The 110178-nt window shown below is 71.6% G+C and carries 116 protein-coding genes (2 of these 116 cut by a window edge); 58 read left to right on the forward strand and 58 right to left on the reverse strand.

Annotation, left to right across the window (positions count from 1 at the left end):
* A protein-coding gene (locus FHX46_RS03960; RefSeq protein ID WP_167110714.1) for an AAA family ATPase crosses the window boundary here: on the reverse strand, window positions 1-809 show its 5' portion. The gene continues 1393 nt to the left of window position 1, outside the view; only the first 809 of its 2202 coding nucleotides appear in the window; it begins with the start codon at window positions 807-809; the stop codon falls past the left edge of the window.
* Window positions 810-813: 4 nt separating this feature from the next.
* Window positions 814-1416: a TetR/AcrR family transcriptional regulator gene (locus FHX46_RS03965; protein ID WP_243871219.1), complete on the reverse strand. Its 603-nt coding sequence runs from the start codon at window positions 1414-1416 to the stop codon at window positions 814-816.
* Between the two features lie 82 nt (window positions 1417-1498).
* Between FHX46_RS03965 and FHX46_RS03970 the strand changes: the two genes are divergently transcribed.
* On the forward strand, window positions 1499-2434 hold the full coding sequence (locus tag FHX46_RS03970) for a zinc-binding dehydrogenase (protein ID WP_167110716.1): 936 nt from the start codon (window positions 1499-1501) through the stop codon (window positions 2432-2434).
* On the opposite strand, the gene FHX46_RS03975 is transcribed toward FHX46_RS03970, so the two are convergent.
* Complete coding sequence (locus FHX46_RS03975) at window positions 2427-3044, reverse strand: nitroreductase family protein (protein ID WP_167110718.1); 618 nt, start codon at window positions 3042-3044, stop codon at window positions 2427-2429. The two genes, FHX46_RS03970 and FHX46_RS03975, sit on opposite strands and share 8 nt — an antisense overlap.
* Window positions 3045-3092: 48 nt before the next feature.
* On the opposite strand from FHX46_RS03975, the gene FHX46_RS03980 reads away from it, so the two are divergent.
* Window positions 3093-3704: a TetR/AcrR family transcriptional regulator gene (locus FHX46_RS03980; protein WP_167110720.1), complete on the forward strand. Its 612-nt coding sequence runs from the start codon at window positions 3093-3095 to the stop codon at window positions 3702-3704.
* Window positions 3705-3725: 21 nt separating this feature from the next.
* Here FHX46_RS03980 and pssA read toward each other — a convergent pair whose 3' ends face one another.
* From pssA to moeA, 3 genes are all read right to left on the reverse strand, one after another.
* A complete protein-coding gene (gene pssA, locus FHX46_RS03985; RefSeq protein WP_167110722.1) occupies window positions 3726-4679 on the reverse strand; it encodes a CDP-diacylglycerol--serine O-phosphatidyltransferase in 954 nt (317 codons plus the stop codon).
* A 2-nt stretch (window positions 4680-4681) separates the two neighbouring features.
* A complete protein-coding gene (locus FHX46_RS03990; protein WP_167110724.1) occupies window positions 4682-5401 on the reverse strand; it encodes a phosphatidylserine decarboxylase in 720 nt (239 codons plus the stop codon).
* A gap of 476 nt (window positions 5402-5877) precedes the next feature.
* Entirely contained in the window at window positions 5878-7101 is a 1224-nt protein-coding gene (moeA, locus tag FHX46_RS03995; protein ID WP_313886015.1) for a molybdopterin molybdotransferase MoeA, read from the reverse strand.
* A gap of 71 nt (window positions 7102-7172) precedes the next feature.
* On the opposite strand from moeA, the gene FHX46_RS04000 reads away from it, so the two are divergent.
* From FHX46_RS04000 to groL, 4 genes are all read left to right on the forward strand, one after another.
* Window positions 7173-7769 carry an AIM24 family protein gene (locus FHX46_RS04000; protein ID WP_167110728.1) on the forward strand — a complete coding sequence of 199 codons (597 nt, stop codon included), beginning with the start codon at window positions 7173-7175 and terminating at the stop codon, window positions 7767-7769.
* Between the two features lie 93 nt (window positions 7770-7862).
* Entirely contained in the window at window positions 7863-8069 is a 207-nt protein-coding gene (locus tag FHX46_RS04005) for a cold-shock protein (protein WP_017985292.1), read from the forward strand.
* 35 nt (window positions 8070-8104) lie between these two features.
* Window positions 8105-9517 carry a serine/threonine-protein kinase gene (locus FHX46_RS04010; protein WP_167121096.1) on the forward strand — a complete coding sequence of 471 codons (1413 nt, stop codon included), beginning with the start codon at window positions 8105-8107 and terminating at the stop codon, window positions 9515-9517.
* A gap of 216 nt (window positions 9518-9733) precedes the next feature.
* Window positions 9734-11365 carry a chaperonin GroEL gene (gene groL, locus FHX46_RS04015; RefSeq protein WP_167110729.1) on the forward strand — a complete coding sequence of 544 codons (1632 nt, stop codon included), beginning with the start codon at window positions 9734-9736 and terminating at the stop codon, window positions 11363-11365.
* 56 nt (window positions 11366-11421) lie between these two features.
* On the opposite strand, the gene FHX46_RS04020 is transcribed toward groL, so the two are convergent.
* Entirely contained in the window at window positions 11422-11622 is a 201-nt protein-coding gene (locus FHX46_RS04020) for a PspC domain-containing protein (protein ID WP_167110731.1), read from the reverse strand.
* Between the two features lie 104 nt (window positions 11623-11726).
* Between FHX46_RS04020 and FHX46_RS04025 the strand changes: the two genes are divergently transcribed.
* Window positions 11727-14081 (forward strand): xanthine dehydrogenase family protein molybdopterin-binding subunit, encoded by a 2355-nt coding sequence (locus FHX46_RS04025; RefSeq protein WP_167110733.1) that lies wholly within the window; start codon window positions 11727-11729, stop codon window positions 14079-14081.
* Window positions 14082-14109: 28 nt separating this feature from the next.
* On the opposite strand, the gene FHX46_RS04030 is transcribed toward FHX46_RS04025, so the two are convergent.
* The gene (locus tag FHX46_RS04030) at window positions 14110-15048 is read right to left on the reverse strand and encodes an o-succinylbenzoate synthase (protein ID WP_167110735.1); all 939 of its coding nucleotides are present in this window, start codon (window positions 15046-15048) and stop codon (window positions 14110-14112) included.
* A 124-nt stretch (window positions 15049-15172) separates the two neighbouring features.
* Between FHX46_RS04030 and FHX46_RS04035 the strand changes: the two genes are divergently transcribed.
* Window positions 15173-16138: a zinc-dependent alcohol dehydrogenase gene (locus FHX46_RS04035; protein WP_167110737.1), complete on the forward strand. Its 966-nt coding sequence runs from the start codon at window positions 15173-15175 to the stop codon at window positions 16136-16138.
* On the opposite strand, the gene FHX46_RS04040 is transcribed toward FHX46_RS04035, so the two are convergent.
* Window positions 16125-16910, reverse strand: coding sequence for an IclR family transcriptional regulator domain-containing protein (locus FHX46_RS04040; protein WP_167110739.1), 786 nt, complete (start codon window positions 16908-16910; stop codon window positions 16125-16127). The two genes, FHX46_RS04035 and FHX46_RS04040, sit on opposite strands and share 14 nt — an antisense overlap.
* A 94-nt stretch (window positions 16911-17004) precedes the next feature.
* Here FHX46_RS04040 and FHX46_RS04045 point away from each other — a divergent pair, with 94 nt between their 5' ends.
* The gene (locus FHX46_RS04045; protein ID WP_313886016.1) at window positions 17005-17577 is read left to right on the forward strand and encodes a type 1 glutamine amidotransferase domain-containing protein; all 573 of its coding nucleotides are present in this window, start codon (window positions 17005-17007) and stop codon (window positions 17575-17577) included.
* A gap of 29 nt (window positions 17578-17606) precedes the next feature.
* Here the strand turns inward: FHX46_RS04045 and FHX46_RS04050 are convergent, their stop codons facing one another.
* From FHX46_RS04050 to FHX46_RS04070, 5 genes are all read right to left on the reverse strand, one after another.
* Window positions 17607-18446: a DUF72 domain-containing protein gene (locus FHX46_RS04050; RefSeq protein ID WP_167110741.1), complete on the reverse strand. Its 840-nt coding sequence runs from the start codon at window positions 18444-18446 to the stop codon at window positions 17607-17609.
* 37 nt (window positions 18447-18483) lie between these two features.
* A complete protein-coding gene (locus tag FHX46_RS04055) occupies window positions 18484-19260 on the reverse strand; it encodes a DUF4253 domain-containing protein (protein WP_313886017.1) in 777 nt (258 codons plus the stop codon).
* 137 nt (window positions 19261-19397) lie between these two features.
* Window positions 19398-19865 carry a hypothetical protein gene (locus FHX46_RS04060; RefSeq protein WP_167110743.1) on the reverse strand — a complete coding sequence of 156 codons (468 nt, stop codon included), beginning with the start codon at window positions 19863-19865 and terminating at the stop codon, window positions 19398-19400.
* Window positions 19866-20008: 143 nt separating this feature from the next.
* Window positions 20009-21646: a DNA repair helicase XPB gene (locus FHX46_RS04065; protein WP_167110745.1), complete on the reverse strand. Its 1638-nt coding sequence runs from the start codon at window positions 21644-21646 to the stop codon at window positions 20009-20011.
* A gap of 8 nt (window positions 21647-21654) precedes the next feature.
* A complete protein-coding gene (locus FHX46_RS04070; protein ID WP_167110747.1) occupies window positions 21655-23121 on the reverse strand; it encodes an FAD-dependent monooxygenase in 1467 nt (488 codons plus the stop codon).
* 73 nt (window positions 23122-23194) lie between these two features.
* Here FHX46_RS04070 and FHX46_RS04075 point away from each other — a divergent pair, with 73 nt between their 5' ends.
* Both FHX46_RS04075 and FHX46_RS04080 read left to right on the forward strand, forming a co-directional pair.
* A complete protein-coding gene (locus tag FHX46_RS04075) occupies window positions 23195-23872 on the forward strand; it encodes a TetR family transcriptional regulator (RefSeq protein WP_313886018.1) in 678 nt (225 codons plus the stop codon).
* 197 nt (window positions 23873-24069) lie between these two features.
* Complete coding sequence (locus tag FHX46_RS04080; RefSeq protein ID WP_167110750.1) at window positions 24070-26625, forward strand: sensor histidine kinase; 2556 nt, start codon at window positions 24070-24072, stop codon at window positions 26623-26625.
* Here the strand turns inward: FHX46_RS04080 and FHX46_RS04085 are convergent.
* The 3 genes from FHX46_RS04085 to FHX46_RS04095 all read right to left on the reverse strand — a co-directional run bounded on the left by FHX46_RS04085 (window position 26528) and on the right by FHX46_RS04095 (window position 29212).
* Window positions 26528-27430 carry an amino acid ABC transporter permease gene (locus tag FHX46_RS04085; RefSeq protein WP_167110752.1) on the reverse strand — a complete coding sequence of 301 codons (903 nt, stop codon included), beginning with the start codon at window positions 27428-27430 and terminating at the stop codon, window positions 26528-26530. The two genes, FHX46_RS04080 and FHX46_RS04085, sit on opposite strands and share 98 nt — an antisense overlap.
* Window positions 27431-27644: 214 nt before the next feature.
* Window positions 27645-28289, reverse strand: a complete 645-nt coding sequence (locus FHX46_RS04090; RefSeq protein WP_167110754.1) for an amino acid ABC transporter permease — start codon at window positions 28287-28289, stop codon at window positions 27645-27647.
* The gene (locus FHX46_RS04095; RefSeq protein ID WP_167110756.1) at window positions 28286-29212 is read right to left on the reverse strand and encodes a glutamate ABC transporter substrate-binding protein; all 927 of its coding nucleotides are present in this window, start codon (window positions 29210-29212) and stop codon (window positions 28286-28288) included. The genes FHX46_RS04090 and FHX46_RS04095 overlap by 4 nt, the downstream gene beginning before the upstream one ends.
* Before the next feature lie 488 nt (window positions 29213-29700).
* Here FHX46_RS04095 and FHX46_RS04100 point away from each other — a divergent pair, with 488 nt between their 5' ends.
* From FHX46_RS04100 to FHX46_RS28385, 6 genes are all read left to right on the forward strand, one after another.
* On the forward strand, window positions 29701-32601 hold the full coding sequence (locus FHX46_RS04100) for a sensor histidine kinase (protein ID WP_313886019.1): 2901 nt from the start codon (window positions 29701-29703) through the stop codon (window positions 32599-32601).
* Entirely contained in the window at window positions 32598-33050 is a 453-nt protein-coding gene (locus tag FHX46_RS04105) for a roadblock/LC7 domain-containing protein (RefSeq protein WP_167103724.1), read from the forward strand. Before FHX46_RS04100 ends, FHX46_RS04105 begins: the two co-directional genes overlap by 4 nt.
* A gap of 27 nt (window positions 33051-33077) precedes the next feature.
* Window positions 33078-33788 (forward strand): DUF742 domain-containing protein, encoded by a 711-nt coding sequence (locus FHX46_RS04110; protein WP_167110758.1) that lies wholly within the window; start codon window positions 33078-33080, stop codon window positions 33786-33788.
* Window positions 33769-34377, forward strand: a complete 609-nt coding sequence (locus FHX46_RS04115) for a GTP-binding protein (RefSeq protein ID WP_167110760.1) — start codon at window positions 33769-33771, stop codon at window positions 34375-34377. The genes FHX46_RS04110 and FHX46_RS04115 overlap by 20 nt, the downstream gene beginning before the upstream one ends.
* Before the next feature lie 128 nt (window positions 34378-34505).
* A complete protein-coding gene (locus tag FHX46_RS04120; RefSeq protein WP_167110762.1) occupies window positions 34506-34928 on the forward strand; it encodes a roadblock/LC7 domain-containing protein in 423 nt (140 codons plus the stop codon).
* A complete protein-coding gene (locus FHX46_RS28385) occupies window positions 34925-35488 on the forward strand; it encodes a DUF742 domain-containing protein (RefSeq protein ID WP_243871221.1) in 564 nt (187 codons plus the stop codon). Before FHX46_RS04120 ends, FHX46_RS28385 begins: the two co-directional genes overlap by 4 nt.
* A gap of 9 nt (window positions 35489-35497) precedes the next feature.
* On the opposite strand, the gene FHX46_RS04130 is transcribed toward FHX46_RS28385, so the two are convergent.
* Window positions 35498-37732, reverse strand: a complete 2235-nt coding sequence (locus tag FHX46_RS04130) for a helicase-associated domain-containing protein (protein WP_167110764.1) — start codon at window positions 37730-37732, stop codon at window positions 35498-35500.
* An 88-nt stretch (window positions 37733-37820) separates the two neighbouring features.
* Here FHX46_RS04130 and FHX46_RS04135 point away from each other — a divergent pair, with 88 nt between their 5' ends.
* From FHX46_RS04135 to FHX46_RS04160, 6 genes are all read left to right on the forward strand, one after another.
* Window positions 37821-38009: a hypothetical protein gene (locus FHX46_RS04135; protein WP_167103743.1), complete on the forward strand. Its 189-nt coding sequence runs from the start codon at window positions 37821-37823 to the stop codon at window positions 38007-38009.
* Between the two features lie 19 nt (window positions 38010-38028).
* Entirely contained in the window at window positions 38029-39423 is a 1395-nt protein-coding gene (locus tag FHX46_RS04140) for an NAD-dependent malic enzyme (protein WP_167110766.1), read from the forward strand.
* 6 nt (window positions 39424-39429) lie between these two features.
* The gene (locus FHX46_RS04145; RefSeq protein ID WP_167110768.1) at window positions 39430-39852 is read left to right on the forward strand and encodes a helix-turn-helix domain-containing protein; all 423 of its coding nucleotides are present in this window, start codon (window positions 39430-39432) and stop codon (window positions 39850-39852) included.
* Window positions 39853-39866: 14 nt separating this feature from the next.
* The gene (locus FHX46_RS04150) at window positions 39867-40283 is read left to right on the forward strand and encodes a VOC family protein (protein ID WP_167110770.1); all 417 of its coding nucleotides are present in this window, start codon (window positions 39867-39869) and stop codon (window positions 40281-40283) included.
* Window positions 40284-40354: 71 nt separating this feature from the next.
* A complete protein-coding gene (gene moaC, locus FHX46_RS04155; protein WP_167110772.1) occupies window positions 40355-40825 on the forward strand; it encodes a cyclic pyranopterin monophosphate synthase MoaC in 471 nt (156 codons plus the stop codon).
* Entirely contained in the window at window positions 40822-41841 is a 1020-nt protein-coding gene (locus FHX46_RS04160; protein ID WP_167110774.1) for a molybdenum cofactor biosynthesis protein MoaE, read from the forward strand. The genes moaC and FHX46_RS04160 overlap by 4 nt, the downstream gene beginning before the upstream one ends.
* A gap of 104 nt (window positions 41842-41945) precedes the next feature.
* Here FHX46_RS04160 and FHX46_RS04165 read toward each other — a convergent pair whose 3' ends face one another.
* The 3 genes from FHX46_RS04165 to moaA all read right to left on the reverse strand — a co-directional run bounded on the left by FHX46_RS04165 (window position 41946) and on the right by moaA (window position 44375).
* Complete coding sequence (locus FHX46_RS04165; RefSeq protein WP_167110776.1) at window positions 41946-42608, reverse strand: LysM peptidoglycan-binding domain-containing protein; 663 nt, start codon at window positions 42606-42608, stop codon at window positions 41946-41948.
* Window positions 42609-43052: 444 nt separating this feature from the next.
* A complete protein-coding gene (locus FHX46_RS04170) occupies window positions 43053-43304 on the reverse strand; it encodes a MoaD/ThiS family protein (RefSeq protein WP_167110778.1) in 252 nt (83 codons plus the stop codon).
* Window positions 43305-43313: 9 nt separating this feature from the next.
* Complete coding sequence (gene moaA, locus FHX46_RS04175) at window positions 43314-44375, reverse strand: GTP 3',8-cyclase MoaA (protein WP_167110780.1); 1062 nt, start codon at window positions 44373-44375, stop codon at window positions 43314-43316.
* A gap of 102 nt (window positions 44376-44477) precedes the next feature.
* Here moaA and FHX46_RS04180 point away from each other — a divergent pair, with 102 nt between their 5' ends.
* The 7 genes from FHX46_RS04180 to FHX46_RS04210 are packed head-to-tail and all read left to right on the forward strand — an operon-like array spanning window position 44478 to window position 49645.
* Entirely contained in the window at window positions 44478-44954 is a 477-nt protein-coding gene (locus tag FHX46_RS04180; protein ID WP_167110782.1) for a MarR family transcriptional regulator, read from the forward strand.
* Between the two features lie 33 nt (window positions 44955-44987).
* Window positions 44988-45392: a TOBE domain-containing protein gene (locus tag FHX46_RS04185; protein WP_167103774.1), complete on the forward strand. Its 405-nt coding sequence runs from the start codon at window positions 44988-44990 to the stop codon at window positions 45390-45392.
* A complete protein-coding gene (gene modA / locus FHX46_RS04190; protein ID WP_167110784.1) occupies window positions 45389-46141 on the forward strand; it encodes a molybdate ABC transporter substrate-binding protein in 753 nt (250 codons plus the stop codon). The genes FHX46_RS04185 and modA overlap by 4 nt, the downstream gene beginning before the upstream one ends.
* A gap of 10 nt (window positions 46142-46151) precedes the next feature.
* Complete coding sequence (locus tag FHX46_RS04195; protein ID WP_167110786.1) at window positions 46152-46928, forward strand: ABC transporter permease; 777 nt, start codon at window positions 46152-46154, stop codon at window positions 46926-46928.
* Window positions 46925-48001 (forward strand): sulfate/molybdate ABC transporter ATP-binding protein, encoded by a 1077-nt coding sequence (locus FHX46_RS04200; RefSeq protein WP_167110788.1) that lies wholly within the window; start codon window positions 46925-46927, stop codon window positions 47999-48001. The genes FHX46_RS04195 and FHX46_RS04200 overlap by 4 nt, the downstream gene beginning before the upstream one ends.
* The gene (locus tag FHX46_RS04205) at window positions 47998-48798 is read left to right on the forward strand and encodes an HAD-IIA family hydrolase (RefSeq protein WP_167103802.1); all 801 of its coding nucleotides are present in this window, start codon (window positions 47998-48000) and stop codon (window positions 48796-48798) included. The genes FHX46_RS04200 and FHX46_RS04205 overlap by 4 nt, the downstream gene beginning before the upstream one ends.
* Before the next feature lie 28 nt (window positions 48799-48826).
* Entirely contained in the window at window positions 48827-49645 is an 819-nt protein-coding gene (locus tag FHX46_RS04210; RefSeq protein ID WP_167110790.1) for a metallophosphoesterase family protein, read from the forward strand.
* A gap of 37 nt (window positions 49646-49682) precedes the next feature.
* Here FHX46_RS04210 and FHX46_RS04215 read toward each other — a convergent pair whose 3' ends face one another.
* The gene (locus tag FHX46_RS04215; protein WP_313886020.1) at window positions 49683-50834 is read right to left on the reverse strand and encodes an MFS transporter; all 1152 of its coding nucleotides are present in this window, start codon (window positions 50832-50834) and stop codon (window positions 49683-49685) included.
* A gap of 79 nt (window positions 50835-50913) precedes the next feature.
* On the opposite strand from FHX46_RS04215, the gene FHX46_RS04220 reads away from it, so the two are divergent.
* Window positions 50914-51330, forward strand: coding sequence for a MarR family winged helix-turn-helix transcriptional regulator (locus tag FHX46_RS04220; protein WP_167110792.1), 417 nt, complete (start codon window positions 50914-50916; stop codon window positions 51328-51330).
* Here FHX46_RS04220 and FHX46_RS04225 read toward each other — a convergent pair.
* Both FHX46_RS04225 and FHX46_RS04230 read right to left on the reverse strand, forming a co-directional pair.
* Window positions 51318-51719 (reverse strand): YccF domain-containing protein, encoded by a 402-nt coding sequence (locus FHX46_RS04225; protein ID WP_167110794.1) that lies wholly within the window; start codon window positions 51717-51719, stop codon window positions 51318-51320. The two genes, FHX46_RS04220 and FHX46_RS04225, sit on opposite strands and share 13 nt — an antisense overlap.
* Window positions 51719-52480, reverse strand: a complete 762-nt coding sequence (locus FHX46_RS04230) for a PhzF family phenazine biosynthesis protein (RefSeq protein ID WP_167110796.1) — start codon at window positions 52478-52480, stop codon at window positions 51719-51721. The genes FHX46_RS04225 and FHX46_RS04230 overlap by 1 nt, the downstream gene beginning before the upstream one ends.
* 85 nt (window positions 52481-52565) lie before the next feature.
* Between FHX46_RS04230 and FHX46_RS04235 the strand changes: the two genes are divergently transcribed.
* The gene (locus tag FHX46_RS04235) at window positions 52566-54176 is read left to right on the forward strand and encodes an AMP-binding protein (protein WP_167110798.1); all 1611 of its coding nucleotides are present in this window, start codon (window positions 52566-52568) and stop codon (window positions 54174-54176) included.
* A gap of 30 nt (window positions 54177-54206) precedes the next feature.
* On the opposite strand, the gene FHX46_RS04240 is transcribed toward FHX46_RS04235, so the two are convergent.
* Both FHX46_RS04240 and FHX46_RS04245 read right to left on the reverse strand, forming a co-directional pair.
* Window positions 54207-55169 carry a R2-like ligand-binding oxidase gene (locus FHX46_RS04240; RefSeq protein ID WP_167110800.1) on the reverse strand — a complete coding sequence of 321 codons (963 nt, stop codon included), beginning with the start codon at window positions 55167-55169 and terminating at the stop codon, window positions 54207-54209.
* Window positions 55166-55783: a TetR/AcrR family transcriptional regulator gene (locus tag FHX46_RS04245; protein ID WP_167110802.1), complete on the reverse strand. Its 618-nt coding sequence runs from the start codon at window positions 55781-55783 to the stop codon at window positions 55166-55168. Before FHX46_RS04245 ends, FHX46_RS04240 begins: the two co-directional genes overlap by 4 nt.
* A gap of 118 nt (window positions 55784-55901) precedes the next feature.
* On the opposite strand from FHX46_RS04245, the gene FHX46_RS04250 reads away from it, so the two are divergent.
* Entirely contained in the window at window positions 55902-56534 is a 633-nt protein-coding gene (locus FHX46_RS04250) for an HAD family hydrolase (RefSeq protein WP_167110819.1), read from the forward strand.
* Here FHX46_RS04250 and FHX46_RS04255 read toward each other — a convergent pair.
* Window positions 56491-56721, reverse strand: coding sequence for a hypothetical protein (locus FHX46_RS04255; RefSeq protein WP_167103829.1), 231 nt, complete (start codon window positions 56719-56721; stop codon window positions 56491-56493). The genes FHX46_RS04250 and FHX46_RS04255 overlap by 44 nt on opposite strands.
* Window positions 56722-56885: 164 nt before the next feature.
* Here FHX46_RS04255 and FHX46_RS04260 point away from each other — a divergent pair, with 164 nt between their 5' ends.
* A complete protein-coding gene (locus tag FHX46_RS04260) occupies window positions 56886-57272 on the forward strand; it encodes a cold-shock protein (RefSeq protein ID WP_017985244.1) in 387 nt (128 codons plus the stop codon).
* A gap of 60 nt (window positions 57273-57332) precedes the next feature.
* On the opposite strand, the gene FHX46_RS04265 is transcribed toward FHX46_RS04260, so the two are convergent.
* From FHX46_RS04265 to FHX46_RS04275, 3 genes are read right to left on the reverse strand one after another with little or no spacing between them, the layout of a single operon-like run.
* Window positions 57333-57830 carry a DUF2771 family protein gene (locus FHX46_RS04265; RefSeq protein WP_167110821.1) on the reverse strand — a complete coding sequence of 166 codons (498 nt, stop codon included), beginning with the start codon at window positions 57828-57830 and terminating at the stop codon, window positions 57333-57335.
* Window positions 57831-57852: 22 nt separating this feature from the next.
* Entirely contained in the window at window positions 57853-59586 is a 1734-nt protein-coding gene (locus FHX46_RS04270; RefSeq protein ID WP_167110823.1) for an MFS transporter, read from the reverse strand.
* Between the two features lie 41 nt (window positions 59587-59627).
* Window positions 59628-60404, reverse strand: a complete 777-nt coding sequence (locus FHX46_RS04275; protein ID WP_167110825.1) for a glutaminyl-peptide cyclotransferase — start codon at window positions 60402-60404, stop codon at window positions 59628-59630.
* Window positions 60405-60453: 49 nt separating this feature from the next.
* Between FHX46_RS04275 and FHX46_RS04280 the strand changes: the two genes are divergently transcribed.
* Window positions 60454-61275: a DUF3027 domain-containing protein gene (locus FHX46_RS04280; RefSeq protein ID WP_167110827.1), complete on the forward strand. Its 822-nt coding sequence runs from the start codon at window positions 60454-60456 to the stop codon at window positions 61273-61275.
* The gene (locus tag FHX46_RS04285) at window positions 61259-64009 is read left to right on the forward strand and encodes a sacsin N-terminal ATP-binding-like domain-containing protein (RefSeq protein ID WP_167110829.1); all 2751 of its coding nucleotides are present in this window, start codon (window positions 61259-61261) and stop codon (window positions 64007-64009) included. Before FHX46_RS04280 ends, FHX46_RS04285 begins: the two co-directional genes overlap by 17 nt.
* Here FHX46_RS04285 and FHX46_RS04290 read toward each other — a convergent pair.
* Window positions 64006-64296, reverse strand: coding sequence for a DUF2530 domain-containing protein (locus FHX46_RS04290; RefSeq protein WP_390622580.1), 291 nt, complete (start codon window positions 64294-64296; stop codon window positions 64006-64008). The two genes, FHX46_RS04285 and FHX46_RS04290, sit on opposite strands and share 4 nt — an antisense overlap.
* A 53-nt stretch (window positions 64297-64349) precedes the next feature.
* Between FHX46_RS04290 and FHX46_RS04295 the strand changes: the two genes are divergently transcribed.
* The 3 genes from FHX46_RS04295 (at window position 64350) to FHX46_RS04305 (ending at window position 67823) form a co-directional block, all read left to right on the forward strand.
* Window positions 64350-65807 (forward strand): NCS2 family permease, encoded by a 1458-nt coding sequence (locus tag FHX46_RS04295; RefSeq protein WP_167110831.1) that lies wholly within the window; start codon window positions 64350-64352, stop codon window positions 65805-65807.
* A 79-nt stretch (window positions 65808-65886) separates the two neighbouring features.
* Window positions 65887-66309, forward strand: coding sequence for a MarR family winged helix-turn-helix transcriptional regulator (locus tag FHX46_RS04300; RefSeq protein WP_167121107.1), 423 nt, complete (start codon window positions 65887-65889; stop codon window positions 66307-66309).
* Window positions 66310-66542: 233 nt separating this feature from the next.
* Window positions 66543-67823 (forward strand): MFS transporter, encoded by a 1281-nt coding sequence (locus FHX46_RS04305; protein WP_167121109.1) that lies wholly within the window; start codon window positions 66543-66545, stop codon window positions 67821-67823.
* On the opposite strand, the gene FHX46_RS04310 is transcribed toward FHX46_RS04305, so the two are convergent.
* The 5 genes from FHX46_RS04310 to FHX46_RS04330 form a co-directional block, all read right to left on the reverse strand.
* Window positions 67777-68763, reverse strand: coding sequence for a hypothetical protein (locus FHX46_RS04310; RefSeq protein WP_167110833.1), 987 nt, complete (start codon window positions 68761-68763; stop codon window positions 67777-67779). The genes FHX46_RS04305 and FHX46_RS04310 overlap by 47 nt on opposite strands.
* A gap of 150 nt (window positions 68764-68913) precedes the next feature.
* Complete coding sequence (locus FHX46_RS04315) at window positions 68914-69702, reverse strand: arylamine N-acetyltransferase family protein (RefSeq protein WP_167110835.1); 789 nt, start codon at window positions 69700-69702, stop codon at window positions 68914-68916.
* Window positions 69703-69802: 100 nt separating this feature from the next.
* Entirely contained in the window at window positions 69803-70423 is a 621-nt protein-coding gene (locus FHX46_RS04320; protein ID WP_167110837.1) for a superoxide dismutase, read from the reverse strand.
* A 164-nt stretch (window positions 70424-70587) separates the two neighbouring features.
* A complete protein-coding gene (locus FHX46_RS04325) occupies window positions 70588-71247 on the reverse strand; it encodes a biliverdin-producing heme oxygenase (RefSeq protein ID WP_167110839.1) in 660 nt (219 codons plus the stop codon).
* A gap of 75 nt (window positions 71248-71322) precedes the next feature.
* Entirely contained in the window at window positions 71323-72825 is a 1503-nt protein-coding gene (locus FHX46_RS04330; RefSeq protein WP_167110841.1) for a glutamate--cysteine ligase, read from the reverse strand.
* A 226-nt stretch (window positions 72826-73051) separates the two neighbouring features.
* Here FHX46_RS04330 and FHX46_RS04335 point away from each other — a divergent pair, with 226 nt between their 5' ends.
* Genes FHX46_RS04335 through FHX46_RS04345 form a run of 3 tightly spaced genes read left to right on the forward strand, consistent with a single transcriptional unit; the run spans window position 73052 to window position 74854 of the window.
* Window positions 73052-73861: a TrmH family RNA methyltransferase gene (locus FHX46_RS04335; RefSeq protein WP_167110843.1), complete on the forward strand. Its 810-nt coding sequence runs from the start codon at window positions 73052-73054 to the stop codon at window positions 73859-73861.
* Between the two features lie 43 nt (window positions 73862-73904).
* Window positions 73905-74501 (forward strand): DUF2537 domain-containing protein, encoded by a 597-nt coding sequence (locus FHX46_RS04340; protein WP_167110844.1) that lies wholly within the window; start codon window positions 73905-73907, stop codon window positions 74499-74501.
* On the forward strand, window positions 74501-74854 hold the full coding sequence (locus tag FHX46_RS04345; RefSeq protein WP_167110846.1) for an MmcQ/YjbR family DNA-binding protein: 354 nt from the start codon (window positions 74501-74503) through the stop codon (window positions 74852-74854). The genes FHX46_RS04340 and FHX46_RS04345 overlap by 1 nt, the downstream gene beginning before the upstream one ends.
* Here FHX46_RS04345 and FHX46_RS04350 read toward each other — a convergent pair.
* Complete coding sequence (locus FHX46_RS04350) at window positions 74831-75346, reverse strand: DUF2231 domain-containing protein (RefSeq protein WP_167110848.1); 516 nt, start codon at window positions 75344-75346, stop codon at window positions 74831-74833. The genes FHX46_RS04345 and FHX46_RS04350 overlap by 24 nt on opposite strands.
* A 93-nt stretch (window positions 75347-75439) precedes the next feature.
* Here FHX46_RS04350 and FHX46_RS04355 point away from each other — a divergent pair, with 93 nt between their 5' ends.
* Window positions 75440-75955, forward strand: a complete 516-nt coding sequence (locus FHX46_RS04355; RefSeq protein WP_167110850.1) for a hypothetical protein — start codon at window positions 75440-75442, stop codon at window positions 75953-75955.
* On the opposite strand, the gene FHX46_RS29105 is transcribed toward FHX46_RS04355, so the two are convergent.
* Window positions 75952-76152, reverse strand: a complete 201-nt coding sequence (locus FHX46_RS29105) for a DUF433 domain-containing protein (RefSeq protein WP_390622648.1) — start codon at window positions 76150-76152, stop codon at window positions 75952-75954. The genes FHX46_RS04355 and FHX46_RS29105 overlap by 4 nt on opposite strands.
* A 91-nt stretch (window positions 76153-76243) precedes the next feature.
* Window positions 76244-77017, reverse strand: a complete 774-nt coding sequence (gene sepH / locus FHX46_RS04365) for a septation protein SepH (RefSeq protein WP_167110852.1) — start codon at window positions 77015-77017, stop codon at window positions 76244-76246.
* Window positions 77018-77181: 164 nt separating this feature from the next.
* Between sepH and FHX46_RS04370 the strand changes: the two genes are divergently transcribed.
* On the forward strand, window positions 77182-78075 hold the full coding sequence (locus tag FHX46_RS04370; protein ID WP_243871222.1) for a glycosyltransferase 87 family protein: 894 nt from the start codon (window positions 77182-77184) through the stop codon (window positions 78073-78075).
* A 254-nt stretch (window positions 78076-78329) separates the two neighbouring features.
* Here FHX46_RS04370 and serC read toward each other — a convergent pair whose 3' ends face one another.
* The 3 genes from serC to FHX46_RS04385 form a co-directional block, all read right to left on the reverse strand.
* Complete coding sequence (gene serC, locus FHX46_RS04375; protein ID WP_167110854.1) at window positions 78330-79454, reverse strand: phosphoserine transaminase; 1125 nt, start codon at window positions 79452-79454, stop codon at window positions 78330-78332.
* Window positions 79455-79509: 55 nt separating this feature from the next.
* Complete coding sequence (locus FHX46_RS04380) at window positions 79510-80862, reverse strand: serine hydrolase domain-containing protein (protein ID WP_167110856.1); 1353 nt, start codon at window positions 80860-80862, stop codon at window positions 79510-79512.
* A gap of 72 nt (window positions 80863-80934) precedes the next feature.
* On the reverse strand, window positions 80935-82101 hold the full coding sequence (locus tag FHX46_RS04385) for a citrate synthase 2 (protein ID WP_167110858.1): 1167 nt from the start codon (window positions 82099-82101) through the stop codon (window positions 80935-80937).
* Between the two features lie 291 nt (window positions 82102-82392).
* Between FHX46_RS04385 and pdxH the strand changes: the two genes are divergently transcribed.
* Window positions 82393-83064 (forward strand): pyridoxamine 5'-phosphate oxidase, encoded by a 672-nt coding sequence (gene pdxH / locus FHX46_RS04390; protein WP_167110860.1) that lies wholly within the window; start codon window positions 82393-82395, stop codon window positions 83062-83064.
* 54 nt (window positions 83065-83118) lie between these two features.
* Window positions 83119-84405: an MFS transporter gene (locus FHX46_RS04395; protein ID WP_167110862.1), complete on the forward strand. Its 1287-nt coding sequence runs from the start codon at window positions 83119-83121 to the stop codon at window positions 84403-84405.
* A 3-nt stretch (window positions 84406-84408) separates the two neighbouring features.
* Here the strand turns inward: FHX46_RS04395 and FHX46_RS04400 are convergent, their stop codons facing one another.
* Both FHX46_RS04400 and FHX46_RS04405 read right to left on the reverse strand, forming a co-directional pair.
* Window positions 84409-84927: a hypothetical protein gene (locus FHX46_RS04400; protein ID WP_243871223.1), complete on the reverse strand. Its 519-nt coding sequence runs from the start codon at window positions 84925-84927 to the stop codon at window positions 84409-84411.
* Between the two features lie 3 nt (window positions 84928-84930).
* Window positions 84931-85398, reverse strand: coding sequence for a MarR family winged helix-turn-helix transcriptional regulator (locus FHX46_RS04405; RefSeq protein WP_313886021.1), 468 nt, complete (start codon window positions 85396-85398; stop codon window positions 84931-84933).
* 79 nt (window positions 85399-85477) lie between these two features.
* Between FHX46_RS04405 and FHX46_RS04410 the strand changes: the two genes are divergently transcribed.
* Both FHX46_RS04410 and FHX46_RS28390 read left to right on the forward strand, forming a co-directional pair.
* Window positions 85478-85924: an SgcJ/EcaC family oxidoreductase gene (locus tag FHX46_RS04410; RefSeq protein WP_167110873.1), complete on the forward strand. Its 447-nt coding sequence runs from the start codon at window positions 85478-85480 to the stop codon at window positions 85922-85924.
* Window positions 85921-86646 (forward strand): SDR family NAD(P)-dependent oxidoreductase, encoded by a 726-nt coding sequence (locus tag FHX46_RS28390; RefSeq protein ID WP_167110875.1) that lies wholly within the window; start codon window positions 85921-85923, stop codon window positions 86644-86646. Before FHX46_RS04410 ends, FHX46_RS28390 begins: the two co-directional genes overlap by 4 nt.
* On the opposite strand, the gene FHX46_RS04420 is transcribed toward FHX46_RS28390, so the two are convergent.
* On the reverse strand, window positions 86647-87477 hold the full coding sequence (locus FHX46_RS04420; protein WP_167110877.1) for an MBL fold metallo-hydrolase: 831 nt from the start codon (window positions 87475-87477) through the stop codon (window positions 86647-86649).
* Window positions 87474-88049 carry a TetR/AcrR family transcriptional regulator gene (locus tag FHX46_RS04425; RefSeq protein WP_167110879.1) on the reverse strand — a complete coding sequence of 192 codons (576 nt, stop codon included), beginning with the start codon at window positions 88047-88049 and terminating at the stop codon, window positions 87474-87476. Before FHX46_RS04425 ends, FHX46_RS04420 begins: the two co-directional genes overlap by 4 nt.
* Window positions 88050-88145: 96 nt before the next feature.
* Between FHX46_RS04425 and FHX46_RS04430 the strand changes: the two genes are divergently transcribed.
* From FHX46_RS04430 to FHX46_RS04440, 3 genes are all read left to right on the forward strand, one after another.
* Window positions 88146-89054, forward strand: coding sequence for an aldose 1-epimerase family protein (locus tag FHX46_RS04430; protein ID WP_167110881.1), 909 nt, complete (start codon window positions 88146-88148; stop codon window positions 89052-89054).
* A complete protein-coding gene (locus FHX46_RS04435) occupies window positions 89047-89511 on the forward strand; it encodes a GNAT family N-acetyltransferase (protein WP_167110883.1) in 465 nt (154 codons plus the stop codon). Before FHX46_RS04430 ends, FHX46_RS04435 begins: the two co-directional genes overlap by 8 nt.
* Before the next feature lie 201 nt (window positions 89512-89712).
* Entirely contained in the window at window positions 89713-90924 is a 1212-nt protein-coding gene (locus FHX46_RS04440) for an amidohydrolase (protein ID WP_167110885.1), read from the forward strand.
* A 354-nt stretch (window positions 90925-91278) separates the two neighbouring features.
* On the opposite strand, the gene FHX46_RS04445 is transcribed toward FHX46_RS04440, so the two are convergent.
* Window positions 91279-92415 carry an acyl-CoA dehydrogenase family protein gene (locus tag FHX46_RS04445; RefSeq protein WP_167110887.1) on the reverse strand — a complete coding sequence of 379 codons (1137 nt, stop codon included), beginning with the start codon at window positions 92413-92415 and terminating at the stop codon, window positions 91279-91281.
* Window positions 92416-92483: 68 nt separating this feature from the next.
* Between FHX46_RS04445 and FHX46_RS04450 the strand changes: the two genes are divergently transcribed.
* From FHX46_RS04450 to FHX46_RS04465, 4 genes are all read left to right on the forward strand, one after another.
* Window positions 92484-93089, forward strand: coding sequence for a TetR/AcrR family transcriptional regulator (locus FHX46_RS04450; protein ID WP_167110889.1), 606 nt, complete (start codon window positions 92484-92486; stop codon window positions 93087-93089).
* Window positions 93086-94030 (forward strand): carbohydrate kinase family protein, encoded by a 945-nt coding sequence (locus FHX46_RS04455; protein ID WP_167110890.1) that lies wholly within the window; start codon window positions 93086-93088, stop codon window positions 94028-94030. The genes FHX46_RS04450 and FHX46_RS04455 overlap by 4 nt, the downstream gene beginning before the upstream one ends.
* Window positions 94031-94198: 168 nt before the next feature.
* On the forward strand, window positions 94199-95509 hold the full coding sequence (locus FHX46_RS04460; RefSeq protein ID WP_167110898.1) for a citrate synthase: 1311 nt from the start codon (window positions 94199-94201) through the stop codon (window positions 95507-95509).
* Window positions 95510-95651: 142 nt separating this feature from the next.
* Window positions 95652-96974: a cryptochrome/photolyase family protein gene (locus tag FHX46_RS04465; RefSeq protein ID WP_279589499.1), complete on the forward strand. Its 1323-nt coding sequence runs from the start codon at window positions 95652-95654 to the stop codon at window positions 96972-96974.
* 43 nt (window positions 96975-97017) lie between these two features.
* Here the strand turns inward: FHX46_RS04465 and FHX46_RS04470 are convergent, their stop codons facing one another.
* The 4 genes from FHX46_RS04470 to FHX46_RS04485 form a co-directional block, all read right to left on the reverse strand.
* Window positions 97018-97671 carry a TetR/AcrR family transcriptional regulator gene (locus FHX46_RS04470; RefSeq protein ID WP_167110902.1) on the reverse strand — a complete coding sequence of 218 codons (654 nt, stop codon included), beginning with the start codon at window positions 97669-97671 and terminating at the stop codon, window positions 97018-97020.
* A 222-nt stretch (window positions 97672-97893) separates the two neighbouring features.
* A complete protein-coding gene (locus FHX46_RS04475; protein WP_167110904.1) occupies window positions 97894-99075 on the reverse strand; it encodes a peptidase C39 family protein in 1182 nt (393 codons plus the stop codon).
* Between the two features lie 55 nt (window positions 99076-99130).
* On the reverse strand, window positions 99131-99538 hold the full coding sequence (locus FHX46_RS04480; protein ID WP_167103943.1) for a PaaI family thioesterase: 408 nt from the start codon (window positions 99536-99538) through the stop codon (window positions 99131-99133).
* A gap of 87 nt (window positions 99539-99625) precedes the next feature.
* A complete protein-coding gene (locus FHX46_RS04485; RefSeq protein WP_167110906.1) occupies window positions 99626-101248 on the reverse strand; it encodes a long-chain fatty acid--CoA ligase in 1623 nt (540 codons plus the stop codon).
* A gap of 261 nt (window positions 101249-101509) precedes the next feature.
* On the opposite strand from FHX46_RS04485, the gene mihF reads away from it, so the two are divergent.
* Both mihF and FHX46_RS04495 read left to right on the forward strand, forming a co-directional pair.
* The gene (gene mihF / locus FHX46_RS04490) at window positions 101510-101821 is read left to right on the forward strand and encodes an integration host factor, actinobacterial type (RefSeq protein WP_167103949.1); all 312 of its coding nucleotides are present in this window, start codon (window positions 101510-101512) and stop codon (window positions 101819-101821) included.
* 82 nt (window positions 101822-101903) lie between these two features.
* Window positions 101904-103031 (forward strand): isochorismate synthase, encoded by a 1128-nt coding sequence (locus tag FHX46_RS04495; protein WP_167110908.1) that lies wholly within the window; start codon window positions 101904-101906, stop codon window positions 103029-103031.
* A gap of 10 nt (window positions 103032-103041) precedes the next feature.
* Here the strand turns inward: FHX46_RS04495 and FHX46_RS04500 are convergent, their stop codons facing one another.
* Window positions 103042-103734 (reverse strand): 4'-phosphopantetheinyl transferase family protein, encoded by a 693-nt coding sequence (locus FHX46_RS04500; protein ID WP_167110910.1) that lies wholly within the window; start codon window positions 103732-103734, stop codon window positions 103042-103044.
* Window positions 103735-103962: 228 nt separating this feature from the next.
* Between FHX46_RS04500 and FHX46_RS04505 the strand changes: the two genes are divergently transcribed.
* A complete protein-coding gene (locus tag FHX46_RS04505; RefSeq protein WP_167110912.1) occupies window positions 103963-105132 on the forward strand; it encodes an acyl-CoA dehydrogenase family protein in 1170 nt (389 codons plus the stop codon).
* Window positions 105133-105234: 102 nt separating this feature from the next.
* Here the strand turns inward: FHX46_RS04505 and FHX46_RS04510 are convergent, their stop codons facing one another.
* The 6 genes from FHX46_RS04510 to FHX46_RS04535 form a co-directional block, all read right to left on the reverse strand.
* Entirely contained in the window at window positions 105235-105564 is a 330-nt protein-coding gene (locus tag FHX46_RS04510; protein WP_167110914.1) for a hypothetical protein, read from the reverse strand.
* A gap of 43 nt (window positions 105565-105607) precedes the next feature.
* The gene (locus tag FHX46_RS04515; RefSeq protein WP_167110916.1) at window positions 105608-106249 is read right to left on the reverse strand and encodes a TetR/AcrR family transcriptional regulator; all 642 of its coding nucleotides are present in this window, start codon (window positions 106247-106249) and stop codon (window positions 105608-105610) included.
* A complete protein-coding gene (locus tag FHX46_RS04520; RefSeq protein WP_167110918.1) occupies window positions 106240-107730 on the reverse strand; it encodes an AMP-binding protein in 1491 nt (496 codons plus the stop codon). The genes FHX46_RS04515 and FHX46_RS04520 overlap by 10 nt, the downstream gene beginning before the upstream one ends.
* Window positions 107727-108434 (reverse strand): enoyl-CoA hydratase/isomerase family protein, encoded by a 708-nt coding sequence (locus FHX46_RS04525; RefSeq protein WP_167110920.1) that lies wholly within the window; start codon window positions 108432-108434, stop codon window positions 107727-107729. The genes FHX46_RS04520 and FHX46_RS04525 overlap by 4 nt, the downstream gene beginning before the upstream one ends.
* Before the next feature lie 849 nt (window positions 108435-109283).
* Complete coding sequence (locus tag FHX46_RS04530) at window positions 109284-110030, reverse strand: ESX secretion-associated protein EspG (RefSeq protein ID WP_167110922.1); 747 nt, start codon at window positions 110028-110030, stop codon at window positions 109284-109286.
* Between the two features lie 4 nt (window positions 110031-110034).
* Window positions 110035-110178, reverse strand: partial view of a hypothetical protein gene (locus FHX46_RS04535; protein ID WP_243871224.1) — the final stretch only. 1095 nt of this gene lie beyond the right edge of the window; 144 of the gene's 1239 nt are visible here — the last part of the coding sequence; its start codon lies beyond the right edge, outside the window — the gene reads right to left on this strand; its stop codon occupies window positions 110035-110037.

Below are 110178 nucleotides of genomic sequence, written 5' to 3' on the forward strand. Positions count from 1 at the left end.
GACCGCACCAGTGTCGTCTTGCCGACCCCTTCGGCGCCGGACAGCAGCACGCCGAGCCGCGCCGAGGTGCCCAGCCGGGACAGCAGCTCGGGCCGGCGGAAGGTGAGGTCGACCCACTCGGCGAGTGTGCGTGCCTGGTCCTGCGCGCCGCACAGGTCGCTCACCGGCGGGGCCGGCTCGTCCGGCTCCGGCACCACCGCGGCCGCCACCGGAGGGGCGGGCGCGGCCGGTGCGGCGGTGCGCGCGCCGTCCCGCCAGTCGACCACAGTGGACGGTCCGATCACGACCGGGCCGGCCGGTTCGGTCGCGGTGACGGTGAGCAGCTCGGTGGTCCAGCCCGCGCCGATCGCCCGGGACAGCTGACCGCGCACCGAGGTGACGTCCGACCCCGGCGCCGGCGCCAGGTCCTGCGGCAGCAGCGACACCGCGTCGCCGACCGTCAGCACCTTCCCGGTGAGCGCGAGCCGCAGCGTGTTCGGCGACAGCGATGCGCTGGCCAGGCGCGATCCGGCGACGGTGACCGAGCGGGCCTGCGTGACGTCCGCCGGGGCGACGACGACTTCCGAGCCCTCGGTCACGCCGAGGTTGGACAGCGTCACGTCGTCGGCGTACACCACGCCGGGCGTCCCGCTCGCGTCTGCGGGTGCGGCGAGCGCGGCGCTCACCCGGGCGCCGGTCAGGTGCACCGCGTCCCAGGCGCGCAGCCCCAGCGCGTCGAGCACCTCGGGGTGCAGGCGCACGATGCCCCGCCGCGTGTCCAGGGCGGACGGCGTGTGCCGGATGGTCAGCGTGATCTGGGGCGCGCGCACGCCCTCACTCTAGGGCGAGCGCGGCCGGGATGGCGGCGAAGGTGCGGTCGACGAGGACCGGGAGCTGCGCCCGGTCGCCGGACGGGCTCCACTCCGCGAGCGCCACGTTCCACGCCGCGACCACGATCTCGACGAGCAGCCGCAGCTCCAGCGTGGGCGGGCCGGGCAGCAGGCGGATCATCTCCTGCTCGACCTCGGCGCAGTACCGCAGCGAATGGGCGTGCAGCGCCGGGTGCCCGTCGATCAGCCGGACGGTCGGCAGGAACTGCCGGTACCAGTGGTCGTCCATCCGGTCGATCGCGGTCAGCAGCGCGTCCTTGATGCCGCCGAGCAGCGGTCCCGACGGCGGGCGTTCGGCCAGCAGCTGGAGGACGGTGTCCCACAACTGCTTGACAGCGGCCAGCGCCACATCCTCTTTGGACGTGAAGTTGCGGAAGAAGGTCCGCTTGGAGACCTCCACCGCCTCGACCAGTTCGTCCAGCGTCGTGGAGTCGAAACCGCGCTCGGTGAACATCGCGACCGCGGTCTCCGCGAGCGCCTGGCGCGTGCGCAGTTTCTTCCGCTCGCGCAGGGGGAGCGGCTGCCCGGTCGTCGGCATGACTGTCATCACCACCAGTGTAGTTGATGCCGCTTGTACGCAAATGCCACTCGGTGGCACAATGGTCGAAAGTCATTCAGGAGGAGAGAACATGCGTGCACTGGTCGTCGACCACTCGGTGGAGTCCCACCTGCGGCTGGCCGAGGTCCCCGATCCCGTGCCGGAGCCGGACGAGGCGCTGGTGCGGGTCGAGGCGGTCTCGCTCAACTTCGGCGAGACCCACGGCGTGAGCTCGCCGGAGATGCCCGAGGGGGTCGTGCCCGGCTGGGACGCGACCGGCGTGGTCGTCCAGGCGGCGGCCGACGGATCCGGTCCCGCGGCCGGTACCCGCGTGGTCACCCTGGCGCACAGCGGCGCGTGGGCCGAGCTGCGGGCGGTGCCGACCGCGATGATCGGCACCGTGCCGTCCGGCGCGGACGGCGGCGCCATCAGCACGATCCCGGTGGCCGGCCTGACCGCGGTGCGCGTGCTGCGCCGGTTCGGGCAGACCCTCGGCCGGCGCATCATGATCACCGGTGCGTCCGGCGGTGTCGGCCGGTACGCCGTCCAGCTCGCCGCCAGGGCGGGCGCCGAAGTGGTCGCCGTCAGCGGGGATCCGGCCCAGGCCGACGTGCTCCGGGCGCTCGGCGCCCACGAGGTGATCAAGCACCCGGCCGAGGCGAGCCGGCCGGTGCACGGCGTGCTGGACAACGTGGAGGGCGAGCAGATGGTTGCCGCGTTCCAGGCACTGCACGCCGGTGGTCAGCTCGTCGGTGTCGGGCGCGCCACCGGCGAAGACGTGGTCTTCCCGTTCGGCACGTTCCTCGCCACCGAGGGCCGCCACAACCGGTCGATCAGCACGTTCTACCTGCTCGCGGAGCCCAGGGAGGATTTCGCCGAGGACCTCACCTGGCTCGCCGGCGAGGTGGCCGACGGCCGCCTCGACCCGGGCATCACCTGGCGCGGTGACTGGTCACGGCACGCCGAGGCGACCGCGGCCCTGCTCGGCCGCCGCCTGCGGGGCAAGGCCGTCCTGGAGATCAGCTGACGCGGGACCCCCACCGGTCGAGGTAGGTGATCTCCTCGACCGGTGGCCGCGCCGCGGGCCGGAACTCCTGCTGGGTCGTGTAGGCCACCGGCAGCAGCGCGACCTGCGTGTACCCCTCCGGGATGCCCAGCGTCCGGGCGACCTCCTCCTCGTGGCCGAACAGGTGGTAGCCGGTGATCGTGCTGCCCAGCCCGCGGGCGCGCAGCGCGAGCTGGAAGCTCCAGATCGCCGGGTAGATCGAGCCGTAGAACCCGGTCAGCTCGGCGTTGCCGCCCTCCGGCTGCCCGGCCACGCACACGAGGACGAGCGCCGGGACGCGGTGCAGGTTGTCCTTCAGGAACCGCGCCGAGGCGAGCGAGCGCGGCGCGACCAGGTGGCCGTACTCGCGCTGCGCGGCCTCGGCCACCTCCCGGACCGGCTCGGCGACGCGGGCCTTGAGCTCGGGGTCGCGCACCACGAGCCAGCGGATCGCGTCCTGCCGGTTGCCGGCGATCGGGGCCTGCATCGCGATGCGCAGGCACTCGATGAGCACCCCGTCCTCGACCGGCCGGTCCAGGTCCAGCTTGCGCCGGACCGAGCGGGTGGTGGTCAGTGCCGTGTCCACGTCCATCTGCCGTCCTCTCTGAGACTTACGCTGTAAGTACTTACACTGTAAGCCATGTCGTTGACACGCGAGAAGGTGCTCGACGCCGCGTTGCGGTTGGTCGGGGAGAACGGCCTGGGCGGCCTGTCGATGCGCAAGCTCGCCGCCGAGCTGGGCGTGGAGGCGATGTCGCTCTACAACCACGTCGCCGGCAAGCAGGATCTGCTGGACGGGGTCGCGGCCCGGGTGTTCGAGCAGGTGGCGTTACCCGATCCGGGGTTGCCCTGGGACGAGCGGCTGCGGGCGCTCGGACTGAACGCCTTCGAGACGCTGAACCGCCACCCGGCCGTCGTCCGCGCCCTCACCGCCGAGCAGGCCAACCCGCTGTCCGAGGGCGCGGTGCGGCTCATGGACGCGATCATCGGCGCGCTGCTGGACGCCGGGCTCGACGAAGACCACGCCGCACGCGCCTACCGTTCGCTGATCGGGATGGTGTTCGGCGCGGTGCTCGTCGGCGCGGGCGGGCTGGCGGCCGAGCGCGCGGAGCCGGTCATGGAATGGTTCCGCCGCACGGTCACGCCGCGGCAGCACCCGAGCCTGCACCGGGTCATGCCGGCCATGGCGAGCATCGACTGCGTGCAGGACTTCACCTACCAGCTCGACCTGCTGATCAAGGGCCTGCGCTAGCGGGTCGACGGCCCTTCCCGGTCAGCGGTTGCGCTGCCGCAGCCCGATGCGCCGCCAGCTCCGCCGCCGCGACCGGTCCTGGCTCTCCGCCGGGTACGTGCGCACCCCGCGCACCACGTGGTCCTGCGTGCGGCGCACGTTCAGCCGCTGGTTGCCGGCCACCCGCGGGAACCGCGGCCGCCGCAGCCGCAGGCGGCTGGTGCTGCGCCGGATCGCCCGGCGCTCGCGCAGCGGCACGCCCCACGCCTCCGGGTGGTTGGCCAGCCAGTGGTAGCGCCGGAGGGCGTAGGGGATGTGGGCCAGGTAGAGCAGCAACGCGGTGGCCAGCGCGATCAGCGGGTACTGGATGACCGCCGCCGCGGCGAGGCCCACCCCGACCAGCAGCGGCGCGGCCGCCTTCGCCGGGACCCGGACCGACTTCAACGACAGCGTGGGCAGCCTGCTGATCAGCAGCAGCGCGATCGCCACCGTCCACACGTAGACCACCGGAGCGCTGGACCACCAGCCGTCGCCGAACTCCAGCGTGAGGATCACCGGCATCAGCGCGCACAGGCCGCCCGCGGGCGCCGGCACGCCGACGAAGAACTCCTTCGCGTACGGCGGCTGTTCCACGTCCAGCAGCGTGTTGAACCGGGCCAGCCGCAGCACCATGCACACCGCGAAGGTCAGCGCGACGATCCAGCCGGCACCGGAGCTGTCCCCGGCCCAGATGTAGAGCACCAGCGCCGGTGCGACACCGAAGGAGATGGCGTCGGACAGCGAGTCCAGCTCGGCGCCCATCTTCGACGTCGCGTCGAGCAGGCGGGCGATCCGGCCGTCCAGGCTGTCCAGCACGGCGGCGACGCCGATCGCGCCGATCGCCAGCACGAGCTGCCCCTTGAGCGCGAACTGCGCGGCGGACAGCCCCGCGCACAGCGCGAGCACCGTGATCGCGTTGGGCAGCAGCCGCACCGTCGGTGTCATCACCCGGACCATGATCAGGCTCCTCGCTCCGGCAGCGCCGCCAGCGGCGTCTCGCCGCCGATGGTCCGCTGGCCCTTGCGGACCAGCACCTCGCTGCCCGGCGGCAGGTAGATGTCGACGCGCGAGCCGAACCGGATCAGGCCGTAGGTGTCACCGGCCCGGACCTTGTCGCCGTCGGCGACCTGGCACAGGATCCGGCGCGCGACCAGTCCGGCGATCTGCACGACCACCAGCTCGTGCCCGTCCCCGGTGCGCAGCAGCAGCGAGTTGCGCTCGTTGTCGTCGCTGGCCTTGTCCAGGTCCGCGGACAGGAACTTGCCGGGCCGGTAGGCGACCCGCTCGACCACGCCGGTGGCCGGCACCCGCTGCACGTGCACGTCGAAGACCGACAGGAACACGCTCACCCGCATCCGCGGCTCGGCGGGCAGGCCCAGCTCCGGTGGCGGGGCGGCCTCCTCGATCAGGGAGACGATGCCGTCGGCTGCCGCCAGCACCAGCCCGTCCCGCTCCGGCGGCACGCGCTTCGGTTCGCGGAAGAAGGCCGCAACGGCCAGCGTCGCCAGCGCGCCCGCCGGGCCCAGCGGCTTCCACAGCCGCCGCAACAGCAGCGTGGCGGCCACGCCACCGGCGACGAACGGCCGCCCCGCGGGGTGCATCGGCGGCAGCGTCTCGCGGGCGAGTTGCAGCGCGTGGGTGATCGGATTGCTCGCCTTGTCCGGCGAAGAGGTGCTCATCGAAGCGGTGTCCCGGGTGATTCGTGTCCAAGGTGTGACCGGTCCGTGACGCCGGGTCAGGCGTGCTGGGTCACCGATCCGGGTATCCACGCTACCGGCAGGTCCGCGCGGCCCGTTCCGCGTCCCGTCAAACGAGCTCCGCGCCGCTGACACTGGGTGACAACGGGGTGTGCGGACCGTAGTAGCAGCAGAGAGGAAGTGTCATGTCGGCCCCGCAGCGCATCCGCGAAGAGCGCCTTTCCGAGCTGTTGGCGGCGTGGCGCGACGACGTGAACAGTGTCCCGATACCCCGGCTGGTCCCGACCGAAACCGCGGTCGCCCTGATCCGGCCCGTGCGAGCGCTCGGTGTTCGGTGCCGGGCCGCTGAACCCCCCGACGGCCCAGCGGCCCGGCACGGCAGGCTGGTGCCGTAGGCGCTGAATTTTAGCTTCGGCAAGCGAATTCGTAACCACTCGTAGGACAACTGTTACAAGAAGTCACACGGGGGCACCAAGCGGCAGGAGCAGCACGTCGACCTCGCTGCCCTCCGGTGCCTCGACCACGTCCTCCGGCAGCTCGATCAGGCAGTTGGCCTGCGCGAACGCGGCGAGCAGGTGCGATCCCGGGCCACCACGTGGCCCGACCTCCCCGGTCACCTGGCCCTCGTGCTGCGAGTAGAACCCGCGGCGGAACTGGCGGCGGCCGGCGGGCGAGCTCAGGGACTCGGTCAGCCGTGCCCGCACGCGGTGCCGGTCCACCTGGCGGTGGCCCAGCGCGGTGAGGATCGCCGGGCGCAGGAAAACCTCGAACGACACCAGCACGCTCACCGGGTTGCCGGGCAGCGTCACCACGGGCACGCCCTGCCAGCGGCCGTTGCCCTGCGGGCCGCCCGGCTGCATCGCGACCTTCACGAACTCGACACCGGCACCGGTCAGCGAGTCCTTCACGACCTCGTAGGCGCCCGCGCTGACGCCGCCCGAGGTCACCACCAGGTCCGCCGCCGCCAGGCGCGGTTCGACGACCGAGCGGAACTCGGCCACGTCATCGGCGACGCTGCGCACGATCTCCACCTGGCAGCCGAGCGCACGGATGCCCGCGGCGAGCATGATGCTGTTCGACTCGTAGATCTGCCCGTGCCGCAGCTCCTGCGGCGGTGTCACCAGCTCCGAACCGGTCGACACCACCAGCACGCGCAGCGGCGCGTACACGGTCAGCCGGTCCAGGCCCACCGCCGCGGCCAGCCCGAGCTGCGCCGGTCCCAGCACCGTGCCGGCGTGCAGCGCGATCGCGCCCGCCGCGACGTCCTCACCGGTGCGGCGCAGGTGCGTGCCGACCGGGGCCGGCTCGCGGATCGACACCTTCTCGGTGCCGCCGTCGGTGTCCTCGACCTTGATCACCGCATCCGCGCCCGGCGGCATCGGCGCGCCGGTCATGATGCGGTGCGCGGTGCCCGGCAGCAGCGGCGGCACGTCCGTGCGCCCGGCCGGGATGTCCTCGGCGACCGGCAGCTCCACCGGCGTGCTCGCGGTGGCCGAGGCGACGTCGACCGCCCGCACCGCGTAACCGTCCATCGCCGAGTTGTCGAACGGCGGCAGCGAGACGCCCGCGGGCACGTCCCTGGCCAGTACCAGCCCGGCGCACCCGGTCAGCGGGAGCGCGGTGACCGGGGCGGTACCGAGCAGCTCGGTGACGGCCGCGCGGTAGGTGTCGACGGAAATCACGCGGACCATCCTGCCCCGCCAAGGCGGTCGTGCAACACTTCCCCCCGCCCGTTGATCCACGAGGGGGAGGCATGCAGGTCCACACCCGGCACACACCCGCATTCGGCGTGGCCCGGGTGATCCTGGGTCCCGGTGAAGCCGTGCAGGCGCCCGGCGAGTCGATGGTCGCGAGCAGTTTCGGCCTCACCGAGGTGGCCGGCGGACGCCGGTCGCCGTCGGTGTTCACCGCGCCGGCCGAGGGCGGCTGGCTCGACCTCGCGCCGTCCGTCGCCGGCGACGTCTACGCGCTGGAGTTCGACGGGCGCACCGGCTGGTGCGTCGCCCGGCACGCGGTGTTCGCGCGGCCGGCGTCGGTGCGGGCCGATTCCTGGCCCGGCCTGCGGACGATGTTCGGCGCCGAGGGAACGTCCCAGGGTTTCCTGGAGCACTACAGCGGAACCGGTCCCCTCGTGCTCGCCTGCGCCGGTCCGGTGGACCAGTTCCACCTGGCCGCCGGTGAGCTGATCTCGGTGCACCCCGGGCACGTGCTGGCCTATCCGGACACCGTGCAGTGCCGTCTGCGGGCGGTCGACCCTTCGGCGCAGCAGTCCATCCGGACGGGCGCCGGGCTGATGCTCGACTTCGCCGGACCGGGAACGCTTTTGGTGCAAGCGCGTAAATCTCGCTGAAACTTGTTGCTCCCGCGCGTTTCTCCGGTACCGTTACCTCCACTCGGGAGCCGGGCGGGCACGGCTCCCGGAGTTTTTCGCAAGGAGGAAGCCGTGGCTGTTGGCACGGTCAAGTGGTTCAATTCCGAAAAGGGCTACGGGTTCATCGCGTCCCCCGAGGGGCCCGATGTGTTCGTGCATTACTCGGCCATCCAGTCGGACGGGTTCCGCACCCTCGACGAGGGTGATCAGGTCGAGTTCCAGATCGAAGCAGGCCGGGACGGCCGGACCCAGGCAGCGGACGTCCGCAAGGTGTCGTAGCCGGTGCGGCTAGGCTGCGCTGTGTGACAGGCGATGTGTCGGGGGACCTCACCGGTCGCCGGCTGGGTAACTACCGCATAGACGGAGTGCTCGGCAAAGGTGGCATGAGCGTCATGTACAAGGCCACCGACGTGCGGCTCGGCCGCAAGGTCGCCTTGAAGGTGATCGGCGAGCACCTGGGTGCCGACGCCGAGTTCCGCGAACGATTCGTGGACGAGGCGCGCAACACCTCCGCCGTGGACCACGCGAACGTCGTGCCGCTGTACGACTTCGGTGAGCTCGACGGAATGCTCTACATCGCCATGCGCCTGGTCGACGGCGCCGATCTGGCGAGTTTCGTCGCGGACGGGCCGATCGCGCCCGAACGCGCGCTGAAACTGCTCGACCAGGTCGCCGACGCACTCGACTGCCTGCACGAGCGCGGTCTGGTCCACCTCGACGTCAAACCGGCCAACGTGCTGGTCACCAGCCGGGAATCGGCGCGCGAGCACGTGTACGTCGCCGACTTCGGGCTGACCCGGCGCGGCGCGACCGGGCACCGCACCCGCGGTGGCGACTTCCTCGGGTCGCCGACCTACGCCGCCCCGGAACACCTGCGCGGGGAACCGCTGGACGGGCGCACCGACCAGTACGCGCTCGCGTGCGTGCTGTACACGTGCCTGACCGGGCAGCCGCCGTTCAGCGGTGACGTGCCGGCGGTGATCAAGGGGCACCTGGCCGTCGAGCCGCCTGCCGTGTCGGAGGTGGTCGGCCTGCCCCCGGCGATCGACGAGGTCGTCCGCCGCGGCATGGCCAAGAACCCGGCCGACCGCTACGACAACTGCGTCGAACTGATCACCGCGGCACGCAAGGCGCTCGGCCCTGCCGCGAGTTCGGCCACCCCGCCGGGACCACCGCAGCCGCCGGCGCGGGAGCCCGGGACGCCATCCGCCCCGCCTCCGGGTCAGGGCGGTCCGGCGGGCCAGTTCGGGCAGCCCGGGATGCCCGGGCCCACCGCTCAACCGGGGGAATTCGGCCCGGCCGCGCGGTTCGGCCCCCCGGGCCAGTTCGGCCGCCCGCCACAGCACGCCGGTCACCCCGGGTTCCCGGCGCAGCCCGGCGGGTACCGCCCGGGCCCGCCGCCCCAGACCGGCTGGGCCCCGCCGGCCACCGCCTGGCAGCAGCAGAACCGGTACCCGCCGCCGGGCTACCCGCCCTACGGTCCCTACGGCGGCCCGCAGCCGCCGAAGGCCGGCGGCGGCCTGAAGTGGTTGTGGGCCGGCCTCGCCGGGCTCGTCGTCGTGGCGGCCGTCGTGGTGACGCTCGTTCTGGTGAACCGGGGCAGTGGCTCCGCCCCCGCGCCGACCACCGCGCCCGAGATCCCGGTCGGGCCGGGTGGCGCCCCGACCGGCGGGTCCGCCACCGGCGGCCCGCCGCCCGCCACGATCTCCATCAAACCGAGCCCCTGACGTGCGGTTCTTGCACTCGCCACCGGAGAGTGCTAAACAGGCGTTGGCACTCGGCAGCGTCGAGTGCCAAGAAGCACCATGGTCGGGACGGTGAGGCCGGCTCGGAACACCGAGCAGGTCGTCCGTCGCGGGCACCGAGCCTGGCCGAGCTACGTGTCCTGCTGCCGACCCTGAACCGGGTCATGGCAGCGACCACTACCGGAGGACAACACCGCAATGGCCAAACTGATCGCGTTCGACGAGGACGCCCGCCGCGGGCTTGAGCGCGGACTCAACACCCTCGCCGACGCCGTCAAGGTGACGCTTGGCCCCCGTGGCCGCAACGTCGTGCTCGAAAAGAAGTGGGGCGCGCCGACGATCACCAACGACGGTGTCTCCATCGCCAAGGAGATCGAGCTCGAGGACCCGTGGGAGAAGATCGGGGCCGAGCTCGTCAAGGAAGTTGCGAAGAAGACCGACGACGTAGCCGGTGACGGCACCACCACCGCCACCGTGCTGGCCCAGGCGCTCGTGCGCGAAGGTCTGCGCAACGTGGCCGCCGGTGCCGACCCGATCGCCCTGAAGCGCGGCATCGAGCAGGCCGTCGAGGCCGTCGTCGAGCAGCTGCACAAGGCCGCGAAGGAGGTCGAGACCAAGGAGCAGATCGCTGCCACCGCCTCGATCTCGGCCGCGGACCGCACCATCGGTGAGCTGATCGCCGAGGCGCTGGACAAGGTCGGCAAGGAAGGCGTCGTCACCGTCGAGGAGTCGAACACCTTCGGCCTCGAGCTCGAGCTCACCGAGGGTATGCGCTTCGACAAGGGCTACATCTCGGGTTACTTCGTCACCGACGCCGAGCGTCAGGAAGCCGTCCTGGAGGACCCGTACATCCTCCTGTTCGGCTCGAAGATCTCCAACGTCAAGGACCTGCTCCCGGTCCTGGAGAAGGTCATGCAGTCGGGCAAGCCGCTGCTGATCATCGCCGAGGACGTCGAGGGCGAGGCCCTGGCCACCCTGGTCGTCAACAAGATCCGCGGCACCTTCAAGTCCGTCGCCGTCAAGGCCCCGGGCTTCGGTGACCGCCGCAAGGCGATCCTGCAGGACATCGCGATCCTGACCGGCGGCCAGGTCATCTCCGAGGACGTGGGCCTCAAGCTGGAGAACGCGGACCTGAACCTGCTGGGCAAGGCCCGCAAGGCCGTCATCACCAAGGACGAGACGACCATCGTCGAGGGTGCCGGCGACGCGGACCAGATCCAGGGCCGGGTCAACCAGATCCGCGCCGAGATCGAGAAGTCGGACTCCGACTACGACCGCGAGAAGCTGCAGGAGCGGCTGGCCAAGCTGGCCGGCGGCGTGGCCGTCATCAAGGCCGGTGCCGCCACCGAGGTCGAGCTCAAGGAGCGCAAGCACCGCATCGAGGACGCCGTTCGCAACGCGAAGGCCGCCGTCGAGGAGGGCATCGTCGCCGGTGGTGGCGTGGCCCTGCTGCAGGCGTCCAAGGCTGCCTTCGAGGGCCTGCGCCTGACGGGTGACGAGGCGACCGGTGCGAACATCGTCAAGGTCGCCGTCGAGGCTCCGCTCAAGCAGATCGCCGTCAACAGCGGTCTCGAGGGCGGCGTCGTCGCGGAGAAGGTCAAGGGCCTGCCCGAGGGTCACGGCCTCAACGCCGCGACCGGCGACTACGAGGACCTGGTCTCGGCCGGCGTCATCGACCCGGCGAAGGTGACCCGTTCGGCGCTGCAGAACGCGGCTTCGATCGCGGGTCTGTTCCTGACCACCGAGGCCGTCGTCGCCGACAAGCCGGAGAAGGCTGGCGCCGCTCCGGCCGGTGACCCGACCGGTGGCATGGGCGGCATGGACTTCTGATCCACCCAGTCCGGCGAGAGCCCGGGTGCGCACCGCGCATCCGGGCTCTTTGCTGTTCACTCCTGGGGCATCACGGCCCAGCAGATCGCGTAGATCAGGATGGGCGCGCCGAACCCGAGCAGGGTTGCGGCGGCGAGGACGATGCGGATGATCGACGCGTCGACGCCGAGCAGTTCGGCCCAGCCACCGGCCACGCCGGCGATCATCTTGTCGGTGGAGCTGCGGCGGAGTTTCTTGTCGGTCCCGGTGTTCGTCATGTCTCCATCGTCGGCGGCCTGGCGGCTCAGGACATCGGGGACGAACCCGGAGCGCACCCGGAAACTCTGGGCCAGGGTGGCCGGGGGCCGATAAGGTCGGTGCCATGGCGGGATCTTTGCTGGGTACCGAGGTCCGCCGGGTCGAGGACCCGGATCTGGTGCGCGGCCGCGGCACGTTCGTCGGCAACCTGGAGTTCGAGGGCCTCTGTCACGTCGCTTTCGTGCGGTCACCGTTCGCGCACGCGCTCGTCAACGGCATCGACACCAGCGCGGCCGCGGCGGCGCCCGGGGTGATCGCGGTGCTCACCGCCGCGGATCTCGACCTGCCCGAGTTGCCGGTGTTCCTGGAGCTGAACCCGCAGGCGAAGCGGTACGCGCTGGCATCGGGGCGGGTGCGGTTCGCCGGTGAGCCGGTGGCCGCGGTGGTGGCGGAGAGCGCGGTGGCCGCGGCGGACGCGCTCGAACTGGTCGACGTGGACTACGAACCGCTGCCGGCCGCGGTGGATCCGGAGCAGGCGCTGGCGGACGACGCGCCCGTGCAGTTCCCCGAGCTCGGCACGAACATCGCGGCCGGTGAGCGCGACGCCGCCGGTGCCGAGGTGCTCGACGGCGCGGACGTGGTGGTGCGGGCGCGCATCGAGAACCAGCGGCTGGCGGTGGCCCCGATGGAGGGCAACGCGATCGTGGCGCTGCCCGGGAATGACGAGTTCGACCTGACGGTCTACGTGTCGACCCAGATGCCGCACGGGTTCCAGAGCGCGGCGGCCAAGCTGTTCGGGCTCGACCGCGACCGGGTCCGGGTGGTGGCGCCGCACGTCGGCGGCGCGTTCGGCGGCAAGGTCGGCGTCATCGCCGAGCACGCCGTCGTGATCGAGGCGGCCCGGCGGCTGGGGCGGCCGGTGAAGTGGGTGGAGACGCGGTCGGAGAACCTGCAGGCCTCGCCGCAGGGCCGGGCGCAGGTGCAGTACGCCGAGCTGGGACTGCGCCGCGACGGGACGATCGTCGGACTGCGGTGCCGGGTGATCGGCGACGCCGGGGCCTATGCCGGGTTCGGCGGCGGCCTCGCGCTCGGGCCGACCCGGACGATGGCGCAGGGCGTGTACCGGATCCCGAAGATCAGCTTCGCGGCGATCGCGGCCCTGACGAACACCGCGCCGGTCGGCGCGTTCCGCGGTGCGGGCCGGCCGGAGGCGACCGCGATGCTGGAACGGTTGATGGACCTCGCCGCGGCCGAGCTGGGGATGGACCCGGCGGAGATCCGGCGCCGGAACTTCCTGCGGCCGGAGGAGTTCCCGTACACCACGTACAGCGGGGCGAGCTACGACAGCGGTGACTACGACCTGCCGTTGCGCACCGCGCTCGAGATCGCCGGGTACGACGACCTGCGGGCCGAGCAGAAACGGCGGATCGAGGCCGGGGAAACGCGGTTGCTGGGGATCGGGGTGAGCGCGTACGTCGAGATCACCGGCGGCGGCAACGGCGAGTTCGCGTCGGTGGAGATCCGGCGGGACGGCACCGCCGCGATCAAGGTCGGCACGTCCGGGCACGGCCAGGGGCACGCGACGTCGTTCGCGATGCTGGTGGCCGATGCGCTGGAGATCCCGCTGGAGTCGATCGAGTTCGTGCAGTCCGACACCGCGGAGGTGCCGCGGGGCGCCGGCACCGGAGGGTCCCGGTCGCTGCAGGTCGGCGGCAGTGCGGTGCGGCAGGCCGCGGATGCGGTGCTGGCACGCGCTCGCGAGCTGGCCGCAGCGCGTCTGGAGGCCGGGGTGGACGACATCGTGCTGACCGACGGCCGGCTCGGCGTCGCGGGCGTCCCGCAGGCGACGATCGGGTGGGCGGAGCTGGCGGCCGCGGCCGTGGAGGAGGGCCGCCCGCTGCTGGAGGCGACGGACTTCAAGCCGGGCGGGGCGACGTTCCCGTTCGGCGCGCACGTGTCGGTGGTCGAGGTGGATGTCGAGACGGGCTTCGTGAAACCGTTGCGGCACATAGCGGTGGACGACTGCGGGCGGGTGCTGAACCCGATGCTCGTGCGCGGGCAACAGCACGGCGGGGCGGCGCAGGGGATCTCGCAGGCGTTGTGGGAGCAGGTGTCCTACGACGAGGACGGCAACCCGGTGACCGCCACCTTCGCCGACTACCACCTGCCGTCCGCCGCCGACGTCCCGCCGCTCGAGGTCAGCAGCACCGAGACCCTGACCTCGCGAAACCCGTTGGGCGCCAAGGGGATCGGCGAATCCGCGACAGTCGGTTCCACGCCGGCGGTGCAGAACGCGGTGGTCGACGCGCTGGCCCACCTGGGTGTGCGGCACATCGACATGCCGGCCACGCCGCAGCGGGTGTGGCGTGCGGTGCGGGGCCGGGGTCCCGACCCGTGGCGTGAGCCACCCGCCGCGTTCGACACCCTGCCGGTCCGTGCGTCGAGCGATTCCGCCGACGCCGATGAGGCAGTCGCGTAGCGGGAACAGCCGGAGGGCGGTTCGTCGGTCAGCCGGCGACGCGGTGCAGGCGGTCGAGCCAGGCGGTCGTCGTGGCGTCGTCCGCGCGTGCTTCCGCCGCGAGATCCGGCTCGGGTGCCGTCCGCAGCACCGGCAGGTATCCGTCCACAGGGGACAGGCTGTCGCTGCTCGTGTCGTTGGTGAGCAGGGAGATCGTGCCGAGCCCGCACGCGAAGTCGAGCTCGGGAAGCGCCCCGGCGAGCGCCAGTCCGGCGGCCAGTCCGACGCTGGTCTCGACGGCGGAGGACACCACGCACGGAATTCCGGCGGCCTCGGCGACCTCCAGCGCCCGCCGGACCCCGCCGAGCGGGGCCACCTTGATCACCGCCACGTCGGCCGCCTTCGCGACCGCCACCCGGAGCGGATCCTCGGCGCGCCGGATGGATTCGTCGGCGGCGATGCGGACATCGGTCCTGCGCCGCACCGCGGCGAGTTCGTCGATGTCCGGGCACGGTTGCTCGACGTACTCCAGCCCGCCCGCGGCGCGGTCGAGTTCCCGGATCGCTGTCACCGCCGTACCGACGTCCCACGCGGCATTGGCATCGACCCGGATCGCGCCGCCCGGACCCAGTGCGTCCCGCACGGCGGCCACGCGCTCGCAGTCCTCCACAATGGACGTCCGCGGGTCCGCGACCTTGACCTTGGCCGTCCGGCAGCCCGACTTCGCGACCATCTCGTACGCCAGCTCCGGATCGACCACGGGCACGGTGGTGTTCACCTCGACCCGGTCGCGCACGGGCTCCGGCCACCCGCGGTGGCTCGCTTCCACCGCGGCGGCGAGCCACGGCGCGCTCTCGCGATCGTCGTAGTCGGCGAACGGGCAGAACTCGCCCCAGCCCGCCGGGCCGTGCAGGAGCACCCCTTCGCGCACGGTCACGCCCCGGAACCGGTTCCGGAGCGGGATCGCGTACACCAGGGGCTCAGGCACGCGCCCATCCTCGCACGCGACCACCCCGCTCGCCCCGTCTGCGATCGGGTGACCCGAGGTGGTTAATGGACTAGTTGGTTAATTAACGGCTAGCATGCGAAGGGCGAACACGTGGAGGTAGCGCATGAAGGCCGTAGTACTGGCCGAGCCCGAGGTGATGCGGCTGGTCGACCTGCCCGAACCCGAGGCCGGCCCCGGCGAGGTTCTCGTCCGGATGCGGGGGCTCGGCCTGTGCGGGTCGGACCTCGGCGTCTACCGCGGTGCCCGGCAGGTGCCGCGGCGCCCGTGGCTGATGGGTCACGAGGGCGTCGGCGAGATCGTGGCGGTCGGCCCGGACGTGCGGGACCGCGTGGTGGGCCAGCAGGTCGCCATCGAGCCGAACTACTGCTGCGGCCGGTGCGCGGCGTGTACCAGCGGTTTCACCTCCGCCTGCACCCGGCGCGTGATCGTCGGCATGAACCATCCGGGGCTGCTGGCCGAGTACGTGACCGTTCCGGCCGAGTTCGCGTGGCCGGCCGCCGAGACGGTGGCCCTGGAGGACCTCGTCTGCACCGAGGCGCTGACCGTGGCGCGCTCGGCGATCCGCCGGGCAGGCGTCGTGCCCGGTCAACGCGCACTCGTGGTGGGCGCCGGCTCACAGGGACTGCTGCTGTGCCTCGCGCTGCGGGCACTGGGCGCGGCGGTCGCCGTCCAGGAACCCCACGAGGGCCGCGCGGAGCTGGCCCACGCATTCGGCGCCGAGACCGGTGACACGAGCGAGTTCGACCTCGTCTTCGAGACCTCCGGAGTCCCGCGGGCCCTGCGCGCCGGCCTGGCGCGCCTGCGTCCCGGCGGCACCGCCGTGCTCGTCGGCATCGACCCGCGCCCGCTCGCGCTGGCCGGCGCGGACCTGGTCTACCGCCAGCACACGCTCAAGGGCTCCCTCATCTACGACCATCCGGTCGACTTCGAGACGACCGTGGCCGCGCTCGAGCGCGACGAGGTCCGTCCGGGCAAGGTGCTGCAGGCGCGTTTCCCCCTGGACGAGGCCGCGCAGGCGTTCGCCTCGGTGCAGTCCGTCGCCGGGAAGTCCTGGATCAGCTTCGACTGACCCCTGGATCCGGTGACTTCGCCGCGTCCGCCTCGATGGACCAGGCGGCCCGCAGCAGCTCGGGCACGTAGTCACGTTCGACCAGCCCGTGCCCGAGCCGGTCGGGGTGCACCGACGCGGTGACCGCGGCGACCACGCGATCACGGCGGTGCCGCACCGGCGCGGCGATCGCACGCAGGCCGCCGTCGCGATCGCGGTCCACCATCGCCCACCCGCGCTCGCGGACCTGCCCGATCTCGGCGGAGAGCGCCGCCGGTCCGGGGAGCGCTCCGAGCTGCCGGTCGAGCTCGTCGGCGGGCAGTGCGGCGAGCAACACGTGCCCAGCTGACGACAGGTGCGCGGGCCGGCGCGCGCCGACCGTCAAGGTCGGCGGCGCGTGCCGGTGCCCGGGCACGACGGTCAGGTACACCACGTCCCCGCCGTCGAGCACCGACAGCGACGCCGTCTCGTTCAGCTCGTGCGCCAGGTCGTGCAGGTGCGGATGCGCAATCTCGGGCAGAGCGAGCCCCGACAGGTACGCGTACCCCAGATCCAGCGTCCGCGGCGTGAGCCGGAACGCCTCTCCGTCGTGGCGCACGTACCCCAGGTCCGCCAGGGTCAGCAGCAACCCGCGCGCGGTGGCGCGATCCAGGCCCGTCCGGTGGGCCACCGCCGCCACGGTCAGGGCCGGCCGGTCCGGCCCGAAGCACCGCAGGACCGCGAACGCACGCCCGACGGCCTGCCCGGAATGCCGCCCGTGGCCAGGGTCTTCGTCAACCGGCGTACTCGTCATCGGATCCTCCGGCCGCCACCGATCTGCATGTTTCGTGTCCGCCGCGAGGCGGGTAGTTCACCGGTTGGATCCCCTGAACGGAAGGAGTGCAATCGTGGCGAACACACTCTCCGGTAAGCGAGTGGCCTTCGTCGTCGCGCCCGAGGGCACCGAGCAGGTCGAACTGACCGAGCCCTGGAAGGCGGTCCAGGACGCGGGCGGCCGGCCGGAGCTGGTGTCCACTTCGCCGGGCAGCATCCAGGCGTTCAACCACCTCGACAAGGGCGACACCTTCCCGGTGGACAAGGTCGTCAGCGACGTCTCACCGGACGACTTCGACGCACTGGTCCTGCCGGGCGGCGTGGCGAACCCGGACTTCCTCCGGACCGTGCCGGACGCGGTCGGCTTCGTTCGCGAGTTCTTCGCGCAGCAGAAGCCGGTCGCGGCGATCTGCCACGCCCCGTGGACCCTCATCGAAGCCGATGTGGTCCGCGGCCGCCGGCTCACCTCCTGGCCGAGTCTGCAGACCGACCTGCGCAACGCCGGCGCGGAGTGGGTGGACGAGGAGGTCGTCACCGACACCGGTCTGGTCACCAGCCGCAAGCCGGACGACCTGCCGGCCTTCTGCCGCAAGCTCGTGGAGGAGTTCGCCGAGGGCAAGCACCGCGCGCAGGCGCGGAGCGCCTGACCGAAATTTCCGGACGCCCGGTCGACTTGTCAGGACGGCAGGTCGATCGGGCGGCTTGTGACCCCCAGCCGGGCCGCGAGCGCGACGGCGTCCCCGGGCGCCTTCACCTTGATGTCGTTGTCGAAGTAGACGTAGACGTCCCGCATCCGCCCGCCGCCGGCGCGCCGCCACCGCCGGAGCTTGCCGGCCCAGCGGTCCAGCGCCTCGCCGGTGTATCCACTCGCGTAGAGCTCCTCGTCACCGTGCAGCCGGACGTAGACGAAATCCGCTGTCACCTCCTCGAAACTCGGCCAGGTGCCAGCCGAATCGGCCGCCACCAGGGCGATGTTGTGGTCCTGCAACAGCTTCCGGCACTCGTCCGAGTGGAAGCTCGGGTGCCTGGGCTCGAGCGCGTAGCGCAGCCGCCGGTTCTTCCCGGCTTCGGTATGGGCCTCTCCCTTCAGTTTGTCGTCGTGCCTCTTCGCCAGTTCCGCCGCGGCCCGGCTGTCGCGGGGCAGGCTCCGGAAGAACTTCTCGAAGCGCCCGGGCTCGAACGCGAAGTTCGCCGGTAGCTGCCAGAGGATCGGCCCGAGCTTGCCGCCCAGTGCCAGCACCCCCGAGGCGAAGAAGTTCGCCAGTGCGGTCTCGGTGTCGGTCAGCCGCTTCATGTGGGTGATGAAGCGACCGCCCTTCACGGCGAAGACGAAATCGTCGGGCGTCTGCTCCGCCCAGGCCCGGTACCGCTCCGGGCGCTGGAGCGAGTAGAACGAGCCGTTGATCTCCACGGAGTTCACCTGCCGCGAGATGTACTCCAGCTCGCGGCGCTGCGCCAGGCCCTTCGGGTAGAACGTGCCCCGCCACGGCGGGTACCGCCACCCCGAGGTGCCCACCCGGATCTCGGCGATGGTGACCTCCTCTTTCCGTCCGTCAGTCCCAGGCGAACCGCCAGTGCCTCCGGTGCACCAGGCCGTCGGCGTACTCCCGCAGGGTGCCCGGCTGCCCGGAGAAGCTGCGCACACTGAACGCGCGGTGCTCCGCGGCGAGGACGAGCGCGCGGCCCTGACTGCGGGGCGGTGCCGCGACCGAGAGCTCCAGCTCGTCGAACCCGAGCACGACCAGCACCGCTCCGAAGCGGTCCTCCCAGCTGCGCAGGACCGCCGACAGGGCGGACACCTCGTCCGTCGACTTGATCATCCCGGTCCAGCCGAGGGCGGCCGGGACGTCCGCGGGCCGTTCGACCGGCACGAGCCCCAGGCGGTAGGGCGCGCGCCGGGCGAGGATCGAGCCGGTGTTCCCGGCCTCGGCGAACGGATCCACCCGCAGCTGGGACTTCTTGGCCAGGCCGGGGAAGCGGGCACCGTACGGGCGCAGGCAGCCGGTGCCGTTCGGGCAGCAGAACGGATCCCACCACCGGGCGAGCGTCGCGCTCACGTCGACGTCGCCGACCCGGTGCACGGCCGGCGCGAGCCGGCCGCGGTCGGTGAGCCAGTCCTCGCCGTCGGCGGCGAAGCGCGGGTCGTGCGGGATCAGCACGGGCCACAGCGCCGAGCGGTCGAACTCGGCGATGCAGGCCCGGTACCGGCCCGGGTCGGCCAGCGGGCCGTCGGACACCCACATCGGGCCGACCCAGCGGCCGGGCGGCAGGCCGGTGCTGGTCAGGGCCCCGGAGACGAGGCTTTCCTCGGGTGTGGCGGCGGTGGTCACGAGACCTCCTCGGGATGGACTACGTCGATGAGGTCGAACAGTAGTTCGAGGGTACGACAGTTTCCGGGCCCGGGAATCAGTTTCCGCCACTTCACCCGATCGGTCGAACGGGTGTTCGAGAAACGTGGTAGCTTCGGTCATGAGCGGGTCGTGTCCCGCCGTCGAACTGGGGTTTCGCCCGCACCTGCGTGAGTACCGGACCGCACGTGCAGGGCGAGGGCGAGCAGCCAGACCCCCGTCAGCGCCAGCGCGAGCGGCAGCAGCACGAACAGGCGCTGCCCGGCCACCACCATCCCGACCGAAGCCAGGAGGCACAGGACCAATGACACCCCGCGCGCCCGCGGCCACCGGTACCCGGCGAGCACCGGAGCCGCCGCGAGCACCAGGCCGGCCAGACCGATCAGGGCCTTCGGTGCACCGCCGGACAACCAGAGCACCAGCCACACCGTGCTGGGCACCGCGGCCAGGACGAAGCCGGCCCACGACCACAGCCGGCACAGACGGTTCAGGCTTTCGGGTCCGGTGTGACGGGCACGAGGCGCCGACAGCCCCCACCGCGCAGTCGCCGTGGCCGCCACCACGAACGCCACGACGACGAAGACCACGCCCGCCCACACCACGGGCCCTGAGTTCCACGGTGCGGCGAAGGTTATGCCTGCCTGTAGCGGCTCTGCTCCGTGCGCTGCCGCGGCGGAGCCGGGCCGGGATCCGTCCTTGCGGAGCGGTCCGGAACCGTCTCGCGGCCGTACTACAGGTAGGCGTCCGCGTCGTGGATCGTGTACGCGTAACCCTGTTCGGCGAGGAACCGCTGCCGGTGCGCCGCGTATTCGGTGTCCAAGGTGTCCCGCGAGACCACCGAGTAGAAGTGCGCCTGCCTGCCGTCGGCCTTCGGCCGCAGCAGCCGGCCCAGGCGCTGGGCCTCCTCCTGCCGGGAGCCGAAGGTGCCCGACACCTGGATGGCGACCGTCGCCTCCGGCAGGTCGATCGAGAAGTTCGCGACCTTCGACACCACGAGCTTGTCGATCTCGCCGCGGCGGAACGCGTCGAACAGCGCCTCGCGCTCCTTGTTCCGCGTCGAACCCTGGATCACCGGCGCGTCCAGCTCGGCGCCCAGTTCCTCCAGCTGGTCCAGGTAGGCGCCGATCACCAGGGTCTGTTCGCCCGCGTGTTTGTCCAGAATGGACTTCACCACCGGCATCTTGGTCCGCGCGGTGGCGGCAAGCTTGTACTTGTCCTCGGATTCGGCCGTCGCGTACAGCAGGCGCTCGTTGTCGGTGAGCGTCACCCGCACCTCGATGCACTCGGCGGGCGCGATCCAGCCCTGCGCCTCGATGTCCCGCCACGGCGCGTCGTACCGCTTCGGCCCGATGAGCGAGAAGACGTCGCCTTCGCGGCCGTCCTCGCGCACCAGGGTCGCGGTCAGGCCGAGACGGCGGCGGGACTGCAGATCCGCGGTCATGCGGAAGACCGGCGCGGGCAACAGGTGCACCTCGTCGTAGACGATCAGGCCCCAGTCCCGCGAGTCGAACAGCTCCAGGTGCTTGTACTCGCCCTTGGACTTGCGCGTGATCACCTGGTAGGTCGCGATGGTGACCGGGCGGATCTCCTTCTTCTCACCGGAGTACTCGCCGATCTCGTCCTCGGTCAGGGACGTGCGCGCCACCAGCTCGCGCTTCCACTGGCGGCCGGCGACGGTGTTGGTCACCAGGATGAGGGTGGTCGCCTGTGCCCTGGCCATGGCGGCGGCGCCGACGAGGGTCTTGCCCGCCCCGCAGGGCAGCACGACCACGCCGGACCCGCCGGCCCAGAACGCCTCGGCGGCCTGCCGCTGGTAGTCGCGCAGTCCCCAGCCCGTCTCGGCCAGGTGCATCGGGTGCGCCTCGCCGTCGACGTAGCCGGCCAGGTCCTCGGCCGGCCAGCCCACCTTGAGCAGCGCCTGCTTGAGCCGGCCCCGCTCCGACGGGTGCACCGCCACCGTGTCGTCGTCGATGCGGTTGCCCAGCATCGGGCTGATCTTCTTGTTGCGCAGCACCTCTTCGAGCACGGCCCGGTCGGTCGTGGTCATCACCAGGCCGTGCGCGGGGTTGTTGGTGATCTGCAGCCGGCCGAACCGCGCCATCGTGTCGACGATGTCGATCAGCAACGGCTGTGGCACCGGGAAGCGCGAGTACGTGGTCAGGGCGTCCACCACCTGCTCGGCGTCGTGGCCGGCGGCGCGGGCGTTCCACAACGCGAGCGGGGTGATGCGGTAGGTGTGCACGTGCTCGGGGGCCCGTTCCAGTTCGGCGAACGGGGCGATCGCGATCCGGGCGTCGTCGGCCATGGGGTGGTCGACCTCGAGCAGCACGGTCTTGTCGGATTGGACGATCAACGGGCCATCGGTCACGTATTCCTTTATACGGCGTTGCCGGCGGCCGGGCCGTGCTGGTCGTGGGCCGGGGCGCCGAACCAGCGGGTCAGGGCGGCGTCGAGAGGGCCGCCGTCCGGCGTCCAGCACCGCGTACCGTCCGGCCGGATCAGCAGGGCGGCCTCGGTCAGGTGGTGGTCCGGTTTGGCCTGGACCCGGTCGACGCGGCCGGACCAGCCCGGCGGCAGTGGGTGGTCGCCGGTGAGGTCGAGCAGGAGACCACGTCCGGTCCTCAGCAGCGTCGACAGGCGGGTGGCACCGTCAGCGGTGAGCAGGTCGGCGTCGGGCACCCGGTCCGGACTATCCAAACCGGACATCATGCCGGCCAGGTAGTGGTTGGTGTCGGGCAGGCGCAGGAGGTCGACGAAGATGTCGCGCAGCGCGAGGACGTCTTCGCTCGGCTTCGGCGCGGCGAGCACGCGCTGGGCCGAGGTGTGGTGCAGCACGCGGGCGGCCGCCGGATGCCGTTCGTCCTGATAGGTGTCGAGCAGATCGTCCGGGGCCCAGCCGTGCACGGTGGCGGCCAGCTTCCAGCCGAGGTTGACGGCGTCCTGCACGCCGAGGTTCAGTCCCTGACCGCCGAGTGGCGGGTGGATGTGGGCCGCGTCTCCCGCGAACAGGATCCGGCCGTGCCGGTACTGCTCGAGTTGCCGGGTCGCATCGCTCCACCGGGACGCGGTGAGGATGTCTGCCAGCCGGGTGTCCTCGCCGTAGACCGCGGTGAGGGCGTCGACGACCTCGCTCTCCTGGACCGGGCCGGTGCCCTGCGACTGGTCTTCGCGGCCGAACGTCAGCCGGTAGCGGTCGCCGCCGACGGGCACGAGCATCGACCAGTAGCCGTTCGCGTGCCGGGTCAGCTCGCTGATGTGTCCCGCTCGTTCGGGCACGAGCGCGGACACCGCGGCGAGCCGGATCTCGGCCAGCACGGCCTGGAAGGTGCCGGGCCGGCCGGGGAAGGGCAGGCCGAGCAGCTTGCGGACGGTGCTGTGCGCGCCATCGCAGGCCACCAGGTACCGGGCACGCAGGCTCCGGTCGGCGGTGGTGACGGTGACGCCGTCGCCGTCCTGCCGGACGCCGGTGACCGGTCGTCCCCGTCGCAGGTCGGCGCCGCGGCCGAGGGCGGCGTGCTCCAGGACCTCCTCCACGAGGTCCTGCCGGACGGACAGTGGCGAGGGGTGCCGGGTCGGCCAGGACGAGTAGTCGAGCGGCACCGGCAGCGTCGCGAAGTGGCCGCCGACCGGCGCGCGGTCGTGGGCCCTCGCCTGCAGGGCGTCGAGCAGGCCGCGCTGCTCGAACAGCTCCGCGGTGCGGGGCTGGATGGTGCCGCCCTTGGTCTGCTCGACGCGTTCGGTCAGCAGTTCCACGATCACGGTCCGGACGCCGGCGAGAGCGAGTTCGTGGGCGAGGGCCAGGCCGGTCGGGCCCGCTCCCGCGATGACGACATCGGCGTCCACATGTCCTCCCAGAGATAAAAGTATACTCAGTGCAGAATACGACCGAGTGAAAGGAGTTGCTAGTGTGCCCCCTGTGACGGAGCCCACCGGACTACGTGAACGCAAGAAGCAGCGCACGCGCGCGGCGATCTCCGATGCGGCGATCGAGCTGTTCCTCGCCCACGGGTTCGACCAGGTGTCCGTCGCGCAGGTGGCGGAGGCGGCCGAGGTCTCCCGGCGCACGTTGTTCGCGTACTTCCCGACGAAGGAATCGCTGGTCGTCCACCGCTTCGCCGACCACGAGACGGAAAGCGCACGGGTGGTGCGCGCCCGGCCGGACGGCCGGACCCCGCTGGAAGCACTCCGGGAGCACTTCCTCGACGGACTCGACCGGCGCGACCCCATCACGGGCCTGAACGACGAGCCCGGCGTCCGCGCGTTGTACGAGCTGATCTTCGCCACGCCGGCGCTGGTGGCCCGCATGCTCGAGTTCAACCAGACCGCCGAGGCGGCGCTGACCGAAGCCCTGACGGAGACCGCCGGGGTGGAGGTGGGCGAGGCACGCGTGGCCGCGGCCGCGATCGTCGCGGTGCTCTGGACGCTCGCGCGGGAGAACCTCGCGGCCGTCGTGGCCGGGCGGCCCGCGGACGAGGTGTTCCCCGAGGCCGAGGCTGCCGCGCAGGAGGCGTTTCGGTTGCTGGACGGCGGCTTCGGCAGCCTCGGCGGCCGTAGCGGCGTGGCGAACGCCACAGAGCGGGAACGTCACGGGTAGTGCCGGACGTCGTGCGGAGCGAAAGAGTTCGATGAGCGGGTGGAACCTCCGCACCGGGGCCAATACGATCGCCCGACGGACCGCGCGACGAGTAGCGCGGGCGGGGCGCATGTGTCCGGGGTCGCTACCCTCTCCGGGGTTGGCGATCCAGCCGGTGCCGATCCGAACCCGGTAAGACGGCAAGAGAAGGAAGTCAGGTGGCCCGGCGGCACAAGCGTCCCGAGAGCGGTGAGGCGCTGGACCGGCGGCCGGACACCCGCCCAGGCAGCCGGTGGCGGCTGCGGAACTGGCGGCTGCGCACCAAACTGATCGTCGTCCTGCTCATCCCGCTGCTGACGGTGCTGGTGCTGACCGCCCTGCACGCGCGCGGGGACCTGCAGCACGCGGAGCAGCTGGCGGAACTCGCCGCCCACAGCCGCGTCGACGCGGGCGTCAACGCCGTGGTGAACGAGCTGCAACGCGAGCGGGACCTCACGGTGCGCTTCGTCGCCGGGCAGCGCCGGAACGGGCTCAGCGAGCTGCGGGACCAACGCGCCCGGGTGGATCAGGCCGCGGGCGCGTTCGGCCGGGAACTGTCGGCGCAGCGTTCCCGCTTGTCCCCGCCCAGCGCCGAGGACCTCAGCGAGGCCCAGTCACGGCTCGCGGCACTGCCCGGGCTGCGTTATTCCGGCGAGTTCACGAATTCGTCTGCCGATTCAATCCTGACGTCCTACAGCGACCTCATCTCCGGCGTGCTCAACCTGTCCGACCAGGCGGTGGCGGAGATCGCGGACCCGGACCTCACCAGGCTGCGGCTGGCGGCCAACGCGCTGGCCCGGGTCAAGGACCAGATGTCGGTCAAGCGCGCCGTCCTGGACCAGGCGTTCGCCGAGGGCACCGTCTCCCCGGACCGGTTGCGGAGACTCCTCGGTGCCGATGCCCAGCTCGTCGCCGCGCAGAACGACTACCGCACGTTCGCCACCGCGGCCGAGCAGCGGTCCTACGCGCAGACCGTGTCCGGCCCGGCCGTGCAGACCGCGACCGCGTTGTTCGAACTCGCCGTGACCAGGAGCGAGAACGGGCAGAACCTGGCGGGGCTCGACTCCCGCCAGTGGGAGCAGGCGATCACCGGCACGATCGACCTGACCTACCAGGCGCAGCAGGCGTTGCAGGTGCAGACCCAGCAGCGGTGCGACGCGCTGGCTGCGGACGCCCGCCGCTCCGCGACCGTGAACGCCGCGGTGGTGTTCGGTGCTCTGCTGCTGTGCGGCGTGCTCGCCGTGGTCATCGGCCGTTCGCTGCTGCGACCGCTGCGGATCCTGCGCAACACCGCGTTCGACGTCGCCGAGCACCGCCTGCCCGCCGCCGTGGACGAGATCCTCGCCGATCCGCACCCCGACTTCATGGCCGCGCACCGCGGTGTCGCGCCCGTGCCGGTGTTCACCCGCGAGGAGGTCGGCCAGGTCGCGCGCGCGTTCGACGCGGTGCACGGGCAGGCGGTGCGGCTGGCCGGTGAACAGGCGCTCCTGCGCGAGAACATCAACGCGATGTTCGTCAACCTCTCCAAGCGCACCCAGGACCTCGTCGAACGCCAGCTGTCGGTGCTGGATCGGATGGAGGCCGACGAGCAGGACCCGGAAACCCTGGGTGGTCTGTTCGAACTCGACCACCTGGCGACGCGGATGCGGCGCAACAGCGAGAACCTGCTCGTGTTGTCCGGGCACGACTTCGGCGACGCGCAGGCCGAACCGGTCGCCGCCGAGGAGATCATCGGTGCGGCGTTGTCGGAGGTCGAGCACTACCAGCGGATCGAGCTCACCGCGACGCCGGAGATCGCGATCCGCGGCGAGGCGTGCAACGACCTGGTGCACGTCGTCTCCGAGCTGCTCGAGAACGCGACGTTGTACTCGCCGCCCGACAAGACGGTGACCGTGGTCAGCTCACTCGCCGAGGACGGCGCGTGGCACGTGCACATCACCGACCAGGGCGCCGGGATGCCCCAGCCGGAGATCGACCGCGCGAACAAGCGGCTGGCCGACCCGCCCGACGTGGACGTCGAGGTGTCGCGGCGGATGGGCCTGTTCGTGGTGGCCACCCTGGCCAAGCGCCACGACATCCAGGTGCGGTTGCGGCCCGCGGACGGCGCCGGACTGGTGGCCACGGTCGTCGTCCCGGCTGCGCTGGTGATCGAGCACGTTCCGCCGGTCCCGGAGCCGCTGCCCGCCCCGGCCACCCCGGAACCCCCGGAACCGCCGCCGGCGCCGGTCGCGCTGCCGTCCCTCGCGCCGATCGCCCTGCCGGAGCCGGAACCCGTGCCGCCGCCGGCTCCGGAACCGGAGCCGGACGACACGGTCGCGATCCCGGTGGTGCGGGACGAGCACCAGCGCGTGCCCGCGGAGCGGGACGTCGACTGGCCGACCGCCGACAAGGACGTGTTCCCGCCCGAGGAAGAGGAACCGACCGAGCGGATGCCGGCCTACCAGGCGGTGTTGTCCCGGTGGTTCACGACCGGGGAGCACTGGCCGGTCAGCCGGCGGGACCCGGCGAACCAGGGGGAACGGCCGGAGTGGCCGGCGGAGCCGGAATGGCCGTCGTCGGACGGGGACGCGGCCGTGGACGGCAACCCGCCGAGCTTCCCCCAGCAGCTGCGGCGCCGGCCGGATTCGTTCGACCCGCCTACGCTTTCACTCGATCCGGACGAGGTCCGGCATCGGATGTCGCGGCTGCAGAACGGCTTCGCCCGCGCCCGCGACGCGCGGGCGGCGGAGAGCTGACCGAACCCGGTCCGGCCAGCCGTTGCCGGGCGTCGATCGCGCGGGCCAGGCGGGACAACGCGTAGTTGATCGCGAAGTACAGCAGGGCGATCACCAGGTAGGTCTGGATCAGCAGCCGGTTGTACCCGGCGAGGACCTTGCCGCTCTCCAGCAGCTCGGCGTAGCTGACCACGATGCCGAGCGAGGTGTCCTTGACGACGCCCGCGGTCTGGCTGATCAGCGCGGGTACCACCCGGCGGATGGCCTGCGGGAAGATCACGTACCGCATCGCCTGGTGGGGCCGCATCCCCAGCGCGGCGGCGGCCTCGCCCTGGCCGGACTCCAGCGAACGGAAGCCGCTGCGGAAGATCTCGGCGAACTGCGCCGAGCGGGACACGGCGATCGGCAGGACGAGCTTCCACAGCAGCGGAAGGTCCAGGCCGTAGCGGGGTAGCGCGAACATCGCGAAGTAGATGAGCAGGAGCAGCGGAACGACCCGGATGGCCTCGACGTACACCCGCGCCGGTGCGCGGAGCGCGAGGTGCCGGGACACCCGGGCGAAGGCGAGCACGAGCCCGGCGAGCATGGCCAGCGCGACGGCCAGCACGGCCGCGAGAGCCGTTCCACCGAGGCCGCCGAGCAGGTAGCGCCACATCGGCCAGGAGCCGTAGGGCGCCCAGCGTGCGGCCGCGAGCTCCCCGTTGATCGCGAACTGCCGCACGGCCAGCGCGACCAGCACCAGCCCGGCGAGGACGGCAACCACGGTGACGGTGCGGATCCGCCGCCGGGCCCGCGGGCCGGGACTGTCGAAGAGCGGGGATGTCATGACGGGCCTGCCTGGGTGAGCACGAGTGACCGGGCCCGCAGGTGTGGGCGGGACCCGTTCCGACGGGCATGTCGTGACCGGCCGCCGGGCAAGCGGTTGACGGCGGCGTGCCGGACCGCGGAGTGACTTGCGGGCGGTGGTGGCAGCGCTTGCCGCAGGGCACGCCGGCTGACCCGGTCGTACGCTTCCACGACGGGGCGTGAGCCGGCCGGGGTCATCGGGGGATCGCCAGCTTTCGTTCCGTCAGTGCGGTTCCCGCGGAGATCATCAGCGCCAGCACGGCGTAACAGACCCCAGCCCCGATGTAGACCGGCAGCGGTTCCGCCAGGACGAGGTTGATCCGGTTCGCCGCCTCGGTCAGTTCGACCACCCCCACCGCGGCGGCGAGGGCGGTGTTCATCAACAGCTGGATGGTGACGTTGCCGAGCGGCTGCACGATCGCGCGCAGCGCCTGCGGCAGGACCACCGCCGCCAGTGACTGTCCGAAACCGAGCCCGAGCGCGCGGGCCGCCTCGGTCTGTCCCGCTCCCACCGCGTTCACGCCTGCCCGCAGCGTTTCGGCGTAGTACGAAGCCATGTACAGAGCCGTCGCTGCAGCCGCCGTCGTGAACAGGCCGAAACTGATTCCCACCGCCGGCAGCCCGAACACGAACAGCACCAGCCACACCGCGAGCGGAATGTTCTGGAACAGCTCCACATAAGCGGTGCCGAACGCGCGCAGCGGGCGGACCGGGCAGATTCGGAACGCGGTGATCACCACCGCGACCGTCACCGCACCGGCGAAGCTGAACACGGTCAGCAGGACCGTGTTCAGCGCACCCTCGGCGAACGTCCCGAGGTGATCGCCCCACCCGTTCACGATCCGGGAACGGAACCCGTCTTGGGCGGGGCAGGCACGTCACCGGGGATGACCGTCCCGAGCGTCTGCCGGTACGCCTCCTGCCACAGCCCGGCGGCCTGGATCTTCTCCAGCCAGGCGTTGACGAACTGCTTGAACGTGTCGTCGCCGTGGTGGATGCCGATGCCGTACGGGTCCTGCCCGAACGTGCCGGTGTTGATCTGCACCTTGTCGTTGGTTTGTGCGTTGCCGGCCAGCTGCGTCAGATCGTTGACGTACACGTCGCCGCGGCCCTGCTCCAGTGCGGTCACGCACTCGGCGTTGGTGCCCAGCGTGACCATTTCGGCGGGCTGGTACTGCTGGGCCAGCGTCATCCCGGTCGAGTTCGTCACGGCCAGCACCCGCTTGCCCTTCAGGTCCTGCGGTTTGGTGACGGCCGAGTCGCCCTTGCGCGCCATGATCGCCGGCCCGGACATGAAGTACGGTCCGGCGAAGGACACCTTCTCGGCTCGCGCCGGCGTGATCGAGTAGGTGTGCAGGACCACGTCGACGGTGTTGTTCTGCAGCAACGCCTCGCGGATCTGCGACGTCGAATTGACGATCTTCACGTTCGGCCTGCCCAGGATGTACTTCGCGAGCAGCCTGCCGAGGATCGCGTCGAACCCCTCGGTCTGACCGGTCGTCGGGTTCTGCTGGGACAGCAGCGGCGTGTCCAGCTGGCTGCCGATGAGGATCTGCCCGCGTTGTTTGATCGCCTGCGCGGTCGGGCTGGTCGCGAGATCGGCGTCGGACGCGACTGGGGCCCGGTCGAGGAGGTTCTGCTCCTGACCGCCGCCTCCCGCGGGCGGTACCGCGCCGCCACTGGAGCTGCAGGCGGTGGCCGCGCTCAGCGCTATCGCGGTGAGCAGGGCGGCGAGGCGCCGTGGTCGTGCTGGTGCCGTCATGGTGTGCGAAGTCCCTCCTGGATGTGGAGCCGGTCGCCGCTATCTACTCTTAGTAATGCAACTACCACCCGATTGGGTGGAAGTAGTTCACGACCTACGGCGCAGGATTGTGCAGGTCCAACGGCTGCGTCAAGTCCTCGTGAGGTGAACTCGGTCCTGGGCGGGACATTCACCCAGGCGGTGTCACAACGCTGTCCCGCTTTCCGGACGGCGAGGTTGACACCGGGCAGCTCCCTTCCGCGGGGCGCCGGCAGGGTGACTCTCGTCTCTCACCCAGTGGGGCTGTTGGTGATATTTCATCCACCTCCGCGGCGGCAAACTTCGTGGTGAGAGCTTTTTGCCCGCTTCCTTTTCGTCTCCGCAGCCGATAGCCTCTACCCCCGATCGGGTGGGCTCGCGTTAACCATTCACGTTCTGGTTCCGAGGCCGTGTAGCCCGAGAGCGGAAACGCGGAAACTGGACAGCTCGAACCGGGAAGGAAGTCCTCGGTGCCCCAGCCCACGAGCGGGGAGCGCGGTCGCAAGGCAGTGTCCCCGGCGGAGTCGCCTGTCGCACAGAGTGACGAAAGCAGTGCGCAGGACAACGCGATCGGAGCATCGACCGGCGGTGAGCGCACCCGCCGGGTCCGCGGTCTCGCCAACTGGCGCGTCAGTGCCAAGATCGCCGCGGTGGTCGCCGTCCCGACGGCGGCCGCGCTGTCGCTGGCCGGCCTGCGCGTGTACGACAGCTTCGCGACGATGACCGTCTACCAGCACGCCGAGCAGCGGATCGAACTCGGCCGGAAAGTTGCGGCCGAGGTGGACGCGCTGCAGCGCGAGCGGGACGCGATGTCGGCCTGGATCGCCTCCGGCCGCCCCGGCGGCCGGGCCGAGCTCGACGGCGCGATCAGCACCGCGGAGAGGGCGGCCGAAACCGTGCGCGGTGCGGTCAAGGAGGTCGTCGCGATCAGCGACGAGGCCACCTCCGCGCGCTACCAGCAGGGCCTGGCGCGGCTCGACGGGCTGAGCCAGCTGCGGTCCTCGGCCGGTGCCACGGACTTCCCGAGCCTGGCCGCCCAGGCCGGGTACACCGGGGTGATCGACGCGCTCCAGCTGATTGCCGACGAGTTCGACGCCGACGTCACCGACCAGGGCCTGCAAGACCGCCACGCGGCGCTCGGGTTCCTCGCCGACGCCAAGGAGTACTCCGCCCAGCAGAACTCCTACCTGCGCAGCGCCGCGATCCGCGGCAAGTTCGACCCCGCGGAGCTGAAGAACCTGACCACGGCGCAGTCGAACCTGGTCGCCGCAATCGACCGGTTCAACGCCGTCGCGACGCCGCAGGCCCAGTTGGACTACTCCACGAGCCTGTCCGGTCCGCAGGTCTCGGAGCGGTTCACGTTGCAGCAGCTGGCGTTGCTGCGCGCCCAGGTGAACCCACCGCTGCCGCTGGCCGTCGACCCGGCGGCGGTGGCGCGGTCCTCGTCCGAGACGCTCGGCCTGATCAGCCAGGTCCAGAACCGGTTGCTGGACGACGCCGCCGCCTACACCGAAGGGCTCATCGGTGACCAGCAGCGGAACCTGCTGATCACGGTCGCGACTATCCTCGCCGGGCTGCTGATCGTGCTGGCGCTGATGTACGTCGTGGCGCGTTCCCTGATCCGTCCGCTGCGCACGTTGCGCACCACGGCCCTGCAGGTCGCCGAGGTGCACCTGCCGGAGGCGGTGGAGCGGATCATGCACGACGCCGACCCGGCGGCCGCCGCGAAGGCGATCGAGCCGGTTCCGGTGGACACGACCGAGGAGATCGGGCAGGTGGCGCGCTCCTTCGAGGTGGTGCACGGGGAGGCGGTCCGCCTCGCCGCCGAGCAGGCCCTGCTGCGCGAGAACGTCAACGGCATCTTCGTCAACCTCTCCCGCCGGTCGCAGCGCCTGGTGGAACGCCAGCTCGCGGTGATCGACCTGCTCGAGGCCGACGAGCAGGACCCGGACCACCTGGCGAGCCTGTTCGAACTGGACCACCTGGCGACCCGCCTGCGCCGCAACGGCGAGAGCCTACTGGTGCTCTCCGGCGCGGGGTTGAGCAAATCGATGCCGAAGCCGGTGTCCGCCGCGGACGTCATCGGTGCCGCGGTGTCCGAGATCGAGCAGTACGCCCGGGTCGACGTCGGCGAGATCCCCGACGTCGCGGTCCGCGGTCCCTCGGTGCACGACCTGGTGCACCTGCTCGCCGAACTGCTCGACAACGCCACTTATTTCTCCGAACCGGAGACGAAGGTCAGCGTGCGGGCGGTGGTGACGCGCAAGAAGGCGCTCGCTATCCAGATCACCGACCGCGGGGTCGGTATGTCGTCCGACCAGGTCGCCGAGGCCAACAAGCGTCTCGCGGACCCGCCGGACCTGGACGTCTCGGTGACCCGGCGGATGGGGCTGTACGTGGTCGCGCGACTGGCCCAGCGGCACGGGATCGAGGTGCGCCTGCGGGAGAACGAGGACATCGACGGCGGTGTGATCGCGCGGGTCGTCGTGCCGCCGGACCTGCTCGGCCCCGTTGCGCGTGAGCCGTTGCCGCGCGCCGGCGAAGTCTCCTCGCCCAGCCTGCCGCCGGTCCCGGCCCAGCGCACGCCGGCCCACGTGAGGCGCCGCGAGGCCGCGCAGGACCAGGCGCAGCCCGCTGCGCTGCCGCCGCTCGACGAGCCGATCAGCCTCGACGATCTGGTGGCCGGCTCGTCCGACGCCGCGTACCTCAGCGTGGGGAAACCGGGCACCGGGCAGCCGGAGCAGCCGGAGCAGTTCTCCGCCCTCACACTGCCCCGGCGCGAGCCGCAGTACGTGCCGGTGACCGAGCAGCCGGTGGAGCAGCCGTCGCCGGCGGACGACGGCATCTTCGACGACGACGTGCCCACCAAGCGGCTGCCGATCTACCAGTCGGTTGTGTCGAGGTGGTTCAGTGCGGAGGGCGAGGACCCCGGCTCCGTGACCGGCAACCTCGACGAAGAGCCCGCGCCGGCAACCGAGGCCGCCCCGCAGGCCGAGGACAAAAGCGGGGATCTTTGGCACAGTGTGTCCGACGAAGGCTGGCGTGCGGCGCAGTCCCTGCTGGAGTCCCGGGAGGAGGAGATCACTCCGGCCGGGCTTCCGAAGCGGGTGCCGAACGCTCATCTCGTCCCCGGCTCGATCCCGGCGGGCGAGACCGGCGCCTTCACCGACACGACCGCCGGCACGCCGGGGCAGGGCGCACTGGCCCGCTCCGCCGAGGCGGCGCGGGAACGGATGGCGGCCTTCCAGCGCGGCTACGTCAGCGGCAGGCACGCGCTGCGAGAGATCACCCCGGGACGCCGCGAACAGGGCGAACCGGTGAGTGGCGGGGAATCCGCCCCGCCGGACGAGGCAGTGAGGAGCGAAGAGTGACACGGGCGGGATCGCTACAGCCGGAAGGCTCGACGCCGCAGGCGCCGCGGAACGGTTTCGCGTGGCTGATCACGGACTTCGTGCACCGCGTGCCCGGTGCCGCGCACGCCGTCGTGGTGTCCGCGGACGGGCTGCTGCTGGCCGCGTCGCGGGGGCTGCCGAAGGACCGCGCGGACCAGCTGGCTGCGGTGGCGTCCGGGCTGACCAGTCTGGCGCGGGGCGCGGCGAAGGTGTTCGAGGGCGGGCCGGTGGCGCAGACCGTGGTCGAGATGGCGAACGGTTTCCTGTTCCTGATGGCGGTGTCGGACGGGTCGTGCCTGGCCGTTCTCGGGTCGCCGGACAGCGACATCGGGCTCGTGGTGTACGAAATGACGCTTCTGGTGGACCGGGTGGGCCAGCAGATGACGCCCGAAATGCGGGCACAGCTCCAAGGAGCCGCGCGCGGTTGAGCGCGCCGGGCACGAGAGGGACTGCAAGTGGACGGTGGGCAGCCGGCGGGCGCGGGCCCGGGACGGCTGGACGGCGACGCCGAGGCCGCCTGGCCGGACGAGTCGGCGACCGAGGACTGGACCGCGTTCCGGGCCAAGGTCGACCGGGCCTGGCGGCTGCGCCGGGCCGCGGCGGGCGAACGGCGCTCCGGTGTCCTGAGCGATCCCGAGCCGCCCGGCTACCAGGCGACCGAGTACCCGGCGGGCGAGCGGCTCATCGCCGGCCCGGCTGCCGAGCTGTTCGGGGACTCCGGCGTGCCGCTGGCCCCGGCCGGTGAGCTGCCCCTCGCGCCGGCTCCGCCGACCGCGCAGAGCCACCCGAGTTTCCCGTCGGTACCGGCGCCGGTGACCGCGGAGGAATCGTCCGGTCTGGTCCGCCCCTACTTCCGCACACGGGGGCGGACCAGACCCAGCTACGATCTGGCGATCGAAGCACTCGTCTCGACCAGCGAACGGGGACGGATGCTCGACCAGGTGCAAGTGCCCGAGCACCGGTCCATCTGCGGCCTGTGCCTGGACACGCGCTCCGTGGCGGAGGTGGCGGCGTACCTGCGCATGCCCCTTGGAGTCGCGCGGGTGCTGATCGGCGACGTCGTCGACCTCGGCCTGGTCCTCGTCCATTCCACGACGTCGGTCGTCGGCGATCGTCCCAGTATCGAGTTCATGGAGAGGGTGCTCAGTGGGCTTCGGAGAATTTGACTCCGACGCGAACATGTCGGCGGCGACGGGACCGACGCAGTCGGCCAAGATCGTCGTGGCCGGCGGCTTCGGTGTGGGCAAGACGACGCTGGTCGGCGCGATCTCCGAGATCGACCCGCTGACCACCGAAGCGGTGATGACCGAGGCCAGCGTGTCGGTGGACGACACGACCGCCACCCCGAACAAGACGACCACCACGGTCGCGATGGACTTCGGACGGCTCACGCTGGGCGACGACCTGGTGCTCTACGTCTTCGGCACGCCGGGTCAGCACCGCTTCTGGTTCATGTGGGACGACCTGGCCGTCGGTGCGATCGGCGCGGTCGTGCTGGTCGACACGCGGCGGCTGGCGGACGCGTTCCCGTCGATCGACTTCTTCGAGAACCGGAAGCTGCCCTACATCGTGGCGATCAACTGCTTCGACCGGCTGCTGCACCACCAGATCGAGGACGTCCGGCAGGCGCTGACGATCTCCGAATCGGTGCCGATCATCGCGTGCGATGCGCGGGAGCGGGAGTCGGCCAAGCAGGTGCTGATCACCGTGGTCGAGCACGCGATCACCCGGGACCGCGCGTTACAGCCGGGGTGATCGGGTAACCGTGCGGCCGGAAGGGTGAATCGCTGTGAGATCAACCCGGGCGGGCGACCGCCCGGACCGGGTTCGGCAATACCCTGGTCGGAATAATCGCAGAACAGGCTCGACCGGTGAGGAGGCACATGACGGCATCGGCACAGCAGTCGAGCAGCTTCGGCTGGCTGGTCACCGACTTCGTGCGACGGGTCCCGGGCGCGGCGCACGCCGTGGTCGTCTCCGCGGACGGTCTGTTGCTGGCCGGTTCGGAGGGGCTGCCCAAGGACCGGGCGGACCAGCTGGCCGCGGTCGCGTCCGGCCTGGTGAGCCTGACCACGGGCGCGGCGCGCTGCTTCGAGGCGGGGTACGTGAACCAGACGGTCGTCGAGATGGAGCGCGGATACCTGTTCCTGATGGGGATCAGTGACGGGTCCTGCCTGGCCGTGCTGGCCGCGCCGAACTCCGACATCGGGACGGTGGCGTACGAGATGACGATGCTCGTCGACCGGGTCGGGATGCAGATGACGCCGGAGCTGCGCAGCCGGCTGCAGGGTGGCGTGCGCGCATGAAGGGTGTGTCGAACGGCGCCGACGCCTGGGACCGGTTGCACCAGGGGACCGACCGCGAGGGATTGGACTCGCCGGCGCGGTTCGTGCTGACCAAGAAACCGGTGGTGCTCCAGGTGCGCACGCCGGTGCGGCCCACACCGGCGGCGGCACGTGGGGCCGTGGGCGTGGCCGGACCCGGGGTGCCGCCCGCGCAGTCGCGTGGCGGGGTGGCATCGGTCCGCACGCGCACCATGATGCGGCCGTACGCCCGCACCGGCGGCCGCACCAAACCGGATTACGAGCTGGCGCTGGAAGCGCTGGTGTCGACGACCGACCGGGGGCGGGTGCCGCAGGCCGTGACCGGCGTGCAGCACCGGCGGATCTGCGGGTTGTGCGTGGAACCGCGCTCGATCGCCGAGATCGCCGCGTACCTGGACCTGCCCCTGAACGTGGTGAAGGTGCTCGTCAGCGACCTGGACAACGCCGGGCTGGTGCTGATCCACCAGTCCGGGCTGTGCTTCGGGGACCGCTCCTCGCGGGAGTTCATGGATCGGGTGCTGCAGGGTCTGCGCCGTCTCTGACCGGACGGCTCAGTCGTCCACCAGTGCCGCCGAGGTGATCCGGTGCAGCGGGTACCGCTCGTCGTCGGTGCTGGTCAGCACCCCGCCGCCGACGTGTGCCGGCGTGACGATCCGCTGGCTCGCCGTGCCGTGGGCGTCCACGTACCCGATCCACACCTCGCGTCGTTCGCGGTGGGCGCGAGCGAGCAGGGCCATCGTCGCCGCGGTGTCGAAACCCCCGCCGCCCCCGGGCAGCCGCACCGTCGTGCCCTTGCGGCTCGCCGCGGCGCGGTCGCCGGCCCGGATGTGCGCCACCACCGACGCCGCCTGGTCACCGGTCAATCCGGACGGCTCCGGAATCACCCGGCGTGCCGCGCGCGGCCGGGCCGGGATCCGCCGCCCGGACGGCCGCAGGTCCATCACCCGCCCGTCCGGTCCCTCGGCCGCGGGCGCGAAACCGGCCGAGCGCAACCCGTCCAGCACGTCGGCGAGGGGATACGGGCTGATCAACACGGTCGGGGCGATCTTGCGCAGCTCGTAGTCACCCGATACCGGGTTGCTCAGCACTTCGGCCAGCAGCACCTCGTCGTCGCAGCGCAGGAACGACCCGGCCGCCCCGCCGCGGAGCCTGCCGTGCCGCCGGGCGACGTCGTCGATCAGGTACGTCAGCGACTGCGGCACCTCGGTGGCGGACCGCTTCCGGAACAGTTCGTGCAGCTCGTCGGCGGTGCGGCCGGTGTCCAGCGCGCGCCGCACGGACGCCTCGGTGATCCGGTACACCGTGGCGTGCCCGGCGGACTCGACGTCGGCCACCGCGGCGATCTCGGTGGCCAGGTCCATCTCCAGCGGTCCCGGGGCGACCACCGTCAGATCGGCCTGGACCAGCACGTGCCCGATCGGCTTGGGCATCGCGTCGTACATCGCGTTGAGAGCGCCCGCCCGGTCGCCGTCCAGCAGCGCCGCGGCGGCCGTGGTCAGCGCACCCAGGGCGATCACGCCGAGCGTGGACGCTTCGGCGTAGGTCCACCGCACTGTTTCGTCCCGCAACCGGCCACCCCGCCGCGGCGCCCGCCACGCGAGCAGTTCGACCAGGTCGTCGGCCCCGTGCACCCCCGCGCCGCGGGGCAATTCGGCGAGCGTGCTGAGCACCCGCCGGCGCACGGCCGGCGCCAGCGGCCGCCGCAGGTCCTCCGACAGCGGGGCGATCGGTTTGTCCTTCGCGTCGCGCTCACCGGCCAGCGCGGGCAGTCGCGGCAGGTCCAGCCACGCCTCCGCGATGACGACCCACCGCTGCGCCGGCTCGGACGCCAGCCACGAGTCGGCCAGCGTGGTCGGTACCCACTCCGGGCTGGTGCTCTGGCTGTCCGCGACCAGCCCGGCCGCCACGGCCAGCTCGGCGAGCAGCGTCGCCCTGGCGTCGTCGGCGTCCAGCTCACGCGCCAGTTTCCGCAGTTCACGTACCCCGAGGCCGCCGGCCTTGAGCACCGGGGGCGGCTGGGCCGACCACTGCGCCAGCAGGGATTCGGTCTGCCGCAGGAACTCCATTGCTTCGCCCGCCGCAGCCTCATCCACTGTGGACTGCTGGTGCGGGCTGGTCGGCAGCTCCGGCTCGCGCACCGCCTTCGGCGAGCAGATCCGCCCGCCCCGCAGCGCGATGGCCACCTCGCGTGGCAGCTCCACCGTCTCCTCGTCGCGGCGCAGCAGCAGCCCCCGGGCGAGCAGTTTCTGCACCGGCGTCGCGTCCGCGGCGAGCGACGGTTCGGCGCTCGCGTCCCGGGTACGCCCGATCGGCGGACCGGCGGCGAGGGCGGCGAGCACCCCGCGTTCGTCCTCCCCGGCTTCGGCGAGCGCGGACCCGGCGTCCAGGCCGGGTGCCGGCGCGCCGAGCCCGGCCGGGAAGGGCCCGGCCAGCTCGCGGGCGGCGGGGATGACGCGGATGGCGTCGTCGCCGCCCCAGGCCAGCAGCCGCGACCGCAGCCGGTCCACGGCCGGCCGGACGTCGGCGCCGACCAGCTCGGCGATCCGGCCGAGCGGCACGGCCGCGGTGTCCGCGTCGGCGACGAGCAGGGCGTCGAGCACGGAGAGGGTGAAGGTGTCCAGGTCCTCCATCGCCCTGGCGACCGATCCGGCGGTGCCGGCACGGGTGGCGAGCACGGTGCTGTCGGACGGCGGCGGGGTCGCCAGGTCGCGCCTGGCCTGCAGGAGCGCGCCCAGCTCGTCGTCGGACGCGGACCGCAGCCAGTCCGCCAGGGAGGTCGCGGGCATCACAGGTGAGGATACCCGCCCTGACCATCGGGTTCGGGCGGCTGTGAGGCAAACTGGGGACCACAGGTGCCGAGCACTGGAGGATGAAGTGGCGAAGGGCGACAAGGACAAGAAGAGCGGTCGGATCGACCCCAGCTGGCCGCATCTGCCGGATGGCGAGCACCCGGTCACGGAGCTCTCCTCGGACCGCCAGGGCGCGCTGTCGCCGTTCGGGAACGTGACGTTCCCCCTCGACGCCGTGCCGTACGTGCACCCCGAGACCGAGATCAACAAGTAGACAGCAGGGGGTAACAGCCGTGCCGGTTCCCGGCCCCGGGTATTCGATCACCGTTCGTGTCGAGGCGCCGCCGTCCGCGAGCGCCGCGGGCGACCTCACCTCGGCGGTGGGCCGGGTCGGCGGCGTGCTGACCGCGTTCGACGTGGTCGAGTCGCACGCCGACGCGATCGTCGTCGACATCACGGCGAACGTCGTCAACGCCGACCACGTCGAGCACGTGCGGGAGGCGCTGGACGCGCTGCCCGGCGTCCGCGTGCGCAAGGTGTCCGACCGGACGTTCCTGATGCACCTCGGCGGCAAGCTGTCGGTGTCCCCGAAGGTCCAGCTCCGCAACCGCGACGACCTGTCCCGCGCCTACACGCCGGGCGTGGCGCGGGTGTGCCAGGCGATCGCGGCCAATCCGGCCGACGCCCGCCGCCTGACCATCAAGCGCAACACGGTCGCGGTCGTCACCGACGGTTCGGCCGTGCTCGGCCTGGGCAACATCGGCCCGGCCGCGGCCCTGCCGGTGATGGAGGGCAAGGCGGCGCTGTTCAAGAAGTTCGCCGACGTCGACGCGTGGCCGGTGTGCCTGGACACCCAGGACACCGAGGAAATCATCAAGATCGTCAAGGCGCTCGCCCCGGTGTACGCCGGCATCAACCTCGAGGACATCGCCGCTCCGCGGTGTTTCGAGATCGAGAAGCGGCTGCGTGAGCAGCTCGACATCCCGGTGTTCCACGACGACCAGCACGGCACCGCGATCGTCGTGGTCGCCGCCCTGCGCAACGCGTTGCGCGTGGTGGGCAAGGAGATCGAGGACTGCAAGATCGTGGTGAGCGGCGCCGGTGCCGCCGGCTCGGCGATCATGCGGTTGCTCATGCACAAGAAGCCCGGCGACATCATCGCGGCCGACATCAACGGAATCGTCCACCTCGGACGGTCCGATCTGGACGAAAACCTCCGTTGGCTGGCCGAGAACACCAACAAGGACAACGTGTCCGGCACCCTGCACGACGCGCTCGTCGACGCCGACGTGTTCATCGGGGTGTCCGCGCCGAATCTGTTCGGGGCAGACCAGGTGGCCACGATGGCGCCGGACGCGGTGGTGTTCGCACTGGCCAACCCGGACCCGGAGATCGACCCGCTGGAGGCGCAGAAGCACGCCGCGGTGGTGGCGACCGGCCGCAGCGACTACCCGAACCAGATCAACAACGTCCTCGCGTTCCCGGGTGTGTTCCGCGGGCTGCTGGACGCGCAGGCGCACGAGATCACCGACGAGATGCTGATCGCGGCGGCGAACGCGATCGCCGACGTGGTCGACGACCGGCTCAACGCCTCCTACATCGTGCCGAGCGTGTTCGACTCGGCGGTGGCGCCGGCTGTCGCGGACGCGGTCAAGAACGCGGCGCGGAAGTCCGGTGTGGCGGGTTAGCGGTCGATGAGCCGCGCCGTCGAGGAGTCCAACCGCCGGATGCTGCGGGCGCGCGACGCGATGGACCGCGCGTACGCACGGCCCCTCGACGTCGCGGCCCTGGCCCGGATGGTGCACGTTTCGGAGGCGCACTTCATCCGCACCTTCCGGGCGACGTTCGGGGAGACGCCGCACCGCTACCTGCAGCGGCGGCGGGTGGAGCGGTCGATGTTCATGCTGCGCGAGACCGAGCGCAGTGTGACCGAGATCTGCTTCGCGGTCGGGTTCACCAGCCTGGGGACGTTCAGCCGCACCTTCCGGGAGATCGTGGGGCGGTCACCGTCGGAGTACCGGCGGAGCGCCGGGCCTCCGGTCGCCGCACCGTCCTGTTTCAGCATGGCCTGGACGCGGCCGAGCAGTTTCGGAGAAGCCCGGGGCACGTCCGGTTGATTAGCGTTGTGGTCATGTTCAACGCGATCACACTGTCCCAGATTTTCGTCACCGACCAGGACGAGGCGCTCGACTTCTACGTCGGCAAGCTCGGTTTCGAGGTCAAGGTGGATCAGGACCTCGGCTTCATGCGGTGGCTGACCGTGTGCGTGCCGGGCGAGCCCGGGCGCGAGATCCTGCTGGAGAAGCCCGGTCCGCCGGCGATGGACGAGGGGACGGCGTCCCAGGTCCGCGAGCTGCTCGCGAAGGGCGCGACGGGCGGCTGGATCGGCCTCACGACGGACGACTGCCGCAAGACGTACGAGGAACTCCTCGCGAAGGGTGTCGAGTTCACGCAGGAACCGACCGAGCGCCCGTACGGCATCGACTGCGGCCTGCGGGACCCGTTCGGCAACGCCATCCGCATCAACCAGCCGGTGCAGGTGGCGTGAGCCCGGACCGGCCGTCACCACGCGGGCATGCCCCTCGCCGGTAGACCGCCGACGGCGTTTAGCCTTGTCACGTGAGTGAACTGAGCCACGTCGACGAGAAGGGCGCCGCCCGGATGGTCGACGTCTCCGGCAAGGCGGCCACCGCCCGCACGGCCATCGCCACCGGCGTGGTGCGCACCACGGCGCAGGTGATCGATCTGCTGGCCCGCGACGGGCTGCCGAAGGGCGACGCCCTCGCGACGGCCCGGATCGCGGGGATCATGGGCGCCAAGAAGGTCCCCGAGCTGATCCCGCTCTGCCACCAGATCGCCCTGTCCGGGGTGCGGGTGGAGTTCGACCTCGGACCCGCCGAAGTACGCATCACGGCCACGGCCAAGACCACCGACCGCACCGGTGTCGAGATGGAGGCGCTGACCGCGGTCGCCGTCGCGGGGCTCACCGTGCACGACATGATCAAAGCCGTCGATCCCGCGGCGACCTTGGACGAGGTCCGTTTGGAGCGCAAGCTCGGTGGCAAGTCCGGCGTGTGGGAGCGGCCATGAACGACGACAAGCGCACAGCCCGGGTCATCGTCGCCTCGAACCGGGCGTCCGCCGGGGTCTACGCGGACCACACCGGGCCCGTCATCGCCGCCTGGCTGACCGAACGCGGGTACGACGTGCCCGAACCGCGGGTGGTCCCGGACGGTGACCCGGTCGCCCAGGCGATCCGCGAGGCGCTCGGCGACGACGTGCACGTGATCATCACGACCGGCGGGACCGGCATCTCACCCACGGACCGCACGCCGGACGTGACCGCCCCGTTGCTGGACCACCAGCTACCGGGGCTGGCCGAGGCCATCCGCTCGGCCGGTCTGCCCGAGGTACCCACCGCCGTCCTGTCCCGGGGACTCGCCGGGGTGGCCGGACGGACGCTGGTGGTGAACCTGCCCGGCTCCCGCGGCGGCGTCCGGGACGGGCTGGAGGTGCTCGACGGGGTGCTCGACCACGCGGTGGACCAGCTCGCCGGTGGTGACCACCCGCGACCGGCGGACGCCGCGCACAGCACGGGAGCCGGTCACGGCTCGCCCGAGGGCACCGGCACCGGCGGCCGGATCAGCGTTGCGCCGGAAACGACGACGGCCACCCGGGCGACCGCGTACATCGCGCGGGCCGAGGTGACCGATCAGCCGTTGTCGGTCGAGGAGCATGCGCGCCTCGTGGACCACCAGTCCGCCGGGGCGGTGGTGACCTTCGGCGGCGTCGTGCGCGACCACGACGACGGCAAGGGCGTCACGTCGCTCTTCTACGAGGGCCATCCGACCGCGGGCGAAGTGCTCGCCCGCGTGGTCGCCCAGGTCGCCGCCCGCCGGAGCGGGGTGCGCACGATCGCCGTCAGCCATCGGATCGGCGCCCTGGAGATCGGGGACGTGGCGCTGGCCTGCGCCGTGTCGGCCGACCACCGGGCCGAAGCCTTCGCGACCTGCGCGGAGCTGGTCGACGAGGTGAAGGCCCAGCTACCGGTGTGGAAGCACCAGCACTTCACCGACGGCACGGACGAGTGGGTCAACTCCCCCTGAAAACACCAGCACGAAGCGGTCCGGGTCTGCTCGACCCGAACCGCCGGGGCGCCGGCGCCCCACCACCCGGGGGATTGTGGTGGGGCCGCCGGACGCCCCCAGTGTCACTTCGTGGCGATCTTCTGCCCGACCAGGATCAGGTTCGGGTTCGAGATGTAGTTCGCGTTCAGCTGCTGCAGCTTCTGGTAGCCGCCCGCAACGTCGAACTTCTTGGCGATCCCGGACAGCGTGTCGCCCGCCACGACGGTGTAGTCACCGTTCGGGTTGGAGGACGGGACGCTCACGGCCGGAGCCGGGGTGCTCTTCTTCGGGGTGGCCGGCGCAGGTGCGGCCTTCTTGGGAGCGGCCTGCTTCGGGGTGGCAGCCTTCTTCTGGGTCGAGCCCGTGGTGTTGCTGCCCTTGTAGCTCGCCGAAGAGCCGGCCTTCTTGCCGCACACCGGCCACGCGCCGATGCCCTGGCCCTGCAGGACCCGCTCCGCCACCGCGATCTGCTGCTCGCGGGACGCGTTCTGCGGGCTGCCGGTGCCGCCGTAGGCCTTCCAGGTGCTCTGCGTGAACTGCAGGCCGCCGTAGAAGCCGTTGCCGGTGTTGGTGCTCCAGTTGCCACCGCTCTCGCACTGCGCGATGGCGTCCCAGTTGACGCTGGCGGCCTGCGCGGGGGTCGCGGCGATCGCCAGCGGGGTGCCGACCGCGATGCCCGCGACAGCGACGCGAGCGATGTTGCGAGCGGCGGGGGACATCTTGCGGTGCTTGCCTCGGTAGGACATTCCATCAACTCGGCCTTCGCGCCGACGGGGCCATGCTGCGAGGCGAACCCTCACGGGTCCTGCTCCACCCGGCGGGGTCCGGGCGAGCCAATCGGGCCTTCGCGGAACGCTCGGGTCCGACCCTCTCCGTCCCTGTCCGGAAAACCTACTTTCGCTCGGGGTTTTGGTCCGGGATTCCGCCGGACAGGATTTGGCGCTCGGAATCCCGGTGTTGCCGTGGCCGGTCGGGGCCAGCCGAAAAGCGACGGTACGTAACGACGAGCGTGATCGGAAATTATTCGGGACGTGACCTACATCACAGTAACATCGAGCAACCTGTGTCGATCACCGTGTTTTTCCTGGTCAGCGCGCCGTTACCTGGCTGTTTCCAAGTCGAGATATTTCACCGATAGTGAGGTCTGGGTCACGTCGATCATCCACGGTTGGACCAATCGCGAACTGTGTTCAACCGCCGGCGAACGGCGGCAGCACGTCGAGCTGGGCCCGCTCCGGGAGGGGGCGCGCGGGGTCGCGGACGGCCACCCCGTCGACGAGGAAGCTGGCCGCCCGGAGGATCCGCGGGAGGGTCTCCGGATGAAGCTCGCGGAGGGCGACGACGGCTTCGGCGACCGATGCGCCGGCCGGCAACTCCAGTACCTCTTCTTCCACGCCCGCGGCCGCGCGCGCGGACGCGAAATAGCGCACGACGACGCTCACGGTCAAGATCTATCCCCCGATCGCGCTCATCGGCCGGATCGGCTGGGCGAAGCCGGCGTCGTTGATCTCGTGGCCGGCGAGCTTGCCCCACATGGTCATCCGCCAGGTCTGGGCGATCTCCTCGTCGTCCGCCCCGCCGCGCAGGAGCGCGCGCAAATCCGTTTCATCGTTGCTGAACAGGCACGACCGCACCGCGCCGTCCGCGGTCAGCCGGGTGCGCTCACAGGCCGCGCAGAACGGCCGCGTCACCGACGCGATGATCCCGACGTCGGCCGGTCCACCGTCCACCAGCCATCGTTCGGCGGGCGCGCCGCCGCGTGCCTCCGGGCTCGGTGTGAGCGTGAACTCCTTGCTGAGCAAGGAAAAGATCTCCGCCGCGGTCACCATGTCGGCGCGGTTCCAGCCGTGCTGGGCGTCCAGTGGCATCTGCTCGATGAAGCGGAGGTGGTAGCCGTGCTCGATGCAGAACCGCAGCAGGGCGGCGGCCTCGTGCTCGTTGATCCCGCGCAGCAGCACCGCGTTGACCTTCACCGGGTCCAGCCCGGCGGCGCGGGCGGCGGCGAGCCCGTCCAGCACGTGGGCCAGCCGGTCGCGCCGGGTGATCCGCGCGAACGTCTCCGGGTCCACGGTGTCGAGCGAGACGTTGATCCGGTCCAGCCCGGCTTCGGCGAACGCCCTGGCCCGCTTGGCGAGACCGATCCCGTTGGTGGTCATCGAAAGCCGGGGTCGCGGGCGCAGCGCGGTGATCTCGGCGACCAGGTGCTCGAGCCGCGGGCGCAGCAGCGGTTCACCCCCGGTGAGCCGGATGTCGGTGACGCCGAGCCGCTCGACGGCGATCCGCAGCAGCCGCACGAGCTCCTCGTCGGTGAGCACCTCCTCGCCCGGCAGCCACGGCAGACCCTCCGCCGGCATGCAGTACGTGCAGCGGAGGTTGCAGCGGTCGGTCAGCGAGACGCGCAAGTCGGTGGCGACCCGGCCGAACGTGTCGACGAGGGCGGGGTTGTCCGGGCGGGGCTCCGTGGTTCCGCGTGTGCCCGGCACGCGGGGAAGCCCGAGATTTACCGCACTCATTGACACCAGCCTAACCCGGCGAACGCCCCGTGGTTCCTCACTAGAATGTCTCGGTAGCGAAGTGTTTCAACCGAGAAGACGACAGGGGAAGGGACGCGCCGGATGTCCGAGGAAAACCGGTACCCGGTGCCCCCCGAGGTGCTCGCCCGGTTCGCCGAGTACGGCCGCGAGTCGAGCACGCTCGCCGTCCTCCGGCACGCCCAGATCGCCGAGAAGATGGGCCTGTCCGCCACCGACCACAAGGCGCTCGACCTGGCCGCGCGTGCCGAAGGTCCGCTGACGGCGGGCGAGATCGCCCGGGTCACCGGGCTGTCCACCGGCGCCGTCACCGGCGTCATCGACCGCCTGGAGCGCGCGGGTTTCGTGCGCCGGGTGCGGGACGCGAACGACCGGCGCAAGGTTCTGGTCGAGGTCCTGCCGCTGGACGAGGACACGGTGGCCCCGCTGTTCGCCTCGGCCCTGGTGGTGACGGAGAAGGTGCTGGAGAAGTTCACGCCGGCCGAACGCGACGTGATCGAGCGGTACCAAAGTGAACTGATCGCCTTGATGCGCGAGGACGTTCTCGGTGGCAACCCGTAGCTTTTCCGCAAACGCGGGGATAATCTCCCCTCCATGCCGCAATTCCGGTTATCCGAAGCCGCCGAGCTGCTCGGCGTCAGCGACGACACCGTGCGTCGCTGGGTGCGGGGCGGGCAGCTGACCGCGGGCACCGACGCGGCCGGCCGCAAAGTCGTCGACGGTGCCGAGCTGGCTGCGTTCGCCCGCGAGCAGGCCGCCCGCCCCGGCGATCCGTCCGACGTCGGCCGGTCGGCCCGCAACCGCTTCGTCGGCCTGGTCACCGAGGTCGTCGTGGACAAGGTGATGGCCCAGGTCGAGTTGCAGTGCGGCCCGTTCCGGGTCGTCTCCCTGATGAGCGCCGAGGCGGTGCGGGAGCTGGCCCTCGAGCCCGGGTCGCTGGCTGTTGCGGTGGTGAAGGCGACCACCGTGGTCGTCGAGACCCCAGGAGGACAGAGTTGAGGAAGCTGGGCGCCCTGCTGGCCGCGGCCACGCTGCTGATCACCGCGTGCGGATCGTCCTCGGGCGGGACCGGGACGAAGACGCTCACCGTGTTCGCGGCCGCGTCGCTCACCGAGTCGTTCACCGCGCTCAAGGCGCAGTTCGAATCCGCCCACCCGGGCACGCAGGTGAGGTTCAACTTCGCCGGCTCGTCGGCGCTCGTGCAGCAGCTGACCAACGGCGCGCGGGCCGATGTGTTCGCCTCCGCCGACCAGGCGAACATGGACAAGGCCGGGCAGGCCGGGGTGCTCGACGGTGCGCCGAGCGTCTTCGCGACCAACGTGCTGACCATCGCCGTCGCGCCGGGCAACCCGAAGGGCGTCGCCGGCTTCGCCGACCTGGCCACGCGCGGCCTGACCGTCGTGGTGTGCGCCCCGCAGGTGCCGTGCGGCTCCGCGACGCAGAAGGTCGAGCAGAAGACCGGCGTGACCCTCCGGCCGGCCAGCGAGGAGCAGGACGTCAAGCAGGTGCTGAACAAGGTGCAGACCGGTGACGCCGACGCCGGTCTGGTGTACGTGACCGACGCCGCGAGCGCGGCGGGCAAGGTCGCCCGGGTCGACTTCCCGGAGGCGGCGCAGGCCGTCAACTCCTACCCGATCGCGGTCGTGAAGAACGCATCCGAAGCCGGGCGGGCCAAGGAGTGGGTCGACTTCGTGCTGGGTCAGCAGGGCCGGGCCGAGCTGCAGAAGGCTGGTTTTGGCGCTCCGTAGGACCCGGCGGGTGCCGTGGGTTCTGTGGGTACCCGCGGCGCTCGCCCTGGCACTCGTCGTGCTGCCGGTGGCCGGTCTGCTGGTGCGGACCGACCTCCGTCGCGTTCCGGGCCTGATCGTCAGCGACGCGTCGCTGACTGCGCTGCGGCTGTCGCTGGAAACGGCGGCCGTGTCCACGCTCGCGTGCATCGTGCTCGGGGTGCCGCTGGCGGTGGTGCTGGCCCGCTCGGCCGTGCCCGGGATCCGGGTGCTGCGCGCCGTGGTGCTGCTTCCGCTGGTGCTGCCGCCGGTGGTGGGCGGGCTCGCGTTGCTGTACCTGCTGGGCCGCAAGGGCTTCCTCGGCTACCTGCTGGGCGTGACGGCCGGGGTGCAGGTCCCGTTCACCACGGCCGCGGTGATCATCGCGCAGACGTTCGTCGCCATGCCGTTCCTCGTGGTGAGCCTGGAGGGTGCGCTGCGCAGCGGCGGGGAGCGCTACGAACGGATCGCCTCGACCCTCGGGGCCCGCCCGTGGACGGTGTTCCGGCGGGTCACGCTGCCGCTGCTGCTGCCCGCGCTCGGCTCGGGCGCGGTGCTGAGCTTCGCCCGTGCGCTGGGCGAGTTCGGGGCGACGATCACCTTCGCCGGCAGCCTGGAAGGCGTCACCCGGACCCTGCCGCTCGCCGTCTACACCGAGGCGGAGGTCGATGTGGACAGTGCCGTCGCGCTGGCGTTGCTGCTGATCGTCGTCGCGATCGTGGTGATCGCGGTGGCCCGGCCGCGGGCGCTGGAGGGGACCGCCCGGTGAGCCTGCACGCCGAGATCGAGCTGACCCGCGGCACGTTCGAGCTGTCCGTGGCCTTCGACGTGCCTGCGGGGAGCGTGCTGGCGATCCTGGGACCGAACGGGTCCGGCAAGTCCAGCATCCTCGGGTGCCTCGCCGGGCTGTTCCGGCCGGACCGCGCCGTGATCACCCTGGCCGGCCGGGGGTTGCACGACCTGCCCGCGCACGACCGTGCCGTGGGCCTGCTGTCGCAGGACCCGTTGCTGTTCCCGCACCTGTCCGTTGTGGACAACGTGGCGTTCGCGCCCCGCTCGAAGGGCACGGGGCGGGCGGAGTCGCGGGCGATCGCGCGGCGGTGGCTGGCCGAGGTGGACGCGGCCGGGTTCGCCCGGCACAGGCCGGGAGAGCTGTCCGGCGGGCAGGCGCAGCGGGTGGCGGTGGCGCGGGCCCTGGCCGGCGATCCGGACCTGCTGCTGCTCGACGAGCCGCTGGCCGCGCTCGACGTGGACGCGGCCCCGGCCATCCGCGGGCTGCTGCGCCGGGTGCTGGCCGCCGAGCCCCGCCGCGCCACGGTACTGGTCACGCACGATCCGCTGGACGCGCTGGCGCTGGCCGATCACGTCGTCGTGCTGGCCGGCGGCCGGGTGGTCGAGCGCGGGCCGACCCGCGAGGTGCTGGCGGCACCGCGCACCGCGTTCACCGCACGGATCGCCGGGCTCAACCTCGTCCCCGGCATCGCCGTCGACGACGGGTTGCGCACCGCGGACGGCGGACTGGTGTCCGGCATCCGGTCACCCGGCGCGGTCACCGGTGAGCCCGCCGTCGCGGTGTTCGAGCCGAGCGCGGTGTCCGTCTACCCCGCGGAGGACGGACATCCGGGCAGCCCGCGCAACACGATCGCGGCGGTGGTCGGGGCGCTCGAACCACACGGCCCGGTGATCCGGGTCCGGGCGGCCGGGACGGGCTGGGCGGACGGCCTGTCCGCGGACCTCACCCCGGCCGCGGTCGCCGACCTGCGGCTCGAGCCGGGCGTGCCGGTCCGGCTCGCGATCAAGGCCACCGCGGTGACCGTGCACCCCGCTAGTCTTCACGCATGAGCCGTTGGACGTATCTGACCGACATGGACGGCGTGCTGGTGCACGAGGAGCACCTGGTGCCCGGTGCCGACGAGTTCCTCGCGGAGCTGCGCGCCAACGACACCCCGTTCCTGGTGCTGACCAACAACTCCATCTACACCCCGCGTGACCTGCGGGCCCGGTTGCTGCGCACCGGCCTGGACGTGCCCGAGGAGCGCATCTGGACCTCCGCGCTGGCCACCGCGAAGTTCCTGGACAGCCAGCGGCCCGGCGGTTCGGCGTTCGTCATCGGCGAGGCCGGGCTGACCACCGCGCTGCACGAGGCCGGCTACGTGCTCACCGACCGCGACCCGGACTACGTGGTGCTCGGCGAGACCCGCACCTACAGCTTCACGGCGATCACCCGCGCCATCCGGCTCATCGAGGCGGGCGCGAAGTTCATCGCGACCAACCCGGACGCCACCGGCCCGAGCCTGGAGGGCAGCCTGCCGGCCACCGGCTCGATCGCCGCGCTCATCGAGCGCGCCACCGGGCGGCAGCCCTACTTCGTGGGCAAGCCGAACCCGCTGATGATGCGCTCGGCGCTGCGCAGCCTCGGCGCGCACTCCGAGGGCACCATCATGATCGGCGACCGGATGGACACCGACGTGCACTCGGGCATCGAGGCCGGGCTGCAGACGGTCCTGGTCCTCACCGGCATCTCCACGAAGGAGTCGGCCGAGCGCTACCCGTACCGGCCCACGCTCGTGATCGACTCGATCGCGGACCTCGTCGGCCGCACGCAGGACCCGTTCGGGGACGGGGCGGTGCAGAGCTGACCTGCGGCAACCGCCTATCGTCGGAACGATGAGCGACCATCAGCCTCCCGGTGCCCGCACCTACGTCGTCGGCGACGTGCACGGGCACCGGGACGAGCTGGCGGCCGCGCTGTGCCGGGCCGGTCTGGCCGACGAGGCCGGGAACTGGTCCGGCGGTGAGGCGCACCTGTGGTTCCTCGGCGACTTCGTGGACCGGGGCCCGGACGGGATCGGCGTCATCGACCTGGTGATGCGGCTGCACGAGCAGGCCGCCGGGGCGGGCGGGGCCGCGCAGACGCTGCTCGGCAACCACGAGATCCTCCTGCTGGGTATGCACCGGTTCGGCGACACCGAGGTGCCCTCCGACTTCGGCCCGCGCAGCTTCGCCCGCAGCTGGGAGATCAACGGCGGGCAGCTGTCCGATCAGGACGCGCTGACCGCGGAGCACGTGGAGTGGCTGAGCAGCCGGCCGTTGATCGCGCACGCGGCGAACCACCTGCTGATGCACTCGGACACCGTCGAGTACCTCGACTGGGGCGACGACGCCGAGGACATCAACACCACCGTGCGGGACATCCTCGACGGCGACGACCTGGTCGAGTGGTGGGAGGTGTGGCGCCGCATGACGACCCGCTACGCCTTCCGCGGCCCGCACGGCCCGGACATCGCGGACTACGTGCTGGAGCAGCTGGGCGGCGAGCGGATCGTGCACGGGCACAGCGTGATCGCCGACCAGCTCGGCATCCACCCCACGCAGATCGAGGCGCCCTACCTCTACGCCGGGGGCAAGGTACTGGGCATCGACGGCGGCCTGTTCGTCGGTGGCCCCTGCCTCGTCGTGCCGCTGCCCTGGAAACCGGGGGACTGATCCCCGCCGGCCGGGGCAGGCCAGGACGAGGCTCACCCTACCCCCGCACCCGCACCCGCTGGTCGCTGCGCAGCATCGCCACCGCGAGCCCCAGCCCGGCCACGGTGACCACGGCGGCGGCGGGGTACAGGGCGCCGATGCCGCTGCCGTTGATCAGCTGCCCGCCCAGCCAGCCGCCGAACGCGGCGGCGAGCTGGAAGCCGGACGCGTTGACCGCGACGGCCAGGGTCGGTGCGGCGCCCGCCGCGGTGAGGACCCGCGTCTGCATGCCGGGGACGATCGCGAACGCCAGCCCGCCGAGGACGAACACCAGGACCGCCACCACTGCGCGGTTGTCCCCGGCGGCCCAGAGCAGTGCCAGCGTGGCGACCAGCGCGGCCAGCATCCAGGCGAGCGACGGCATCAGGGCGCGGTCGGCCAGCCGTCCGCCGACCAGGTTGCCGATCACCGCCCCGGCGCCGTAGACCAGCAGCAGCACCGGCACGGCGTCCACGCTGAACCCGGCCACGTCGGTGAGCAGCGGCACGATGTAGGTGAAGACCGTGACCACGCCGAGGTTGCCCAGCGCGGTCAGCGCGATGCCGCGCCACACCTCGCGGTCGGCGAGCACCCGCAGTTCACCGAAGACGGACGCGTCGGAGCCCGGGAACGCGGGCACGAACCGCAGCACCAGCAGCAGCGCGAGGAAGGTGATCACGGCGACCGCCACGAACGTCGCCCGCCAGCCGAAGTGGTGGCCGACGAACGTGCCCAGCGGGGTGCCCAGGATGATGCCGAGGTTCAGGCCCAGCGCGACCTTGGCGATCATCGCGGCCTGCTTGCCTTCCGGCGCGCTCGCCGCGGTGATCGAGATCGCCAGCGCGAAGAACGTCGCGACGATCAGGCCCGCGACGAACCGCGCCAGGAGCAGGACGGCGTAGCCGGGGGCCACCGCCGAACCGAGGTTCGCGACGACGGAGACCGCGACGAGCCCGGTGATCAGCGGTTTCCGGCCGACGCGGGCGGTCAGCGGGGTGATCACCGGGCCACCGATGATCATGCCGGCGGCGTAGGCGGTCACCAGCAGGCCGGCCGACGGCACGGAGACCGCCAGGTCCGCCGCGACGTCCGGGACGAGCCCGGCGATCACGAACTCGCCGGTGGTGAGCCCGAAGACCACGAGCATCAACGAGAAGACGGGTAACGGCACGACCACTCCCAGAAGTTCGAGTTGTAATGATTCGAGCTAGAACTATCACAGCTCGGACCATCCCGCTAGACTCAGGGGCATGGTGGACGTCGAACTCGACCGTGATGTGTGCAAACTGGTGCACGAGTTCGCCCGGCGCCTCGACGGGCAGGTCCGCCGGATCGGTGAGGAGGTCGGGTTGACCCCGGCGCAGGTCGTCGCGCTGCGCGAGCTGTCCGAGCCGATCACCGCGCGCGAGCTGGCGAACCGGATGTCGTGCGAGGCGTCGAACGCGACGTTCGTGATCGACCGGCTGGAGGATCAGGGCCTGGTGAACCGGCGGCCACACCCCACCGACCGGCGCGCGAAGGAGATCGTGCTGACCGAAGCCGGGCAGACGGCGCGGGACACGGTGCTCGACCGTCTCAACCGGACCTCGCCGATGGTCTCACTGGACCCCGCCCAGCAGAAGTCGCTGGTCGAGTTGTTGCAGGCGCTGGTCGGTCAGGGCCGGTAGTAGGCGTCCGAGCCACGGCCGGCGGGCACGATCACCTTGCCGAGCGGCATCAGCGAGACCGGGATGAGCTTGAAGTTCGCCAGCCCGAGCGGGATCCCGACGATCGTGACGCACAGCGCGATCCCGGTGACCACGTGCCCGATCGCTAGCCAGAACCCGGCGAACACGATCCAGATGACGTTGCCGATCAGCGAGCCGACTCCGGCGTCGCGACGGTCGACGATCGTGCGGCCGAACGGCCACAACGCGTAGTTCGCGATGCGGAACGACGCGATGCCGAACGGGATCGTGACGATCAGGACGCAGCAGATGATCCCGGCCGCCAGGTAGGCGAGGGCCATCCAGAAGCCGGCCAGCACCAGCCAGATCAGGTTCAGGATGAGCCGCATCAGACGTGCAACTCCCCGCTCAGCACGGTGACGGCCTGCCCGGACAGCGTCACCCGGTCCCCGTCGAGCCGGACGCGCACGATCCCGCCGCGCTCCGACGCCTGCTCGCCGACCAGCTCGTCCCGCCCGAGCTTGCCCGCCCAGTGCGGCGCCAGCAGGCAGTGCGCCGAGCCGGTCACCGGGTCCTCCGGCACGCCGACGGCCGGACCGAAGACGCGGCTGACGAAGTCGACGTCGTCCCGGTCGCCAGGGGCGGTGACGATCACGCAACGGGCATCCCAGCCCGCCACCACGTCCAGGTCCGGCTTCAGTCCGCGCACTTCGGCCGCATCGGCGACCTCGACCAGGATGTCCCACTTGCCACGCGCGACGCTCGTGACCGTCACACCGGGCAGGGCGCCCAGGACGTCGTCCGCGGCCGGCCGTGGCGGGTCGTGCGGGAAGTCCATGCTGACCCAGCCGCCGTCGGCGCGGGTGCGCAGCTCGCCGCTGCGCGTGGTGAACACCTGCTCGCCGCCCAGCACGTGCCCGGTGGCCAGCGTCGCGTGCCCGCAGAGGTCCACCTCGACCGTGGGCGTGAACCAGCGCAGCCGCTTCGGGCCGTCGCCGGACACCTCCACGAACGCCGTTTCCGAATGCCGCAGCTCGGCGGCCACCGACTGCATCCACGCGGTCTCGGCCGGTGCGTCGAGCAGCACCACCCCGGCTGGGTTCCCGGCGAACGGGGTGCTGGTGAACGCGTCGACGATGGAGATCCGCATGGCACCCACTCTAGGGGGTATCCGGGAAGCGGCGGGATTTCTAGACTCGGTGACGGTCAGTGTGGACCGGGTCCGAGGAGGCGTCATGCCAGCCGTGCCGAGTTATGCGTCGGGGATCTCCGAGGTGCCGCTGCTCGGAGACACCATCGGTGACAATTTCGATCGGACCGTGGCGTCGTTCGGTGAACGCGACGCTCTGGTCGAGTGCGCGTCGGGCCGGCGGTGGACCTACCGGGAGCTGTCGGCCGAGGTGGACGCGCTGGCCGCGGCGCTCGCCGGGCGGGGGATCGGCAAGGGCGACCGGGTCGGGATCTGGTCGCCGAACTGCGCGGAGTGGACGTTCCTGCAGTACGCCACGGCGAAGGTCGGGGCGATCCTGGTCAACATCAACCCGGCGTACCGGTCCCACGAGCTGGAGTTCGTGCTGAACCAGTCCGGGGTGCGGATGCTGGTCGCGGCGCAGTCGTTCAAGACCTCCGACTACGCGGCCATGATCGAGGAGGTCCGGCCGCGCTGCGCCGGGCTGGAACAGGTCGTGCTGCTGGGCTCGGGCGAGTGGTCGGAGCTGCTGGAGTCCGGCCGGGGCAGGCCGCTGCCGGAGGTGGGGCTGTCCGCGGACGACCCGATCAACATCCAGTACACCTCGGGGACGACGGGCTTCCCGAAGGGTGCGACCCTGTCCCACCACAACATCCTCAACAACGGCTTCTTCGTGGGCGAGCTCTGCCACTACACGGAGGCGGACCGGATCTGCCTTCCGGTGCCGTTCTACCACTGCTTCGGCATGGTGATGGGCAACCTGGCGGCGACCTCGCACGGTTCGTGCATGGTGATCCCGGCCCCGTCGTTCGAGCCGAAGGCCACGCTGCAGGCCGTCGAGTCGGAGCGGTGCACATCGCTGTACGGCGTGCCCACGATGTTCATCGCCGAACTCGCCGAACCGGGCTTCGAGGACTACGACCTGTCGTCGCTGCGAACCGGCATCATGGCCGGCTCGCCCTGCCCCGTCGAGGTGATGAAGCAGGTCATCGAGCGGATGGGCATGACCGAGGTGTCCATCTGCTACGGCATGACCGAGACCTCCCCGGTCTCCACGCAGACGAGGTCGGACGACTCGATCGAGCGGCGCGTGTCCACGGTCGGCCGGGTCGGGCCGCACCTGGAGGTGAAGATCGTCGACCCGGAGACCGGGCTGACCGTGCCGCGCGGCGAGCCGGGCGAGCTGTGCACCCGGGGCTATTCGGTGATGCTCGGCTACTGGGACCAGCCGGACAAGACCGCCGAGGTGATCGACCAGGGGCGCTGGATGCACACCGGCGACCTCGGGGTGATGGACGACGAGGGATACATCCAGATCACCGGCCGGATCAAGGACATGGTGATCCGCGGCGGCGAGAACATCTACCCGCGGGAGATCGAGGAGTTCCTCTACACCCACCCGGACGTGCTGGACGCCCAGGTGATCGGCGTGCCGGACCAGCGGTACGGCGAGGAACTGATGGCGTGGGTCCGGATGCGCCAGGGAGCCGAGCCGCTCACGGCGGAGTCGCTGCGCGAGTTCTGCGCGGGCAAGCTCGCGCACTACAAGATCCCGAAGTACGTGCACATCGTGGACGAGTTCCCGATGACGGTGACGGGAAAGGTCCGCAAGGTCGAAATGCGGGAACAGGCACTGAAGATCCTGGACCTGGAGTAAGAGTCCTCCCCGGACGCGGGGTCCGGGCGCCTAGGGCACGACGTTGGCCAGGGCTTTCGCATCCTCTTCGCCGAACGTGTCCTCCAGCTGTTCCGGCGAGTAGTCCAGGTCGATCTGCGCCACCGGCACTCCGCGCGCCGACGCGATGGCGCCCAGGCGGCGCTGCGCGCGGTCGGCGGCGTAGCCGATGAACTCCTGCGGGTCGTTGCCGAACGGGTGCGTTTCCCCGAACTGGTCCCGCACCCACTGGATCATCCCGAGCGCGTGCGGCAGCAGTTCGCCCATCCGCTGCTGCACCGCGTCCCACAGCGAATCGTCCGCGGCGATGTGCCGGCGGCAGGTGAACGTGCCCCACGCCATGTGGCGACGTTCGTCGTCGCTGATGTGCTTCACCAGCTGTTGCATGCCGGGCAGGATGCCGCGCGTCACGCACAGCTTCTGCCAGGCGTAGTAGCCGGTCAGCGCCAGGCTGCCCTCGATCACGTGGTTGTAGGTGACGCTCGCGCGGACCTGGTTGAGCGGGCTGGGGTCGCGCTCCAGCACGCTCAGCGACTCCGGCAGCTCCTCGTAGAACAGCTTGCGGTAGTGCGGGTTTTCGCTCACGTAGGACGTCAGGTCCTCGGTCAGGCCCACCGCGTCCATCCAGCGCCGGAAGACCTCGGTGTGCTTGGCCTCCTCGAAGCAGAACTGCGTCAGGTACATCTCGTCGCCGAACCGGCCCTCGGCCGCCATCGCCTGGAGGAACGGCTGGATGTCCTCGGTCACGGCCTCCTCGCCCGCGGCGAACTGCGTGCACAGGTAGGTCGCCGACCGGCGTTCCTCGTCGTTGAGGGTCCGCCAGTCCTCGGCGTCCTGGCTGAAGTCGATGTCGGCCGGGTTCCAGAACTTCCGGTTGCCCTTGACGAACAGCCGCAGCGGGAAGGAGTCCCAGTTCAGTCCGCCCCGGCGCAGCGAGGCGAATCCGGTGCGGCGCGCGGGAAGGGTTCCGGTCATCGCTGCTCACACTCCATTGTGGACGCGTAGTGGGTGATGGCGGGTGCGATCGCGGCGCAGATCAGGTCCGCGGCCTCGGCCGCGGAATGGGTCGGCAGCACCAGGTGGCTCAACGCGAGCCGGACCACGGTCTCCGCGAGGAGGGTCGCGGCCTCGCCGCTGAGGCTGGGCAGGAACTCGCGGTACTGCGCGGCCGTGGTCGCCATCGCCGCCGACAGCACGGGTTCACCCCGGGTGGTGAGCAGCGGCAGCAGATCCTCACCCTGCGGAGTGCCCAGTGCGGAGGCGACCAGCCGGTTCTCCCGGCCGTGCTCGATCGTGTAGATGAGCGAGTCGCGGATGCCGCTCAGCACATCCGGCGCGGTGGCGAACCGCTGGTGGATGCCGTCCAGGAACTCGCCGGTGGTGCGCAGGACCACGGCCTGCACGAGTGCGTTCTTGTTGCCGAACTCGTTGTAGACGGTCTGGCGGCTGACCCCGGCCGCCGCGGCGACGTCCGCCATGCGCAGGGCCGCATAGCCTCGGGCCGCCAGGATGTCGGTCGCCGCGTCGATCAGGGTCTCCCGCAGCGAGGTCCGGGTGCGTGCGGTGAACGAGCTGGTGATCTCAGTCACACGCTCAGCTTGACATAGGTGTTCAGGATGTCAAGAAGGTTGACCCGATCGGCGCCACTGTAAAGACGAGGTAAGACGGCGTCGGGAACTGTCGGTGGGTCCGGCTACCGTGGCTGTCGTGGGGATCGTCGTCGGATTCGACCTGGACATGACGCTCATCGACCCGCGGCCGGGCATGGTCGCGGTGATGAACGCGCTCGGCGCGGAGGCCGGCCTGCCGTTGGACGGTGAGCACTTCGCCGCCAACCTCGGCCCGCCGCTGGACCACGTGCTGCGCGAGTTCGGCGCGCCCGAGGACCGGATCGGCGGCCTGGTCGACCGGTTCCGCCAGCTGTACCCGGAGATCGTGATCCCCGGGACGGTCGCCCTGCCGGGCGCCCACGAGGCGCTGGCCGCCGTGCACGAGGCGGGCGGCCGCACGGTCGTGGTCACCGGCAAGTACGGCCCGAACGCGGCACTGCACGTCAAGGCGCTCGGCCTGGCCGTCGACGTGCTGGTGGGAGAGCTGTGGTCGGACGGCAAGGCGGTCGCCCTGCGCGAGCACGGCGCGTCGATCTACGCGGGTGACCACCTGGGCGACGTGCGGGGCGCACTCGCCGCGGGCGCGGTGCCGGTCGGGGTGACGACGGGTCCGTGCAGCCGGGACGCACTGCTCGAGGCCGGGGCCGAGGTGGTGTTCGAGAGCCTGGCGGAGTTCCCCGGCTGGCTCAGCCGGCAGCCGCTCGACGGTGCTCCCGCACCAGCGAGATGAGCGACAAGGCGATGCCGAGCGGGGTGGCCACCCCCGCGACGGCGCTGAGCCAGACCGGGAGGTCGCGCAGGCCGAAGGCGAACAGCACGAACACTGCCAGCACGGCCAGTACGCCGACGGCGAACACGCCGATCCCGAGCCGCATGAGGAACGGCTTGCGTGGGGAAGTCTCGGCCGGAGTATCCATGGCACAAGGTTAGAACCCATATCTCCTTCACCGGAGGGCGCATACCGGGATAGGCTGACGGATACGCGTCCTGGGTACGCCCAGGGCGCGTTCGTCGTGCAGGGCGGCCCCGTGCCGCAGGTGGACGAGACGATGTTTCGCAGAACGAAGGAACGGTGAGGGCAGTGCCGACCGGCAAGGTCAAGTGGTACGACGCGGAGAAGGGGTTCGGTTTCGTCACCCAGGACGGCGGCCAGGACGTCTACATCCGCAAGACCGCGCTCCCGCAAGGGGTGGAGGCACTCAAGGCCGGCCAGCGGCTGGAGTTCGGCGTCGCCGACGGTCGCCGCGGCCCGCAGGCCCTGTCCGTTCGGCTCATCGACAGCCTGCCCTCGGTCGCCGAGGCGCGCCGTCGCCCCGCCGAGGAGCTGCACGGCCTGATCGAGGACATGATCAAGCTGCTCGAGATGAAGGTGCAGCCGGACCTGCGCCGCGGCCGCTACCCGGACCGGAAGAACACGAAGCGCATCGCCGAGGTGATGCGTGCCGTCGCGCGCGACCTCGACCCGTGATAGCGCGCCGCTGACCGCCGGCCCCACCCGTCGCGGCGAGTGGGGCTCGTCCGGTTCAGCTCACCCGGGCTGCACCTGCAGCGTCCACAACGAGCGCGCGACGAGCTGCGGGTTGCCGTTCTCGTCGAGGATCGGGTTGCCGGCCTGGTCCGCGGCGAACACCGCGCCGAGCTGCTGCACCTCGACCACGACCAGCTGGTCGCCCGGGGCGTTCCCGGTTGCGGTGTAGGCGAGTTTCGCACCCGGCGAGAAGTACTGCTGCTTGACCGGCTGCAGCTCACCCTTGGCGTTGGTGTACTGGACGTTCACCAGCCACGGGGTGTCGCCGATCTCGGACGGCACGGAGATCTGCACCGGCTTGCCCGGGCGCACCTTCAGCGTCGCCGCCGCCCCCGGGTCCTGCGAGCACGACTTCAGGAGTGCGTCGCAGTTCACGATCGGGTCGGCGTTGACGGTGTGGCCGTCGCCGAAGAAGGTGACCTCGGGCGGTCCGGCGGTGGCGGAGCACCCGGTCAGCGTCAGCGCACCGGCCGCCAGCAACAGCAAAGTTCGCCGCATGGCGGAAACACTACGGGTCGGCTCAGCGCACTCGGGGAGCGGCCCCGCTGCCCGTTCGCGCGGGTCGGCGTGCCCGCTTCGCCCCCACTGCGGGCAGCAGCGAGGAGCCGCGCTGCAGCAGGAAAGTCTGCGCCAGGCCGAGTGCGAGCAGGATCGACACCACGAGGAACCCGATCCAGTACGTCGGCGGCAGCAGCAGGCCCAGCGCGCCACCGAACACCCACGCCAGCTGGAGCACCGTCTCCGACCGGCCGAACGCCGAAGCCCGGGACTCCTCGGGCAGGTCGCGCTGGATCACCGCGTCCAGGCTGACCTTCGCCAGCGCGCTGGCGGTCGATCCGACCAGGCCGACGATGGTGACGGTGATGATCCCGGACATGACGGCGGCGAGGATCGTGGACGCGAGCGACGCCGCGACGCAGGCGAGGACCACCTGACTCGCGTGCCCGAACGTCAGCCGCGAACCCAGCGCGTTGCCGACGAACCCGCCGATCCCGGCCGCGGCGCCGACCAGCCCGAGGAGCAGCAGCTGCATGAACGGGGTCTGCCCGTTCTGCTCGGCGTGGGCCTTCACCGCGAAGGCGGTGAACATCATCAGGAACCCGGTGAGCACGCGCACGGTCCCGTTGCCCCACAGGGCGAGTACGACCTCGCTGCCCAGCGGCTGCCGTTTCTTCTTCTGCGCCGGATGGGCCTTGAGCGTCGCCGGGACCTCGCCTTCGGTCACCTCGACCCACGCCGGGATGCGCATCGCCTGCACGCCGCCGACGGCGCAGATCGCCGCGGTGAACCACAACGCCCCCGCGGATCCGAACAGCGAGTTCACCCCGGAGGCGATGGCGCCGAACACACCACCGGCGGCGAGGCCGAAGACGGTGAGCCGCGCGTTGGTCTTCGACAGCGTGATCTCCGGTGGCACCACCCGCGGGGTGACCGCGGACTTGAGCACCGTGAACGACTTGGACAGCACCATCTTGCCCAGCGCCGCCGGGTAGAGACCCCAGTCGTTGAAGTGCAGCGCCATCACCACGGCCATCAGCACCTGCCCGACCGACGCCAGGCACATCGCCAGCCGCCTGCCGCGCTGGATGCGGTCCAGCAGCGGGCCGATGACCGGCGCCACCAGTGCGAACGGCGCGATGGTGATCAGCAGGTACAGCGCCACCCGGCCGCGGCTCTCGCCGCTGGTGGCCGCGAAGAACAGCGTGTTGGCCAGCGCGATCGCCATCGCCGCGTCGCTGGCGTAGTTCAGCATCACCGCGTACGTCAGCGACGTGAGACCGGACTTGTCCGCGCCGTCGGCCTTGGTCGCGCGCTGGAACAACCCGAACGCCTTGCCGCCGAGCTCCCGGCTGCGCAGTGCGGCGACCCGGGTGACCGTCAGCTTCTTCGGCATCCGCGGCGGCGGCCCGGCGTGCGCGGTGCGCGGGTCGGTGCGCGGCTCGTCCGCCGGTTCCGGCTCCGGGCGTGCGGACTTCGCGTAGCCGTTGGTGTCGTAGTGGTCGTAGAGCGGCTCGGTGCGGCGTGGTGGGGGAGATGGCGGATCGGTGTGCCACGGGCGTGGCGGTGGCGCCTGCCGTGGCGGGTACGGCCGGGCGCCGCGCGGTGGTGGCGGCGGCCGGTTGCCGGACGGGACCGCGTTCGTCGGTGCGTCGTCCGTGGCCGGGACCGGGGACGGCTCGGGGTAGAAGCCGCCCTGGGCGCGCCACGAGTGGCCGGCACCTGGGGCCGGTGTCCACTTCCGTTTGCGCCGCACGGGTCAATCTTGCCGTATTCCTGCGGGGATGTGCTGGATGATCAGGAAGCCGGGACGAATTTCACCCGGAACATCGTCGGCCAGTACTTCCCGGTGATCAGGAACTCGTCGGTGCCGGGGATCGCCGCGATCCCGTTGAGCACGTCGGCGGCGGCCGCCTGGGCGGGGGTGAGCAGCCCGGCGGCGGTGATCTGGCCGGTCACCTCGCCGGTCGCCGGGTCGATGCGCAGGATCCGGTCGGTCTGCCACACGTTGGCGTACACCGCGCCGCCGCTGCACTCCAGCTCGTTCAGCTGGTCGAAGGTCTGCGACCCGAAGTGCACGGTCACCTCGCCGGTGACCGTGAAGGTGGCCGGGTCGCGGAAGGTGAGCCGGTCCGAGCCGTTGCTCATCACCAGCCGGCCGCCCGCGTGGCAGAGGCCCCAGCCCTCGCCGTCGTAGGTCACGCGCCGCAGCTCGGCGAGGGTGCGGGCATCGCGTTCGATCGCGACGCCGTTCTGCCAGGTCAGTTGCCACAGCGTCGGCCCGGTGACGGTGATGCCCTCGCCGAACAGCGGCGCCGGCAGGTCCACCCGCACGGCCGGTGGCTGCCCGGGCGCCCCGGCCCGCACCGACGACTCCCCGACCAGCCCGGTGCCCTCGTACAGGGTGTCGCCGGCGAATTCCAGGCCTTCGGTGAAGGCGGCCGGGTCGTGCGGCAGCGTGGCCAGCACCTGCACCGTGAGCTGCGGAACCGTGGCCGGCGCGGGCGGGGCGGCCGCCGCGCAGCCGCCGAGCGCGACGACCGCGGCGAGCGTGAGGGTGAACAGGGTGCGCACGGCTCCACCCTGACACGGCCGCTCGACGCGCGCGGGGCACAATTGGGGTATGACGCTGCTGCTCACCCTGGACGACGGCTCCGTGGAGCGCGCTCTCGCCGAGGCGGTCGGCCTCGCCCGCGAGGCCGCGGTCGAAGAGGCGGGCGCCGAGCAGGTGGGGGCGCACGTCGGCGTGGCGCGCGAGGACGCGGTGTCGGCGAGCCACCTCTTCGAGGCGAACGTGCCCGGCTACCGCGGCTGGCGCTGGTCGGTGACCGTGGCGAGCGCGGGCCCGGACACCCCGGTGACGATCAGCGAGGTCGTGCTCGTGCCCGGCCCGGACGCGCTGATCGCCCCGCAGTGGGTGCCCTGGGAGCGGCGGGTGCGGGCCGGTGACCTCGGCGTCGGCGACATCCTCCCGCCGGACAAGGACGACCCGCGGCTGGTCCCGGCGTACGTGCAGTCCGACGACCCGGCGGTGGAGGAGGTCGCGCACGAGATCGGGCTCGGCCGGGTGCACGTCCTGTCCCGCTACGGCCGCGAGGAGGCCGCTACGCGGTGGCACCGCGGCGAGTTCGGCCCGCGGTCGGACATGGCCCGCGGTGCGCCGGCGCACTGCGGCAACTGCGGCTTCTACCTGCCGCTCGCCGGTTCGCTGCGGGCGGCGTTCGGGGTGTGCGGCAACGAGATCGCCCCGGCGGACGGCAACGTCGTGCACGCCGAGTACGGCTGCGGCGCGCATTCCGAGGTCGAGGTCGAGGTGACCTCGTCGGTGCCGGTGGCCGAGCTCGTCTACGACGACTCGCTGCTGGACACCGAGCCGGTCGAGGAGCCGAAGACCGAGACGGGCGCCACCCCGGACGCCGAGACGGCGAGTGAGTCAGCTGAGTGATCCGTTCGGCACCGAGGCGCTGCGGGCCTCGGTGCTGCGGGCCTGGCGCGACTCGCCGACCCGGTTCACCGAAGACACCAACGCCGAAGGCGATCTGCGGGCCGGCGGCTACCGCGACCGGCTGTTCGTCGAGCTGGCGCAGAACGCCGCGGACGCCGCCGCGCTCGCCGGAACTCCCGGCACGCTGCGCGTGTCCCTGACCGGCGGTGAACTCCGGGTGGCCAACACCGGCGCGCCGCTCGACGCCGCCGGGGTCGCGTCGCTGGCGTCGCTGCGGGCGTCGGCGAAGCAGGGCGGCGCGGTGGGGCGGTTCGGTGTCGGTTTCGCCGCGGTGCTCGCGGTCACCGGTGAGCCGCGGGTGATCTCGCGCACCGGCGGGGTCGCGTTCTCCGAGTCCCGCACCCGGGAAGCCGCCGGCCGGGACGGTGCGGTGCCGGTGCTGCGGCTGCCGTGGCCGGCCGACGAGGACGTGCCGGCGGGTTTCGACACCGAGGTCCGCCTGCCGTTGCGGCCCGGCGTGGACCCGGAGGACCTCCTCGCGCGGCTGGCCGAGGAGGCCGAGGACCTGCTGTTGTCCCTGCCGTGGCTCACCCGGATCGAGGCGCCCGGCGCGGTCTGGTCGCGCTCCGATGTGGACGGTGTGGCGGAGTTGTCCACGCCGTCCGGCGCGGTCCGCTGGCTCACCCACGCCGGGGAGAACGCGGTGTGGGCGACGCCCGTGGACGGCCGGCTCACCGAGGACGTGCTGCACGCACCGACACCGACCGACGAGCGGTTGTCCCTGCCTGCCCGGCTGATCGCGACGGTGCCGCTCGAACCGTCCCGGCGGCGCGTGCTCCCCGGCGCCGACGCGGCACTGGCCGCGGCGGCCCGCGAGTACCCGGCGCTGGTGCGCCGGCTCGCGCCCGCCGACCGGCTCGGCCTGGTGCCCGAGGCCGGGTTCCCGCTGTCCGAAGTGGACGGAAAGCTGCGGGAACTGGTCGGCCGCCAGCTGGCGACGCAGGCGTGGTTGCCCGCGGCCGAGGGCAGTGACCTCGCGCCCAGCGGGGCGCGGGTGCTGTCCGTGGCATCCCCGCGGCTGCTGGAGCTGCTCGCCGGGGTCGTCCCCGGCCTGGCCGGAGTCAGCGGGTACGACGCGGCGCAGGTCCTCGCCACCGTCGGCGCGGACCGCCTCGACGTGGCCGAGCTGGTCGACCTGCTGGTCGGTGCCGGCCGGGACCCGCGGTGGTGGCGCGATCTCTACGACGCGTTCCTGCCGTTGCTGGACAACCACGAGGTGACCGCGGACGAACTGGGCGCGCTGCCGGTGCCGCTGGCCGACGGGCGGACGCTGCCCGGCCCACGCGGGGCGCTGCTGCTCGGCGAGTCGGAGCTGCTGGACCTGCTCGCCGAGGCCGACGTGGGTGGGCTGCGGCTGGTGCACCCGGACGCGGCGCACCCCCTGCTGGAGCGGCTGGGTGCGAAGCGGGCGGATGCCGCCGACCTGCTCGAAGCACCCGCGCTGCGGGAGGCGGTCGAGCGCAGCCTGGCCGATGCGGAGTCCGGGTTGGACACCCGGCCGCTGGCGGAAGCCGTGCTGCGGCTGGTGTCCGAGACCTCGGCCGAGGGGCTGGGCGCGCTGGCGTTGCCGTCGGTGGACGGCTGGCGCCGCGCGGACGAGCTGCTGCTGCCGAACTCGCCGCTGCGCGAGGTGTTCGACCCGGAGGTGTTCGACGAGGACGGCCCGTTCTCGGTGCTGGACGCGGGTTTCGCCGGGCAGTGGCCGGTCCGGGTGCTCACCGAGCTGGGCGTGCTCGACGAGTTCGTGGTCGTGCAGAACGCCGACGAGCGACCGGAGGTCCGCGACCTCGACCTCGTCGCCGACGACGCGTGGCCGCAGGCACTGCGGCTGATCGCCGGGCAGCGCGCCACCTGGCAGGCGCTGACGATGCCGGACAGCCCCACCGGTGCCTGGCTCGCGCGCAACGCGCTGCTCGCTGGTCGCGCCCCGGTCGAGTGGCGGTTGCCGGACGCGGACGGCCTGGCCGGGTTGTACGACCCGGTGCCGGACGTCGGTGTGCGGCCGGACGTGCTGGCCGCGGCCGGGGTCCGGTCCGAGCTCGCCGTGCACGACCTCGACGATGCGGCCGACCTGCTGGACCGGCTCGGCGACCCGGACCGGCAGGTGCCGCCGGGGCTGATCCTGCGGGCGCACGCCGTGCTCGCCGCCGCCGATCTGGACTGGTCCGGCCTGGACGCACCGCAGCGGGTGCGGACCGTCGACGGATCCGTGGTGGACGCCGAGCGGACCGCGGTGCTGGACCGGCCGTGGCTCGGCTCGGTGTGGGCGCCGGAACGCCTGGTGGCCGCCGCGCCCGGCGCGGACCCGACCGCGCTGGCCGACGTGCTGGACATTCCGCTGCTCAGCGAGCACGTCGACGCCCGGATCGCCGGTGAGGGTGAGTTCGTGCCGTGGCCGGAGATGACCGCGCTGGTCCTGGCCGCAGAGCTGCTGGACATCCCGCTGCCCGACGGTGGCCTCGTGGTGCACGACGAGCTGACGATCGAGGTCGACGGAGTCAAGCGCGCCACACCGTGGTGGGTCGGAAGTGGGACGTTCCAGGAGGAACTCCACGCCGAGGACTCGCCCGCCGGGCTGGCGCGCGCGTTCGCCTGGGCCACCGGCCGCTGGTCCGACCGGCACCTGGTCGAGGCCGTGCTGAACGACCCCGCGACCACGACCTTCCTGCTCTAGAGGCCGGTCTGGGCGCTGCGGCTGCCGCGGCGGCGAGCCCAGCGCTGCCAGCTCATGATGCCCAGGCCCATCAGGCCGAGAACACCGCCGGACAGGCAGGTCCACGTCCACACGCTGCCCGGGCCGCCGCCACCGAACAGGCGCAGCGCGCCCAGCACCACGAACGCGGTGAACCACACGAGTGTGCCGACGACGACGACCGGGTAGAGCACCACCAGGCGCTCCGGCAGGTCGGGTACCCGAAGCAACGGACGTTTAACATCCCCGGCGTTGATCGGATCGGCCACGTCAGGAAGGCTACCCGCGGGTCGTTCCCGGAGCACCAGGTGAGGCAGGTTGCATGGCTGAGCAGAGCGGCAGGACCGGGCTGGACCGGTTCTTCAAGATCACCGAGCGCGGGTCGAGCGTCGGCCGCGAAGTGCGCGGCGGGCTGGTCACGTTCGTCACGATGGCCTACATCGTGGTGCTCAACCCGCTGATCATCGGCAGTTTCTCGGCGCAGGACACGGGTGCGCACAAGGACCTGTTCGGCAACATCCTGCCGGTACCGCAGGTGGCGGCGGTGACCGCGCTGGTCGCCGGGGTGATGACGATCCTGATGGGGGTGGTGGCGAACTACCCGTTCGCGATGGCCACCGGCCTGGGGATCAACTCGCTCATCGCGGTCAGCGTCGCGCCCCAGATGAGCTGGCCGGCCGCGATGGGCCTGGTGATGCTCAACGGCCTGGTCATCCTGGTCCTGGTGCTCACGGGTGTGCGGACGATGGTGTTCCGGGCCGTGCCCGCGCCGCTCAAGGCGGCGATCGCGGTCGGGATCGGCCTGTTCATCACCCTGATCGGCCTGGTGGACGCCGGGTTCGTGCGGCGGATCCCGGACGCGGCGAACACGACCGTCCCGGTCGGACTGGGCATCGGCGGGTCGATCGCGAGCTGGCCGACGCTGGTGTTCGTGCTCGGGTTGCTGATCACCGGCATCCTGATGGCGAAACGGGTGCGCGGGGCGATCCTCATCGGTGTGCTGGTGACGACGGTGATCGCGATCGTCCTGGAGGCGATCGTCAAGGCCGGGCCGTCCAACGGCACCAACCCGAAGGGCTGGAACCTGGGCTACCCGGCGCTGCCGGACAAGGTCGCCGGGCTGCCGGACCTGTCGCTGATCGGCAAGGTGAACTTCGACGCGTGGGTGCAGGTGCCGGCGATCACCGCCACGCTGATCGTGTTCACGCTCATCCTGACCGACTTCTTCGACACGATCGGGACGATGACCGGGCTGGGCAAGGAGGGCGACCTGCTCAACGAGAGGGGTGAGCTGCCCAACACGGGGAAGGCGCTGTTCGTGGACAGCCTCGGGGCGGTGGCCGGTGGGTTCAGCTCGTCCAGCTCGAACACCGTGTTCGTCGAGTCGGCGTCCGGTATCGCGGAGGGTGCGCGGACCGGGCTGGCCAACGTGGTCACCGGGCTGCTGTTCATCGCGGCCATGTTCTTCACGCCGCTGTACGAGGTGATCCCCGTGGAGGCCGCGGCACCGGCCCTGGTGATCGTCGGCGCGTTGATGATCAGCCAGGTGCGGGAGATCGACTTCACCGATTTCCGGATCGCGCTGCCGGCCTTCCTGACGATCGTCGTCATGCCGTTCACGTACTCGATCACGAACGGGATCGGCGCCGGCTTCATCACCTACGTGGTGATCCAGATCGTGACGGGCGGCGCGCGCAAGGTGCACCCGTTGCTGTGGGTGATCGCCGTGGCGTTCGTGGCGTACTTCGCCGTGGGCCCGATCCAGGCGGCCCTCGGTTGAGTCACGTGCCGCTCGACGGTGCGATCGAGTTCACCCGGCCGTCCGCTCGATCGTGAGGTAAGCTAACTATGTGTCCGATGTGCGGGAGCCTGCCCTGGCGAGCCGGTTGCGGCTCGCGGTGGTGCGGCTCAACCGCAAACTCCGGGCGCAGCGCACCGGTGAGAACGTCTCGCTGACCCAGCTGGCTGCACTGTCCACACTGCACAAGTGCGGCCCGCTCACGCCGGGCAAGCTGGCGGCCAAGGAAGGTGTCCAGCCGCCGTCGATGACGCGGGTCATCGCGGCGCTGGAGGACTTCGGGTTCGTCGAGCGTAGCCCGCACCCCACCGACGGGCGGCAGTCGATCGTCGCCCTCACCGAGCGGGGGCGCGCGTTCGTGGGCGAAACGATCCTGGTGCGCGAAGCCTGGCTGGACCGGAAGCTGACCGAACTGAGCGGCGAAGAGCGTGAAGTCCTCGCGCGCGCCGCCGAGATCATCGACAGAATGGCGGGGAACGAATAACGGTGCGGGCCAACACGGGTACTGACAGAGAGTCCGATCAGACGACCACAGCTACCCGAGGCCAGGCACCTCCCGCCCGGAGCGTTCCGGCGGACCGGGCCTGCACCGCGCCCGCGGGCCGGGTGCGGAGCCGCGCCACCGGGCAGCCGCCGGCCGTGCAGGCCGAAGCCGCCACCGAGCAGGCGGCCGGCGCGGCGACCGAGCCGGAGACGAAGCCCGAGCCGAAGGCGAGCATGTTCGCCTCCCTGGCGGTGCGCAACTACCGGCTGTTCTTCTCCGGCCAGGTGATCTCCAACATCGGCACCTGGATGCAGCGCATCGCGCAGGACTGGCTCGTCTTCCAGCTCTCCGGGAACAACCCGGTGGCCCTCGGGATCGCCGTTGCGTTGCAGTTCCTGCCGACCCTGATGCTGTCCCTGTGGGCCGGCGTCCTGGCCGACCGCGTGGACAAGCGCAAGCTGTGCATCGCCATCCAGAGCGGCATCGGGGTGCAGGCGCTGGTTCTCGGGCTGCTCGACGTGGCCGGAGTGGTCACCCTCTGGCAGGTCTACCTGCTGTGCTTCGTGCTGGGCATCTTCAGCTCGCTGGACGTGCCGGCCCGCCAGTCCTTCGTCGCGGAGATGGTGGGGCGCAAGCAGATCAGCAACGCCGTCGCGCTGAACTCGTCGGTGTTCAACATGGCCCGCATCGTCGGGCCCGCCATCGCCGGCTTCGGGATCACCTGGGTGGGCACCGGCTGGATGTTCCTGGCCAACGCGGTCAGCACGCTCGCGGTCGTCACCGGCCTGCTGCTGATGAACCCGGACCAGCTCTTCCGCGGGCCGGCCGTCGCGCGCGCCAAGGGACAGCTGCGTGAGGGCCTGGCCTACGTGCGTGGCCGCTCGGACCTGGTGTCGCTGATGGTGCTGGTGTTCTTCGTCAGCACGTTCGGCATCACGTTCTTCACCTCGCTCGCGATCATCGCCGGCAACGTGTTCGGCACCCAGGCCGACGGTTACGGCCTGCTGTCCACGCTGATCGCGGTGGGCACGTTCACCGGTTCGCTCATGGCCGCCCGCCGCGGCGCCCGCGGCAAGCCGAGCGTGCGGCTGCTGCTGGTCGCCGCGTTCAGCCTGGGCGCGGTCGAGTTCGTCGCCGGGTTCATGCCGACCTACCTGGCCTTCGGCATCGCGTTGATCCCGCTGGGGTTCGCCACCATCACGTTCCTCAACACGGCCAACTCGCTCGTGCAGACCTCGGTCAGCCCGGAGATGCGCGGCCGGGTCATGGGCCTCTACGTGCTGGTGCTGATCGGCGGCAACCCGATCGGCGGCCCGATGGTGGGGTGGATGGCCGACACCTTCGGCGGCCGCTCCCCGTTCCTGATCGGCGGCGTGCTCTCCGCGGTCACGGCGGTGGCCTGCGCGGTCGTCCTGGTCCGCCGGGGCGGCATGGCCCGGCCGGTCGAGCTCGCCGGGCTGCGGGTGCTCAGCGGCCGAGGAGGGCAGGCAGCACGGACCCGGCGAGTGCGCTGAGGTCCCGGCCCGTTCCGGTGAAGACCAGTTCCTGGCTTTCGTCGTCGGCGATCTTCACCGCGACCAGGTCGCTGGTGATCAGCGCCGGGCGCCCGGCGAGCGTGTCCGGGTAGGCGCGCGGGGTGACGTCGTCGTCCAGCACGGCCTGCACGGTGCGGACCGTGCAACGGCCGTCGAACTTCGGCTTCGCCGCGGATGCGCTGGTGCCCATCGCCTTCGCGAGCTCGGTGCACAGCTGCCACGACACCACCGGCCAGGGCGCACCGCGGATGCCGTAGCCGGGGACGGGGTCGGTCACCTGCAGGGTGATCGTGCCGTCCCGGCCCTGCGCGGGCAGGCGGGGACCGGGTGCCATGGTCGCGTCGAGGACGTCCCGCGCGATGGAGACCGCCAGGTCGTCGAGCGCGAGGTCGGGCCGGGTGACGGCGAACCGCGTGATGTCGACGCGCAGGTACGGGTGCACCCGGCCGCTGGGCGGCTCGTCGACCAGGTGCGCGTTCAGCCGCGCGTTCACGGTGCCGCCGGACTCGACCTCGGCGGCGTGCCCGGACACCGTGACCGCCTGCGGTGCGCTCAGCGTGGCCGGCGCGTTGTCCAGCCGCACGTCGACGTCGAGGCTCCCGGTCACGAGGTGGCACCCGTTGTCCCGGACCTCCCGCAGCGTCGTGCCACCGAGCAGGGCCTGCCAGTGCCGGTCGGGCAGGGCCTGGCAGAGCACGTGAGCGGCGCTGTCCCCGGGCATCGCGACGAGCATCTCCCCGGACGGCATCGGCACGCGGTGCGGCAGCTCGCCGGCCTCGGTGGGCCAGACGGCGGGCAGTCCGGGCGGGGGCGGTGGAGCGGCGGTGCCCTGCGCCCACAGGTAGCCGGCGGCACCGGACACCGAGGCGATGGACAGCAGCACGCCGAGCACGATCGCGATCACTGTCGACGTCTTCACGGCCGAAACGCTATCCGGTGGCTTTCCGGGCTCGACCGGTGATCCACGCCGGGCCGCTGGGCCGGCACGATCGGATGAGTGGGCGGGCTTGCGGCTCGCGGTGAAGTTAGGCTAACCTAATGCATGTCCGCTTCGTGGTGGGAGCGGCAGTCAGTTCGGGAACGGGCGAGGCCCCGGTGCCGGGAACGATCCGGGCACCGGGGCCTCGTTCACGTCGATCCCGAAGTGCACCCGGTACGCCTCGACCTCCTCCGCGCCGGTCAGCTCCCGTTCGGCCCGCTTGCCGTCCACCGTCTCGATCAGCTTGTCGCCGGCCAGCGTGATGCGGCCGGCGGAGGTGGGCATCGTGCACACCACGTTCTGGGTGAAGTGCGACTCCGGCGAGGTGGCCTGCCACCAGCAGGTCGGGACGAAGTCGGCCAGCTCGCGTGGCCGCTGCTCCAGCCGGTAGGCGGGCTCGCCGTCCATCCGGATCTCCAGGTCGCCGCCCGGCACGTCCAGCACCAGGAACTCACCCTCGGGATCGGCCTGCGGCTCGCACGCCGCCAGCCGCAGCGGGTGGCGGGCGAAGCGGCCGAAGCCGACATCGGCCAGCCACGGCTCGTCCAGGCCGACACGCAGCGCCAGGTGGTCGAACGGCGCGCCCCACCGCCCGCCGCCGTGCACGCGAGCGCTCAGCAGGGTGACCCGGAACCCCAGCTCGCGCAGCAACGCGGCGAACAAGCCGTTCAGCTCGTAGCAGAAGCCGCCCCGGTGCCGCCGCACGATCTTGTCGAACAACGCGTCCTCGTCCAGCACGATTCGCTCAGGTAGGTGAACGCTGAGGTTCTCGAACGGCACCGCCAGCTGATGAGCCTCGTGCAGGTCCCGCAGCGTCTCCGCGGTCGGGGCGGCCGGTTGCCGGGCGCCGATCCGGGCCAAGTACGCGTCCACATCCATGCCGCCAGCCTGCATCCTCCACTGTGGTCGAGGTCAAGCGGCAAAAAGGAAGGGCCCTGTCCGCGCGAGCGCGCGGAAGGACCCTTCGGACGGTCGTGCTCTAGAGGAGCAGGCCGTTGCCGCCGGAAACGGCGTTGTCGAAGCGCTTGCTGATCTCCGCCCAGTTGTAGACGTTCCACAGCGCCTTGACGTAGTCCGCCTTGACGTTCTTGTAGTCGAGGTAGAAGGCGTGCTCCCACACGTCGACCAGCAGGATCGGCACGGTCGGCAGGATGAGGTTGTTGTGGTGGTCGCGCAGCTGCTGCGTGATCAGCGTCTTGCCCACCGGGTCCCACGACAGGGCGGCCCAGCCGTTGCCCTGGATGGTCGTGGCGACGGCGGTGAACTGCGCCTGGAACTTGTCCCAGGAGCCGAACGCGTCGTCGATCGCCGAAGCCAGCTCGCCGGTCGGCCGGTCGCCACCCTCGGGGGACAGGATCTTCCACCACACCACGTGGTTGGCGTGCCCGGCCAGGTTGAACGCCAGCGTGGTCTCCAGGCCGACGATCGAGCCGAAGTCGCCCTTGTCCCGAGCCTCCGCGAGCTTGTCCAGGGTGTCGTTGGCCCCCTTGACGTAAGCCGCGTGGTGCTTGCTGTGGTGCAGCTCGTTGATCTCACCCGAGATGTGCGGGGCGAGCGCGCCGTAGTCGTAGTCGAGGTCAGGAAGCTCGTAGCGGGCCATCAGCCCTCCTTCTTGTCTGACGCAGAGGTCCCTTGCGGTATCAAAACCTAGTCCTCGCGAGCGCGGGAAGCTAACCGGGGAGCCGCTGTCCGCACTGCGGGAACTGGTTCTGGTACCAGCCTGCAATCTCCAGCTAGATCGAGGTCAACGCGCTGTGCCGATGATCACTTCGCCAGGTCGTCGAGCACCGCGATGTTGAACTCGAACGCGACCAGCGCCTCGGTCACGATGCGGGTGCGCTCGGCCTCGGTCCACGGGGTGGTGTCGAGCAGCGCCTTGTACCGCCTGCGGAAGGCCGGGACGCTGCCGATGTCGTCGAAGCGGTAGAACAGCGCGCCCGGACCCGCCACGCCGTGTACCTCGGCCAGCAGCTTCCGCACCGCCTGACCGCCGGCGAGGTCGCCGAGGTAGCGCGTGTAGTGGTGCGCGACGTAGCCACCGGCCCAGTCGAACGCCACCGACCGGATCCGGTGCACGTAATCCTCGGTGGCCGGGACCGGCTCGATCCGCCCGCGCCAGTGCTCGCCGTGCAGGAACTCCAGGTCGGCGGCCAGCGCAGGCAGCCGGCGCAGCTCGTCGAACACGAACCGGCCGCCCACCGGGTCGCCGCGCATGGCGTCGGCGGCCTCCTCGATCGCCTGGTAGATGAACCAGTACTGGGCCGCCAGCCGGGCGTAGTCGGGCAGGTCGAGGTCGCCGTTGAACAGCTCGCGCATGTACCGCGAATGGTGCGCCCGATCGTGGGCGCGCCGCGTCGATTCCCTCAGGGTGGTCGAGAACGGGGTCCGGTTCAGGTCCAGGTCAACCGCGAGGGGAGCCACCATGAGTGGCAGCGTAGGCGAGATCCGTCACCGGGCCTACCTGCGCAGACCGGATTGACCCGATCAGCGTCCCCATGATCACTCAGGGTCGACCTGCCAGGTGTGCACCGCCGTACCCCCGCGGCTCAGCTCCAGGTAGCGCCCCAGCATCGTGCTCAGCGCGGTCTCGCGGTCCGCGCCGCGCTCCTCGGCCGCGGTGACCGTCGCCCGCTGCCACCACGCGCCGTTGCGGCGGGTCAGGCAGCGCTGCTCGATCACGCCGAGGTAGCGGTCGATGGCTGCCTCGCAGACGTCGGCGCTGCGCAGCCCCTCGGCGGCGAGCGGCAGCAGCACGCGCAGCACCAGTTCGTCCGGCGGCACCCAGCCCTGTCCCGGCCAGTACAGCTGCGCGTCGAACCCGTTGCGGGCACCGGCGTAGAGGTTCTCCTCGGCCGCCTGGAACGACATCTGTGTCCACACCGGACGTTCCGCCTCGGCGAGCGCCCGCTGGGCGCCGTAGAAGAACGCGGCGTTGGCCATCATGTCCAGCACCGTCGGCCCGGCCGGCAGCACGCGGTTCTCCACGCGCAGGTGCGGTTTGCCGTCGACCACGTCGTACACCGGCCGGTTCCAGCGCCACACCGTCCCGTTGTGCAGCATGAGTTCGGTCAGCTTGGGCGCCTGCCCGGCGTCGAGCGCGTCCAGCGGGTCCTCGCTCACGGTTTCCGGCAGCAGGCCGGGGAAGTAGCGGACGTTCTCCTCGAACAGGTCGAAGATCGAGGTGATCCACCGCTCGCCGAACCACACCCGCGGCCGCACGCCCTGGTTGCGCAGCTCCTCCGGCCGGGTGTCCGTGGCCTGCAGGAACAGCGGGATGCGCGTTTCGTGCCACAGCGCCTTGCCGAGCAGGAACGGCGAGTTCGCGCCGACCGCCACCTGCACCCCGGCCAGGCACTGCGCCGCGTTCCAGTGGGTGGCGAACTCGTCCGGCGCGACCTGGACGTGCAACTGGACCGAGGTGCACGCGGCCTCGGGCAGGATCGACTCCGAGTGGGTGCGCAACCGCTCCGGGTTGTGCCCGCCGAGCGGCGCGCCGTCCATGGTGAGGGTCATGTTCTCGCCGCGGGCGGCGAAGATCTGGTCGTTGAGCAGGGTGTAGCGCGTGTTGTCGGTGATCCACTTCTGGTCGAAGTGGTCCTCGGTCAGGGTCGGCAGGATGCCGATCACGGCCAGCCGCGCCCCGGCCGTCGTCGCGCGCGAGTCGGCGTCCGCCAGGTAACTGACGAGCTCGTGTTCCAGTTCGATCGCCGACTTCCCGGCCAGCGGGCGTGGCGGCACGTTCAGCTCGATGTTGTGCTGCGACAGCTCGGTGGTGAACGACTCGTCGTCCAGCGCGGCCAGCACGGCGGTGTTGGACATCGACGGCCGCAACCGGTCGTCCACCAGGTTCAGCTCGACCTCGAGCCCGATGTGCCGACGCGGGAACGAGAAGCCGTCGTCGGCGAGCATGCGGGCCAGGGTGTCCAGGCACCGCTGGAGCTTGTGCCGGTACCGCGCCCGGTCCCGGTGGGTGAAGCTCTCCGCCGACACGTCCTTGCCCATGCCATCCCTGCTTCTGGTGTCCGGCCGCGGCGGGTGGTGCCCCGGCATGCCCGGCCGACAACGGTCGCACATGGATCGACACGCGGTCATCGGCCAAAACGGTGGCTCCACCGTGACGCGCGCGACTTCCTCCGATGCTGCTCCGTTCGGCCCACGGGTGCCCACCACGTTCGGAGCACCCACCCCGACGACGGAGGATCTACCCCGAAGCCGCAGACTTCATGCCGTGGCGCAGATCGTGCGAACCGAAGACGAGGGTGATCCGCGGCTCGACGACTTCCGGGACCTGTCCACGGCCGACCGGCGGCCGGACCGGCCTGGTGGGCGCGGCCTGGTGATCGCCGAGGGCACCGTGGTGGTCCGGCGCCTGCTCGCCTCAGCGTACCCGCCGCGGGCACTGCTCGGGGTCGATCGGCGGATCGCGGAGCTCGCGCCCGATCTGGCGGACGTGCCGGTGCCGGCCTACGTGACCTCCGCCGAGGTGATGGCGAAGGTCGTCGGGTTCCACCTCAACCGCGGGGTGCTCGCGGTGGCCGACCGCGCGCCGCTGCCGGACGCCGACGAGATCCTGGCCCGCTCGCGGGTCGTCGCGATCCTGGAAGGCGTGGGCGACCACGAGAACATCGGCGCGCTGTTCCGCAACGCGGCCGCGCTCGGGGTCGACGGGGTGCTGCTCGGCGCCGGGTGCGCGGATCCGCTGTACCGGCGCAGCGTGCGGGTGTCGATGGGCAACGTGCTGCGGGTGCCGTTCGCGTCGTTGACACCGTGGCCGTCCGCTCTGGACCGGGTGCGGGCGGCCGGGTTCCGCGTCGCGGCGCTCACGCCGCGGCCCGATTCGGTGAGCCTGCGCGAACTGGCCTCGGCGGGCGGCCGCACCGCGCTCCTGCTCGGTTCGGAAGGGCCCGGCCTGACCGCCGGGGCGCTGGCCGCGGCCGACGTCGCGGTCCGGATCCCGATGAGCGAAGGTGTCGATTCGCTCAACGTGGCCACTGCCGCGGCCGTGGCCTTCTACGAGCTGGCCGCAGCGGTAAATTGACTGCGACCCGGCGTCCCGGCGTGCCGGGCGGAAAGGTGCTGGCGTGGAATTGCGGGTCCGCGGCGACCGCGCCGTGCTCAAGGGGCACGGCGCCGCGTACACGCGCGAAATCGACCCCCACAGCCTCGCGCTCGGTGTGGAGCTAGCCGATGCGCTGCACGAGTGGGCGCAGGTCGCGGCGGCGCTGCGGCGGTCGTCGACCGGGCCGGGCGAGGCCGCGGCCGTGGTGTCCCGCCGCGGTCGGCAGCTCGCGGCCCGGGTGGCCGGGGTGATGGGCACGCCGGTGCACTACGTCGACCCGGTGACGGGCGAGCAGGTGGTCGTGCCGCCGCCCCCGCGAACCGAGCCACCCCCGCGGCTGTTCGCCGGCGTCGGTGACGAGCCGACACCGTGGGGGACCGGGCTGGTGGCGGCGGGGTTCGTCGCGGCCGTCGTGGTCGTCGCGATGATGGCGCTGGTGGTGGCGCTGGCAGCGGAGACCAGCGGGTGGCTGGTGCTCCTCGCCGCGGTCGTGGTCACCGCCGGTATCGCGCCGTCGCTGTGGCTGGCGCGGAAGCTGCCGATCATCCGGTGGGTCGCGCTGGGGGCCGCCGCCGGGGTGGCGCTGTCCTGGTTCGGCGTGCTGGCGGTCGTGTTCTGATGGAGCCGCTCGGGCCGCTGCGGGAGATCTGCCTGGCGCTGCCGGAGGTTATCGAGCGGCCCAGCCACGGGGAACCGGCCTGGTTCGTCCGGGGGCGCAGAACGTTCGTGATGTTCGCCGACCACCACCACGACGACCGGGTGGCGTTCTGGTGCGCCGCGCCGCCCGGGGCGCAGGAGGAGATGACCGGGGCGGAGCCGGACCGGTTCTTCCGGCCACCGTACGTGGGACACCGCGGGTGGCTCGGGGTGTACCTCGACGTGCCGGTCGACTGGGACGAGATCCGCGCGATCGTGCGCGAGGCGTACCGGGCGGTGGCGCCGGCGTCGTTAGCCGCGCGGCTCCAGGGCTGACCACCGGTGCACGCCTGCGCCCTGCGCGTAGGACAGGTGCCCGCCCAGCGCGCCGCCCGCACTGACCGCGAGGAGCCCGGCCGCGGTCCAGGCGCGCGCTGCGCCACGGCCGGACCGGTTGGCGGCGAGGAAGCAGCCCGCGGCGAGGGTGTTGGCGGCCGCGTGGACCATCCCGACGCGGCGCTGCTTGCGGTCGAGTCCGGAGAACTCGGCGAGGCCGGTCAGGACGGTCGGCGGGGTCGCGGCCAGGCCGATCGTGACGAGGCGACGGGCCGCTTCGGGTTGACCGGTGAGGTCGAGCACGACCGACGAGATCCACGCACCGATCGGCAGCGTGACCAGCAGCGGGTGCACGGGGTGGCCGAGCCAGGCCCCTCGCAGCAGGCGGTCGGCGGTGCCCCGGCCGATGACCTTGCGCAGGCCGCGCGCCAGCGCCGTGCTGGTGGGATCGAGAGCGCGGAGTGACTCGGCGGCTTCCAGGATGCGTTTCACATCGGATCTGTACCCGGTGGCGGGAATTCGATTCGGCGTGGCGGGCTCGTGTTCCGGTGGTTCGTTCCCGCCCGGGCGGGTAGCCGTGCCGGCATGTGGGGACGAGCAGTGGTGCAGGGCGTGGCCGCCGGGCTGGCGGGTGCACTGGTGATGACGGTGGCGGAGAAGGTGGAGCAGCGCGTCACCGGGCGGCCGGACTCCGAGGTGCCGGGGCGGACTCTGGCGCGGTTGCTCGGCCGGCCGGACAGCCGCCGCCGCTCGATGAACCTCGCGATGCATTTCGGGCAGGGCGCGCTGGTCGGCGCGCTGCGCGGGGTGATGGCGGCGGCCGGGCTGCGCGGCCCGTGGGCCTCGGCGATGTTCTGGGCGGTGCGGCTGACGAGCGACCAGACGCTGGAGAACGCCACCGGTGTGGGGGCGCCACCGTGGACCTGGCCGCGCCGCGAGCTGGCCGTGGACCTCACGCACAAGGGTGTGTACGCGCTGGGCACCGGGGCCGTGGCGGACTGGCTGGCCGCGCGGCAGGGACCCGGCCCGGGGCAGCGCCACGCCGCGAAACGCCCCGGCCGGCGTTCGGGTGTGGGCCCGCTGTCGCGGCGGTCAGGCTAGGAACGGGAGGCGCCGCACGCGGAGCCAGCCGTCTGCCAGGACGATGTTCGCCGCCGGAGCGGCCGCTCTCCTGGTGACGAGCAGTACCGACGGCCAGCCGGGACGGCGGCGAAGTGCAGCGCCTCGACCGCGTCGGCAGGTGTCAGGTCCGGCAGCCTGGTGACGATCTCGTCGACGGTCATCCCGTCCGCGAGCATCGCCACCACATGCACGGCTGACCGCCCATCAGGTCAGCGTCCACGGTGATCCGTCGAATGTCACGAGTCCGATGCCGGCCGGACCGGGCGTTCAGCCGCGCTGGCTGCGGACCCCGAGCAGCACGTCTTCCCACGCCGGGACCGCCGGGTGGGCCTTCTTCTTCGGCTTGGGCTTCGCGGCGGTGGGGTCCGGCTGGGCGTCGATGTCGAGCGTCGGCTGGCCGGGGGTCTCCTCGACGTCCGGCTCCGGCGACTCGGCTTCCACCGCCCGCAGCGTGCGTGGTGTGCGGTGCGGGTCCAGCAGGTCCTCGGCGTGCTCGTCCAGCGCGGTGACCGTGCCGCCGTGGGCGCCGGCGGAGAACTGCCAGTGCGCCGCGTTGTCGGAACGCCCGGCAGTCCAGCGGAGCGCCACGATCCACCGGCCGTCGTCGCCGCGCCAGGCGTCCCACGTGGCCTGCGAGTAGTCCTGGCCGCGCACCCCGAACGCGTACGCCACGATCTCGCCGAGCGTCCGCACGTCCGGGCCGTCCTCGCGGACGGGGTGCGCGGACTGCGCCAGCTCCGCGGTCCGCGACCGCTCGAGCAGCACCGGGTAGGCGAACCGTTCCACCCGTTCCACCGCCACCCCGGCGGCGTCCGCGACCTGCTGCACCGACTCGCCGGCCCGGATGCGGGCCTGGATCTCGCGTGGTCGCATCTGGCTCTCCGTCTCGATTTCGATCTGCCCCAGCCTGGGGACGTCACCCCGGACGGCCGCTCGCAGTTTCTCATCGGCGGGCAGGAGGAAACGCTCGCGCCGCGCCGGGTCTTCGCACACGATGGACTTGCCGTCCTCGTGCAGTCCGACCACCCTCAGCGTCCGCATTCGCCGCCTCCTCCTGGCTTCACCTCGGTGGGTGTTCACGGTAGGTCGGCGCGTCCCCTTGACGGGTCAGGCGCGCCGACACTTTTTGGTTGATCTTGCAGGAATTCCGCCGGTTCGGCCACCCGGGGAAACACGCGCGCGCCGGTATCGGCCACGATTGCCCCATGCGGCGGCGGGTTCTGGTCACCGGGGTGGCGATCGAGGTCGTGCTGGTCGGGATCGTGCTGGCGTGGAAACGGTTGGACGGGCTGGATCTGGACGTCTACCGGCTCGGCGCGCAGGCGTTCTTCGAGCACGGTGACCCGTACGGCCTATTGCCGCCCACGCGGAACGGGGCGCTGCTGCCGTTCACCTACCCGCCGTTCGCGGCGATCGTTTTCGCGCCGTTGCTGGTGATTCCACCGGATGTCGCACTTGCCGCGATCACCGTGGTGTCCGTGGTCGCGCTCGGCGCGGTCGTCGCGTTGTGCTTCGCGCGGTACGACCGGCGGCTGCACGTTTCCGGCGGCCTCGCGCTGGCCGTGCAGGCCGTCGCGTTGTTCAGCGAACCGGTGCGCGCCACGCTCGGGTTCGGGCAGGTCAACCTGGTGCTGATGCTGCTCGTCGCGGTCGACGCGCTGGGTCCGGTCCGTCATCGCGGGTTCGGCGTCGGGATCGCCGCGGCGGTCAAGCTGACCCCGGCCGCCTTCGTGTTGTTCTTCCTGCTGCGCAAGGATTTCCGGGCCGCCGCCCGCGCGGTGGGGGTGTTCGCCGGGTGTGCGCTGCTGGCCTGGGTGTGCGCGCCGCGCGCGTCGGTCACCTACTGGACGCAGCTGGTGTTCCAGGGCGACCGCGTCGGAGACCCGGGGTACGCCGGCAACCAGTCGCTGCACGGCACGCTCGCCCGGCTCGGCGCGCCCGCCTGGGTCTGGCTGATCGCGGTGGCCGTCACCCTTGTCGTCACCGTGCTCGTGATGCGCCGCGCCGACCCGGTGGTCGCGTTGCTGGCGTGCGCGGTCGGCGCGCTGCTGGCGTCCCCGGTGTCCTGGACGCACCACTGGGTGTGGGCGGTGCCGTGATCGGGGTCCCGACGTGGCGAGGGCGGCGGTTCCGGCCGCTCGTGCTCGGCACCGCCGCCCTCGCGACAGTCGTGTTCGTGGTGAGCCCGTTGTGGGACCACCGGGACGTCTGGCCGCTCGCCGAGAGCTACGTCCTCACCGGCGTGCTCCTGCTGCTCACGCTGGGACTGGGGCGTGTTTCGGACGTGGCCTGCGTGGCGGCGCGAGTAGCTGACGGCCCACCACAAGCGGCTCCGCCGCTTGAGAACCAGAACCTAGCCGTCCAGCCGCTCGACGACCCACTCGATGCAGCTGGTCAGCGCCGTGATGTCGCCCGGCTCGATCGCGGGGAACATGCCGACGCGTAGCTGGTTGCGGCCCAGCTTGCGGTACGGCTCGACGTCGACGATGCCGTTCGCCCGCAGCACCTTGGCCACCTGCGCGGCGTCGACCTCGTCCACGAAGTCGATCGTGCCCACGACCTGGGACCGCAGCGCGGGGTCCTTCACGAACGGCACCGTGTAGCTGGTCTCCTCGGCCCACTCGTACAGCCGCGTCGACGAGTCCTTCGTGCGCGAGACCGCCCAGTCCAGGCCGCCGTTCGACAGCAGCCACTCGATCTGGTCGGCCAGCAGGAACAGCGTCGCCACCGCCGGGGTGTTGTACGTCTGGTCCTTGCGCGAGTTGTCCAGCGCGGTGGTCAGCGAGAGGAACTCGGGGATCCACCGGCCGCTCGCACCGATCTTCTCGACCCGCTCGACCGCCGCCGGCGACATCAGTGCCAGCCACAGGCCGCCGTCGGAGGCGAAGCACTTCTGCGGCGCGAAGTAGTAGACGTCGAAGTCCGCGGCCTGGACCGGCAGGCCGCCGGCGCCCGAGGTGGCGTCGATCGCGACCAGCGCACCCTCGCTGCCGGCGGGGCGGCGCACCGGTACCGCGACCCCGGTCGAGGTCTCGTTGTGCGCCCAGCCGACCAGGTCCGCGCCCTGCTCGTAGGCGATCTCCGGGGCGCTGCCCGGCTCGGCCTTGACGACGATCGAGTCGCCCAGGAACGGCGCGTCCGAGGTCACCTTGGCGAACTTCGACGAGAACTCGCCGTAGGTGAAGTGCTGCGCGCGCGACTCGACCAGGCCGAACGCCGCGGCGTCCCAGAACGCCGTGGTGCCGCCGTTGCCGAGCACGACCTCGTAGCCCTCGGGGAGGCCGAACAGCTGGGACAGACCGGAGCGCACCCGTCCGACGAGGGACTTCACCGGCTTCTGCCGGTGGGAGGTGCCCAGGTACGCGGCGCCCTCGGAGGCGAGGTTCGCCAGCTGCTCCGGGCGCACCTTGGACGGTCCGCAGCCGAAGCGCCCGTCGGAGGGCTTCAGTTCAGCCGGAATGGTCAGCTCATCGGTCATGCGTCCCAGTCTCGCAGGTCGCGTTCCCGCCGCGTGACGGCGGTGGCGGGTCCCACTATGCGGTACGCCAGCCGTACGGGTCGACGCCGCCGGGGACCGGCGCGGCCGGGTCGTACGGGGTGCGGGTGAAGACGAAGGTCGCCAGGTCCAGGTGCCGCGGCGTGCCGTCGGAGTCACGGCCGACGCGCAGGGTCTCCCCGGCGTAGTAGCCGTCCAGGCCGAGCCACTCGTCCGGGCCCGCCGGCCGGAACCGGGACGCGCGGCCGGTGCCGCTGACCGGGGTGAGGCTCAGCATGCCGCCCGGGATCAGCCGGAGGTGGTAGGGCGTCGGGCCCCAGTGCCACAGCCCGGTGAGGGTCAGCAGCGAGCGGTCCACCTCGGACGGCCGCCACTGTTCGGGCAGGTTCGGTTCGTGCTCGTCGGCGATCGAGATCAGGTCGACCGTCAGACCCATGATCGCCGGTCCCGACGTCGCGTTGGCGAAGGCCAGCGCGCCGGTACCGGTGCTCTCGTCGATCAGCGTGCCGGCGAGGAACCCGGGCATCGACCCACCGTGCCCGGCCAGCCGGCGGCCCTGGTGGCGGACGAGCTGCAGGCCCAGGCCGAAGCCCGAGGTCCAGGTGTCGGCGTCGTCGACCGTGGCGACGGCGCGCATCTCGGCGAGGGTGTCCGGGTTGAGCACGCCGGCGGTGTCGCCACCGATGAACGCGGTCCAGCGGGCCAGGTCGCGGACCGTCGACCAGAGCTGACCGGCCGGCGCCATCGCACCGGCGTCCGGACTGGGCTCGGGCAGCAGCAGGTCGGCGAACGGGTGCACGGCCCAGCCGCGCGCGTGCCGGCCCCGCGGGTGCGGGGACGTGCGGGTCATGCCGAGCGGTTCGAAGACCTCGCGGGTCACCGCGGTCAGCCAGTCGGTGCCGCGGTGGCGGGCGATCAGCTCGCCGAGCACGCCGTAGCCGACGTTGGAGTAGTGGAAGCGGCTGCCCGGGCGGTTCTTCACCGCGTCCTGGGCGAGGCTCGCCTGCAGCGCGGCCCAGTCGCCGCCTTCGCTGCGTTCCCACCACGAGCCGGGCGACTCCGAGGTCAGCCCGCCGGTGTGCGAGAGCAGCTGGCCGACGGTCGAGGCGCCGAAGCTGGTGCCGGGCACGTGCTTGTCCAGCGGGTCGTTGAGGTCCAGGCGCCCCTCGTCGCGCAGCCGCATGACGACGGTGGCGACGAGCGTCTTCGTGATCGAGCCGAGGCGGTACTGGGTGTCGTCGTCGGGCGCAGCGCCGTCCACGGTGCCGCGGGCGCCCCACCAGGCGATCTCCCCGTCGCGGACGACCGCGGCGACCATCGATGGCGCACGGCCGTTCGCCTGCTCGAGGGACAGGCGGCGGAGCAGGGCGAAGTCGGTGCTGGGCAGCATGGCGTCATTCTGCCGCCCGCGGTGCGGCAGCCGGAGCGGCCCCGGAACCGCGCGGGTTCCGGGGCCTGCCGATCAGAGCGGCTGGACCGCGGACCAGCCGTCGACCTCCTCGGGTGAACGAGGGCCGGGGCCGACGTAGCTCGCAGAGGGGCGGACCAGGCGGCCGGTCTGCTTCTGCTCCAGGATGTGCGCCGCCCAGCCGGCCGTGCGCGCGGAGGTGAACATCGCCGGCATCATGCTCGTCGGGACCCGGGCGAAGTCCAGGATCACCGCGGCCCAGAACTCGACGTTCGTCTCGATCGCGCGGTCCGGGCGGCGCTCCCGCAGCTCCGCCAGCGCCGCCTGCTCCAGCGCGGCCGCCACCTCGTACCGTTCGGCGCCCAGCTCGCGGCACGTCCGGCGCAGCACGCGCGCCCGGGGGTCCTCGGCCCGGTAGACCCGGTGCCCGAAACCCATCAGGCGCTCCTTGCGGTCCAGGATCCCCTTGACGACCTTGCGGGCGTCGCCCTCCTTCTCCACCGCCTCGATCATCGGCAGCACCCGCGCCGGGGCGCCGCCGTGCAGCGGCCCGGACATCGCGCCGATCGCGCCGGACAGCGCCGCGGCCACGTCCGCCCCGGTCGAGGCGATCACCCGGGCGGTGAACGTCGAGGCGTTGAGCCCGTGCTCGGCGGCCGACACCCAGTAGGCGTCCACGGCCTTGACGTGCGCCGGGTCCGGCTCACCGCGCCAGCGGATCATGAACCGCTCGGTGATCGTCCGGCCCTGGTCCACCCGGGACTCCGGCACGGCGGGCACCCCGACCCCGCGCGCGGACTGGGCCACGTAGGACAGGGCGGTCACCGACGCGCGCGCCAGGTTCTCCCGCGCTTCGTCGTCGCTGATGTCGAGCACCGGCCGGAAGCCCCAGATCGGCGCCACCATCGCGAGCGCGGCCTGCGCGTCCACCCGGACGTCACCGGTGTGCACGGGGATCGGGAACGGCTCGGCCGGCGGCAGCCCGTCGCCGAACCTGCCGTCGACCAGCAGGCCCCACACGTCGCCGAAGCTGACCTTGCCGGCCAGGTCCTCGATGTCCACGCCGCGGTAGCGCAGTGCGCCGCCGTTGCGGTCCGGCTCGGCGATCTGGGTGCGGAAGGCGACGACGCCTTCCAGCCCGGGCTTGAACCCGTCGTCCGGTTCTGTGTTGTTTGCAACGGGCGCTGAGGTGGTCACTGGTGGAAACCTTTCGCTGCGCATTTCCCCGACAATTTCGCGCGCGGGACGCGTCCGGGGCGCCTCGTCGCACGGTGCCCACACCATCCTCCCGTCACGGCGGGGGAGCAATCGAAGAATGCGGTGGTTTCGGTCACGATTACGAGAACGATTCAGTCGGGCGTGCGGTAGATGTGAAAATCCTGCGTTTCCGAGCGGCCCACGCCGCAGTTGCGTGCCCGTGGCGGGTGTCACCGTTCGTCGGCTTCCCGAGCGGCCCCCCAAGCCCTAACGTGGGTTGTTACGGGTGAGTAAGCGGGTCGTGGAGGTTGGCACATGCCAGAGGTCGAAAACATCGACGACGTTGCGGTACGCCTTCCCGGCATGCGGGTGGCCTACGACGGTGAGGCGCTGGACGAGTCCGATCTGGCTCCCAGCTGGACCGAGCAGTTGCAGGACTGGCTGAACCACGCCATCGCGGCGGGGGTCGCCGAGCCCAACGCCATGGTGCTGGCCACCGCGGACGCCGATGGACGGCCGTCCTCCCGCAGCGTGCTGTGCAAGGGCCTCGACGAGCGCGGTGTGGTGTTCTACACGAACTTCACCTCCAAGAAGAGCCACGACCTGACCATCACGCGGTACGCGTCGGCGACCTTCCCGTGGTACGCGTTGCAGCGGCAGGTGACCGTGCGCGGCGAGGTGGAGAAGGTCGACGTCAAGGAGACGGCCGAGTACTGGAAGCAGCGCCCGCGCGGTTCCCAGCTCGGCGCCTGGGCATCGCCGCAGTCCAAGGTCGTCACCGGGCGGCGTGACCTGGACGTCGCGCTCGCCTCGATCGAACGCCGCTTCGGCGACGTCGACGAGGTGCCGCTGCCGCCGCACTGGGGCGGGTGGCGCATCCGGCCCGAGGTGGTCGAGTTCTGGCAGGGGCAGCGGGACCGGCTGCACGACCGGTTGCGCTACGTGCGCACCGCGGACGGCTGGCACATCGAGCGCGTCGCTCCCTGAGGCGCGAGCGAAATCACGCGACCCGATTAGTTAGCGCGGCTAAACTGGTCGGTTGTGAGTGTCGAGGCCGGTGCGCGCCGCGGTAAGAAGCGAAAACTGCTGAAGTCCGTGGTCGTGGACGTGCGGCCGCTGCGCACGCCCGGCTTCCGGCGCCTGTTCACCGGTACCGCGATCACCGCGATCGGCAGCCAGCTGACCACGGTCGCGGTGCCGAAGCAGGTCTTCGACCTCACCGGGTCGTCCGGGTACGTGGGTCTCGCCGGCATCGTCGCGCTCGTTCCGCTGCTCGTCTTCGGGTTGTGGGGCGGTGCGATCGCCGACACGGTGGACCGCCGGAAGCTGCTCATCTTCGGTAACGCGGGCATCGCCGTCGTGTCGGCCCTGCTGTGGGCACAGGCGTTCTTCGGCGTCGGCTCGGTGTGGCTGGTGTTCGTGCTGCTCGCGTGCAACCAGGCGTTCTTCGCGATCAACATGCCGACCCGCAGCGCGATCGTCGCCCGGCTGATCGAACCCGAACTGCTCCCGGCGGCGGCCGCGTTGTCCGGCACCGTGAACACGTTCGGCATGGTGTTCGGGCCGATGGCCGCCGGCGCGCTGATGCCGGTGCTCGGTCTGCCGACCCTCTACCTCATCGACACCGTCGCCCTGGTCGTCGCGCTGTACGCGGTCTGGCGGCTGCCCGCACTGCCACCGCTGTCCGGCACGGTGCGGGCCGCCGGGCTGCGTGACGTGCTGGACGGTTTCCGCTACATGGGCACCCAGAAGGTGCTGCTCGCCTCGTTCGTGGTGGACATCATCGCGATGGTCGCCGGCATGCCGCGGGCGCTGTTCCCGGAGATGGCCGAGCGGACCTTCGGCGACCCGCCCGGCGGCGGCCTCGCCCTGGGCTGGCTCTACGCCGCGATCCCGATCGGCTCCGTGGTCATCGGGTTGTTCTCCGGCTGGCTCGGCCGGGTGCGGCGGCAGGGGGTCGCGGTGACGATCGCGATCTGCGCGTGGGGCGCGGCGGTGATCGGGTTCGGGTTGTCGCACTCGCTGTGGCTGGCGATCGTGTTCCTGTGCCTGGCCGGCGCCGCGGACATGGTCAGCGCGATCTACCGCCAGGCGATCCTGGTGATGGCCGCGACCGACGAGATGCGCGGCCGCATGCAGGGCGCGTTCACCGTGGTCGTCGCGGGCGGCCCGCGGCTGGCCGACCTCACGCACGGCTGGACCGCCGCCGCGGTGGGCACGGCTGCCGCGGCGACCGGGGGCGGGGTGCTGGTGATCGTGTTCATCGTGATCGCCGTCGCGCTGCTGCCGGCGTTCTGGCGCTACCGCGCGGCCGCGGTCGCCGGCTGACGATCAGCCGCCGCGGAACGCCTCGGTGCCGGCCCGCGCGCGGTGTGGTTCGAGGGTTTCGCGCTGGCGGGCGGCCCGCTCGATCAGCTCGTCGAAGTCGACGCCCGGTACCCGGTCGGCGAGGTCGGCCTGGTCCCGAAGCGTCGTCCACAGCTGCTTCTTCCCGTCGATGCCCATCGCGAGCACCTCCAGCTCCAGGAACCGGCTCAGCGGTGAGTACGACAGCAGCCGGCCGTTCGGTTTGAGCCGCGCGATGCGTTCGGCACCGAACACGGCCGCCGTCTTGAGCGGGTTCTGCCGGACGCCCAGGTGGTCCATGATGGACCGGAACGTGTCGACGTCCTCCGCGATCCCGGTCGCCACCCGGGTCAGGGCCTCGCCCGCGTCCGTGTCGCGGTTGTTGCCCGCGGCGCGGCGGGCCAGTTCGCGCCAGCCCACGCCGAGCGCGAGCTGGTCGTTGAGGTAGATCGCCAGGTAGCCGTCCATCGGCGGCGGATACCCGCCGCCGGTCGGATCACGCATCGATCACTTCGCGCGCCCGCGCTTGAGCGTCCGCCGGATCTCCTCCGACGCCGCGCGGTACGCCGGTGCGGCGCGGGCGAAGTAGTCGAACAGGACGTCCTGCTTGTCCGGCGGGTACTGCGCGATCACCTCGGCGATGTGGCGCCGGGCCGGGCCGACGATCTCCGCGACGCCGGCCACCGCGTCCGCGACCGGCTCCACGACGACCTTGCGGCGGTCGGCCGGGTCCGCGGTGCGGCGCACGTACCCGGCGCGTTCGAGCCGGTCGATCAGCCGCGTGGTCGCGCCGGTGGTGAGCCCGGTGCGGGCGGACAGCTCACCGGAGGTCAGCGATCCCTCGAGGTCGAGCAGGCTGAGCGCGTACCACTCGGTGGCGTGCAGGCCGGCCGCCTCGGCGCCGGCCAGCCCGTGCAGGCCGACGGCGTCGAGGTAGCGGCGGAAAACCACGCGCCGTTCGTGCTGACTTGCCACGGTGACCATCCTCTGCGTATTATCTGCATGTATGCAGATACTGCACTGACGAAGATAAGTGTAGCGGACAGGAGAGACCATGATCGACACCGACCGGACCGCGCCCGTCACCGCCGTCCTCGACTCGCTCGCGGAAGCCTGGGCCCGCGGCGACGCGGACTCCTACGGTGCGCACTTCACCGAGGACGCCACCTACGTCACCTTCGTCGGCACCCGCTACCAGGGCCGGCAGGACATCACGGACAGCCACCGCAGCCTGTTCGCCAAGTTCCTCAAGGGCACCCGGCTCGCGCACGAGGTGCTCGACGTGCGTTTCCTCGGCCCGGACGCGGCGGTCCTCACCAGCCGCGGCGACACCGTGAAGGGCAACCGGCCCAAGGCGCTGACCAAGGTGCAGACCTACACCCTCGTGCGCCAGGACGGCCGCTGGCTCGTCGCCGCGTTCCACAACACGCAGCGCAAGTCGCTGATGGAACGCATTTCGTTCGCCTTCGCGCCGGACACCCGCCCGAAGGCCGCGCGGTGAGGGCGCTGGTCACCGGGGCGAGCGCCGGGATCGGCCGGGCGTTCGCGACCGCACTGGCCGCGGCGGGGTACGCCGTGACGGCCGTGGCCCGCCGCGAAGACCCGCTCACCGGATTGCTCGCGGAGCTGGGGCCGGGGCACGACCACCTGGCCGCGGACCTCGCCACGCCCGAGGGTGTGCGCGCCACCGCCGGCCTGCTCGCCGGCGGCGGCTACACGGTGCTGGTCAACAACGCGGGCGCCGCGGTGCACGGCGACTTCGCGGCCACGCCACTGGACCACTCGCTCGCCCAGCTCGACCTCAACTGCCGCGCGGTGGTGACGCTGGCGCACGCCTTCCTCGGCGCCGCCGAGCCGGGTGCCGCGCTGGTGAACGTGTCCTCGACCCTGGGGCACACGCCGAAGCCCGGCCTGGGTGTCTACAGCGCCACGAAGGCGTTCGTCACGGCGTTGTCGGAAACGTTGTGGCACGAGCAGAAGACCCGCGGCGTGCACGTGATGGCACTGTGCCCGGGCGTCACCGCGACCGCGTCCCAGGACGCGGCCGACGTGCCGGCCTGGCTGGTGCAGACGCCGGAGGAGGTCGTGCGCCGCGCCATGTCCGCACTGGCCGGGCGCGGGGGTCCGGTCGTGGTGCCCGGCCGCGGCAACGCGGTGCTTACCGGGGTGGCGCGGCTGCTGCCCAGGAGGACGGTGCTGTCCCTGCTCGGCTCGGACCGCTAGCTACCGTCCACTCGCGACGTTGTCCAGGAACCAGGGATCGTGTGCGGACAGCACGCTGACCTCGTCGCCGTGGTCACGCACCAGTTCGCGCAGCCGCTGGTGGTTGCCCCGCCGCGCGCCCGGCACGGTCTCCACCTTGGACTCGAACCACGCGAGGCCCGGCGTCACGTGCGGGCGCACCGGGTCGATCTGGCCGTGGTGGAAGAACGCGTCACCCGCGTGCAGCAGCCAGCCCTCGCCGGTGTCCACCGCGACGCCGGTGTGCCCGCGGGTGTGCCCGCCCAGTGGCACCAGCAGGATTTCCGGCGGTAGCCCGTCGAGCTGGCGCACGGCGTCGAACCCGAACCACTTCTCGCCGGCGTCCGGGTAGCTGCTCCACTGTGGACCGTGCGCGAAGTGCTGGGGCCGGTAGCGCGAGCGTTCCCGCGCGTTGCGGGGCGACCGGAGCGCCCGCAGCTCTTCGGCGTGGACGTGCACGGTGGCGTGCGGGAAGTCGACCAGTCCGCCGGCGTGGTCGAGATCGAGGTGGGTCAGGACGATGTGCCGGAGGTCGGCGAGTGCGTACCCCAGGCGGCGCACCTGCTCGGCGGCGGTCTCGGTGACCGAGGTCCGGACGCCGACCATCCGCACGAACCGCGCGCCCAGCCACTCGTCCGCGCGCGTGACCGCCGGGGAACCCAGTCCGGTCTCGATCAGGACCAGCTCGTTCCCGGTCTCGACGAGCAGGCAGTGGCAGACCAGCTCGGCGCGGTGCCAGAACCCGCCGCGGCCGTCGATCAGGCGCCCGCCGAGCGGCCGCATCGTGCCGCAGTTGAGGTGGTGGATCTTCATTCCAGCTCCCGTTCGAAGGTGTGGCGCAGGTGCTCGGCGACGGCGTGCAGCGGCGCGAGATCGTGCTGGGTCCTGGCCAGGAGCAGAGCGCCTTCGATCGCGCTCAGCGCGATCGTGCTCAGTGTGGCCGCCCGCGCCGCATCGAGGCCCTCACCGGTGAGGTAGCCGGTGATGACGGCGTGCCACGAGCGGTACCCGCCGGTGCACGCCTGGCGGATCGTCTCGCTGTCCCCGGCGTCGAGCGCGACGGTCGCGATCGGACAGCCGCTGCGGTAGCCGCTGTCGGCGAGGTTGCGGCCCAGCGCATCGATCACGCCGGTGATGGCGCTGCCGGCGTCCGGGGCGGCGGTGAGCAGCTCCCGCAGCAGGTCCGCCATCGCCTCGCCGGAGTGGGCGATCGCCTCCGCGGCGAGCTGCTCCTTGCCGCCGGGGAAGTGGAAGTACAGCGAGCCCTTCGGTGCGCCCCCGGCGGTGACCAGCTGGTTCAGCCCGGTCGCGTGGTAGCCCTGGGAGCGGAACAGCTCGGCGGCGGAGGCGACCATGCGGCGGCGGGTGTCGGTTCTGCGGACCACGCCGGTCACCTTAGCCAAACTATGACGACCGGTCTAGTTAGTAGCTGCGCCCGGCCACTGAACTGGGGCTCGGCGCGCCGCGGCTATCTTCGGGGCATGGCCAACCCCACCGGACAGCAGTTCGAGATCACCCGCGGCAACGCGCGCGCCGTCGTCACCGAGATCGGTGCTGGCCTGCGGGCGTTCGAGATCAGCGGCGTGCCCTACCTGGAGACCTTCGCCGAGGACGCCGCGCCGCCGAAGGGTGCGGGGCAGATCCTGCTGCCGTGGCCCAACCGGACCAAGGGTGCGGAGTGGACCTACCACGGGGAGCCCCAGCGGCTCGAGGTCACCGAGGAGGCCCGCGGCAACGCGATCCACGGCCTGACCCGGTACCGGCCGTGGACGCTCGTCGAGCACGCCGAATCGTCGATCACCTTCGAGATCGAGGTGCCGCGACAGCCGGGCTGGCCGGTACCGCTCCAGGCCCGGATCACCTACGACCTCGCGCCGCGCGAGCTGACCGTGACCCACGAGATCCGCAACGAGGGCTCCTCGGCCATCGGGGTCGGCGTGGGCGCCCACCCGTACTTCCGCATCGGCGACGTCCCGACCGACGAGCTGACGCTGACCCTGCCGGCCACCCGCGTGCGCCCGTACGTCGCCGACCAGCAGCTGCCCTACGGCGACGAGCGGGACACCGCGGGCACCGAGTACGACTTCCAGAAGGGGCGGCTGCTCGCCGAGGTCGACCTCGACACCGCGTTCGGCGGTCTCGTCGCCGCCGAGGACGGCCGGTTCCACCACGTCCTGTCCCGCGGCGACCGCAGCGTCGAGGTGTGGGCCGGCCCGGACTTCCGGTGGGTGCAGGTCTTCACCCCCGCCGACCTGACCGGTCGTGGCCGTGCCGTCGCGATCGAGCCGATGACCTGCCCGGCCGACGCGCTCAACTCCGGCACCGACCTGATCGAGCTGGCGCCGGGCGGCTCCTGGACCGGCAGCTGGGGCGTCCGCGTCCATGGCTGACCCCGTCCGGCTCGGCGAGGCGGACGCGGGCGAACTGCTGACCCTGCAGCGGGCCGCGTTCGTCACCGAGGCGCAGGCACACGGCGACCCCGGCCTGCCGCCGCTGCGCGAGACCCTCGGCGAACTCGTCGCCGTCCTCCACGATCCGGACGTCTGCACCTGGGGCGTGCGGGACGGCGGACGGCTGGTGGCGAGCGTGCGGATCCGGGTGCGTGGTGAGACGGCCGAGGTCGGCCGGCTCGTGGTCGCCCCCGACCGGCAGGGGCAGGGCCTCGGCTCGGAACTGATGCGGGTGGCCGAAGACCGGTTGCCGCCCGGCGTGCGGGTGCTGCGGTTGTTCACCGGCGAGCGGAGTGCGGCACCGCTGCGCTTGTACACCCGGCTCGGTTACGTGGAAACCGCGCGGACCCCGGAGGGGGATTATCACCTGGTGCATTTGGAGAAGCGCATCCCGTGAGGTGAGCGCGATCGGGCCCGACGGCCGGGGAGCGAACTTCCAAGGCGCCGAGGCGCGGTCCGGGGACTTCGTGGCCTGCCCGGACGCCGGTGGCCTCGGCCACGGCATCTTCGGCGCCGCCACCGCTGATCCCGGAGCCGGGAACGCCGTGCGGCGAGCCGGAGGGGTTTTCCGGGCGCCGGTCCGTTAGCTTGGCTCACCATGGTGAAGGCGATTGTTGGCGGATACGTGGTGCCGGTCGAGGGCGACCCGGTCGACGGCGGCACGATCCTGATCGAGAACGGCAAGATCACCCAGGTCGGCCCGGACGCGGAGGTCGACGTCCCGGAGGACGCGGAGCTGATCGACGCCTCCGGCACGTGGGTCCTGCCCGGGTTCGTCGACGCCCACACCCACCTCGGCGTGCACGAGGAGGGTGAGGGCTGGGCGGGCAACGACACCAACGAGATGACCGACCCGAACGGCGCGCGTTTCCGGGCGATCGACGGCATCGACCCGTTCGAGATCGGTTTCGACGACGCCCTGTCCGGTGGCGTGACCAGCGTCGTGATCAAGCCCGGCTCCGGCAACCCGATCGGCGGGCAGACCGTTGCGGTGAAGACGTGGGGCCGCACGGCACTGGACATGGTGTTCGACGAGGCGGTCAGCGTGAAGAGCGCGCTCGGCGAGAACCCGAAGCGCGTGTACGGCGACAAGAACCAGACGCCCTCGACGCGGCTCGGGGTCGCCGCCATCATCCGCGAGGCGTTCACGAAGGCGCGCAACTACGCCGCCCAGCGCGACCACGCACGGGCGGAGGGCAAGCCGTTCGACGTCGACCTGACGCTGGAAACGCTCGCGAAGGTCCTCGACGGCGAGCTCTACTGGGACCAGCACACCCACCGCGCCGACGACATCGTGACCGCGATCCGGCTGGCCGAGGAGTTCGGTTACAAGCTGGTGGTCAACCACGGCACCGAGGGGCACCTCATCGCGGACGTGCTCGCGTCGAAGGACGTGCCGGTCATCCTCGGGCCGCTGTTCACCACGCGGTCGAAGGTGGAGCTGCGGAACCGGACGCTCCGGTCGGCCGGCATCCTGGCCCGCGCCGGGGTGAAGATCGCGATCACCACCGACCACCCGGTGGTGCCGATCAACTTCCTCGTCTACCAGGCCGCGCTGGCGGTGAAGGACGGGCTCGAGCCCGAGGTCGCGCTGCGGGCGCTGACGGTGAACCCGGCGAGCATGCTGTCGCTGGACGACCGGATCGGCTCGCTCCGGCCCGGCCTGGACGCCGACATCGTGCTCTGGTCGGGCGACCCGCTGGACGTGATGAACCGCGCGATGCGCGTCTTCGTGCGCGGCCAGGAGGTCTACCGCTTCGACGACGCCCGCGGCGAGGGCGTGGTAACCCCCCGCCGCTACGCCGAGTAACGGGCGCACCCCACCCCCCGGCCACCCACCGCCCGCACGGGCAAACCCACCGCCCGCACGGGCGAACACGCCGCCCGCGGGGGCGAACACGGCGCCCGCGGGGGCAAACACGGCGCCCGCGAGGGCGAACACGCCGCCCGCACGGGCAAACACGCCGCCCGCACGGGCAAACACGGCGAGGGGGGCGTGTTTGCTGCTCCGGGCGGCGTGTTGGTCGCTCCGGGCGGTGGGTTGGCTGCTCGTGGCGGTGGGTTGGCCGCTCCGGGTGGTGGGTTGGCTGGTGCGGGACGGGGGCGGCGGTCCGGCCGGTACCGGGGTGGCCCCGCCCCGCCCCGCCCGGCCGCCGCGGGTGGGTCAGGCCCGCTTCAGGTGGCGGGCGATGACCATGCGCTGGATCTGGTTCGTGCCCTCGAAGATCTGCGGCACCTTCGCCTCGCGCATGTACCGCTCCACCGGGAAGTCGCGCGTGTAGCCGGCGCCGCCGAGGACCTGGACGGCGTCCGTGGTCACCTTCATCGCCGCGTCCGTCGCGACGAGCTTGGCCACCGAGGCGGCCCGGCCGAACGGCATGCCGCGGTCCCGGCGCCGGGCCGCGTCGAGATACGTCGCGCGTGCCGAGTCGACGGCGGCGGCCATGTCGGCGAGCAGGAACTCGAGCCCCTGGAAGTCGATGATCGGCTTGCCGAACTGCGTGCGTCCCTTGGCGTACGAGACCGCCTCGTCGAGCGCCGCCTGCGCCAGACCGACGGCGCACGCGGCGATCCCGAGCCGGCCGGAGTCCAAAGAGGACAGCGCGATGCGCATGCCGGCCCCGGCCGGTCCGATGAGCCGGTCCGCGTCCACCCGGGCGTCGGAGAAGATCACCTGCGCGGTGGTCGACCCGGTCAGGCCCATCTTCCGCTCCGGTGGCGCCGCGGACAGCCCCGGGGTGCGGCCGTCCACCAGCAGGCAGGAGATCTCGTCGTCGCCCGTGCGGACCATCGTCGTGTAGAAGTCCGCCTGCCCGCCGTGCGTGATCCACGCCTTCGTGCCGTTGACGACGTACGCGTCACCGTCCAGCCGGGCTCGCGTGGACAGCGACGCCGCGTCCGACCCGGCGTGCGACTCCGACAGCGCGTACGCGCCCAGCAGCTGCCCCTCGAGCATGCCCGGCAGCCAGCGGTCGCGCTGCTCGTCCGTGCCGTGGTGGGCCAGCGCGTAGCAGGCCATGATGTGCGTCGACAAGCCGATGCCGATCGACATCCACGCGCCCGCGATCTCCTCCAGGACCTGCAGGTACACCTCGTAGGGCACCTCGCCGCCGCCCCAGCGCTCGGAGTACGGCAGCCCGAGCAGGCCGGACTTGCCGAGCAGCCGGAACTGCTCCCGCGGGAAGCGCTCGGCCTCCTCGTACTCGGCGGCGAGCGGCTTGAGCTCGTCGCGGGCCAGTTCCTTCGCCAGCGTGAGCAGATCCGCGTACTCGCGGTCGGGGAGTAGGCGGTCGACCGGCATAGTTGCCTCCGTGTGTACTCAAAGCAGTACTCTGTAATCATGCTCAGTACAGCACATACGGTGGGCTGATGACCAGTCGCGAGGCGCTCCGGCCCCCGGGCGGCAAGACGCTGACCGCCCGGCAGCGCGCGCTGCTCGCCGAGCTGGAGGAGTTGTTCCTGGTCGAGGGCTTCGTCCACTTCACGCTCGACGACCTGGCGGCGAAGACGCACTGCTCGAAGTCGACGCTGTACGCGCTCGCGCCGAGCAAGGAGCAGCTCGCCGTCCGCGTGGTGCTGCACTACTTCAAGAGCTCCGCCGACCTGCTCGACGAGCGGATCGCCGGCATCGAGGACGCGCGCGAGATCATCGGCGTCTACCTGACCGGGATCGCCGAGTGCCTGAACCGGGCGTCCGTCGCGTTCATGCGGGACATCAGCGACTTCGCCCCGGCCCGCGCGGCCTACGAGCTGAACAGCCGGGCCGCGGCGGCGAAGATCCGGTCGTTCATCGCCAAGGGCGTCGCGGACGGGGTGTTCCGCGAGGTGCACGCGACGCTCATCGCCGAGATGGCCACGGTGCTCGTCGAGGCCATCCAGACCGGTGTGGTCGGTTCCCGGGCCGGGGTGTCGGACGCGGAGGCGTTCACGGCGCTGTCCGAGTTGCTCCTCGGCGGGCTAGCATCTCGCCCGTGATCGTGGTGGGTGGCGAGGCGCTGGTCGACCTGGTGCCGGGTGCCGAGAAGACGAACGACGGGCTGACGTCCCTGGTGCCGCGCCTCGGCGGCGGCCCGTACAACGTCGCCCTCGCAGCGGGGCGGCTCGGCACGCCGACCGCGTTCCTGTCCCGGATCTCGGCCGACCGCTTCGGGCAGGCGCTGCGGGATCGGCTCCTGGCGTCGAACGTCGACATATCGATGGTGCAGGACGGTCCGGAGAACACCACCCTCGCCGTCGTCGCCCTCGCGCCGAACGGGTCCGCGAGCTACACCTTCTACACCGAGGGCACGGCCGACCGGCTGGTCGCCGACCCCGGTCCGCTGCCCGCGGACGTCTCCGTGCTGTGCCTGGGCACCCTTGGCATGGTCCTGGAGCCCGGCGCGTCCACCTACGAGACGGTGCTGCGGCGCGAGGCCGCCCGCGGCGTGCTGACCGCGCTCGACCCGAACATCCGCGCGGACCTCATCGCCGATGCCGACGCCTATCGCAGCCGGTTCGCCTCCTGGCTGCCCGACGTGCGCCTGCTCAAGCTGTCCGACGACGACGGCGAATGGCTCGCCGGGCCGGCCGGACTGGACGCGGCGGTCAAGTCGTGGCTGGACGCCGGGGTGGAGGCGGTGGTGGTGACCCGCGGCGGCGACGGCCTGGTCGTCCACACCGGATCCGTGACCGTTCCGGTACCGTCCGCGCCCGCCCGCCTGGTCGACACGATCGGCGCGGGGGACACCGTGCAGGGAGCCCTGCTGTCGTGGCTGCACGACCGGAATGTGGGGGCGCTCACCGATCTGAGTGAGGCCGACTGGCGCGAAGTCTTGACTTTCGCGGCCCGGGCGGCGTCCATCACGGTGTCCCGGAGCGGCGCGGAACCGCCGACCGCGGCCGAGATGTGTGAACCTGATCCCAACGGTTTGCTCTAGGTAACACAATGGCTGCGCGAAGGGCCACTGTTCGACTAGCGTATTGGGGGAATTCATACCCCAGCGGGGCGGTGTGCGCGGACTTTTTCCGGTCACGCGCGATCAGAAAGCTGCCTGTGTGACCTGCAGGAGCTACCGGCCCGTGTGACCGTGAGAGGGACGACCTGCATGTCCGACGCGACTGCGGCGACCGGTGGCGGCACCGTATCGCTGCGCCTACCGACTGGCGAGCACGAGCTGAAGGTTGTCAATGCCGTCGAGGGTGCTCCCGGCATCGAGCTGGGGAAGCTGCTGGCGTCGACCGGGTACATCACCTACGACCCGGGGTTCGTCAACACCGGGTCGTGTTCCTCGGCCATCACCTACATCGACGGTGACGCCGGGATCCTGCGGTATCGCGGCTACCCGATCGAGCAGCTGGCCGAGCGTTCCAGCTTCCTCGAGGTGTCCTACCTGCTGATCTACGGCAACCTGCCGACGCAGGCCCAGCTGGACGACTTCACCCAGAAGATCAGCAGGCACACCCTGCTGCACGAGGACCTCAAGCGCTTCTTCGACGGCTTCCCGCGTGACGCGCACCCGATGCCGGTGCTGTCCTCCGCGGTGTCCGCGCTGTCCACCTTCTACCAGGACTCGCTCAACCCGTTCGACGAGCCGAACGTCGAGCTGTCCACCGTCCGGTTGCTGGCCAAGGTGCCGACCCTGGCGGCCTACGCCTACAAGAAGTCCGTCGGCCAGCCGTTCCTGTACCCGGACAACTCGCTGGGCCTGGTGGAGAACTTCCTGCGGATGACGTTCGGCCTGCCCGCCGAGCCGTACGAGGTCGACCCCGAGGTCGCCAAGGCCCTCGATCTGCTGTTCATCCTGCACGCCGATCACGAGCAGAACTGCTCCACGTCGACGGTGCGCCTGGTCGGCTCGTCCGAGGCGAACCTGTTCGCCAGCATCTCGGCCGGCATCATGGCGCTGTTCGGCCCGCTGCACGGCGGTGCGAACAGCGCGGTGCTGGAGATGCTGAACGGCATCAAGGCCGACGGTGGCGACGTGGCGAACTTCGTCAACCGGGTCAAGAACAAGGAAAAGGGCGTCCGCCTGATGGGCTTCGGCCACCGGGTGTACAAGAACTACGACCCGCGCGCCAAGATCATCAAGCGCACCGCGGACCAGATCCTGGGCAAGCTCGCGCCGAACGACGAGCTGCTGGACATCGCGAAGCGCCTCGAGGAGACCGCGCTCTCGGACGACTACTTCGTCGAGCGCAAGCTGTACCCGAACGTCGACTTCTACACCGGTCTCATCTACCGGGCGCTCGGGTTCCCGACGCAGTTCTTCACGGTGCTGTTCGCGCTGGGCCGGCTGCCCGGCTGGATCGCGCACTGGCGCGAGATGATCAACGACCCGCAGACCAAGATCGGCCGTCCCCGGCAGATCTACGTCGGCGAAAAGGAGCGCGAGTACACCGCGATCTCCGAGCGCTGAGATCTTTCCGGCGGCGCGTCCCGGCTCGGGACGCGCCGTCTTTTTTGTGCGTTCTTCCGGTTGCGCGGGAAATGGCGGAATGCGCCCGCGAGCCGAGCCGGATGGCGGGGCATCGCCTACAGTCGGAGGCGTGGGTACCGCCTTGTTATGGTTCCGGCGCGATTTGCGGCTCGCCGACCTGCCGGCGCTGGCCTGCGCGGCCGAGCGCGCCTCCCGGGTCCTGGCGCTGTACGTGCTCGACGACGCCCTGCTGAGGCCCGCCGGTGAGCCGCGGCGGGCGTTCCTGCACGGCTGTCTGGAGGCGCTCGCCGGGAGCCTGGACGGACGGCTTCTGGTGGTGCACGGCGACCCGGTGCGCGAGGTGCCCCGGGTGGCGCACTCGATCGGCGCGGGCAGCGTGCACGTCAGCACCGACACCGGCCCCTACGGGCGCCGCCGGGACCGTGCGGTCGCCGCGGCACTCGATGGCGTCGACTGGGTCGAGTGCGGTTCGCCCTACGCGGTGACCCCGGGCCGTCTCACGAAACCGGACGGGCAGCCGTACCGGGTGTTCAGCCCCTTCTACCGGGCTTGGCGCCGGCACGGCTGGCCGGCACCCGCTCCTTCGTCCACAGTGGATTGGATCGAGCCGGAGGAGCCCTTTTCGCTGCCCCCGGCTCCCGATCCGGGGCCGATGTCGCTGCCGCGCCCGGGCGAAGCCGCTGCTCAGGAGATCTGGCGGTCCTTCGTGGAGAGCGGTCTCGACGGCTACGCCGCCGGCCGTGACCGGCCCGACCGGCCGGCCACCACCCGGTTGTCCCCGTACCTGCGCTGGGGTTGTCTCCACCCCCGCACGATGCTCGCCGACCTCGGCAGCCGGCGCGGGGCGGACGCCGAGTCGCTGCGCAGCGAACTGGCCTGGCGCGAGTTCTACGCGGACGTGCTGTACCACCGCCCGGAGACCGCGCGGCAGAACTACGACCGCCGCTTCGACCGGCTGGAGTACGACACCGACCAGGACGCCTTCGACCGCTGGCGCACGGGCCGCACCGGCTACCCGATCGTCGACGCCGGCATGCGCCAGCTGCTCGCCGAGGGATGGATGCACAACCGGGTGCGGATGATCGTGGCGAGCTTCCTGGTCAAGGACCTGCACCTGCCGTGGTGGCTCGGCGCGCGCCACTTCATGCGCCACCTCGTCGACGGGGATCTCGCGTCCAACCAGCTGAACTGGCAGTGGGTGGCCGGGACCGGCACCGATCCCGCGCCCTTCTTCCGGATCTTCAACCCGACCACGCAGGGCGAGAAGTTCGACCCCGATGGGGACTACGTCCGCCGGTACGTGCCCGAGCTGCGGGAGATCCCGGGCAAGGCGGTGCACCAGCCGTGGAAACTGCCGCGGCTGCCGACGGGCTACCCCCGCCCGATCGTCGACCACGCACACGAACGCACGGTGGCGCTGGACCGCTACAACGCGATCAGTTGAGCGCCGCGCGCGTCCCATGTGGACGGTGCGCGGCGTGCCGGGATCACAGTGGCCGCAGGGCCGCGTTGAGGTGGTGCGCGAGTTCCCCCAGCAGCGATTCGGTTGTGACGTCCGTGGTCGCGGCCCGCAGCGACAGCACGAACGACTGCACCACGAGCAGCACCGAACGCGCCTGCGCGGCTGTCGACCCGCGCCGGATCGAGCCGTCCCGGTGGCCGGCCTCCAGCAGCGCGACGATGAACTTCTCGCCGAGCCGCTGGGTGCCGCCGAGCCGTCCGAGCACGTATGGCACGACGACCTCGGTATCCACGTCGAGGATCGTCCGCATCAGCGCGTCGCCGTTCAGCAGCTGCACCGCGGCCACCGCGCTGCGGACCAGGCGCGTCCGGGCGGTCGGGGCGTCCGCCCCGCTCACCGTGGCCTGGTGCAGCAGCGCGCCGAACTCGCGGGTCATCAGCGCCGACAGCACGCTGCGCACATCGGGGAAGCGCCGGTAGAGCGTCATCCGGCTGACCTTCGCCGTGCGCGCGATCTCGGCCAGCGTGGTTCGCCGGAGCCCGCTGGCCAGGACGCACCGCCGCGCGGCGTCGAGCAGCACGTCGTCGGATACGCGGGCGGCCGTGGGACGGCCGCGGGCGTTCGCGAGCGCACTGGCGGGCCGGGCCTGCCCGATCATCGCGTGACCTTCATCGTCCATAGGTTGCACTGGAGCCCGTTGCCGCCATCGTTGACCACCATGCCTCGTGGTTGTCTACCCCCATCGGTACCGAGAGTATCGAGAAATGTGCCCTGAGGTGCGGTGTGCTTCGCCGCCCGACGGGATCAGACGATCTCGATCGAGGTCAGCGGCCTGACCCGAACGGGTTCACCAGTTACCAGTTGCGGAGGATTGGCCTCATTGGCCCCTTCCGCCGGTCCGTCACGGCGTGATGAGGTAGACGATCCCGCCGGGTCCGCCGGCCACCGAGCCGTCCGCGGTGTGCCGTTTGGTGCGCTGCCAGATGTTTTCGAATTGGGCACGCGGGTAGACCGTCCGCACGTTCGCGTTGCTGTTCGCGGCCGGGTCGTTGGCGATGACGTCACCGTCCTCGGTGAACCCGACGACGACCATGATGTGGCCGGCCGTGCCGTAACCCGCGCCGTCCAGCTCGTCGGCGCGGAACGACTGTGACGTGATGACCGGGATCCCGCGGGCGATGTAGTCCTCCAGCTCGGTCAGCGAGTGCAGGCGCGTGACGTGCCCGCGCAGGCCGAAGGTCGCCGCGTAGGCGGTGTTGAACGGCCAGTTCCCGGTGCCCGCGTAGGCGAGGTCGTAGGTCTGGCGGGCCGCGTAGTCGACGGTGCGGTCGGCGTACTCCGCGGGGATCCAGGTCATGTCCTCCGGTCGCGGGCGGCGACCCCAGTACTCGACCACCATTTCGGTGGACGTCGGGCTGCACCAGTTCTCCCCGCCGCCGCCGTACTCCGGAAACTGTCCTTTGTGGATGTTCTGAGCGTAGGCGGGGACCGCGAGTTCGATGCCGGAGGCCCGGCCGGGCGGCGAGGTCGGCACCTCGAAGCGGTCCGGCACGTTCGACGTCATCGCGCCCACCGCGCTGATCGCCGGCATCGCCCGGGTGCCCGGCGCGTGGTAGAGCGAGACCCGCAGCCGGTACGCGCGCAGCAGCTCGCCGGGCTTCATCACCAGCGTGTCCACCGAGACCTGCGCGTGCGCGTCGTCCTGACCGTCGACGCTGGTGCGCCGGATGTCGCTGTCACCGGCGGCCCACCGGCCCATCACGTACCACGCGGTTTCGGCGCCCGCTGTGGTCCGGCCCTGGGTCTCCACCTCGATCCAGGTGCCCGGCGGGGTGTGCGCGTTCCAGGACGCGATCAGTTCGGTGGCGTCGAAGCCGGGCGCGTGGAACGGCGAGGTCCACTGCGACCGCTCGTAGTCGCGTCCCTGGTAGGACTGCACCCCGGCGGGTTCGAACGGGCCGGGGCGGGTCCATTCGTGGTAGTCGATCGCCTCGTCGCCGGCGCGGCCGGAAGCGGCGGCGGGTTGCACGGACACCGTCGCCATCATCGCGGCGGCGAGCACGGCGAGCAGAGCGCGGGTCATCCGGGAATTCTCCCCCGGTGCGCCGGTGGTGTAAACCACTGACCGGGCGAGCGGGTCAGAGCACCGCCTGGGACTGGGTCACCTTCGCGACCAGCTTGCCGGCGTCGTCGTGCAGTTCGGTCTCCACCACGATCACCTTCCGGCCCGTGTGCAGCGGGCGCGCGGTCGCCACCACGTGCCCCTCGCGCACCCCGCGCAGGAAGTTCGTCTTCGACTCGATGGTGGAGGTGCCCTGCGCGCCCTCGGGCAGGTTGAGGAACGCGCACACCGCGCCGGTCGAGTCGGCGAGCGCCATCAGCGCCCCGCCGTGCAGCACACCGCCGATCGTGCACAGGCTCGCGTCCCACGCCAGCCGGGCGCGGACGACGTCCGCCGAGTGCTCCAGGACCTCGATGCCGAGCCGCTCCGAGAACGGCATCGACTGGTGGAACAGCGCCGTTCCGGTCTCGTCGAGCTGAGTCATGATCCGTTTCTAGCGCACCGTGCGGGCCGGCACCAGCTCCCCGGTCCGGCCCGCCCGGCGCCCCTGCGCACGGTGGCACGCGCCCGGTCAGAAGTGCCGCACGTCGAGCTTGCCGTCCGAGTGGAAGGCACGCAGCCGCTTCTTGTCGAACTTGCCGACGCTGGTCTTGGGCACCTCGTCGATGAAGGTCCAGTGCTCCGGCAGCTGCCACTTCGCGACCTTGTCCGCCAGGAACTCGCGCAGCTCCGCGGCGGTCACCTGGTGACCCTCGCGGACGACGACGGCGACCAGCGGCCGCTCGTCCCACTTCTCGTCCGGCACCCCGATCACCGCGGCCTCGGCGACGGCCGGGTGGCTCATCACGGTGTTCTCCAGGTCGACCGAGGAAATCCACTCGCCACCGGACTTGATCACGTCCTTCGCGCGGTCGGTCAGCGTCAGGTAGCCGTCCGGGCTGATCCGGCCCACGTCACCGGTGCGCAGCCAGCCGTCGTGGAACTTCTCCGGGTCGGCGCCGCCGTGGTAGCTGCCCGCGATCCACGGGCCGGCGACCTCCAGCTCGCCCACGCTCTCGTTGTCCCACGGCTGCTCGTTGCCGTGGTCGTCGATGAGCCGCGCCCGCACCGACGCCGGGAAGCGGCCCTGCGAGTACCGGTACTGCCACGCCTGCTCGCCGGTCGCGCCGGCGGGCGGCCGGGCCACGCTACCCAGCGGCGAGGTCTCGGTCATGCCCCACGCGTGCAGGATCGGCACGCCGTAGCGCTCCTCGAAGGCGTGCATCAGCGACGGCGGGCAGGCCGAACCGCCGACGACCACCTCGCGCAGGTGCGAGATGTCCTGCGGATGTTCCTCCAGCTGCTGCAACAAGCCCTGCCAGATGGTCGGCACGGCGCCCGCGAAGGTCGGTTTCTCCGAGGCCAGCATCTGCGCCAGCGGGGCCGGCTGCAGGAACCGGTCCGGCATCACCAGCGACGTGCCCACCATCATCGCCGCGTACGGCATGCCCCAGGACATCGCGTGGAACATCGGCACGATGACCAGCGCGGTGTCCTCCGGGGCCAACCGCATGCTGTCGCTCATGCACACCTGCATCGAGTGCAGCCAGATCGACCGGTGGGAGTAGGCCACACCCTTCGGGTCGCCCGTCGTGCCCGACGTGTAGCACATCGCGGCGGCCGAGCGCTCGTCGATCTCCGGCCAGTCGAAGGTGTCCGGCTGGGCGGCCAGCAGCTCGTCGTAGGAGTGCACCTCGACCCCGGCCGGGGCCTCCAGGGTGGCCGGGTCGCCGTTGGCGACGACGACGTGCCGGACGGTCTTCATCTCCGGCAGCTGCCGGGCCAGCAGCGGCACCAGCGAGCCGTCCACCAGCACGACCTGGTCCTCGGCGTGGTTGGCGACGAACGTCAGCTGCTCGGGGAACAGGCGGATGTTCAGGGTGTGCAGCACGGCACCCATCGCGGGGATCGCGAAGTAGGCGGCCAGGTGCTCGGCGTTGTTCCACATGAAGGTGCCGACCCGCTGGTCCCCGGTGATGCCGAGACCACGCAGGGCGCCGGCGAGCCGCCCGGCGTTGCGGCCCAGCTCCGCGTACGTCTCGCGGCGGGGACCCTGATCGGTCCACGTGGTCACCCGGCTGGCGGCGTGGATCCGGCTTCCGTGTTCCAGCAGGCGAGCCAGGGAGAGTTGTCCGTCCTGCATCGTGCTCAACATGGGCACTCCCGCGCGGTGAAAGTTCGTCGTCGAACGTGTCTGCCGTCACTCTAAGGTGAAGACACCGCCGGTCGCCAGAAGCGGCCGCACCCGCCCCGACCGGGGGTTTCCGCGCGTGTCGAGGTCGCGGCTCCGGCCCTGGTGGCGTTTACTGGGCGCGTGGACCAGACGGCCTGGCCAGCGCTTGCGCGAGCAAGCACCGCGCTGGGTGCCAGCCGTCGCCGCGAGAGCGGATATCCGACACACGGAAGGACTACTACGTTGGCTCTGCCCACGTTGACCCCGGAGCAGCGCGCGGAAGCGCTGGCCAAGGCCGCCGAGGCCAGGAAGGCCCGCTCCGAGCTGCTCGCGTCGATCAAGTCCGGTCAGCAGTCCATCGACTCGGTGCTGGCGAAGGCCAAGGACGACAAGACGATCGGCAAGACCAAGGTCACCCAGCTGCTCAAGGCGGTGCCCGGGCTCGGTGCCGTGAAGGTGGCCGCGCTGCTGGAGAAGGCCGGGATCGACCCGGACCGGCGGGCCGGCGGCCTCGGCGAGCGCCAGCGCGCGGCGCTGATCGACGCCCTCAAGTAACCCGTTTCCGCAGGTCGGCGTGGAAGTGTTGCGCGAGTGACACTTCCGCTCCCCGCTGCCGGACCGGGAGCACAATGGGGGTGTGGATGCCGCAGAGACACTCGAGGAGTACACGCCGGGCGACTTCTACTTCGCCACGTCACGGCACACTGTCTTCGGGTCCGGCTCTCGGCTGACCTTCGCCGACACCGACGTGTCGGCGCTCAGTGAGGCGGTCCCGGCCGCGCTGGCCGGGTCCCCGGGGTCGCTCGCGGTCGGTGTCCTGCCGTTCGACACCGCTGCGGCACCCGGATACCTCGTCGTGCCGGAAACCGCCCGGGTGGCGGGTCCGGCGCACCCCGGCGCGGCCGACCTGCCGCGGATGCCTGTCGACGGCCCCGACGTGGTGCGAGCCGTGCCCGAGCCGGTCGCCCACGTCGAGGCGGTCGCGCGCGCGGTGCGGGCGCTGACCGAGCGCGGCATGCGCAAGGTCGTGCTCGCGCGTGCCCTGGACCTGGAGTTTCCCGGTCCGGTGCCGGTCAAGGCGGTGCTGCACAACCTGGTCAAGGACAACCCGCACGGCTACACGTTCGCCGCGGCGCTGCCCGGCGGGCGGTCCCTCATCGGGGCGACGCCGGAGCTGCTGCTGTCCCGCAGCGGCCGGCGGGTCGTGTCGCACCCGCACGCCGGTTCCGCGCCGCGCTCGGCCGACCCGGTCACCGACCGGGAGAACGCCGAGCGGCTCGCGTCCTCGCGCAAGGACCAGGTGGAACACGCGATCCTGAGCGAGGCGATCGTGGAGACGCTGCGGCCGTTCTGCCGCAACCTGCGCGTGCCGAGCACCCCGTCGCTGGTGGCGACGCCCACGGTGTGGCACCTCAGCACGATGGTGACCGGTGAGCTGGTCGACCCGGAGGTGACGGCGCTGCACCTGGCAGGTGTCCTGCACCCGACGCCGGCCATCTGCGGGTCGCCGACCGGCGACGCGCGGCGGCTGGTGGGCGAGCTGGAGCCGTTCGACCGCGGGTACTACGCGGGAACGGTCGGCTGGATGGACGCCCACGGTGACGGCGAGTGGGCGGTCTCCATCCGGTGCGCCGAGGTGAGCGGGGAGCGGTTGCGGCTGTACGCGGGCGGCGGCATCGTGCCGGCCTCGGACCCGAAGGCGGAGCTGGACGAGACGTCGGCGAAGTTCCAGACGCTGCTGCGGGCGATGGGGCTGGAGCTGTAGCCCCACGGGGCTACGGGGCCGGCCACCACCGTTCGGTCACCCGCAGCTCCTGCTCGGCCAGCACCGCGACCGCCGCCCGGTACCCCTCGCCGGGGTCGAGATCGGCCAGCCGGGTGCGGGCCGGGTCCAGCGCCGGATCCGCGGACGCGACCAGCTGTGGCGGATCCCCGGGCCCGGCCAGCGTGAGGCTCCGCAGCGGGATCCGCAGACCCCGTCCGGTGGCCTTCATCAGCGCCTCCTTGCCGGTCCAGAACCGGAAGAAGGCGGCCACCCGGTCCGGTTCGGTCAGGTCCGCCAGCGTCGCCCGCTCGGTCTCGTTCAGCGCGTAGCCGATCAGCGCGTCGTCCACGCGCCGGCTGGTGGTCTCGACGTCCAGGCCGACCGGAACGCCACTGGTCACGGCCACCCCGATGCGCTCGCCGGAGTGCGAGATGGACAGCTCGAACGCGGCCCCCGGCACCCGGGGGCGGCCGTGCGGCTTGCCGCAGTCGTCGCAGGCCGCGTCGAAGGTCACGTCCGCGGCCGCGCGTCCGAGCAGGTCACCGGCCACCGTCTTGGCCAGCACCCGGCCGGTGAGGAACCGCTGCCGGTCGATTTCCCGCCGGTAGGCCCGGTACCGTCCGCGCTCGGCGTCGTCCAGCAGGGTGAGGTACTCCGGTTCGTCCGGCAGTGGAACCGCCCACCACACCGCGCACTCGATCACGTGCCCAACCTACGCGGTGCGTGCAGCCGCGCGTCTGCGCAGTGCTGACCCCAGCTGCGAGCCACCGCCCACGCGAGCGACTCGGCACCGAACGGGATTTGGCACCTGTGCCAGCTCACCTGGGACGTGAGCGCCTGCATGCCCACTTTTCATACCGAACTGGATTCCGATCTGAGCCGCCGTGCGCTAGTCTGGGTAGTAAGCAAGCGCTTAGTAGAAGGGCCGACGATGGACTTCAGCTTGAGCACCGAAGAGCGGGAAGTGCGCGACTGGGTGCGCACGTTCGTGCAGCGTGAGCTGATGCCGCTCGAACCCGAGGTGCTGCGCCGCGAGCGCCGCAACGAGCCCGGCCTCACCTCCGACGAGCTGGCCGCGCTGCAGCTCAAGGCGAAGGAGTCCGGGTTCTGGGGCGTGCAGACACCGGAGGAGTACGGCGGCATGGGCCTGTCGGCTGTCATGACCGCGCTGCTCGAGGCCGAGCTCGGCCGCACGTTCGTGCCCTTCCGCTTCGGCGGCGCTGCGGACAACATCCTGTTCCACGCCAACGACGAGCAGAAGGAGCGCTACCTGCTGCCGACGATCGCCGGCGAGCGCAAGTCGTGCTTCGCGATCACCGAGCCGGGTGCGGGCTCGGACGCCAAGAACATCCGCACGTCCGCCCGCAAGGACGGCGCGGACTGGATCATCAACGGCGAGAAGACGTTCATCACCGGCGGCAACGAGGCCGACTTCGCCATGGTGTTCGCGGTCACCGACCCGGCGAAGGGCGCGGCCGGCGGGGTGACCTGCTTCCTGGTCGACCGGGACATGGGCTGGAAGTCCGAGCCGATCGACACGATGGGCGAGTGGGGTCCGGCGTCACTGGTCTTCGACGAGGTGCGGGTGCCGGAGAGCCAGATCCTCGGCGAGGAGGGCCGCGGCTTCGCGCTGGCGATGCAGTGGATCGGCCGTGGCCGCTACCTGCTGCCGGCCCGCGCCATCGGTTCCTGCGAACGGCTCATCTCGATGGCGATCGAGCACGCCAACACGCGCGAGACGTTCGGGGCGCCGATCGCGACCCGGCAGGCGATCCAGTGGATGATCGCCGACTCCGGTGTCGAGCTGGAAGCCCTGCGCTGGCTGGTGCTGCACGCGGCGTGGCAGGTCGATTCCGGAATGGACTCGCGCCACGCGCAGTCCATCGCGAAGCTGTACGGCGGCATCAAGGCGAACGAAATCGTCGACCGGGTCCTGCAGATCCACGGTGGCATGGGTTACACGCGGGAACTGCCGATCGAGCGGTGGTACCGCGAGCTGCGGCTGCTGCGCATCTACGAGGGCACGGACGAGATCCAGCGCCGCACGATCGCCCGCAACCTGCTGAAGGGGCACGTCAAGATCGGCGGTGCGCTGGGCTGAGGCCGACCCCGCCCGCGTGATCGACTCGTCGGAAATACCACCTCGGGGCCGCCTCCGGAAGTTCCGGAAGCGGCCCCGAGGCGCCTTTTTTCGGGAACTGTCTCAGGATTCGTTCTCGGCGTCCCGCAGTGCGCGCGGAGCCCCGGCCAGGTCCTCCTCGTTGCAGAGGAGCTTCAGGTCGTAGTACGGCGCGCCTTCGCGGTCGTCGTAGTCGAGGTGGATGGAGACCACATCCACCGGCTCACCCAGCCACTCCTGTGCCGACCTGAGCCAGTGCGCGCACCGCTCGAGCGCGGTGGGCAGGTCGTCGTCACGGAACTGCACGGGACGGTAGGGCACATCGTGGACATGATCCTGAGGGTGCGACGGAGCAGGGAGTCCCAACGCGAGACCCTGCTCGTCCAGTTCCAGTTGGATCGTTCGCTCAGTCACCCTTCGAGGGTCCCTCAGCCCGGCCGAGTCGGCAAGACCCCAGCTAGGGCCGTGTGCGCCACACTCTCGCCGCGACCTCGCGAGCCCGTTCGGCGGCCCCCGCGCCGGGGGAAGCGGGGCAATCCAGCATGCGCAGCGCGAGCTGGGCATATCGGGCGGCGAGGCGGTCCAGCGGCAGTGGACCGCGCGGTGAGTACCAGCGGGCCACGCCGGTGCACATCTCCAGCAGGGCGAGCCTGGTCACGGCCGGGTCGGGGGCGTCGAACACGCCCGCCGCGACGCCCGCAGCGATGGTGTCCGCCCAGATGGCTTCGTACTCGTCCCGCAGGGCGACGATGTCCCGCCGGGCGGAGCGGGACAGGGCGCCGACCTCGTGGTCCACCACCCGGGTCTCGTCCGGCTGCGCCGCGTGCGCCATGACGTGCAGCGTGACCAGGGCGGACAGCGCTCCGGCCGGGTCGTCGACGGTCTCCAGTGTTTGGCGCGCCGCCAACAACAGCCGGTCGAGGCACTCCCGCATGATGCCGACGAGCAGGTCCTCCTTGGTGCCCATGTAGTGGTAAAGACTCGCGCTGGAGATCTTCGCCGACTGCGCCAGGTCCCGGATGCCGGTGCCGTGGAACCCCTTCGTCGCGAACAGTTTCACCGCTGCCCGGCGGACGCGCTGCTCGGTGGTCAGAGCCATGCCTCGGCCACCCGGTCGTAGGTCGGGGTGTCCAGGGCGGACAGCTTGCCCTTCGCGATGCGCTCCGAGGGCGTGCGCGGCAGCTCGGCGGTCAGCGACCAGTACCGCGGGACCTTGAAGTAGGCCAGCTGGGTCGCGCAGAACTCGGCCAGCTCGCCAGGGGTGGTGTCGCGAGCCGGGACGACGAAGGCTTTCACCTCTTCCCCCCGCAGGTCGTCCGGCACGGCGATCACCGCCGCCAGCTCGACGGCGGGGTGCAGCAGCAGGGCGCGCTCCACCTCGTCGGCGGAGATGTTCTCGCCGCTGCGGCGGATCATGTCCTTCGTCCGGCCCACGTAGTAGACGCGGCCCTCGGCGTCCATTGTGGCCAGGTCGCCGGTGTGGAACCAGCCGCCCGAGAACGCGCGGGCGGTCGCCTCCGGATCGTCGTGGTAGCCGTGCATGAGCCCGACACCGCGGATGAGCAGCTCGCCGGTGCCGCCGCGGGGGACCGGCCGCCCCTCCTCGTCGGCGATCATCGCCTCGCGCTCGCGGATGGGGCGGCCGATGCAGCCGCTGCCGGGCCGGTGGTCGGCCGGGCGGTCCCGGATGTCGCCGCCGGTCTCGGTCATGCCGAACGCCTCGTACCAGGGTACGCCCCACCTGTCCTCCAGTTCGGCGTGCAGATCACGCGGGATCGCGGAGGCCATGACGGAGCGCACCCGGTGGTCGCGGTCGCCGGGACCGGCGGGCTGGCGGAGGAGCAGGGTCGGCATCAGGCCGAGGCAGTAGAACCAGGTGACCTCGTGCTCGCGGGCCTTGGGCCAGAACGTGCTGGGGTGGAAGCGGTCGAGCACCACGAGTTCGGCACCCGCGGCGAGGGCGGCCGCGACGTTCCACTGTGGATCGATGTAGTGGAACGGTTGTGCGGTGAGGATGCGGTCGTCGGCGGTGAGGTGGGGGAAGTCCTCGACGAGGCTGCGCGCGAGCGTCGTCCAGTAGCGGTGCGGCAGGACGCAGCCCTTCGGGGCGCCGGTGGTGCCGGAGGTGTACTGGATGTTGGTGGGCGCCTCGGCCGCCGGCTGGTGCTCGGGTGGTGCACCGGTGGGCAGCTCGTCCGGGGTGACGACGGTGGCCGGACCGATGCGGGTGAGCAGGTCGGTGAACTCGGGCGCGGCGACAGCGATGCGGGCGCCGGAGTGGCGCAGCACGTGAGCGCCGTCGAGCTCGCGGTAGTTGGTGTTGACCGGCACCAGGACCGCGCCGATCTTCGCCAGCGCGAGCCAGAGCAGCGGGAAGGCGGGTTCGTTGCGGAGCATGACGGCGACGCGGTCGCCGGGACGGGTGCCCAGCGCAGCGAGCGAGCCGGCGAGGCGGTCGGTCTCGCGGTCGATGTCGGCGAAGGTGAAGCGGGTGCCGGTTTCGTCGAAGCGCCAGGCGGTGCGGTCCGGCCACAGCCGCGCCGCACGGCGCACGAGGGAGGCGAGGTCGTCAGGGATCATGCGCGGCTGCCGAGCGCAGTGCCGGGGAGGTGCTCGGTGATCAGAGCGTGGCTGACCTCCAGCTCGAGGGCCTGGTCGAGGGCGCTGTCGATGCCGGCGTCGAGCGCGCGCTTGGCGAGGGTGGCCGTGGGGTGGGCCGGGATGCGGCGGGCCCAGTCGAGCGCCGTGGCGTGCACGTCCGGGACGACGGCGTTGACGAGGCCCAGTTCGTGCGCGGTGCGGGCGTCGATGCGGTCGCCGAGGAGGAGGAGTTCTTTCGCCTTGAGCGGTCCGACGAGGAGGGGCAGGAGGCGGGAAGCGGCGCCGGTGACGCTCAGGCCGAGGCTCGCCTCGGGGAACGCGAAGACGGCATCCTCGGCGGCGAGCACCAGGTCGCAGCCGAGCGCGAATTCCGCCCCGGCGCCGATGGCGTACCCGTGCACGGCGGCGATCACCGGCTGCGGGAGGGCCCGCAGCCGCCGGGTGACGTCCTGGAGGCGTTCGATGCGGGCGCGGGAGTCGCCCTGCGGGTTCTCCTTCAAGTCATGGCCCGCGCAGAACGCCCGGCCACGCCCGCCGAGCACCACGGCCTTCGTGTCGCCCACGTCGCCGAGCGCGGCGAGCAGGTCGTCGACGAGCCGCGGCGCGACGGCGTTCAGCCGCTCCGGTCGGTTCAGCCAGATGTGTGCGACGTCGCCGTCGATCTCGAGGTCCACCGAGCTCATGGGGCGAGCGTAGCCGACCGATCGATCGATCGGCCAGCATGCGGGTTCGCGTTCGGGTGGTGCGGCGCACGGACCGCTGGGTCAGCCGTGCGGTGCCGACCTGCGACTCAGGAGGTCACCGGTTGAGCTTCCGCACGCAGCGGCGCCGGCGCTGCGGACCAGGCGATGATCTCTGCCAGCATCCGGGTCAGCGTCTCGGCGCGATGCGGGGCAGGAGTGCACGTGCCCGGATCGGTGGGGCCAGTCGGTTCGTGGAGTCCGTGAACATCGACAGCGCGGCTTGGGTGGGCAGCCCGGCGACGTCCGGCTCGCTCACGCCCTGACGTAGCTGCTCCACCACGGCTGGGCATCTCGTGTGGGGACCGTGGGGACAGCCGTGCGGCCGTCGAGTGGGGCGGCGCGATGAGCGCGCACCTCATGCGGGGACGCTGGGACCAACCGCAGAGCCGCGATCGGACCGTCTGGTGACACCGCTGGTGGCCCAACGGCACACTCGCGAGACATCCCGTCCGCGTCTGGACGGGGCCAGTCGATCCGCCTGCGCCTGGACGGTGGCCCGGTCGGTGCCGCGCGACGTGTCCACTCGCCGCGTCAGGGATGGCGCCATTCACGCGCCCGCCAGGCATGGTCGCTCCCGCTACCGATGCTCGTCGGCGGACATCTCGGAGTTGATGACGTGCCCGCTCGCGCTCGCCCATCGGGGAGTGGGCCCGTCGTGCCTTGCCGAATGGTCCAATGGTGGCCAGCCGGGGATGCCACCAGTGGTCCGCAGGCCGCTGGACAACGTGCCCACTCGTGCGTCGCCGGCAGGCGCCAGTCCTGGCTCCACCGGAGCGCCAGTTCGCGCAGCTAATGGAGTTCCCGGCACAGGTCGTCGAGCCGGTCGGCGACGTCCGCCGCGGTGGCGGGCGCAAGGTGGAGGACCTGGTCGTCGTAGTGCGGGGTGGCGAGGACGGTCCAGCGCCCTTCGGCGTTGTCGTAGACGTGGAGCGGGAACCGCGGCTGGCGCGGCCGGCCGCTGTGGTCCCGCATCTCGGCGTACAGCTCGGCGATGAAGAACGGTTCGAGCGAGGCGAGGTAGTCGACGCGCTGGACGGCACGGCTCGGCCGGGTGCCGTTGCGCTCGGCCCGGCGCGCGCCGCGGACCTCGCTGCGCAGCACGGTCAGCATCGGTTCCGATGACTTCCGGACGTCCTGGGGGAGGATGTCGGCGAGCACTGTGCTGAGCCGGTCGCGCTGGAAGGTGCGGACCGTGACCTCCCGGTCCTCGCGCACCGCGACCAGCCCGAAGTAGTGGTTCGCCGCCACGAGGGCGGACAGGTTGACGCCGGTCGTGGTGTCGGACAGCCAGCCGAAACGGGCTTCGTCCGGGGTGCTGAGCAGGCGCGCGATGTCGGTGAAGGTCGGCTCGTCGTGGCCGGCCGACTGGAACCGCGTGAGGGCGGCGTCGACTGCACGGTCGAAGACGGCCTGGATGTCGTCCGGCCGCCACACGGCCTGCGGCGCGAGCGCGAGGTGCAGCTCGTTCCCGGTGACCTTGGCGACCATGGCCGCGAGGAGGTCGACCTGGAACCGTTCCGGTTCGGCGAACCACATGACGTTACTGGCCGAGGACCGGCGGGGACACGGTCAGGCCCGTGATCGGGTCGACCGCTTTCTCGCCCTCCGCGGTGAGCTGGAAGTGATCGTCTTCGTCCACAATGTACTTCCGCTGGTGATCCTTGTCGTCCTCACCCTTGCCGCG

It is taken from the genome of Amycolatopsis viridis, assembly GCF_011758765.1.
Classification (GTDB): Bacteria; Actinomycetota; Actinomycetes; order Mycobacteriales; family Pseudonocardiaceae; genus Amycolatopsis_E; species Amycolatopsis_E viridis.

What these genes read in the sequence shown, in the direction of transcription:
- FHX46_RS03965 (WP_243871219.1), bottom strand. Translation starts at nt 1,416, where the DNA reads ATGACAGTCATGCCGACGACCGGGCAGCCGCTCCCCCTGCGCGAGCGG.
- FHX46_RS03970 (WP_167110716.1), top strand. Translation starts at nt 1,499, where the DNA reads ATGCGTGCACTGGTCGTCGACCACTCGGTGGAGTCCCACCTGCGGCTG.
- FHX46_RS03975 (WP_167110718.1), bottom strand. Translation starts at nt 3,044, where the DNA reads ATGGACGTGGACACGGCACTGACCACCACCCGCTCGGTCCGGCGCAAG.
- FHX46_RS03980 (WP_167110720.1), top strand. Translation starts at nt 3,093, where the DNA reads ATGTCGTTGACACGCGAGAAGGTGCTCGACGCCGCGTTGCGGTTGGTC.
- pssA (WP_167110722.1), bottom strand. Translation starts at nt 4,679, where the DNA reads ATGGTCCGGGTGATGACACCGACGGTGCGGCTGCTGCCCAACGCGATC.
- FHX46_RS03990 (WP_167110724.1), bottom strand. Translation starts at nt 5,401, where the DNA reads ATGAGCACCTCTTCGCCGGACAAGGCGAGCAATCCGATCACCCACGCG.
- FHX46_RS04000 (WP_167110728.1), top strand. Translation starts at nt 7,173, where the DNA reads ATGCAGGTCCACACCCGGCACACACCCGCATTCGGCGTGGCCCGGGTG.
- groL (WP_167110729.1), top strand. Translation starts at nt 9,734, where the DNA reads ATGGCCAAACTGATCGCGTTCGACGAGGACGCCCGCCGCGGGCTTGAG.
- FHX46_RS04020 (WP_167110731.1), bottom strand. Translation starts at nt 11,622, where the DNA reads ATGACGAACACCGGGACCGACAAGAAACTCCGCCGCAGCTCCACCGAC.
- FHX46_RS04025 (WP_167110733.1), top strand. Translation starts at nt 11,727, where the DNA reads ATGGCGGGATCTTTGCTGGGTACCGAGGTCCGCCGGGTCGAGGACCCG.
- FHX46_RS04035 (WP_167110737.1), top strand. Translation starts at nt 15,173, where the DNA reads ATGAAGGCCGTAGTACTGGCCGAGCCCGAGGTGATGCGGCTGGTCGAC.
- FHX46_RS04040 (WP_167110739.1), bottom strand. Translation starts at nt 16,910, where the DNA reads ATGACGAGTACGCCGGTTGACGAAGACCCTGGCCACGGGCGGCATTCC.
- FHX46_RS04085 (WP_167110752.1), bottom strand. Translation starts at nt 27,430, where the DNA reads ATGACATCCCCGCTCTTCGACAGTCCCGGCCCGCGGGCCCGGCGGCGG.
- FHX46_RS04095 (WP_167110756.1), bottom strand. Translation starts at nt 29,212, where the DNA reads ATGACGGCACCAGCACGACCACGGCGCCTCGCCGCCCTGCTCACCGCG.
- FHX46_RS04120 (WP_167110762.1), top strand. Translation starts at nt 34,506, where the DNA reads ATGACGGCATCGGCACAGCAGTCGAGCAGCTTCGGCTGGCTGGTCACC.
- FHX46_RS28385 (WP_243871221.1), top strand. Translation starts at nt 34,925, where the DNA reads ATGAAGGGTGTGTCGAACGGCGCCGACGCCTGGGACCGGTTGCACCAG.
- FHX46_RS04130 (WP_167110764.1), bottom strand. Translation starts at nt 37,732, where the DNA reads ATGCCCGCGACCTCCCTGGCGGACTGGCTGCGGTCCGCGTCCGACGAC.
- FHX46_RS04145 (WP_167110768.1), top strand. Translation starts at nt 39,430, where the DNA reads ATGAGCCGCGCCGTCGAGGAGTCCAACCGCCGGATGCTGCGGGCGCGC.
- FHX46_RS04150 (WP_167110770.1), top strand. Translation starts at nt 39,867, where the DNA reads ATGTTCAACGCGATCACACTGTCCCAGATTTTCGTCACCGACCAGGAC.
- FHX46_RS04160 (WP_167110774.1), top strand. Translation starts at nt 40,822, where the DNA reads ATGAACGACGACAAGCGCACAGCCCGGGTCATCGTCGCCTCGAACCGG.
- FHX46_RS04165 (WP_167110776.1), bottom strand. Translation starts at nt 42,608, where the DNA reads ATGTCCTACCGAGGCAAGCACCGCAAGATGTCCCCCGCCGCTCGCAAC.
- moaA (WP_167110780.1), bottom strand. Translation starts at nt 44,375, where the DNA reads ATGAGTGCGGTAAATCTCGGGCTTCCCCGCGTGCCGGGCACACGCGGA.
- FHX46_RS04180 (WP_167110782.1), top strand. Translation starts at nt 44,478, where the DNA reads ATGTCCGAGGAAAACCGGTACCCGGTGCCCCCCGAGGTGCTCGCCCGG.
- FHX46_RS04185 (WP_167103774.1), top strand. Translation starts at nt 44,988, where the DNA reads ATGCCGCAATTCCGGTTATCCGAAGCCGCCGAGCTGCTCGGCGTCAGC.
- FHX46_RS04205 (WP_167103802.1), top strand. Translation starts at nt 47,998, where the DNA reads ATGAGCCGTTGGACGTATCTGACCGACATGGACGGCGTGCTGGTGCAC.
- FHX46_RS04210 (WP_167110790.1), top strand. Translation starts at nt 48,827, where the DNA reads ATGAGCGACCATCAGCCTCCCGGTGCCCGCACCTACGTCGTCGGCGAC.
- FHX46_RS04220 (WP_167110792.1), top strand. Translation starts at nt 50,914, where the DNA reads ATGGTGGACGTCGAACTCGACCGTGATGTGTGCAAACTGGTGCACGAG.
- FHX46_RS04225 (WP_167110794.1), bottom strand. Translation starts at nt 51,719, where the DNA reads ATGCGGCTCATCCTGAACCTGATCTGGCTGGTGCTGGCCGGCTTCTGG.
- FHX46_RS04230 (WP_167110796.1), bottom strand. Translation starts at nt 52,480, where the DNA reads ATGCGGATCTCCATCGTCGACGCGTTCACCAGCACCCCGTTCGCCGGG.
- FHX46_RS04235 (WP_167110798.1), top strand. Translation starts at nt 52,566, where the DNA reads ATGCCAGCCGTGCCGAGTTATGCGTCGGGGATCTCCGAGGTGCCGCTG.
- FHX46_RS04240 (WP_167110800.1), bottom strand. Translation starts at nt 55,169, where the DNA reads ATGACCGGAACCCTTCCCGCGCGCCGCACCGGATTCGCCTCGCTGCGC.
- FHX46_RS04255 (WP_167103829.1), bottom strand. Translation starts at nt 56,721, where the DNA reads ATGGATACTCCGGCCGAGACTTCCCCACGCAAGCCGTTCCTCATGCGG.
- FHX46_RS04265 (WP_167110821.1), bottom strand. Translation starts at nt 57,830, where the DNA reads ATGCGGCGAACTTTGCTGTTGCTGGCGGCCGGTGCGCTGACGCTGACC.
- FHX46_RS04280 (WP_167110827.1), top strand. Translation starts at nt 60,454, where the DNA reads ATGACGCTGCTGCTCACCCTGGACGACGGCTCCGTGGAGCGCGCTCTC.
- FHX46_RS04295 (WP_167110831.1), top strand. Translation starts at nt 64,350, where the DNA reads ATGGCTGAGCAGAGCGGCAGGACCGGGCTGGACCGGTTCTTCAAGATC.
- FHX46_RS04305 (WP_167121109.1), top strand. Translation starts at nt 66,543, where the DNA reads ATGTTCGCCTCCCTGGCGGTGCGCAACTACCGGCTGTTCTTCTCCGGC.
- FHX46_RS04315 (WP_167110835.1), bottom strand. Translation starts at nt 69,702, where the DNA reads ATGGATGTGGACGCGTACTTGGCCCGGATCGGCGCCCGGCAACCGGCC.
- FHX46_RS04320 (WP_167110837.1), bottom strand. Translation starts at nt 70,423, where the DNA reads ATGGCCCGCTACGAGCTTCCTGACCTCGACTACGACTACGGCGCGCTC.
- FHX46_RS04325 (WP_167110839.1), bottom strand. Translation starts at nt 71,247, where the DNA reads ATGGTGGCTCCCCTCGCGGTTGACCTGGACCTGAACCGGACCCCGTTC.
- FHX46_RS04330 (WP_167110841.1), bottom strand. Translation starts at nt 72,825, where the DNA reads ATGGGCAAGGACGTGTCGGCGGAGAGCTTCACCCACCGGGACCGGGCG.
- FHX46_RS04345 (WP_167110846.1), top strand. Translation starts at nt 74,501, where the DNA reads ATGGAGCCGCTCGGGCCGCTGCGGGAGATCTGCCTGGCGCTGCCGGAG.
- FHX46_RS04355 (WP_167110850.1), top strand. Translation starts at nt 75,440, where the DNA reads ATGTGGGGACGAGCAGTGGTGCAGGGCGTGGCCGCCGGGCTGGCGGGT.
- FHX46_RS29105 (WP_390622648.1), bottom strand. Translation starts at nt 76,152, where the DNA reads ATGCTCGCGGACGGGATGACCGTCGACGAGATCGTCACCAGGCTGCCG.
- sepH (WP_167110852.1), bottom strand. Translation starts at nt 77,017, where the DNA reads ATGCGGACGCTGAGGGTGGTCGGACTGCACGAGGACGGCAAGTCCATC.
- FHX46_RS04370 (WP_243871222.1), top strand. Translation starts at nt 77,182, where the DNA reads ATGCGGCGGCGGGTTCTGGTCACCGGGGTGGCGATCGAGGTCGTGCTG.
- serC (WP_167110854.1), bottom strand. Translation starts at nt 79,454, where the DNA reads ATGACCGATGAGCTGACCATTCCGGCTGAACTGAAGCCCTCCGACGGG.
- FHX46_RS04380 (WP_167110856.1), bottom strand. Translation starts at nt 80,862, where the DNA reads ATGCTGCCCAGCACCGACTTCGCCCTGCTCCGCCGCCTGTCCCTCGAG.
- FHX46_RS04385 (WP_167110858.1), bottom strand. Translation starts at nt 82,101, where the DNA reads ATGCGCAGCGAAAGGTTTCCACCAGTGACCACCTCAGCGCCCGTTGCA.
- pdxH (WP_167110860.1), top strand. Translation starts at nt 82,393, where the DNA reads ATGCCAGAGGTCGAAAACATCGACGACGTTGCGGTACGCCTTCCCGGC.
- FHX46_RS04400 (WP_243871223.1), bottom strand. Translation starts at nt 84,927, where the DNA reads ATGCGTGATCCGACCGGCGGCGGGTATCCGCCGCCGATGGACGGCTAC.
- FHX46_RS04410 (WP_167110873.1), top strand. Translation starts at nt 85,478, where the DNA reads ATGATCGACACCGACCGGACCGCGCCCGTCACCGCCGTCCTCGACTCG.
- FHX46_RS04420 (WP_167110877.1), bottom strand. Translation starts at nt 87,477, where the DNA reads ATGAAGATCCACCACCTCAACTGCGGCACGATGCGGCCGCTCGGCGGG.
- FHX46_RS04430 (WP_167110881.1), top strand. Translation starts at nt 88,146, where the DNA reads ATGGCCAACCCCACCGGACAGCAGTTCGAGATCACCCGCGGCAACGCG.
- FHX46_RS04435 (WP_167110883.1), top strand. Translation starts at nt 89,047, where the DNA reads ATGGCTGACCCCGTCCGGCTCGGCGAGGCGGACGCGGGCGAACTGCTG.
- FHX46_RS04440 (WP_167110885.1), top strand. Translation starts at nt 89,713, where the DNA reads ATGGTGAAGGCGATTGTTGGCGGATACGTGGTGCCGGTCGAGGGCGAC.
- FHX46_RS04445 (WP_167110887.1), bottom strand. Translation starts at nt 92,415, where the DNA reads ATGCCGGTCGACCGCCTACTCCCCGACCGCGAGTACGCGGATCTGCTC.
- FHX46_RS04450 (WP_167110889.1), top strand. Translation starts at nt 92,484, where the DNA reads ATGACCAGTCGCGAGGCGCTCCGGCCCCCGGGCGGCAAGACGCTGACC.
- FHX46_RS04460 (WP_167110898.1), top strand. Translation starts at nt 94,199, where the DNA reads ATGTCCGACGCGACTGCGGCGACCGGTGGCGGCACCGTATCGCTGCGC.
- FHX46_RS04470 (WP_167110902.1), bottom strand. Translation starts at nt 97,671, where the DNA reads ATGGACGATGAAGGTCACGCGATGATCGGGCAGGCCCGGCCCGCCAGT.
- FHX46_RS04475 (WP_167110904.1), bottom strand. Translation starts at nt 99,075, where the DNA reads ATGACCCGCGCTCTGCTCGCCGTGCTCGCCGCCGCGATGATGGCGACG.
- FHX46_RS04480 (WP_167103943.1), bottom strand. Translation starts at nt 99,538, where the DNA reads ATGACTCAGCTCGACGAGACCGGAACGGCGCTGTTCCACCAGTCGATG.
- FHX46_RS04485 (WP_167110906.1), bottom strand. Translation starts at nt 101,248, where the DNA reads ATGTTGAGCACGATGCAGGACGGACAACTCTCCCTGGCTCGCCTGCTG.
- FHX46_RS04505 (WP_167110912.1), top strand. Translation starts at nt 103,963, where the DNA reads ATGGACTTCAGCTTGAGCACCGAAGAGCGGGAAGTGCGCGACTGGGTG.
- FHX46_RS04515 (WP_167110916.1), bottom strand. Translation starts at nt 106,249, where the DNA reads ATGGCTCTGACCACCGAGCAGCGCGTCCGCCGGGCAGCGGTGAAACTG.
- FHX46_RS04520 (WP_167110918.1), bottom strand. Translation starts at nt 107,730, where the DNA reads ATGATCCCTGACGACCTCGCCTCCCTCGTGCGCCGTGCGGCGCGGCTG.
- FHX46_RS04525 (WP_167110920.1), bottom strand. Translation starts at nt 108,434, where the DNA reads ATGAGCTCGGTGGACCTCGAGATCGACGGCGACGTCGCACACATCTGG.
- FHX46_RS04530 (WP_167110922.1), bottom strand. Translation starts at nt 110,030, where the DNA reads ATGTGGTTCGCCGAACCGGAACGGTTCCAGGTCGACCTCCTCGCGGCC.